Source organism: Mycobacterium sp. 23, from assembly GCF_048287075.1.
GTDB lineage: Bacteria > Actinomycetota > Actinomycetes > Mycobacteriales > Mycobacteriaceae > Mycobacterium > Mycobacterium gordonae_B.
In genome coordinates this window covers 968,039-1,083,381 of sequence record NZ_JBLVUX010000005.1, presented here as the reverse complement: position 1 = coordinate 1,083,381, position 115,343 = coordinate 968,039, and the positions used below count along the sequence as shown (strand labels likewise).

The following is a 115,343-nucleotide window of genomic DNA, read 5'->3' as shown; positions in this document are numbered from 1 at the left end:
GACCGCCGGCCGAACCGCCGCTGAGCGCAACGAAATTCGGATCTCCCCCGTAGGCGGCGATGTTCTCCTTGACCCAGGCCAGCGCGCGCTTGACGTCGACGATGTGGGCGGGCCAGGTGTGCCACGGGGACACGCGGTAGTTCATCGACACGCAGACCCAGCCACGCGCCACCAGGTGACTCATCAACGGGTACGCCTGTGGCCGGCGCCAGCCGATCATCCAGGCGCCACCTGGAATCTGCAGCAGGACAGGCGCTTTGCCATCGAGCGGCAGGTCCTTGCGGCGCCAGATGTCGGCGAGGTTCGCTCGGCCGTGCGGGCCGTAGGAGACGATGTTCTGCTTGTCGACGAAGCGCCGCCGCGCCACCGTGGTGCGCAGTGGCAGATTGCGCCGCCCGCGGCGGGTCGGTTCGGTGGGCAGGGCCTTGAGTTGGTCGGCGTAGTCGGGTCCGAGTTGCTCGGTCAGCCCGGCTTCCAGGATCGGGCCGGGGGTCGTGATGCCGCGGTAACGGATGACGGCAAGAATTGCCCAGGACGCCGCCGTCATGGCCAGCGCCACTTTGCCTTTCGGCCCCGCGAAATCGCCCCGCAGGCCGCGGCGCACTGCGTCCAGCGCGGACACCGAGGCGTACAGGCCGGGCACCTCGGAGGTGGGCCACCCGAACCAGAACACCGTCGGTGACGCATACGGGTTACGGGTGATCGGATGTAGGCCATTGGCGGCGTTGACCAATTCCACTGATGCCCGGGTCAGCGGCCGGGGGCGGCGCAGTCGCCGGAGCAGGGGTCGGAGGTTCATGAGTCTCCCAACCGGGCCTTGAGCTCGTTGCGCAGAATCTTGCCGGTGCTACCGCGCGGGAGCTCGTCGAGCACGGTGATCTCGCGTGGCACTTTGTAGTTGGCCAAATTGTCCCGGACGTGCTGCTTGAGTGTCTCGACCGTTGCCGAGGCGCCCGGCTCCAGGACCACGAACGCCGACAACCGCTGGCCGTACTGCTCGTCGTCCACCCCGATCACCGACGCCTCGGCCACCTCCGGGTGGGCTGCCAGCGTCTTCTCCACCTCGATCGGGTAGATATTCTCTCCGCCGGACACGATCATCTCGTCGTCGCGGCCCACCACGAACAGCCGGCCGTTGGCGTCGAGGTATCCGACGTCGCCCGAAGACATGTAGCCGGCATGAAAGTCTTTGGTCTTGCCTGATGTGTAGCCGTCGAACTGGCTACCGTTGTGCACGTAGATGGTGCCGACCTCACCGGTGGGCATCTCCTTGAAATCGGAGTCCAGGATCCGGATCTGGGTGCCGTCTGCCGGCTTTCCCGCGGTGTCGGGTGCCGCGCGCAGGTCCGCCGGAGTCGCGGTCGCGATCATGCCCGCCTCGGTGGCGTTGTAGTTGTTGTAGATCACGTCGCCGAACTGGTCCATGAACGCGATCACGACGTCGGGCCGCATCCGCGATCCTGATGCCGCGGCAAACCGTAAAGATTTGCAGCTGTAGCGGTTTCGAACCTCGTCGGGCAGCTCCATGATGCGGTCGAACATCACCGGCACCACCGCCAGGCCGGTCGCCTGGTGCCGATCGATCAGGGCCAGCGTCGCCTCCGGATCGAACTTGCGCCGGGTGACCACCGTGCATGCCAGGGACGACGCGAGTACCAACTGCGAGAATCCCCAGGCGTGGAACATCGGTGCCACGATCACGATCGGCTCCTCGGCCCGCCACGGCGTCCGGTCCAGCACCCCCTTGAGTGTCTTGATCCCTCCGCTGCCGCCGGAATGCTTGGCGCCCTTCGGCGTTCCGGTGGTTCCGGAGGTGAGCAGGATCAACTTGCTCTTGCCGCCGGTGCGCTGGGGCCGCTGCCCGGTGTGGGATGAGATGAGCTTCTCGACCGTCACCTCGTGCAATTCGTCGGCCCAGGCCACGATCCGGGTGGCGTTCGGCGCGTCGGCGAGCGCGCGATCCACGGTCGGGGTGAACTCTTCGTCGTAGACGATCGCGTCGACGCCCTCGCGGCTGACCACCTCGGCCAGCGCGGGCCCGGCGAAGGAAGTATTGAGCAGCAGGACATCGGCACCGACCCGGTTGGCCGCCAGGAGCGTATCGATGAAACCGCGGTGATTGCGGCACATGATGCCGACGACTTTCGGCGGCCCACCCGGCAGGGCCTGCAGTGCGGCGGCGAATGCGTCGCCACGTTCGTCGAGTTGACGCCACGTCAGGGTGCCGAGTTCGTCGATCAGGCCGGGGCGGTCGGGGCAGCGCTGCGCCGCACCCGCGAAACCCGAAGTGAAACCAATGCCCTCTCGGGCCATAGCGACGGCCACCCGCACATAGCGGTCAGGTCGCATCGGCGCGATCATGCCGGCACGGCGCAGGGTGGAGACCACGCCCAGCATCTCTGCGAGGCCCTCTTCGAGACGAGATGCCATGGCTCAGCCCACAATCGGGAATCGACGATTGGCGGCGAGCTCGTTGAGCCCCTCCTGCATGACCGACCGGACATGCTCGTCGACTTCGTCGACGTCCGGGTCTTCGCCGAATTGTGCTGCGATGTCGATAGGTTCGAGCACCTGCATGACGATCTTGGCGGGCAGCGGCAGATTGGGCGGTATGGCGGCGCTGAACCCGAACGGAAACCCGAAGGACAGCGGCAGGATGTCGCTGCGGAGCAATCTCTTGATGCCCAGGTTCCTGGCCAGCCAGGTGCCGCGAGTGAGGTACAGCTGGGTCTCCTGACCGCCGATGCCCACCATGGGGACGATGGGAACACCCGCCTCGATGGCGGTGCGGACATACCCCTTGCGGCCATTGAAGTCGATGACGTTCTCCGCCGCTGTCGGGCGGTAGGCGTCGTAGTCGCCACCGGGGAAGACGACGACCACGCCACCGGAGCGCAGTGCCGCAGCAGCGTTCTCCCGGTTGGCGCGGATGTACCCGGTTTTGCGGAAGAAGTCCGCCGTAGGCCCCATGAACAAAATGTCGTGGCTCAACGTCAACACGGGCCGGTCGTAACCGAACTTGTCGTAGAAGTCGGTACTGAAGATCGGGACGTCCATCGGAAACTGGCCGCCGGAATGGTTGCCGACCACCAGCGCTCCGCCGGGCGGGAATCCGTCGAGGCCGCGCACCTCGGATCGGAAGTAGGTCTTCAGGACTGGCCGCATGACGCTGATCATGCGTCGGGTCATTCCCGGATCGAACTTCGCGATATCGCCCCGAGTCGGGTCGTCGTTCTCGTTGCTCACTGAGGCTCCCTTGCCGTCGAGTCCCTCAGATCGTAGCGACCGCCTCCGCGCCTGTGTGGCGGCATAGTGAGCGAAACCGCCGCGTGCAAGCCCCCGAAGGTGCACAGTGTGCTTGGGTTCCAGGTTCACGCTGCTGTAGGAGGGACACCCATGGTGGCCGAAACGGGAAATACCCCCGACTCCGGGTGCGTTTCGCTGATCGCCCGGCAGATGGACGCCATTCGCGACACCTTCACCGCCGAGCTCTTCGACATGATGAAAGGCGAGATCCAGGGGCTCAAGCACGATCCGCGAATGCTGGAACTGTGGCACGCAAGCCTCACCGAGAACTTCGTCGCCGCGGTGCACTACCTGGAACGGGATGCGCCGACGGCGCTGCTCGAGGCTCCCGCCGCCGCACTGGCGTACGCGCGGGCATCCGCGCAGCGGGATATTCCGTTGGCGCCGTTGGTTCGGGCGCACCGGCTGGGGCATGCGCGGTTCCTGGAAGTGGCGATGCAGTACGTGTCGCGGCTGGAGCCGCACCAGCAGGTGCCCACGATCATCGCCCTGGTGAACCGCGCGGCCCGCGTCGTCGATCTGGTGGCCGACCAGATGATCCTCGCCTACGAGGAGGAGCACGACCGCTGGCTGAGCCGGCGTGGCGGTATGCAGCAGCACTGGGTCAGCGAGGTGCTGGCCGGTACCCCGGTGGACGTGCAGCGTGCGGAAAAGGTGCTGCGCTACGGGCTTGACGGCCGCCACGTGGCCGCCGTGGTCTGGGTGGATGACGCGGTGCCCATCGACCAGGTGGTGGCCCGGTTCGACGAGGTGCGCTGCCTGATGGCGGCCGAGCTGGACGCGGCCGGCCGGTCGTTGCTGGTGCCGACCGACGAGCGGGAGGCGCGGTTGTGGTTCTCGGTCGCCGGTGCCCCCGATCTGCCGAGCATCCGCGGGGCTTTCGAGTCGGCGTGTATCGGGGCGCGGGTGGCCTGTGGCCGGTCCGGTGACGGGCTGCGTGGTTTCCGGGCATCGATGAGGCAAGCGGAGCTGGTGAAGACGGTGGTGCTGGCCGGCGGGGACCGCCACAGCTGCCCGGTGGTCTTCTACGACGACGTGGCGCCGGTGGCGCTGATGGCCGCTGACGTCGACGAGTTGCGGCGGTTCGTCGGCGAGGTTCTCGGCGATCTTGCCGGTGCCGACGAGCGCAACGAATGGCTGCGTGAAACACTGCGCGAATTCCTGCTCCGCAACCGCAGCTACGTGGCCACTGCGGACGCAATGATCCTGCACCGCAATACGATTCAGTACCGGGTCGGTCAAGCGATGGAGCTCTGCGGCCAGAACTTCGATGATCCCGATGCGGTGTTCAGAGTCCAGACCGCGCTGGAGGCCTGCCGGTGGATGGCCCCGGCTGTGCTGCGCGCACAAAAGTACTAGCCAGCTTCGGTTTCGGCGCATAGCGGGGCGACAGCCTTGCCGGGTTAGCGTTTGCCCACGTCAAGCGCCAACCGAAAGAGGCACACATGGAGCGGCCCGCAGTCCACGGCAGCCAGGCCGATTGTGTGCTGCGCCTGATCACCCAGATCTGCAAGCGAACCAATCTGCAGATGGACATTTATCAGCGGGCGATCATTGTGGCTGAGACCGAGGGCCGTCCGGACCAGGTACGCGATCTTCGGCGGTTTCTAGGGATGCAGCGCCAGGACCGAAAACTGCTGGACGAGCTGATCGAACGTCTGCGGGCTCCGAGAGTCGCGCAGCGTCCGCGGTGTTCGCCAAGCGACCGCAGGCGGTCGCTGGGGGCGGCGGGCAGGCCATCCGTGCGCGCTGAGGGGTCGCGCGGATGGCGTTCCCGCTGGCAGGCTTCCGGGGCGGTTCAGCGCGTCCGGCCGGGCGACCGGCCGGCGCTGTCCGGCCCAGAAGGCGCGGGAGGTCCGGTGCTTCGGTGAATCACCCTCTGTGGCAATGTCTTTGACCGGTTCGGGGTCGGGCTTCCAAGGGCTCGGGCGATAGGCCTTCGGGTGGGCCGCATCGTGCCGATACATTGGACTGGCCAGAAACGCTCCCTCCTGGAATGGGGCCAGCCATGGGATTCATCTCACCGGACCTTCCCGACGTCGATCACGACACCTGGCTGACGCTGCCACGGGCAACGCGACTGCAGGTCGTCACCCGGCACTGGGCGGAAAACGGCTTCGGCACACCGTACGCGGTGTACCTGCTGTACCTGATCAAGATCGGCCTGTATATCGCTGCTCCGGCGGCGATCATCGCGCTGACGCCCGGTCTGGGCGGGCTGAGCCACATCGCACAGTGGTGGACGCAACCGATCGTGTACCAGAAGGTCATCATCTTCACCCTGCTCTTCGAGGTCCTCGGGCTCGGTTGCGGGTCCGGGCCGCTCACCGGACGCTTCATGCCGCCGATCGGTGGCGTGCTGTACTGGTTGCGTCCCAAGACAATCCGGCTGCCGGCGTGGCCCGACAAGGTGCCGTTGACCCGCGGCGACTCCCGCTCCCTCGTCGACGTCGCGCTGTACGCCATCGTGTTGGGCAGCGCGGTGTGGGCGCTGTTGTCGCCGGGGCACGGCGGACCGGTGACCGGCGCCGGTGACGTCGGATTGATCAACCCGGTTCTGGTGATTCCGACGATCGTCGCCCTGGCGTTGCTGGGTTTACGCGACAAGACCATCTTTCTTGCCGCCCGCGGCGAACACTACTGGCTGAAGCTGTTCGTGTTCTTCTTCCCGTTCACCGACCAGATCGCCGCGTTCAAGATCATCATGCTCTTCCTCTGGTGGGGCGCGGCCACCTCCAAACTCAACCACCACTTCCCCTACGTGGTGGCGGTGATGACGAGCAACAACGCGCTGCTGCGCAGCCGGTTGTTCCTGCCGGTCAAACACCTGCTCTACCGCGACCACGTCAACGATCTGCGGCCCACCTGGTTACCGAAGATGATGGCCCACGTCGGCGGCACCACAGCGGAATTCATCGTTCCAACGGTGCTGGTGTTCTTCGCCGGCGATCACCCGTGGCGCTGGTTCCTGATCGGGTTCATGGTGATTTTCCACCTCAACATCCTGTCCAACCTCCCGATGGGGGTTCCGTTGGAATGGAACGTCTTTTTCATTTTCTCGCTGTTCTATCTGTTCGGGCATTACGGCGCGATCCGCGCCACCGACCTGAGATCACCGCTGCTGCTGGCCATGATCGCGATCGCGGTCGTCATCGTCATCGTGGGAAACCTTTTCCCCGAGAAGATTTCGTTCCTGCCCGCGATGCGCTACTACGCCGGAAACTGGGCCACCAGCACGTGGTGCTTCCGCGCGGGCGCCGAGGACAAGATCGAAGCCGACGTGGTCAAAAGCTCTGCGCTGGTTGTCAATCAGCTCACCAAGCTGTACGGCGCGGCGACCGCCGAGGTGATGTCGGACAAAGTGGGGGCGTTCCGGGCGATGCACACACACGGCCGCGCGCTCAACGGCCTGCTACCCCGGGCGATCGGCAATGAGGCCGACTACCGGGTGCGGGACGGCGAAATCGTCGCCGGTCCACTCGTCGGGTGGAACTTCGGCGAAGGCCACCTGCACAACGAGCAGTTGTTGGAGGCCCTGCAGCGGCGTTGCAACTTCGAGGACGGCGATGTCCGTGTCATCGTCCTCGAGGGTCAGCCGATCCACATTCAGAAGCAGTGGTACCGGATCGTCGATGCCAAGACCGGTCTCATCGAATCCGGTTATGTCGACGTCAGCGAGATGCTGAGCCGGCAACCGTGGCCGGAACCGGGCGACGAATTCCCGGTGCATGTCACGACCGAACCTGTCGTGCACGGAACCTCATGACCAAAGCATCGAAAAACAAAGCCGTCGTCGTCGGCGCCGGCCCCAACGGGCTTGCCGCGGCCATTCACCTCGCCCGGCAGGGCGTCGACGTGCACGTGCTGGAAGCCCAGGACACCATCGGCGGGGGAGTGCGCTCCGGGGAACTGACGGTGCCCGGCGTCATCCACGACCACTGCTCGGCCTTCCACCCGCTGGGAGTCGGATCCCCGTTCTGGAAGGAGATTGATCTCCTCAGCTACGGACTGACCTGGAAATGGCCGGAGGCCGACTGCGCGCACCCACTCGACGACGGGTCTGCCGGCGTGCTCTATCAGTCGGTTGCCAAAACTGCCAAGGGATTGGGCGCCGATCGGCGGCGTTGGCGGGCGGCGGTGGGCGGACTGGCCAAGGGCTTCGACGATCTGGCGGACGATCTGCTGCGCCCCGTAATCAACATTCCGCGGCATCCGGTGCGCCTCGCGTTGTTCGGTCCCCGCGCGGTGCTGCCCGCCACCGCGGTGGCCGGTTACTTCCGCACCGAGCAGGCGCGCGCCCTCTACGGCGGCGCGGCCGCGCACGCCTTCACCCGATTGGACCGCCCGCTGACCGCCTCCCTCGGGTTGATGATCCTGGCCAGCGGACATCGCTACGGGTGGCCGGTCGCCGAAGGCGGGTCCGGTGCGATCACCAGGGCGCTGGGTGCGGCGCTGGAAGCCGAGGGCGGCCAGGTCACCACCGGCGTCAAGGTCACCAGTCGCCGCGACATCCCGAACGCCGACATCGTCATGCTCGACCTGAGCCCCGCGCAGGTACTGGCCATCTATGGCGACGCGATGCCCACGCGGATCAAACGGTCCTACCGCCGCTACCGCGAGGGTTCCGCGGCGTTCAAAGTGGACTTCGCCATCGAGGGCGACATTCCCTGGACGAACCCGGACTGCGCCCGGGCGGGAACCGTGCATCTCGGCGGCAGTTTCGAGGAGATCGCCGACACCGAACGCCGTCGTGCCCAGGGCACCATGGTGGAGCGCCCGTTTGTGCTGCTCGGGCAGCAGTATCTGGCCGACCGGTCCCGCTCGGCGGGCAACATCAACCCGATCTACGCCTATGCGCATGTGCCCTTCGGGTACACCGGTGACGCGACCGCGGCGATCGTGGACCAGATAGAGCGGTTCGCGCCGGGTTTCCGCGACCGCATCGTCGCCACGGTCAGCACCGGCACGGCCGACCTGGAGGCCCGCAACGCCAGTTACATCGGCGGCGACATCATCGGCGGCGCCAACGACAAGCTGCAGATCCTGTTCCGGCCGCGGATCGCGCTCGATCCCTATCGGATCGGAGTGCCGGGGGTGTACCTCTGCTCGCAGTCGGCGCCGCCGGGAGCCGGCATCCACGGGCTGTGCGGTTACCACGCCGCCGAATCAGCGCTGCGCTGGTTGCGGACGACGTGACCTGGTTACCTCAGCGCTGCCTCTGCTGAGACGTCAGCCGGTCGGGCCGGGCATCACCGGCTGGCCGGCCACGGGTCCGTTCGCCGGCGCCGGACCGGTCGGTGCGCCCTTCCCGGTTCCGGACATGGTGGTGATCGGCGCGCCAACCGGCGCGCCGACGGGGAGGGGTCCGGCGACCGGCACGGGTCCCGCGACGGGCACGGGTGCGCCGATGGGCACGGGTGCGCCGATGGGCACGGGTGCGCCGATGGGCACGGGTGCGCCGATGGGCACGGGTGCGCCGATGGGCACGGGTGCGCCGACGGGGACCGGGGCTCCGATGGGCACGGGGGCGCCGACGGGGACCGGGGCTCCGACGGGCACCGGGGCCGCTATCGGTCCGGGCACCACCACCGGCGCGACCGCCGGCACCGCTGCCGCGCCCACCGGTCCGGGCACTACGACGGGAGCACCGACACCGGACATGCCGGTGATGGGTGCACTCGCCGGGCCGCAGTTTTCCACAGGTGTTGCGCCGGCGGCGGGTGCAGGTCCACCGGCGGGGGCGGCGGGTCCGCCGCCGGCCGGCGCTCCGCCTGCGCCTGCGGCTCCACCAGCTGCCGGAGCGCCTGCCGCGCCCGCTGCCGGGCCGCCATACGCGCAGCACGCCGGCGCTCCGCCCGCGCCTGCCGCACCGGCTGGGCCCGCGCCGGGGGCACCGGCTCCGGCGACCCCGGCGGGCGCGCCGTCCGCGACACCGGCGGTGCCCGACATTCCCTGGATGCACGCGTAGCCACCCGTCTTCAGCGGCACGGCCACCGCAGTCGGGCTCAGTGACAATGCGGCGCCGCACAACCCCGCGGCGGCAGCAATTACCTTGAGGTTGAATCGATCGGAGATCGTCATCAACGTCAGCTCCTTCATTCGCGCTCCAGCAGATCCGTCTGGTCGTATCCGGACGACCGGCTCGATTGTTAGACGCCGATCCAAGACGCGAACGGCGCCGCACCGTGCCGTTTCCAAATGGTGACGTTCGGGATGGTTTAGCCCTCGTCACACGTTGTGACCGTTAAATCACGGTGCCGTCACCGGTCAGGCCGTGCCCCGGTTTCTGCACTGATCTAGGCTGACCACGAGCGCTTACCAGCGGACACGAGAAAGAGGAGAGACACGTGACGGTCCGAGTTGGCATCAACGGTTTTGGTCGAATCGGACGCAACTTCTACCGGGCCCTGCTGGCCCAGCAGGAGCAGGGCACCGCCGACATCGAGGTGATCGCCGTCAACGACATCACCGACAACCACACCCTGGCGCACCTGCTGAAGTTCGACTCGATCCTCGGCCGGTTGCCGTACGAGGTGAGCCTGGAGGGCGAGGACACCATCGTGGTGGGTCCGGCCAAGATCAAGGCGCTGGAGGTCCGGGAGGGACCGGCCGCGCTGCCGTGGGGTGACCTGGGCGTCGACGTGGTGGTCGAATCCACCGGTCTTTTCACCAACGCCGCCAAGGCCAAGGGGCACTTGGACGCCGGGGCCAAGAAGGTGATCATCTCCGCGCCGGCCACCGATGAAGACATCACGATCGTGCTCGGGGTCAACGACGACAAGTACGACGGCAGCCAGAACATCATCTCCAACGCCTCGTGCACCACGAACTGCCTGGGCCCGATCGCCAAGGTCCTCAACGACGAGTTCGGCATCGTCAAAGGTTTGATGACCACCATCCACGCCTACACCCAGGACCAGAACCTGCAGGACGGCCCGCACAAGGACCTGCGCCGGGCCCGTGCCGCGGCGTTGAACATCGTGCCCACCTCCACCGGAGCGGCCAAAGCCATCGGGCTGGTCCTGCCCGAGTTGAAGGGCAAACTCGACGGCTATGCGCTGCGGGTGCCGATCCCGACCGGCTCGGTCACCGACCTGACCGCCGAGTTGGCCAAACCCGGCACCGCCGAGCAGATCAACGCCGCGATGAAGGCCGCCGCTGACGGGCCGATGAAGGGCATCCTGAAGTACTACGACGCCCCGATCGTGTCCAGTGACATCGTCACCGACCCGCACAGCTCGATCTTCGATTCCGGGCTGACCAAAGTCATCGACAACCAGGCCAAAGTGGTCTCCTGGTACGACAACGAATGGGGCTACTCCAACCGCCTCATCGACCTGGTCAAGCTCGTCGGCAAGTCGCTCTAGCCGTGAGCGTCCCGACTCTCAAAGACCTGCTCGCCGAGGGTGTTTCGGGCCGCGGTGTGCTGGTGCGCTCCGATCTGAATGTGCCGCTGGACGAAGAGGGCAACATCACCGACGCCGGGCGGATCACCGCCTCGGTGCCGACGTTGAAAGCCCTGCTGGACGCCGGCGCCAAGGTCGTCGTCACGGCGCACCTCGGACGTCCCAAGGACGGGCCCGACCCGAAGTACTCACTCGCGCCCGTGGCCGCGGCACTCGGCGAGCAACTGGGCCGGCACGTGCAGTTGGCCGGAGACGTCGTGGGCACCGACGCGCTGGCCCGTGCCGAAGGACTCACCGACGGTGACATCCTCCTGCTGGAGAACATCCGTTTCGACAAGCGTGAGACCAGCAAGGACGACGGCGAACGCCTCGCGCTGGCCAGGCAGCTCGCCGAACTGGTATGGCCCGGTGGCGCATTCGTCTCCGACGGCTTCGGTGTGGTGCACCGCAAGCAGGCTTCGGTCTATGACGTCGCGACGCTGTTGCCGCACTATGCCGGCAACCTGGTCGCCGACGAGATCAAGGTGCTGCAGCAGCTGACCAGTTCCACCGAGCGGCCCTATGCGGTGGTGCTGGGTGGGTCGAAGGTGTCGGACAAGCTGGGCGTCATCGAGTCCCTGGCCACCAAGGCCGACAGCATCGTGATCGGCGGCGGCATGTGCTTCACCTTCCTTGCCGCACAGGGCTATTCGGTGGGCAAGTCGCTGCTCGAAGAGGACATGGTGGACACCTGCAGCAAGCTGCTGGACACCTATCACGACGTGCTGCGGCTGCCGGTGGACATCGTGGTGACCGAGAAGTTTGCCGCCGATTCGCCACCACAGACGGTGGCCGCCAATGAGATTCCGGATGACCTGATGGGCCTGGACATCGGCCCGGGCTCCGTCAAGCGGTTCACCACGTTGCTGTCCAACGCGCGAACGGTCTTCTGGAACGGGCCGATGGGCGTTTTCGAATTCCCGGCTTACGCCGAGGGCACCCGGGGCGTTGCCGAGGCGATCGTCAAGGCCACCGGTAAGGGCGCGTTCAGCGTCGTCGGCGGCGGTGACTCCGCGGCGGCTGTGCGCGCCCTGAAGATTCCCGAAGACGCGTTCTCGCACATATCCACCGGCGGCGGCGCGTCGCTGGAATATCTTGAGGGCAAATCACTTCCGGGCATCGAGGTGCTCGGTGAGCCCCAGCCGACCGGAGGTGACTCGTGAGCCGCAAGCCTTTGATCGCCGGCAACTGGAAGATGAACCTCAATCACTTCGAGGCCATCGCCCTGGTGCAGAAGATCGCATTCTCGTTGCCGGACAAGTACTTCGACAAGGTCGACGTCACGGTCATCCCGCCGTACACCGACCTGCGCAGCGTTCAGACCCTGGTCGACGGCGACAAACTCCGCCTGACCTACGGCGCACAAGACCTGTCGCAGCACGACTCCGGCGCCTACACGGGTGAGATCAGTGGGGCATTCCTGGCCAAGCTGGGATGCAGCTTCGTCGTGGTCGGCCATTCGGAGCGCCGCACCTGCCACAACGAGGACGACGCGCTGGTGGCCGCGAAAGCCGCGGCCGCGCTCAAGCACGAGCTCACCCCCATCGTCTGCGTCGGCGAGCACCTCGAGGTCCGCGAAGCCGGAAACCACGTGTCGCACAACGTCGAACAGCTGCGTGGGTCGTTGGCCGGGCTGTCGGCCGAGCAGATCGCCAAGGTCGTCATCGCGTACGAACCGGTCTGGGCGATCGGCACCGGCCGGGTGGCCAGTTCGGCCGACGCTCAGGAGGTGTGCGCGGCGATCCGCCATGAGTTGGCCGCGCTGGCCTCACCGCAGATCGCCCAGTCCGTCCGGGTGCTCTACGGCGGCTCGATGAATGCCAAGAACGTCGGCGACCTGGTCGCTCAGGAGGACATCGACGGCGGTCTGGTCGGCGGGGCGTCGCTGGACGGGGAGCAGTTCGCGACGCTGGCGGCGATCGCTGCCGGAGGACCGCTGCCGTAAGCGGGGGAGCCACATAGATCCCTGAAACCGCAGTGATATCACCCGCGGTATCACAATTCAGGAGAGCCTCATGGTTCGCAGGCGGTACTGCAGTGACGCATGTGATTTAGACGGAGTAAGTCAGATCGCGACGAGCAGCAGCAATAACGGAAAGACGAACACCAGAGCGAGCAGGACCACCATCAGCGCGACGGTGATGCCGACGCCGTTGTAGCTCTGCGGCGGCGCGCCCAGCGAACCGGCGCTGAAGCCCCAGACCGGTGCCTTGTACTCGAGTTCCACCCAGTGCCCCGGGTAGACGTCGACCAGGGTGTCGGCCGGCCCGATCTGAGCCGGCAGCCAGTACGGCACGTGCACATGGACCCGGTGCTGGCCGGGCCGCACCGGCACAACGTTGCGTCCCCACGACAACGGCGGTCCCTCGTAGCCGTCGATCAGCAGCCTGGGCTTGAACAGCGCCAACATGAACGACAGCGGCATGTACTGGGTGGTGATCGCGACGCCCTCAGCGGGCCACGAGGGCTGTCCCGGCTGGGCTGGCCAGCTCATGACGCGTCTAGCGGTACTTGATCAGCAGGGCCATGCCGACGATGGACACCAGCCAGATGCCGACGATGAACAGCGTCAACCGGTCCAGGTTCTTCTCCACGACCGTCGAACCGGAAAGGCTCGACTGCACACCGCCGCCGAACAGCGTCGACAGGCCGCCACCCTTGGCGCGGTGCAGTAGCACCAGCAGCACCACCAGCAGGCTGGTGACCACCAGGGTGATCTGTAGAGCCAATTCCATAACGGGCAGCCTACCGAACGCGGGCAAAACGCTCGCCACCGGCAAGCGACGGGCCGCGGATCGTGCCCAAATAGCCGACTCGACGGTCTGCACCGATACTTAGACCCATGGTTGACGTGACCGACACCGCCCTGGACCCGATCGGCGACGTCCATCGCACCAAGCTGGGGCGCGAGGCGACCGAGCCCATGCGCGCCGACATCAGGATGCTGGGTGCCATCCTTGGTGACACCGTGCGGGAGCAGAACGGTGACGAGGTGTTCGAGCTCGTTGAACGCGCGCGGGTGGAATCGTTCCGAGTGCGGCGATCGGAGATCGACCGCAACGAGGTGTCGCGCATGTTCGACGGCATCGAAATCCGGAAGGCCATCCCGGTCATCCGGGCGTTCACGCAGTTCGCGTTGCTGGCCAACGTCGCCGAGGACATCCACCGCGAGCGCCGTCGCAGCATTCACGTTGCCGCCGGCGAGCCGCCCCAGGACAGCAGCCTGGCCGCCACCTACGCGAAACTCGATCGCGCCGAACTGGATTCGGCGACCGTGGCCGCAGCGCTCGAAGGTGCATTGGTGGCGCCGGTGATCACCGCCCACCCAACCGAGACCAGGCGGCGCACCGTCTTCGTCACCCAGCACCGCATCACCGAGCTGATGCGTCTGCACGCGGAGGGCCACACCCAGACCGACAGCGGCCGCAGCATTGAAACCGAATTGCGCCGCCAGATCCTCACCCTGTGGCAGACCGCGATAATCCGGCTATCCCGCCTGCAGATCAGCGACGAGATCGCGGCCGGACTGCGCTACTACCCGGCCTCGTTCTTCGAGGTGATGCCCAAGGTCAACGCCGAAGTCCGGGAGGCACTGCGGGCCCGCTGGCCCGACGCCGACCTGCTGTCCGGGCCGATGTTGCAGCCGGGTTCCTGGATCGGCGGCGATCGTGACGGGAATCCCAACGTCACCGCCGACGTGGTCCGGCTGGCCACCGGCAGCGCCGCCTATACCGCAATCTCTCACTACCTGTCCGAACTCGACCAGCTCGAGCAGGAGCTGTCGATGTCGTCACGGCTGCTCACGGTCACCCCCGAACTCGCCGAACTGGCCGAAGGGTGCCAGGACAAGGCGCGCGACGACGAGCCATACCGGCGCGCGCTGCGAGTCATCCGGTCGCGGCTGAGCGCGACCGCCGGGGAGCTCCTTGATGAGCAGCCGCAGCACCTGCTCGACCTCGGCCTGCCGGCCTACACCACGCCCGGTGAATTGCGCGCGGACCTGGACACCATCGACACCTCGCTGCGTACGCACGGCAGCGCCGTGCTGGCCGACGACCGGCTGGCCGTGTTGCGGGAAGGCGTACACGTCTTCGGTTTTCACCTGTCCGCGCTGGACCTCCGGCAGAACTCCGACGTGCACGAGGAGGTGGTCGCCGAACTGCTGGCCTGGTCCGGGGTGCACCCCGACTACGCCTCGTTGCCCGAAGACCAGCGTGTAGAGCTGCTGGTCAGCGAACTCAGCACCCGACGTCCGCTGGTGAGCCCCGGCGCGAAGCTGTCCGAACTGGCACGCAAAGAACTCGACATCATCGGCGCCGCCACCTACGCCGTCCAAACCTACGGCCCGGCAGCGGTTCCCAACTACGTCATCTCGATGTGCCGGTCGGTGTCGGACGTCCTGGAAGCCGCGATCCTGATGAAAGAGGCCGGGCTGCTGGACGCTTCAGGGGACGAACCCTATTGTCCGGTCGGGATCTCGCCGCTGTTCGAGACCATCGACGATCTGCACAACGGGGCGTCGATTCTGCAGGCGATGCTGGATCTCCCGCTCTACCGCGCCATGGTGACGGCTCGCGGTGACATGCAGGAAGTGATGCTCGGCTACTCCGATTCGAACAAGGACGGCGGCTACCTGGCCGCTAACTGGGCGGTGTACCGGGCGGAGCTGGCCCTGGTCGAAGCGGCCCGCAAGGGCGGAATCCGGTTGCGGCTGTTCCACGGCCGCGGTGGCACCGTGGGCCGCGGTGGCGGCCCGAGTTACCAGGCCATCCTGGCCCAGCCACCGGGGGCGGTGAACGGATCGCTTCGGCTCACCGAACAGGGCGAGGTGATCGCCGCGAAGTACGCCGAACCGCAGGCCGCCCGGCGCAACCTGGAAAGCCTGCTGGCCGCGACCCTGGAGTCGACGCTGCTCGACGTAGAGGGCCTCGGTGACGCAGCGGAGCCGGCCTATGCGGTGCTCGACGAGATCGCCACCCTGGCGCAGCGCGCCTACGCCGAACTGGTGCACGACACACCCGGTTTCGTCGAGTACTTCAAGGCCTCGACGCCGGTCAGTGAGATCGGATCGCTGAACATCGGCAGTCGGCCGTCCTCCCGCAAACCGACGGAATCGATCTCGGATCTGCGCGCCATCCCGTGGGTGCTGGCGTGGAGCCAGTCACGGGTGATGCTGCCGGGCTGGTATGGCACCGGTACGGCGTTCGAGCAGTGGATCGGCGAGGGACCGGACAGCGAAGAAGACCGCTTGGCGGTCCTGCACGAGCTCTACGAGCGGTGGCCGTTCTTCCGCAGCGTGCTGTCCAACATGGCGCAGGTGCTGGCCAAGAGCGACCTCGGCCTGGCCGCCCGCTACGCCGAGCTGGTAGACGATGAATCGTTGCGCAGCAGGGTCTTTGACAAGATCGTCGACGAGCACCACCGCACCATTGCGATGTACAAGCGCATCACCGGTCAGGAGGACCTGCTGGCCGACAACCCGGCGCTGGCGCGCTCGGTGTTCAACCGGTTCCCCTACCTGGAGCCGCTGAACCACCTGCAGGTGGAGCTGCTGCGCCGTTACCGCTCGGGTGAGGACGACGAGTTGGTGCAACGCGGCATTCTGCTGACCATGAACGGACTTGCCAGCGCGTTACGTAACAGCGGATAACGGGCAATCCCTGGTGCTGGTGGCCGTCGCCGCGTCCCGCTCCGAGCCGAACAAGGCCACCGGACTCGACGGGGCCCTCAAGACCCTCGGCGCTCAACCCTTCGGAGTGGTGCTGCTGATCGCCGCCGGTGCCGGGATCATCACGTACGGCTTGTACAGCTTTGTGCTGGCCCGCTCAACCAAGATGTGAGGGGCGCTCAGCCCGCGTCATCAAAAATGCTGTCCCGCAGCTTTCCTGGCGCCGCTGTGGGATCGACGAACCATTCGTGCCGGAAAACTACGGCCAACACCCGCGGTGGCAGCCGCAGCAATACCTGGTAAACCCGCGCACCCACACCGGCGCCCAACTGGGAGCGATGAGCGGCCACCGCATCCCGCTTCTGCCGGGCCACCGCGCGCACGTCGACCCGGTGCGTGATGCTGGCACTCGGCGCATAGGCGTCGGCGAGCACATCCCGGTCGTAAGGCGGCGGAAGACGCAGCACACCGCAGACATCGCTGACCCGGCGCAGCAGTTCGCGCGGCATGGTTGCCTCGAGAACCCTTGGTGTGCAAGCCAGTTCGGCTGCCCGTTTGCCGACATGGTGCACCTGCACATGGTCGCGGTGGCCGTACCCGCCGTTGGCCTGGTAGCTCAGCAGCAGCTGCGCGTCCTCAGCGCGAAGGATCGAGGCCAGGCGCTGCGCGGCCTCCTCGACGTCGGCTCGACCGAAACGCACCCGACCTGGCGGGTCGGGGTAAAATTCGGGGCCGTAGCCGCTGTCGGCGTAGCCCAGGCACTCCGTTCGGTGCGCGCCGAGAATGCCTGTGCTCGAACGTAATTCGTCCAAGCGGGTGCGGTCGTCCTCGTCACCCATCCGTCCGTCGGTGGCCGTGACGACGACCACCCGATGACCGGCCGCGGCCGCTTTGGCCAGCGTGCCGCCGGTCAGGATCACCTCATCGTCCGGGTGGGCGTGGAAGGCAACGACGGTGGACATGACGCGATCGTATCGGGGTTTCGACGAGCCCGAATCAGTGAACGGCCGTGTAGGTGACCGGGCAGGGCCCGTGGGCCCGCGCCACTCCGCCGATCTGAGCCGGGACCGGACGCGGGTGCGCGCTCCAGCCTGCGGTCAGTTCGTACTCACCGAGCAAGCGTGTCAGCGCCGCCGTCATCGCCGCCAGTGCGAAAGGCTGCGCCGGACAGGAATGCCGCCCGTGGCCGAACGCCGTCACCAGCATCGGTGACGGCAGGTCAGGAGGGTCGGTGAGCCGGTGGCGGGTCCATCGTTCCGGATCCCACGTGTCCAGCCCGGGTGCCGCAGAAGTATTCAACAACGGCAACAGGGTGGCGATGGTCCAGCCGGGCGGCACTTGGTAGGTGATTTCGCCGGTGTCCAGTTCGACCGGCGCCAGCACCGTGCGGCTCATGATCGAGCGCTGCGCCAGGCGCGTGGACTCGAGTGCGCAGCGCTGGGCGAAGTCCTTGTCGCCGTTACGGATTAGTAGCTGATGTTGTGGATGTTCGACCAGGTCGACCAGGGCCCAGCCGAGTGCGGCGGCCAGGTTCGACATGGACGCGATGTGGATCAGGGCGACGTCATGGGCGATGCCGCGCACGCGGACCTCGTCAGGCTCGGAGTCCCATGCGGCGACAATCCTGCCGAACAGGCTTCCGTCATCGCGGTAGTGCCGCACCGCGACCTCCACCGTGTCGGTGACGTCGTCCAGGGCAGCGCGCTCGGCGCGTTTGTCCGAGGCGGCCACCGCCGCCATCCGGTTAGGGTGGACGAACGCCTCTGAGCCGTCCAGGGTGTCGAACGCCTGCACCAGACGCTCGAAGGCCGCACCCTCGGAGCATCCGGGCCCGGCCCACGATGCGAGGCCCATCCGGTGCCCCAGCCGGCGGGTGAGGTCGAAGACGTCTACCGAACCGGCCGAACCCAGTTCGGCGGTCGTATCCCGCAGCGCGCCGTCCAGGTTCGCAAGATAGACGGCGACATCGTCGCGGCGAAAAAGGTTGGAGGGCAGGATACGACGGCCGGCGAAGATCTCGTCGGGCAGCTTGCGGCGCAGCATCAAAAAGTCGGCGACGCCCTTGCTGGCTTTGTCCTCCGGCAGGGCGTAGAACGACTCGACGCCCGCGGGGGAGAAGGTGAACAGGTAGCGGTCGGCGCCGCTTTCCACCACAAACGTGTCGCCGCACCGATCGCGGGCGGCGGCGATGGTGGCGACCGCATCCGCAACGGCGACATCCCACGGCAGGCCGGTACCGTCCGCGAGTGGTGGAGCGGGAACCGGATGAGTCACGGAGTCAGCGCACGCCCCGATTGCGGAGCCGGTCCATCACCCCGCGCATGACGTGCTCGGTCGCATTGAGTGGCAGCATCATCGTCTCGCCCCAGCTCACGATGTTGTCCATGCGTTCGAGGATGGCCTCCACCGGTTGGAGCACCGCGAGCAGGCGCTTGGCGAGATCATCGAGGCTGGACAGGGTTCCGTCCAGGTGGTCCAGCCCGGTCTCCAGCCGCGACACGGTGCTGTTCAGGGCCGACAGCGACTTGTTGAGTTCCACCAGGGATGTGCCGAGTCCGTCCAGGACGTCTTCGACCTGCTCCACCGTCTTGTCTGCATTCAATGCCGCCTGGGTGAGCGTTTTCATTCTTTGCCGAGCTGGGGTGGGGCGGCCGCCGCTTCTGTCTGCCATGAGGGTCATTATTACCAGCTTGACACCGGGGGATACAGCCCTGGCGGAAGCCGGGCCGTGTCAACGGGGAAGTTTGCCCGCTGCGCCCTCGTCGAGCAACCAGCGGGTGATCTCGCGACCGATTGCCCCGGCGGCCGGGAGCGAGACGGGATCGGCACCGCCGATGGCGGCGGCCACCGCGTCGGCCTTGCCCTCGCCCGCCACCAGCAGCCACACCTCGCGGGACCGCTGAATCGCGGGCAGGGTCAACGTGATTCGTTGTGGCGGTGGCTTGGGCGAGTCATCCACGGCGACCACCATCCGGCTGGTCTCGCGCACCGCGGCAGTGTCCGGGAACAGGGAGTTGACGTGTCCTTCGGGTCCCATCCCGAGCAGATGCACGTCGAAACTGGGCGCCAGTTCACCGGGCTCGGCGTTGGCCGCCAGAATCTGCTCGTACGCCAGGGCCGCAGCCTCCAGATCGGAGCCGAACTCGCCGTCGCTGGCCGCCATGGGGTGCACCTGGCTGGCGGGAATGTCGATGTGTTCGAGCAGGGCCTCGCGCGTTTGCTTCTCGTTGCGCTCGTCGTCGTCTTCGGGGACATAGCGTTCGTCACCCCAGAACAGGTGCACCGTGGACCAGTCGACCGGCCGCGACGCGAGTTCGCGCAGCAGTGCGACACCGTTACCGCCGCCGGTCAGCGCGATCAGTGCTCGCCCCCGCGCCGCTGACGCCGCGTTGATGGTGTCGACGAGTCGCTGTGCCGCGGCCTGCGCCAGACGTTCGCTGTCGGCAAATACCTCGATATCGAAGCTCATTGATATTGCACCTTCTTGATGCCCTCCAGGGCCGCGTGGTAGATCTCGTCGGCGTCGAGCCGGCGCAGGTCTTCAGCCAGGCATTCACCGGTTACCCTGCGCGCCAACGGAACCAACGCCTCGGGCTTGGCCGTGCGGCTCAGCGTAGCCGTGGTTCCATCCTGCGGCCGGCTCAGCACGATGGTCTCGCTCTTGCGCACCAGTTCCACGGTGAGCTCGCCGACCTCGCGGCGGACCGGGCCGTCGATCCGGCTGGCCAGCCAGCCCGCCAGTATGTCCAGTGCGGGTTCGGTTTCCAGGCCGCTGATGCGAGCAGACTCGATCGGCTCGTGCGGTGGCAGGTCGATGGCTGAGGTCAGCAGCGCACGCCAGTACGTGATGCGGCTCCAGGCGAGGTCGGTGTCGCCGGCGGTGTAGCCGGGCAGCCGGCTCTTGATCGCCGCCAACGGGTCGACAGCGTTGGTGGCGTCGGTGATACGGCGAATTGCCAACTTGCCCAACGGATCCTGGGCAGGCACCGCCGGAGCGTTGTCGGGCCACCAGGCCACGACCGGGATGTCGGGCAGCAGGAAGGGGATGACCACGCTGGCGGCGTGCCCGGACAACGGCCCGGAAAGTGCCAGCACCACCACCTCACCGGCGCCCGCGTCGCCCCCCACCCGGATCTGCGCGTCCAGACGCGGTTCGTCCGCGTACGCGTTGCCGCGCATCGTCACGATGATGCGGCTCGGATGCTCGTGGCTGGCGTCGTTGGCCGCCTGAATGGAATCCTCGACGACAGCGTCGCTGTCCGGCGCGATGATCAGCGTCAGGACCCGGCCCATCGTGACCACGCCCGCCATCTCGCGCATCTCGTCGAGCTTCTTGTTGACCGCCGTGGTGGTCGTGTCCGGTAGTTCGACAATCATTGGCGCCGCTCCTCCTCATCGCTGCGCTCTGCATCGTCGCCGTCGCGAATCATTGGCGCCGCTCCTCCTCATCGCCGGCGCGGATCATGGCCGCCGCCATTCCCGGCCGGTCCGGCGCAGCATCTCGAACGCCGACTCGGGACCCCAGGTGCCCGCCTCGTACGGATCCGGCTTGCCGTGCGACGCCCAGTTGTCCAGCGCGGGATCGAGTATCTCCCAAGCCAATTCGACTTCTTCGTTGACCGGGAACAGCGAGGGCTCACCAAGCAGCACGTCCAGGATCAGCCGTTCGTAGGCTTCCGGCGATTCCTCGGCGAACGCTGAGCCGTAGGAGAAGTCCATGTTGACGTCGCGGACTTCCATCGCGGTGCCGGGCACTTTCGAACCGAACCGCAGCGTGATGCCCTCGTCGGGCTGCACGCGGATGACCATGGCGTTGGTGCCGAGTTCGTCGGTCATCGTCGCGTCGAACGGCAGGTGCGGTGCCCGCTTGAAGACGAGCGCGATCTCGGTGACCCTGCGGCCCAATCGTTTTCCGGTCCGCAGGTAGAACGGCACGCCGGCCCAGCGCCGGGTGTCGACCTCGAGGGTGATCGCGGCGAACGTTTCGGTGACGGAGTCCTTGGCGAATCCCTCTTCGTCGAGCAGTCCCACCACTTTCTCGCCGCCCTGCCAGCCGGCGGTGTACTGGCCGCGGCTGGTGGTCTCGTCGAGGGGCTGCGCGAGCTGGGTCGCCGAGAGCACCTTGATCTTCTCCGTTTGCAACGCCTTCGGAGTGAAACTGACCGGCTCCTCCATCGCGGTCAGCGCCAGCAGTTGCATCAGGTGGTTCTGGATCACGTCACGCGCGGCGCCGATGCCGTCGTAGTATCCGGCCCGCCCACCCAGGCCGATGTCTTCGGCCATGGTGATCTGGACGTGGTCGACATAGTGGGAGTTCCAGATCGGATCGAACAACTGGTTGGCAAAGCGCAGCGCCAGGATGTTCTGCACCGTCTCTTTGCCCAGGTAGTGGTCGATGCGGAAGACCGACTCCTCCGGGAAGACGGAGTTGACGGTTTTGTTGAGATCCTGCGCGCTCTTGAGGTCGTGGCCGAACGGCTTCTCGATAACCACCCGGCTCCACCGATTGCCTTGCGGGCGCGCCAGTCCCGACTTCTCCAGCTGTTCGCAGACCTGCGGGAACGACTTGGGCGGGATCGCCAGATAGAACGCGTGGTTTCCGCCGGTACCACGTTCGGCGTCCAGCTTCTCCAGCGTTTCGGCCAGGCGCTGGAAGGCGTCGTCATCGTCGAAAGCGCCTGGGACGAACCGGAATCCCTCGGCCAGCCGGTCCCAGTTCTCCTGGCGGAACGGTGTCCGGCAGTGTTCCTTGACGGCGTCGTGCACCACCTGGCCGAAATCCTCGGTGTCCCAGTCCCGCCGCGCAAACCCCACCAGCGAGAAGGTGGGGGGCAACAGTCCGCGGTTGGCCAGATCGTAGATCGCCGGCATCACCTTCTTGCGGGCCAGGTCGCCGGTGACCCCGAAGATCACCATGCCGCAAGGGCCGGCGATTCGGGGCAACCGCTTGTCCCGCTTGTCGCGCAGCGGGTTCTGCCACTGCGCGTCGGCGGCTTGGCTCATTTGCGCCGCTCCTCCCCATCGCTGCGCTCTGGATCGTCGCCGGCGCAGCTCATTTGTCAGCGGAGTCGAGCTGTGCCTGCGTCTCCTCGAGCAACTCGCGCCAGGAATCCTCGAACTTCTCCACCCCTTCGTTTTCCAGCACCAGGAACACGTCGGTCAGGTCGATTCCGATCGCGTCGAGCTTGTCGAACACCTGCTGCGCTTCGGATTCGGTGCCGGTGATGGTGTCGCCGTGAATCGTGCCGTGATCGGCGACGGCGTCAATTGTCTTCTCCGGCATGGTGTTCACCGTGTTCGGAGCGACGAGCTCGGTGACGTACAGCGTGTCGGAGTAGTCGGGGTTCTTGACGCCGGTGGATGCCCACAGCGGCCGCTGAACCCGGGCGCCGTCAGCCTGCAGCGCCTGGAAACGCTCGCCGCCCTCGAAGACTTCCCGGTATGCCGCGTAGGCCAGTCGCGCGTTTGCGACGGCGGCCTGCCCGAGCAGGGCGCGGGCATCCTCGGAGTCGATCTGCTCCAGCCGCTTGTCGATCTCGGTGTCGACCCGGGAGACGAAGAACGATGCCACCGAATGGATCTTGGACAGGTCGTGACCGGCCTGCTTGGCTTTCTCGAGTCCGTCCAGGTAGGCGCCCATCACCGCGCGGTAGCGCTCCACGGAGAAGATCAGCGTGACATTGACCGAAATGCCTTCTGCCAGAGTCGAGGCGATGGCGGGAATGCCTTCCTCGGTGGCGGGAATCTTGATCAGCAGGTTCGGCCGGTCGACGATCTTCCACAATTCCACCGCCTGATGGGTGGTCTTGTCGGTGTCATGCGCCATGCGCGGGTCGACCTCGATCGACACCCGGCCGTCGACCCCGTCGGAGGACTCCCACTGCGGCCGCAACACATCACAGGCGTTGCGGACGTCGTCGGTGGTGACCGTGCGGATGGTGGCGTCGACGTCGGCGCCACGCTCGGCGAGCTCCGCGATCTGGTCGTCGTAGGTGTCGCTGTCGGCCAGCGCCTTCTGGAAGATCGACGGGTTGGTGGTGACCCCGACGACGCTCTTGGTGTCGATCAGTTCCTGCAGGTTGCCCGATTTGATCCGGTCCCGGGACAAGTCGTCGAGCCAGACGGACACCCCCGCGGCGCTGAGCGCGGCGAGGTTTGAATTCTGGGTCATCTGATCACCTTTTCTCAGTTATCCAGTGCTTCTTCCGCAGCGGCAGCGACGGCTTCGGCGGTGAAGCCGTACTCGCGGAACAGCGTCTTGTAATCGGCGGATTCCCCGAAATGCTCGATCGACACGATCTTGCCGGTGTCGCCGACCAGCTTGTGCCACGACTGCGCGACCCCGGCTTCGACGGCCACCCGCGCCGACACCGAGGGGGGCAGCACGCTGTCCCGGTATTCGGAGGGCTGCGACTCGAACCACTCCACACACGGCATCGACACGACCCGCGCTAGAATGTCCTTGTCCGCCAACAGCTTCTTTGCCTCGACGGCCAGCTGCACCTCGGAGCCGGTGGCGATCAGCACCACGTCGGGCTCCTCATCGCCCTCGGTGCCGCCGAGCACGTAGCCACCGCGGGCCACGCCGTCCAGGTCCGTGCCGTCCAGTACCGGCACGTTCTGCCTGGTGAGGATCAGGCCGACCGGCCCGCTGCCGTTGCCCCGGGCCAGCACCGTACGCCAGGCATACGCCGTCTCGTTGGCGTCGGCGGGTCGTACCACCGAGAGGTTCGGAATGGCCCGCAGCGCCGAAAGGTGCTCGATCGGCTGGTGCGTCGGGCCGTCCTCACCCAGGCCCACCGAGTCGTGCGTCCACACGTAGATGGTGTCGATGTCCATCAGCGACGCCAACCGCACCGCCGGGCGCATGTAGTCCGAGAACTGCAGGAACGTCCCGCCGTAAGCCCGGGTCGGGCCGTGCAGCACGATGCCGGACAGGATGGCGCCCATCGCGTGTTCGCGCACCCCGAAGTGCAGTGTCCGGCCATACCAGGACGCGGTGTAGTCCTTGGTGGAGATCGAGGGCGGACCGAAGGACTCGGCGCCCTTGATGGTGGTGTTGTTGCTGCCGGCCAGGTCCGCCGAGCCGCCCCACAGCTCGGGCAGCTTCGGACCGACGGCGTTGAGCACCTCGTTGGACGCTTTCCGGGTGGCGACGGCGTCGTCGCCGGTCTCCCAGTGCGGCAGGTCTGCGTCCCAGCCCTCGGGCAACTCCTCGGCGGTCAGCCGGTCCAGCAGCGCCTTGCGCTCGGGCTCGCGCTCCGCCCAGGCGTCGAAGTCGGTCTGCCACTTCTGGTGCGCTTCGCGGCCCCGGTCCACCAGCTTGCGGGTGTGAGCGATGACCTCGTCGCGGACCTCGAACGTCTTGTCCGGGTCGAAGCCGAGGATCTTCTTGGTGGCCGCCACCTCGTCGTCGCCGAGCGCCGCGCCGTGCGCCTTGCCGGTGTTCATCAGGTTGGGCGCGGGGAAGCCGATGATGGTGCGCAGCGAGATGAACGAGGGCCGGCCGGTCTCGGCCTTCGCGTTCGCGATCGCCTCCTCGATGCCGACGACGTTCTCGCCGCCCTCCACCTCTTGGACGTGCCACCCGTAGGCGCGGTAGCGCTCAGCGGTGTCTTCGCACAGCGCGATATTGGTGTCGTCCTCGATCGAGATCTGATTGCGGTCGTAGAACACGATCAGGTTGCCCAGCTGCTGCACCCCGGCCAGCGACGACGCTTCCGACGTGACGCCCTCCTCGATGTCTCCGTCGGAGGCGATCACGTAGATGTAGTGGTCGAACGGGCTGGTGCCGGGATCGGCATCCGGGTCGAACAGGCCGCGCTCATAGCGTGCCGCCATCGCCATCCCGACCGCTGAAGCCAATCCCTGGCCCAGCGGGCCGGTGGTGATCTCGACGCCGGCGGTGTGCCGGAACTCGGGGTGTCCCGGAGTCTTGGACTTCCACGTGCGCAGCGCCTCGATGTCTTCCAGCTCGAGCCCGAACCCGCCGAGGTAGAGCTGCAGATAGAGGGTCAGGCTGCTGTGGCCGGCCGACAGGACGAACCGGTCGCGGCCCAGCCAGTGGACGTCACCGGGGTCGTGGCGCATGGCGCGCTGAAACAGCGTGTACGCCAATGGGGCCAGGCTCATCGCCGTTCCGGGGTGACCGTTGCCGACTTTCTGGACGGCGTCGGCGGCCAGCACCCGGACCGTGTCGACCGCAGCCGAATCGATCTCGGTCCAGTCGTCGGGGTGGTGCGGTTGGGTGAGCGCGGAGATCTCTTCAAGTGTGGTCATTCAGTCCTCAGTCCTGGGGTCATCAAACTGATCAATCCCACCCTAGTGCGGGATTGCTGGCGCATGCAGGCCCAGATTGCGTGTACCCGCCGAAGCCTGTGTGAAAATATCGTGTCGCGGGTTGGTGGCTTTCATCAGCGCCGTGCGGGCGGATAGGTCGACAAATTTCGGGTAGATCGACCCTGCGGGGCTGTGGCCGTGCCGGCGCGGTCTACCATCATGCGTAGTAGAAGCTGCGCGCGGCTGCGATTTTCCCGAGGAGTTAATGCTTTGAGCGTTCGCGGGCGCCCAGACATCGAAGCGCCGGGCCGGACTTCAGGCCGGATCACCGGCGTCCTGTTGGCGTACCTGGCGTTGACCAAACCCCGGGTGATCGAGCTACTGCTCGTCACCGCGATACCGGCGATGCTGCTGGCGCACCGCGGCTCGGTCGACCCGCTGCTCATCCTCAACACGCTGGTCGGGGGCATGATGGCCGCCGGCGGGGCGAACACCCTCAACTGCGTGGCCGACGCCGATATCGACAAGGTGATGAAGCGGACCGCTCGACGGCCGCTGGCGCGTGCCGCGGTGCCGACGCGCAACGCGCTGATCTTCGGCCTGGCGCTGAGCGTGGGATCGTTCTGCTGGCTGTGGTGGACCACCAACCTGCTGTCGGGGCTGCTGGCTGTGGCCACCATCGCGTTCTACGTGTTCGTCTACACGCTGTTGCTGAAGCGGCGCACGGCGCAGAACGTGGTGTGGGGCGGCGCGGCCGGCTGCATGCCGGTGATGATCGGGTGGTCGGCGGTCACCGGGACCATCGGCTGGCCGGCGTTGGCCATGTTCGCGATCATCTTCTTCTGGACTCCGCCGCACACCTGGGCGCTGGCCATGCGGTACAAGGAGGACTACAAAGTCGCCGGCGTGCCCATGCTGCCCGCGGTGGCAACCGAACGTCAGGTCACCAAGCAGATTGTGATCTACACCTGGCTCACGGTGCTGGCGACCTTCGTGCTGGCGCTCGCGGCTGGGTGGCTGTATGCCGCGGTGGCAGTGGTGGCCGGCGTGTGGTTCCTGGCGATGGCCCACCAGCTGTACGCGGGTGTGCGGGCAGGAGAGCCGGTGAAGCCGCTGCGGTTGTTCCTGCAGTCGAACAACTACTTGGCGCTGGTTTTCTGCGCGCTGGCCGTGGACTCGGCGATCGCGCTGCCCACTCTGTTCTGATCCACCCGGAGCGTCCCCGCCGCGCCGACTGTGAACCTAACGACAGGACACGCCGGTGGCGCGTCGTGATGTTCACGATCGGCGGGTCCCCGCGGCTCGAGTCAGAACCAGCGCGATCCAAACCCCGCACCTATGCGCTGCGCGTACCAAATTAGTCTTCTGACAACACGTTTCGATCAGCGGGCGACGCTCGCCTGATACCTGTCCGCGAACATGCTCCGTTTGCGCTACTGCACGTCGCGATATCGAATTCTGTTGTACCCGACGGCGAGAGGAGTGTTCGGCATGACGTTATGCGTCGTACCCACAGGGCCGTGCACCTCCTGTGCTGCTACCGGGTATCCGCCCAGCGCCGGCTGACGATGACCGCCCCCATCTGGATGGCTTTGCCTCCGGAGGTGCATTCGGCGTTGCTGAGCAGCGGACCGGGCTCGGGTGCGTTTTCAGCCGCCGCCGAAACCTGGGCTGCCCTCAGTGCCGAATATGCTTCTGCCGCAGACGAACTCGCCGCAATCCTGGCCGCAGTGCAGGCCGGTTCCTGGGATGGCCCGAGTGCCGGATTTTACGTGGCCGCGCACCTGCCATACCTGCAGTGGCTGACGGCTGCGGGTGCCAAGAGCGCTGCGACGGCTGCCCAGCACGAGGTGGCCGCGGCTGCCTACACCGCCGCCCTGGCCGCCATGCCGACGCTGCTCGAGTTGGCGGCCAATCACGCCACTCACGCCGTGCTGACCGCGACGAATTTCTTCGGCGTCAACACGATACCCATCGCGCTCAACGAGGCCGACTACATTCGGATGTGGGTTCAGGCCGCCACCATCATGGTGACCTACGAAGCCGTTTCCGCCTCGGCGTTGGCCCAAACTCCGACGACCGGCCCGGCGCCGCAGATAGTTTCCGCCGCTGCGGCGTCGGATCCGTGGCAGCAGATCCAACAGATCCCGCAGCAGATCTTCCAATTTGCCCTGCGGCTCATCGGGATCAATTGGGATCCCGCCGCCGGCACCCTCAACGGAATCCCATACGCCTCCTACACGGTGCCCGGGCAGCCGGGCTACTGGATCTCCCGGCTCTTCCTGTTCGTCCAGGATTTCCAGGGTTTGCAGGACTGGATTCAGCTGTTGCTGACCAATCCGGTGGCTGCCCTGCAATCGCTCAGCGGCATCACTCCGGTGCAGATCATCGCGTATCTGGCGGTCCACCCCGTGCTCGCCGCCGCGATCGCGTCCTCACCATTGTGGTCGGCGCTGGCCACGCTGCCCGCCGCGGCGGCCAGTGTCGCCGCGCTGGCGGCGTTGGCCGCCATACCGCCCACCGAGCTGGCGGTCGTGCCGGAGCTGGTGCCTGTGGCAGAAGTCGCCGCCGCGGTCCCGGCGAAATTCGCCCCGGCTCTCGCCGGGTCGGTGGCGCCGGGTGCCGCGCCGGCCGCTCCCGTATCGACGGTGAGCACCATCAGCGCAACCTCCACCTCGGCGCCGCCGCCCGCGCCGGCCGGCCAAGCCTTCGTTCCCTATGCGATTGGTGGCGGGCCCGGGGTTGGCTTCGGGCCGGTGCATCGCGGCAACACGACCGCAACTGTCCGCGCGAAGGCCCCGGAGCCGGACAGCGCCGCTGTCGCGGCGGCCACCGCGGCGCGCAGAAAGGCGCGCAAGCGCCGCCAACAGGGCGAGCCGCAGCGCGGCTATGCCGATGAATTCGCAGATCTGCCAACCGATTTCGGCGAGGACGGGCCGGAAGTTTCCGAGCAGGGTGCCGGGCCGTTAGGTTTCACCGGCACCGTGCGGAAGGACGGGGTCCGGCCGGCCGGCCTGATCACCCTGGCCGGCGACCCGTTCGGCGGCGGGCCGACGTTACCGATGATCCCCACGAGCTGGGACGAGGACCGGCCCGCAGGTAGCTAGGGCAGCAACACTATCGATCCGGTGGTCTTGCGGCCCTCCAGGTCGGCGTGGGCGCGCGCGGCCTCGGCCAGGGGATAGCTACCGCCGACCTCGACCCGCACGGCCCCGCTGCCGATCACGTCGAAGAGTTCGGCCGCTCTCCCGCTGAACTCCTCACCGGTGCGGATGAAGTGGGCGAGCGAGGGCCGGGTGAGGTACACCGATCCGGCGTAGTTGAGCTGCTGGGGATCGAAGGGCGGCACCGGTCCGCTGGCCGCGCCGAACAGCGCCAGCGTCCCGCGCACGGCTAGGCTCGCCAGGCTGGCATCGAACGTGGTTGCGCCGACCCCGTCATAGACCACGGCCACCCCGGCGCCGCCGGTGAGCCCGCGAATCTGCTGGCCGAACTGGTAGGCGTCGGTGGGGTAGGGGAGTACCTCGGCGGCGCCCGCATCCCGGGACAGTCGCTCCTTCTCCGGCGTCGACACGGTCGAGATCACCCGCGCCCCGAGGTGCGTCGCCCACTGCGTCACGATCAGCCCGACGCCGCCCGCGCCGGCGTGTACCAGCACGCTGTCTCCGCGCTGCACCGGATACACCGACTTCAGCAGGTACTGCGCGGTCAGCCCCTTCAGCAGCGCCGATGCGGCCACCTCCGAGCTGATGCCATCTGGGACTCTGGCGGTCAAAAATGCTGGGGCCGTGCATAATTCGGCATAAGAGCCATTGGCTGAGGCGCTCACCACCCGGTCGCCGACGTTGATGTCCCCCCCGGTGTCCGGGCCGACCGCCGTCACCGTCCCGCACACCTCGGAGCCCAGTACGAACGGAAGCGGGCGCGGGTACTGACCGGAGCGGAAGTAGGTGTCGATGAAGTTGACGCCAATGGCTTCCGAACGGATCAGCAGCTCGCCGGGGCCAGGTTCGGGCTGGGCGACGTCGCGGTAGTTCAGGACTTCGGGGCCGCCGGTTTCGCTGACTTCGATCGCGTGCATGCCGATATCATGCCCGGGCATGAAGTTAGCCCGACCGGACACCTTCCATCCGCGCATCGTGTTGGCGGGCGGTCCGAAGCGAGCCGCCGGCGATGATGCCGGGTTGGTGGCCGCCCTGCGCACCCGCGGCCTGCACGCCCGGTGGTTGCCCTGGGACGACCCGGACGTGACCGACGCGCATCTGGTGATTCTGCGCGACGCCGGGGACTACGCCACGCGGCTACCCGAATTTCTGGCATGGACCACCCGCGTGCAGCACCTGCTGAATCCTGCGGACGTCATCGCCTGGAACGCCGATCGCCGCTACCTCGAGGACCTGGCGCAGCGGGGCGTACCGACCGTGCCGGGTCAGATACACGAGCCGGGGGAGTCCATGCGGCTACCGTCGGACGGCCACGTCTACGTCGGCGCTACCCGCGGCACCGGATTGCGACGATTCACCGACCGGTTGGACGCCGAGGCCTACATCAAGGGCCGCCGCGAGAGCGTGTTCGTGCAGGCAGATGCCGAGCCGGAAACCGTGCTCATCTTCATCGGCGGCAAACCGTCACACGCCTTCACCACGCAGGACGGCGGTTTGCATCAGGGTGAGGCTGACTTCGAGCTCTGGGATATCGGCTCGGCGGCCGTCCAGGCTGCCCCGGGTGATCTGCTCTACGCGCGGGTGCACCTGTCCGGGGCACGACTGCTGGAGTTCCAGCTGATCGACCCGTCGCTGGGGTGGCTGCGCCTGGACGCCGAAACGCGAGGCCTGGCTCAGCGCGAGTTCGCCCTGGCCGTCGAGTCAGCTCTGGAGCGCCTCGGGCTCGGCCCGTTCTCGCATCGACGCCCATAGCGCGGCGGTAGCCGCCGTGCAGGCCGCGGCACCCGCCACGTGCAGCGCGACCAGTACGGCGGGGACGCCCGTGTAGTACTGCGCGGTGCCCACGCCGGCCTGGGCGACGACGAGCGCGACCAGCACCCCGAGACGCCGCGTCACCACGCGGCCGGCCCGCACCGCCCACAGCCCGAAACCCAGCCCGACCAGCAGCGACAGGTAGGAGACCAGCAGCGACGAGTGGGCGTGCACCAGGGTGTTGATCTCGATCTTCAGCCGCGGCACCGTCCGGCTCGGGCTCTTGTCACCGGCGTGCGGTCCGGCCGCTGTCACCAGGGTGCCGGTGACCAGAACCGCGGCCAGGTTCATCGCGCTCAGCACGGTCAGCAGCCGCAGCGGCCTGGCGACCCGCCGGCGAACCTCGCCGTCGTCGGGCTCGCCGACTTTGACGAAGAGCAGCACCGACAACCACACCATCGTCATCGACGCCAGTAGGTGGATCGCCACCGTCCACCACAGCAGTCCGGTGCGCACGGTGATGCCGCCGATGACGGCCTGTACGACGGTGGAGGCGGGCATCAGCCACGCGTAGACCAGCACCTCGCGGCGCCGGCGCGCCCGCGTCACCGCCAGCACCGCCAGGGCCGCGGTGATGACCACCGCGAAGGTGATCATCCGGTTGCCGAACTCGACGGCTTGGTGGATGCGCGGTACTTCGGAGACCGCGACGGGTGTGAAGCTGCCGGGGAAACACTGCGGCCAGGTGGGGCAACCCAGCCCGGAGGCCGTGACACGCACGATGGCACCCGTGACCGCGATGCCACCCTGGGTGAGAATCACGAGCGCCGCGATGATGCGCTGGACACGCAGGCTGGGGTTGGGGAGCAGGTCCACCAACCGCATCAGCACTCGTCCGACGGCCACCGCCCGATGGTAACGACCACTACGTCACGTAGTAGAACCGGGCCTTGCGGCCACGCGCAGCGAGATTGACGCTACGTACAGCCGCGGCGGCGCGTCGTGTGCGTGGTGGCAGTGTCGCGGTAGCCGCGGCGCCGCAGTGCCGCGGCGACCTCCCGCAAAACCTGGTCGGGCCGGTCCTCGGCGATCACCCGGATGACGATCCAGCCGAGCTCAGCGAGCTCCTTCAATCTGCGCGTGTCGCGCACGTATTGGCGCCGGTTCGTGCGGTGTTGGTCACCGTCGTACTCGACGGCGACCTTGAACCGCTCCCAACCGATGTCGAGCAGGGCCACTGTCCGGAACTTGACCACCACGGGAATCTGGGTCTCGGGAGTGGGTAGTCCAGCGTCGATCAGCAGCATCCGGAGCCAGGTCTCTTTCGGTGAAGCAGAACCCGGGTCAATGTGGGGGAGCAGCGTTCTGAGTTGTCGGACGCCTCGGGCTCCGGCGTATCGCGTGCTGAGCATCAACGTCGCGTCGGTGGAAAACGGTGATGCCCGCATCAGTGCGTCGAGGCGCGCCATCGCATCAGCAGCGGTGAGCTGCCGCCCCAGGTCGAAGGCCGTCCGGGCAGGTGTGGTCACGGGCAGACCGGCAACCCGGGTGACTTCGTCGATGCCCATTCGGCAGTTGCGGGTGATTATTCCGGTGGGCGGCCGGGGATTGCACCACGCCATTTCAACCGCTTCGTCATCGTCGACCCAGTCCGAGCCGTGCATAGCCGCGGCGGCCAGCCCAGTCAAGGTCCCGCGGCGACCTGACCACAACCACGCGGCCGCCGAGCGAACGCGTAACGAAAGTTGCATGTCATGCGGCACGTACACGTCGGGGTAGATCGCCCGGTACTGCGTTCGTAGCTGATACCGGCTGACTCTTCCCTGCTGCAACGCCTCGCTGCCGATGCATACTCTGTCCACACAAGCTTGGACGAGTCCGAACAGCCCACCGGTTCCCCCGAGTTAGAAGCCACGCACACCCGCGACGGCGTTTTGTGTGCGTGGTGGCAGTGTCGCGGCAAGAGGTCACACAAAGCGGAAAAAGCGCCGCGCCGCCAGTGCGCCCACGCCGCCCCACACCGCGAGCACCGCCAACCCGAACCAGTCCACCGACAAGCTCATGGCCTGCGAAAGCGACTCGGTCAGGGCGCCTGAGGGTGTCAGCCGCGCCGCCCACTTCACGCCCGTTGGGATCATGCCCGTCTCGAGGGTCAGTGCGCCAAACCCGGCGAAGGCGAACCACAACAAGTTGGCCAGCGCCAGCACGATCTCCGCCCGCAGGGTGCCGCCGAGCAACAGGCCCAGCGCCGCAAATCCTGCCGTCCCCAGGGCGATCACCCCGCCGCCCAGCGCCAGCGCCGCCAACGGTGGCCGCCAACCCAACGCAAAACCAATGGCGCCCAACAGAATTGACTGCAGAAAGACGGTGAACACCACCGCCAGCGCCTTACCGGCGATGATTCCCCACACCGGCAGCGGGGTGGCCCCGAGCCGCTTCAGCGCGCCATAGCGGCGGTCGAAGGCGACGGCGATCGCCTGGCCGGTGAAAGCGGTGGAGATCACCGCGAGCGCCATGATCGCCGGCGTGAAGACCGCCGCGCGGTGCTCGCCGAAGGAGCCGAAGGGCAGCAGCGTGAGCCCGATCAGCAGCGTGATCGGGATGAACATGGTCAGCAGCAGCTGCTCGCCGTTGCGCAGCAGCAGCTTGGCTTCAAGGGTGAACTGCGCGGCCAGCATCCGGGGCACCGCGTTGGGGCGTGGGTCCGGGGTGAAGGTGCCGGCCGGGAAGACGTCGCTCACGATCGCAGACTCCTGCCGGTCAGATCCAGGAAGACATCTTCCAGGCTGCGCTGCTCGACGCGCAGGTCGGTGGCCAGCACGTCGATCCGGGCACACCACGCCGTCACCGTCGCCAGCACCTGCGGGCCTACCGCGCCCTCGACCAGGTATTCACCCGGTGATATCTCGCTGGCCCGGTAGTTCTCGGGCAACGCGGCCGTCAACAGCGAGAGGTCGAGTCGTGGCGGCGCGCTGAACCGCAGTTGGTCCTTGGCGCCGCTGCGCATCAGCTCCGCCGGTGTGCCGGCCGCGACCGTCGTGCCGTGATCGATGATGACCAGCCGGTCGGCCAGTTCCTCGGCCTCTTTGAGCTGATGGGTGGTCAGCACCACGGTGACGCCGTCGCGGCGCAGCGCGTCGATCAGCTCCCACACCAGTAGCCGGGCGTGGGCGTCCATGCCCGCGGTGGGTTCGTCGAGGAAAACCAGCTCGGGCCGTCCCACCAGAGCACATGCCAGCGCGAGCCGTTGCTGCTGCCCACCGGAGAGCCTCCGGTAGGTGGTGCGCGCCGCCTCGGTCAGGCCGAGGGTTTCCAGCAGCCAGGCCGGGTCCAACGGGTCGGCGGCGTAGGACGCGACCAGGTTGAGCATCTCGCCGGCACGGGCCGCCGGGTAGCCGCCGCCGCCCTGCAGCATCACGCCGATGCGGGGGCGCAGGCGCGCGTTGTCGGCGATCGGGTCGAGCCCGAGCACCTCGATGCTGCCGGCGTCCGGGCGCATGAAGCCTTCGCACATCTCGACCGTGGTCGTCTTTCCGGCGCCGTTGGGACCCAACAGCGCGAACACCTCGGCGGCATGCACTTCGAGATCGAGGCTGGCGACGGCCTTCACGGATCCGTACTGCTTGCACACCCCGCGCAGTCGCACCGCGATACCGCGGTCGTGGGGGACGGAGGTCACGTGGAATCAGCGTAGGCGTCGGGCGCGGCCTCGGGAGCCGGGGTGGCCTTCCCGGGCAGCGCAGCAGCAGCCGGAGTGACGAGTGTCACCGACGGCTCGGGTTGCACGTCCTCTTCGGGGAGGGGCCGCCACGGCAGCCGGTGGTAGGTCAGCGCGATGAGCACAACCACGATGAAGGCACTGGCCAACGTGGCGTCGACGATCTGAAACAGCGCGAAGCGGTCGCCATTGGCGGTGGGGCCGAAGATGCCGACGATGAGGGTGACGACGATGGCGGCGGCCCGGAATTTGGTGCGGGTGGCCCAGGCGGCCAGCGGGATGATCGCCCACAGCAGGTACCAGGGCTGGACGACGGGGAACAGCAGCACGGTGAGGCCCAGCGCCACCCCGAGGCCGCCGATCGGGTGCAGCCGGCCGCGGAATACTGCGAGCAGCAGCCAGCAGACCATCACCATGATGATCAGCACGCCGATCGCGCGGGTCAGCGACAAGATGGCGGTGGTGTGATCGCCGAGGCCGAGCAGAATGCCGACCTGACCAGTGCCCAGTGCCAGCAGTGTCGGCGGCGACATCCAGCTGCGCACCACGTTGGCAGTGCCCAGCGTGTAGATCCAGCCGAAGCCGAGCCCACTGGCCCAGCCCACGAGACCCATCACCGCAAGGGTCAGGGCCGCCATCGCGGTGCCCGACAGCAGGAACGATTTGACCGTACTGCCCAGCCGGTAGCCCAGTGCCATCGTGACGAAGCCCAGCGCCAGCAGTGACGGCAGCTTCACCTGCGACGACAGCACGATCAGGACCGAGCCACCCAGCAGCAGACCTAGTGGTTGCCAGTCCGGGCCGATCCGCCACGACTGCGGCTTGAGCGGCCGATCAGAATCGATGCCGCGTAGCGCGAACTCCGCGCCGGTCAGCATCAGCCCCAGCATCAGCGCCTCGTTGTGAATGCCGGCGACCAGGTGCATGAACAGCAGCGGGTTGGCCGCCCCCAGCCACAGTGCGCTGACTTCAGCCACCCCGCAGCGCCGGGCCAGCCGTGGCGTCGCCCACACGATCAACGCCACGCCGAACAACACCACCAGTCGGTGGCAGAGGACCGCGGCGACGATGTTCTCCCCGGTCAGACCCGAGATGCCGCGACCGATCCACAGGAACAGCGGGCCGTAGGGGGCCGGGGTCTCGCGCCACAGGCTGGGCACCGACAGGGTGAACACATGGCCCAGGCCCAGTCCGGAGGCCGGCCCCACCCGGTACGGGTCGAGCCCTTCCAGCGAGATCTGGCTCTGGGCGAGATAGGAGTAGACGTCCTTGCTGTACATCGGCGGCGCGATCAGCAGCGGGAGCATCCACAACACCAGCGTGCGGTCCAGTTCGCCGCGCGACATCCGGCGCTTGCCGGAGGCGAACCGGCCGAGCATCAACCAGGCCAGCGCCATCATCACCGCGCCGGTGGTGGTCATGGTCAGCGACACCGTCTGGATCCGTGACGGCAGGTTCAGCAGCCGCACTCCGAAGGTGGGGTCCTGAACCACCGGCCTGGCCCCGTCGCCCAGCGCGCCAATCGCCATCAAGACGGTGCCGGTGGCGCCGAACAGCCGGGTGCGCTGCATGGCGGTGTGCTCGGCGGCGTTGAGCGGCTTGCCCACCGTCTGCTCGTCGCCGTGCAGACTGGCGATCGACGAGCTCAGTGTGTGGTGGCGGGCTGCCATCAGAGCAGACTAGTCGCCCGGGGAATCAACACTGTTGCGCTCGTCACCTAAGGGCACCCTTGCTGGACCGATCCCCCGAATTGCGACACACTGGTGTTGTGAAAATCCAATCCGAACCGCGTGCTGCCGTGCCCGCGGCCGGCGCTGTCGGGTCGGACGGACACACCCGGCGATCCATCGTCCGCCTGCTGGTCGAATCCGGCTCCATCACCGCCACCGAAATCAGCGACCGGCTGGGTCTGGCGCCCGCCGGTGTGCGCCGGCATCTGGACGCGCTGATCGAGGCCGGCGACGCGGAATCCTTTGCGTCGTCGTCGTGGCAGCAAGTGGGACGCGGACGGCCCGCCAAGCGGTACCGGTTGACCGCGGCCGGCCGTGCCAAGCTCGACCACGCCTATGACGACTTGGCTTCTGCCGCAATGCGGCAACTGCGGGAGGTCGGCGGCGAGGACGCGGTGAAGACGTTTGCGCGGCGCCGCATCGATGCGATTCTGTCCGGGGTCGAGGCGACCGACGGCTCCGATGCGGAGGCCGTCGAAGAGACGGCCGACCGGATTGCGCAGGCGCTGACCAAAGCCGGATATGTCGCGACCACCACCCGGGTGGGCGGCCCCATCCACGGTGTGCAAATCTGCCAGCACCACTGCCCGGTATCCCATGTCGCCGAGAAGTTCCCGGAATTGTGCGAAGCCGAGCAGCAGGCCATGTCCGAGGTGCTCGGCACCCATGTGCAGTTGTTGGCGACGATCGTCAACGGTGACTGCGCCTGCACCACCCACGTACCACTCAGCCCGGCGCCCAGCCCGCGCCACACCGCAACGAGCACCAAAGGAGCGTCCTCATGACACTCGAAGCCGCACGGACGGTCGAGCCATTGACCCAGGAGCAGACCATCGAGTCGCTGGGCAGGTACGGCTACGGTTGGGCCGACTCCGACATCGCGGGCGCCAGCGCGCAACGCGGGCTGTCCGAGGCGGTCGTGCGGGACATCTCGGCCAAGAAGAACGAGCCCGAATGGATGCTGAACATCCGGCTCAAGGCGCTGGGCATCTTCGACAAGAAGCCGATGCCGAACTGGGGTTCCAACCTCGACGGTATCGACTTCGACAACATCAAGTACTTCGTGCGCTCCAGCGAGAAGCAGGCCGCGACGTGGGACGATCTGCCTGCGGACATCAAGAACACCTACGACAAGCTGGGCATCCCAGAGGCCGAGAAGCAACGGCTGGTCTCCGGTGTCGCCGCACAGTACGAGTCGGAGGTCGTCTACCACTCGATCCGTGAAGATCTGGAGAAACAGGGCGTCATCTTCCTGGACACCGACACCGCGCTGCGGGAACACCCGGACGTCTTCAAAAAGTACTTCGGCACCGTGATCCCGGCGGGGGACAACAAGTTCTCCGCGCTGAACACGGCGGTGTGGTCGGGTGGCAGCTTCATCTATGTGCCGCCGGGTGTGCACGTCGACATTCCGCTGCAGGCCTACTTCCGGATCAACACCGAGAACATGGGCCAGTTCGAGCGGACGCTGATCATCGTCGACGAGAACGCCTACGTGCACTACATCGAGGGCTGCACGGCGCCGATCTACAAGTCGGACTCGCTGCACTCCGCGGTGGTGGAGATCATCGTGAAGCCAGGTGGGCGGTGCCGTTACACGACCATCCAGAACTGGTCGAACAACGTCTACAACCTGGTCACCAAGCGGGCCCGGGCGGAGGCCGGCGCCACCATGGAGTGGGTCGACGGCAACATCGGATCCAAGGTGACCATGAAGTACCCGGCGGTCTGGATGACCGGTGAGCACGCCAAGGGCGAGGTGCTGTCAATCGCTTTCGCCGGCGAGGACCAGCACCAGGACACCGGTGCCAAGATGCTGCACCTGGCGCCGAACACGTCGAGCAACATCGTGTCGAAGTCGGTGGCGCGCGGTGGCGGCCGCACCTCCTACCGCGGTCTGGTGCAGGTGAACAAGGGCGCGCACGGCTCCAAGTCGAGCGTGAAATGTGATGCGCTGCTGGTCGATACGATCAGCCGCAGCGACACCTACCCCTATGTCGACATCCGCGAGGACGACGTCACGATGGGCCACGAGGCCACCGTCTCGAAGGTCAGCGAGAACCAGCTGTTCTATCTGATGAGCCGCGGCATGACCGAGGACGAGGCCATGGCGATGGTGGTGCGCGGCTTCGTCGAGCCGATCGCCAAGGAACTGCCGATGGAGTACGCGCTCGAGCTCAACCGGCTGATCGAGTTGCAGATGGAGGGTGCGGTCGGATGACCGCCGCGCTCAACAAAGGGGAACTGTTCTCCTCCTTCGACGTCGACGCCTTCGAAGTCCCGCACGGTCGCGACGAGCTCTGGCGCTTCACCCCGCTCAAGCGGCTGCGCGGCTTGCACGACGGCACCGCGGTGGCTACCGGCACCGCCACCATCACGGTCAGCGAGCAACCCGGCGTGCGGACCGAGTCGGTGCGCCGCGGCGACGGACGCCTGGGTGAGGCCGGAGTTCCCGCAGATCGTATTGCGGCCCAAGCATTTTCGTCGTTCAACGCGGCAACGGTGGTCACCGTCGGGCGCGACACCCAGGTCGGCGAACCGATCAACATCAGCATCGATGGACCTGGGCAGGGCGCTGCGGCCTACGGGCACCTGCAGCTCCGGGTGGAAGAACTCGGCGAGGCCGTCGTCGTCATCGACCACCGGGGCAGCGGAACCTACGCCGACAACGTCGAATTCGTGATCGGTGACGCCGCCCGGCTCACCGTTATCTGGATCGCCGACTGGGCCGACGACACCGTGCACGTCAGTGCCCACCACGCCCGGCTCGGCAGGGACGCGGTACTGCGCCACGTCACCGTCACGCTGGGCGGCGAGGTGGTGCGGATGGCCGCCAACGTGCGGTTCGCCGGACCCGGTGGGGACGCCGAACTGCTGGGTCTCTACTTCGCCGACGACGGCCAGCACCTCGAGTCGCGGCTGCTGGTGGACCACGCCCAGCCGGACTGCAGGTCCAACGTGCTGTACAAGGGTGCGCTGCAAGGAGATCCGTCGTCGAAGTTGCCCGACGCGCACACGGTATGGATCGGTGACGTGCTGATCCGCGCCGCGGCGACCGGCACCGACACCTTCGAGATGAACCGCAACCTGGTGCTGACCGACGGCGCGCGCGCCGACTCGGTGCCCAACCTGGAGATCGAGACCGGCGAGATCGCCGGGGCCGGACACGCCAGTGCCACCGGGCGATTCGACGACGAGCAACTGTTCTATCTGCGCTCCCGGGGCATTCCCGAAGAGCAGGCCCGCCGGCTGGTGATCCGCGGCTTCTTCGGCGAGATCATCTCCAAGATCGCGGTGCCCGAAGTGCGGGAGCGCCTCACCGCGGCCATCGAACACGAACTGGAAAAGACGGAGAAGGCAACTACCGCATGACAACCCTGGAAATCAGAGACCTGCACGTCAGCGTCGTCAACCCGAGCGGCGCCGACGGCGAACGCGAGATCCCGATCCTCAAGGGCGTCGACCTCACCGTGAAGTCCGGTGAGAAGCATGCCCTGATGGGACCCAACGGCTCGGGCAAGTCGACCCTGTCGTACGCGATCGCCGGACACCCCAAGTACGTCGTCACCTCGGGTTCGATCACGCTGGACGGCGAAGACGTGCTCGCGATGAGCGTCGACGAGCGGGCGCGGGCCGGCCTGTTCCTGGCCATGCAATACCCGGTCGAGGTGCCCGGCGTCTCGGTGTCGAACTTCCTGCGCTCGGCCGCGACTGCCATCCGCGGCGAGGCGCCGAAGCTGCGGCACTGGGTCAAAGAGGTCAAGGCAGCGATGTCGGCCCTCGAAATCGACCCGGCCTTCGCCGAGCGCAACGTCAACGAGGGTTTCTCCGGCGGCGAGAAGAAGCGCCACGAGATTCTGCAACTCGAGCTGCTCAAGCCCAAGATCGCCATCCTCGACGAGACCGACTCCGGCCTGGACGTCGACGCGTTGCGGGTGGTCAGTGAGGGCGTCAACCGCTATGCGGAAGCCGAGAACGGGGGCATCCTGCTCATCACGCACTACACCCGGATTCTGCGCTACATCAAGCCCGAGTACGTGCACGTCTTCGTGGGTGGCCGGATCGCCGAATCGGGCGGCTCCGAGCTGGCCGACGAACTCGAGCAGAACGGCTACGTGCGCTTCACCCAGGCGACCGCAGGCGCGTAAGCATGCTGGACCTCACGGCGATCCGCGCCGATTTCCCGATCCTCAAGCGCGTGATGCGCAGCGGAAATCAATTGGCGTACCTGGATTCCGGGGCGACTTCGCAGCGCCCCTTGCAGGTGCTCGACGCCGAGCGTGAGTTTCTCGTCACCTCCAACGGGGGCGTGCACCGCGGCGCGCACCAGCTGATGGAAGAGGCCACCGACGCCTACGAGCAGGGTCGCGCCGACATCGCCGCGTTCGTGGGTGCTGAGCCCGACGAACTGGTGTTCACCAAGAATGCGACGGAGTCGCTGAATCTGGTGTCGTACGTATTGGGGGACAGCCGTTTCGAGGCTGCGGTCGGACCGGGTGACGTCATCGTCACCACCGAACTGGAGCACCACGCGAACCTGGTGCCCTGGCAGGAACTGGCCCGTCGCACCGGCGCCACCCTGAAATGGTTCGGTGTGACGGAAGACGGCCGCATCGACCTGGACTCGCTGCAGCTCGACGCGAAGGTCAAAGTCGTTAGCTTCAGCCATCATTCGAATGTCACCGGCGCACTGGCGCCGGTCGCCGAACTGGTCGGGCGGGCCCGGGCCGTCGGCGCCTTCACCGTGCTGGACGCCTGCCAGTCGGTGCCGCACCAGCCGGTCGACTTTCATGCGCTCGGCGTGGACTTCGCCGCATTCTCCGGACACAAGATGTTGGGGCCCAACGGTATCGGCGTCCTCTACGCCCGCCGCGAGTTACTCGCGACCATGCCGCCGTTTCTCACCGGCGGATCGATGATCGAGACCGTCACCATGGAGACCTCCACCTACGCGCCCACCCCCCAGCGCTTCGAAGCCGGCACCCCGATGACCTCGCAGGTCGTCGGATTGGCTGCAGCCGCACGGTATCTGGACGCTGTCGGCATGCAATCCGTCGAGGCGCACGAACGTGAGCTGGTCGCCAAGGCCATCGAGGGCCTGTCCGCGGTCGACGGTGTGCGCATCGTCGGGCCCACAACGATGGAGAACCGGGGGTCTCCGGTCTCCTTCGTCGTCGACGGCGTGCACGCGCACGACGTCGGCCAGGTGCTCGACGACGAGGGAGTGGCCGTGCGGGTCGGACACCACTGCGCGCTGCCGCTGCACCGACGGTTCGGCCTGGCGGCCACCGCGCGCGCCTCGTTCGCGCTCTATAACACCGAAGAGGAGGTCGACCGCCTGATAGCCGGCGTTCGGCGCTCCGTGGAATTCTTTGGGAGAGACTGACGTTGCGTCTCGAGCAGATGTACCAGGACGTGATCCTGGATCACTACAAGCACCCGCACCACCGGGGGCTGCGGGAACCGTTCGGCGCCGAGGTATTTCACGTCAACCCGGTTTGCGGTGACGAGGTCACCCTGCGCGTCGCGCTGTCCGAGGACGGGCAGACCGTGGCCGACATCTCTTACGACGGTCAGGGCTGTTCGATCAGCCAGGCCGCGACATCGGTGCTGACCGAACAGATCATCGGCCAGAGCGTTCCGGAGGCGCTGAAGACCATCGACGCTTTCACCGAGATGGTCTCGTCGCGCGGCAACGTGCAGGGCGACGAGGAGGTGCTCGGCGACGGAGTAGCGTTCGCTGGAGTGGCCAAGTACCCGGCGCGGGTGAAATGCGCACTGCTGGGCTGGATGGCTTTCAAGGATGCCTTGGCCCGGGCCCATGCCGGCTTCGAAGAGGAGGAGGTTGCCCAATGAGCGACACCGCGGCATCTGACGAACTGCTGCTCGCAGATCTCGAAGAGGCGATGCGCGACGTCGTCGACCCGGAACTGGGGATCAACGTCGTCGACCTCGGCCTGGTCTACGGCTTGAATCTGGAAAAGGGCGACGAGGGAACTATTGCCCTGGTGGACATGACCCTGACGTCGGCGGCCTGCCCGTTGACCGATGTCATCGAGGACCAGTCGCGCTCGGCGCTGGTAGGGGCCGGCCTGGTCGACGAGCTCAGGATCAACTGGGTCTGGAACCCGCCGTGGGGCCCGGACAAGATCACCGAGGACGGCCGCGAGCAGCTGCGCGCCCTCGGCTTCACGGTCTAGACGCCGCGCCGCCTTTCAGCGCGGGTGCGGGCTCCCGCCGTCGGGGCACTTGCCGTTGGCGGCCTGCCGCAGGCTGATCGACGTCGCCTGCAGGGCGCCGCTGTTTTCGCTGCCACGGGCGGTGATGCATTTGCCCTGCGCGATCTCCTGTGACGCGGCCGGCCCTTCCTTGGTGTATTTCGTCTTGTCCGTGACCGTCACCGTTTGAGGCGCTCCGGACGTGTCGACCGTGATGGTGTTGCCGTTCACCGAAGCCACGGTGCCCTGGATCGGCGCATACCGGCCCGGTGTCGTCGGTTGCTTGCCTTGCGGGCATTTGCCGTCCACGGCCTGGCTGACGCGCACCAAGGCGGCGGGCTGGCCCTCGTCCTTGGAGCGGGCCGTGACACAGGTACCCGGGGTGACGTCTGTCAGGGCCGCGTTGGTGACCTCGGTGATTTTCGTCGAGCCGGTGAAATCGACGGTGGCGGTACCGCTTCGCTGTGTTACCTGAACAGCGTTGCCGGCCACGGAAGCGATAAGTCCGCGGACTTGTGTCTCGCCGTTGGATGGCGCGGAGGCACTACTGGTCGGGGACGCCACCGCGGTGCTCGGTGATGTGGCGGGACTGGAGTTGTGCGACGAGCTGCACGCCGCCAGAGACAGCCCGGCGGCGACCGCGGCAATCGCGATACGAGTAGATGACAACGTTCCTCCCCAAATCGTCAGTGCTTCTGACGATCCGGTCTACCCGCGTGAGCTGTGCGGACTCTGTGTGTTCAGAACGCGTCTTCGGAGACGCGCATGACCTCGTCGTCGATGTTCTCCAGCACCGCCCGCACGCCGGCCAGCTTCGGCAGGACGTTCTTGGCGAAGAACGCCGACACCGCGACCTTGCCTTCGTAGAAAGCCTTGTCGGCCGCTGACAACTCGCCGGCCAGAGCCGCCTCGGCCACGTTCGCCTGCGCCAGCAGCCGCCAGCCGATGAGGAGATCTCCGACGGCGAGCAGGTAGCGCACCGACCCGAGCCCGACCTTGTAGATGTCGGTGGTGTGTTGGGCGGCCGACATCAGGTATCCCATCAGCGCACCCGTCATACCGGTGACGTCTTCGACCGCGGCCTGCAGCAACTCGGCCTGGTCCTTCAACGACTCCGTGGTGGTCTCGATGGTCTTGTTGATCTGCGTCGTCACGTGCTGCAGGGACTGGCCGTGATCGCGCACGATCTTGCGGAAGAAGAAGTCCATCGCCTGGATCGCGGTCGTCCCCTCGTACAGGGAGTCGATCTTGGAGTCGCGGATGTACTGCTCGATCGGATAGTCCGTCAGGAAGCCCGACCCTCCCAGCGTCTGCAGCGACTCGGTCAGCACCTCGTAGGCCCGCTCGGAGCCCACGCCCTTGACGATGGGCAGCAGCAGATCGTCGACCCGGTGCGCCAGATCGTGATCTGCACCCGAAACATGTTGCGCCACAGCATCGCATTGATGCGCGGCGGCATACATGTACACCGCCCGCAGGCCCTCCGCGTACGCCTTCTGGGTCATCAGGCTGCGACGCACGTCGGGGTGGTGCATGATCGTGACCCGTGGCGCGGTCTTGTCCGTCATCTGCGTCAGGTCAGCGCCCTGCACCCGCTCTTTGGCGTAGGCAAGGGCATTGAGGTAGCCCGTGGACAGGGTCCCGGCGGATTTGACCCCGATCGTCATGCGCGCGTTCTCGATCACGTGGAACATCTGCGCGATGCCGTCGTGGACGCCGCCGACCAGATATCCGACGGCCGGGACGTCGGTGGCGCCGAAGGTCAGCTCGCACGTGGGGGAGGACTTCAAGCCCATTTTGTGTTCGACGCCGGTGACATACACTCCGTTGCGCGCGCCGAGTTCCCCGGTGTCCGGGTCGAACAGGAAGTTGGGGACGTAGAACAGGCTCAACCCCTTGGTGCCGGGTCCCGCGCCCTCGGGCCTTGCCAGCACCAGATGGAAGATGTTCTCGGTGGTGTCGCCGACATCGCCACCGGAGATGAACCGTTTGACACCTTCGATATGCCATGTGCCGTCTGGTTGTTCGATCGCCTTCGCGCGACCGGCCCCCACGTCGGAGCCGGCGTCGGGTTCGGTGAGCACCATGGTGGCCTGCCAGCCACGCTCGACTCCCATTGCGGCCCAACGCTTCTGTTCGTCATTGCCCTCGACGAACAGTGATTGCGCCAGAATCGGCCCCAGGTTGAAGAAGCAGACCGACGGGTTGGCGCAGAACATCATCTCGTTGACCGCCCAGTTGAGCGGCGGCGGCGCGGCCATCCCGCCGATCTCCTCGGCCAGGCCCAGCCGCCACCATTCGGCGTCTTTGATCGCCTGCACCGTCTTCACCAATTCCGGTGCGACGCTGATGGAGTGCGTGGCGGGGTCGAAGACCGGCGGGTTGCGGTCGGCGAAGGCGAAGGACTCGGCCACCGGACCTTCGGCCAACCGGGCCGCCTCCGACAGGATGGTGCGCACCGTGTCCTCGTCGAGGTCGGCGTATTTGCCGGTGCCGAGGACGGCGCCTACGTCAAGAACCTCGAACAGGTTGAACTCGAGGTCGCGCACGTTGGCGATGTAGTGCCCCAATGTGGTTCCTTCCACTCAGACTGATCGGCCCGATGATCGGGCACAGTCTTGCTGCTGGGAGAAAACGTACGCAACCGTAACCAGGGAAAAACCTCGCTGACTTGGGGTGACACTTAGCCGTTGGCGCCGTTTTGGCCGAACAGCAGCCCGCGTTGGCCGCCTAGTCCGGGAGAGCTGCCCGCAGTAGCGCCGCCGCCGTTGCCGCCGCTGCCAATCAGCAGCGCATTACCGCCATTCCCGCCGCTGCCGGTCGCCGTGCCGCCTCTGCCGCCGTCTCCGCCGTCACCTATGAGCCCAGCCTGCCCGCCGACCCCGCCGTTGCTGGTAGTCCCACCGCTACCTCCGTTGCCGCCGTCGCCGACAAAGAATCCGCCTGCGCCGCCCGCCCCACCACCGCCGAAGGACAGGGAGTTACCGCCTGCGCCCCCGCCGCCGATGAACCATGCCCTACCGCCGGCCCCGCCACCCGCGAATCCCGCGCCGCCTGCACCACCGTTGCCGAACAGGTATCCGCCACTACCACCCGCGCCGCCGGCGCCGCCGGGCACACCCTGGCCACCCGCTCCACCGTTGCCGAAGAACAGGGCCGAGCCTCCGCTGCCACCATTGACCCCATTACCGCCATTGCCGAAGAGGATGCCGCCCCCCTGGCCGTTGGGCTTCGCGGCTGTTCCGTCCGCGCCGTTGCCGATCAACGGTCGGTCGAAGAGCGCGATGGTGGGTGCGTTGATCAAATCGAGGATCGGCTGTAGGGGGCCGATGTTGGTCGCTTCGGCGAGGGCGTACGCGTTGGCACCGCCGGAGAGCAGCCGCACGAACTGTTCGTGAAACGCGGTGGCACTAGCGCTCAGTGACTGATATGTCTGCGCGTGTGCGCCGAAAACGGCGGCGACGGCGGCCGACACCTCATCGGCGCCGGCGGCGGCGACGGCGGTCGTCTGGGCCGCCGCCGCGTTGTTGGCTTCGCTGATCAGTGATCCGACTCTGGCCAGATTGCCTGCCGCTTGTGACACGAAATCGGTATTGGCAACCAGAAACGACATCTCGCACCTCCAGAGCGAAGAGCCGGCGATCCCAGAATCGTATCGCGATTCGGCAACGATGAATCCTTTTCGCAAGTCTTTTTGAGGGCAATTTCCGGCCGAATTTGAATAGTCCACCAAAGGAATTCGTCTGGAGCCGGGTCTGGTGTCGATAGCGCCCCGAACGCCGTCAGCCTTTCGTATCGCGAAGTGCCATAAGCCAATTCAATGACATACCGGAATCAAACCGAGACCTCTGACGACCCCGGTGTCAATACACTCGGTGCATCCTGACGCACTGCCACCCCCTTGTGAGGCCGCCGGAATGACCTTGACCGCCTTCGAAGTGACCGCCCCGCAGGCTTCCTTCGACCGCGTTCCCGCCAGTGCTGCCCGCGGACTGAGTTGGCGGGCGGCGCTGTGGTCGGTGCTCTCCGTACGCTGGGCGGCCGTGGCGCTGGCGCTGTTTCTGGCAGGGCTGGCCGCTCAGCTCAACGGTGCGCCGACGGTCGCGTGGTGGACGTTGTATCTGGCCTGTTATCTGGCCGGCGGCTGGGGCTCGGCATGGGCAGGCGCGCAAGCACTCCGGAACAAGGCGCTCGACGTCGACCTGTTGATGATCGTGGCTGCGATCGGGGCGGTGGCAATCGGGCAGATCTTCGACGGGGCGCTGCTGATCGTGATTTTCGCGACGTCCGGTGCCCTCGACGAGGTTGCCACCAAACACACCGCGGATTCGGTCAAGGGTCTGATGAGCCTCGCGCCGGACCAGGCGGTGCTGTTCGACGGCGCAGGCGCCGAACATGTGGTTCCCGCCTGCCAGTTGGTGGTGGGCGACCGGGTGGTGGTTCGCCCCGGCGAACGCATACCTGCCGACAGCGTGGTGCTGTCCGGGGAATCCGAGGTCGACCAGTGTTCCATCACCGGTGAGTCGATGCCTGTCGTCAAGTCCGCCGGCGACGAAGTGTTCGCCGGCACGGTCAACGGTTCCGGTGTGCTGCGCGTGGTCGTCGCCCGCGACCCCTCGCACAGCGTGGTCGCCCGGATCGTCCAGCTGGTGTCCGAGGCGTCAGCTACCAAAGCCAAAACCCAACTGTTCATTGAGAAGATCGAGCAGCGCTATTCAGTGGGAATGGTGGTGGCAACCTCGGCGCTCATCATCATCCCGCTGATGCTCGGCTGTCCGCTGCAACCGACCCTGTTGCGGGCCATGACTTTTATGATCGTCGCCTCGCCCTGTGCCGTGGTGTTGGCCACCATGCCGCCGCTGCTTTCGGTCATCGCCAACGCGGGCCGACACGGAATCCTGGTGAAGTCCGCGGTCGTCGTCGAACGCCTCGCCGGCGCCAGCATCGTCGCGCTGGACAAGACGGGCACGCTGACGTGCGGCATGCCGCGGCTGACCGTCGTGAAGGCGCTGCGACCGGACTTGATCGACGTGCCGAAACTACTCGAATTAGCAGCTGCGGCAGAACAATTCAGTGAACATCCGCTGGGCCGGGCGATCGTCGGGGAAGCGCGGCGGCGCGGTGTCCGCATCCCGGCCGCCGAGGACTTCCGCGCGTTACCGGGCCACGGTGTGCGCGCCACGGTGGGGCGGGACTTCGTCGAGGTCTGCAGTCCGCACAGTTTCCGCGGGATACTGCCGCGCGAAGTGGTGCACCTCGTCGAGACCGGTGCCACAGCCGCCGTCGTCGTCGTCAACGGGACGGCCGTCGGTGCGCTGGGGCTCACCGATCAGATCCGTTCCGACGCCGTGGACTGCGTGGCCGCCCTGGCAAGTTGACGTCGGCGCCCCCGGTGCTGCTGACCGGCGACACTGACCGCGCGGCCCGTCTCGTCGCGAGTGAGGCCGGCATCGTCGACGTGCGCGCCGGTTTGCTGCCCGAGCAGAAGGTCGCAGCGGTGCGTGAACTGCAGGACGCCGGCCACCGGGTGCTGGTGGTGGGTGACGGCGTCAACGACGCCCCCGCCATGGCCGCGGCGTGCGCCTCGATGGCCATGGGCGCCGGCTCCGACATCACCCTGCAGACCGCAGATGCCGTGACGGTCCGCGATGAACTCCACACCATTCCGACGATCATCAGCCTGGCCCGGCAGGCGCGCCGGGTGGTAACCGTCAACCTCGCTCTGGCCGGCATCTTCATCACGGTCCTGGTGCTGTGGGATCTCTTCGGGCAGCTCCCGCTGCCCCTGGGCGTGGCTTGTCACGAGGGTTCGACTCTGTTGGTCGCCCTCAACGGCATGCGCCTGCTGAGTAACCGAACCTGGCGGTCCGCGGCAGCGCGTTGACGTACGCTCGGGTGCTGATGGGAACAGGATGTACGCGGGATCTGACGGCGGCCGACTTCCGGCAGGCGGTCAGGGGCAACGAGAACGTGTTCGTCTACTTCTGGGCGCCGTCGTGCTCACCGTGTGCCGTCTTCACGCCCACCTATGAGTCATCGGCGCAGAATTGCCCGGACATCGTGCACGGCAAAGTCAATTTCGAAATCGAGAAGGATCTGGTCCAGACGGCGGGCGTGACGTTGTTGCCGACCCTGATGGCCTTCAAGAAGGGCCACCTGGTCTTCAAGCAACCGGGAATCGCCAATCCGACTGTGATGGGTGAACTGGTGACGCAACTCAGGGCATATCGGCACAAGCCGACGACGCCCAGCCTCTTGTGAACGGCTGGGAACAACAACCGCAACCTCGGCGTTAGGGCGAATGTGACTACCCAAGACCTCACTGCTGCGCAGTTCAACGAAACCGTCAACGGCAACGACATGGTGCTCGTTGATTTCTGGGCCTCCTGGTGTGGCCCGTGTCGCGCCTTTGCACCCACTTTCAAGGCGGCGTCGGAAAAGCACCCTGACGTGATCTTCGCCAAGGTCGACACCGAGGCCGAGCAGGAATTGGCTGCGGCCGCCCAGATCCGGTCGATCCCCACGCTGATGGCGTTCAAGAAGGGCCAGTTGCTGTTCAACCAGGCCGGCGCGCTGCCCCCCGCGGCGCTGGAAGACCTGGTCCAGCAGCTAAAGGCCTACGACGTCGAAGCGGCGACCGAAGTCTGAGCCCTGCCGGGGTTGGGTTCGCGGCTCGGCGCACTGCCTGCGCTACCGTTTCAAGGTGAGTTTGGTCCTCCTGGAACACCCGCGGCCTGAGATCGCCCTGATCACGCTGAATCGTCCCGAGCGGATGAACTCGATGGCGTTCGACGTCATGGTGCCGTTGAAAGAGGCGCTAGATCAGGTCACCTACGACAACTCGGTGCGTGTGGTGGTGCTCACCGGCGCCGGCCGCGGATTCTCCTCGGGTGCTGACCACAAATCCGCCGGCGCCGTCCCGCATGTCGAAGACCTCACCCGCCCGACGTACGCGCTGCGGTCCATGGAGTTGCTCGACGAGATCATCCTGAAATTGCGACGGTTGCACCAACCGGTGATCGCTGCGGTCAACGGAGCGGCCATCGGCGGAGGACTGTGCCTGGCGCTGGCCGCCGATATCCGGGTGGCCTCCACCAGCGCATATTTCCGGGCGGCCGGCATCAACAACGGCCTGACGGCCAGCGAGCTGGGCCTGAGCTATCTGCTGCCCAGGGCCATCGGGTCGTCGCGGGCTTTCGAGATCATGTTGACCGGGCGCGACGTCTCCGCCGAGGAGGCCGAGCGGATCGGACTGGTGTCTTGCCAGGTGCCGGGAGCCCAACTGCTGGACACCTGTTACGCGATCGCGGCGCGGATGGCCGCTTTCTCCCGCCCGGGCATCGAGTTGACCAAACGGACGCTATGGAGTGGACTGGATGCCGGCAGCCTTGAGGGGCACATGCAGGCCGAAGGCCTCGGACAGCTTTTCGTCCGTCTGCTCACCTCCAACTTCGAAGAAGCGGTTGCCGCACGCGCAGAGAAGCGCCCGGCGGTGTTCACCGACGACAAATAGCGCCAACACTTATAAGGAGCGAATGTGATCACGGCTACGGACCTGGAGGTCCGCGCTGGTGCGCGCATCCTGCTCTCGCCCGACGGTCCGGATCTGCGGGTGCAGCCCGGCGACCGGATCGGGCTGGTCGGGCGCAACGGCGCCGGCAAGACGACCACCATGCGCATCCTGGCGGGGGAGGGCCAGCCATACGCCGGATCCGTCACCCGCAAGGGCGAAATCGGTTATCTTCCACAGGATCCCAAAGAGGGTGACCTCGACGTGCTGGCTCGCGACCGGGTGCTCTCCGCGCGTGGACTGGACGCCTTGCTCACCGATCTGGAGAAACAACAGGCGCTGATGGCCGAGGTCGCCGACGACGACGCGCGCGACCGCGCCATCCGCAAGTACGGCCAACTGGAAGAACGGTTCGTCGCGCTCGGCGGTTACGGTGCCGAGAGCGAGGCGGGCCGCATCTGCGCGAGCCTCGGACTGCCTGACCGGGTGCTGACCCAGCAATTGCGCACCCTGTCCGGGGGCCAGCGTCGCCGAGTCGAACTGGCCCGCATCCTGTTCGCGGCATCGGACAGTGGCTCAGGGTCATCCACGACGTTGCTGCTCGACGAACCGACCAACCACCTCGACGCGGATTCGGTTGGCTGGCTTCGGGATTTCCTGCGATCGCACAACGGTGGGCTGGTGATCATCAGCCACAACGTCGAACTGCTCGCCGACGTGGTCAATCGGGTGTGGTTCCTGGACGCGGTACGCGGTGAGGTCGACGTCTACAACATGACCTGGCAGAAGTACCTCGACGCGCGTGCCACCGACGAACAGCGTCGGCGCCGGGAGCGGGCCAATGCCGAACGCAAGGCCACCGCGCTGCGGAACCAGGCCGCCAAGTTGGGTGCGAAAGCCACCAAAGCCGTTGCCGCACAGAATATGTTGCGTCGCGCGGATCGGATGATGGCGGCACTCGACGAGGAGCGGGTCGCCGACAAGGTGGCGCGGATCAAGTTCCCGACCCCGGCTCCGTGCGGACGGACGCCGTTGGTGGTCAAGGGACTGAGCCGAACGTACGGGTCGCTGGAGGTGTTCACCGGGTTGGATCTGGCCATCGACCGCGGCTCACGCGTGGTGGTGCTCGGACTCAACGGCGCCGGCAAGACCACGCTGCTGCGGCTGCTGGCGGGCGTAGAAACGCCCGACACCGGCGGCCTGGAACCGGGCCATGGTCTGCGGATCGGTTACTTCGCCCAGGAGCACGACACCTTGGACAATGACGCGACCGTCTGGCAGAACATCCGCCACACCGCGCCCGAATCCGGCGAACAGGACCTGCGCGGTCTGCTCGGTGCCTTCATGTTCACCGGTCCGCAGCTGGATCAGCTTGCCGGCACGCTGTCCGGCGGCGAGAAAACCCGGCTTGCGCTGGCCGGTTTGGTCGCCTCGACCGCCAACGTGCTGCTGCTCGACGAACCGACAAACAACCTCGACCCGGCCTCGCGCGAGCAGGTGCTCGACGCGCTGCGCAGCTATCAGGGGGCCGTGGTGCTGGTGACTCACGACCCGGGTGCGGCCGAGGCGCTCGACCCGCAGCGGGTGGTGCTGTTGCCCGACGGCACCGAGGACTACTGGTCTGAGGATTACCGCGACCTCATCGAACTGGCCTGAGGGTCGATTTCCGCCAAAGTGGCCCACCAAGGGTTGCGGATTCCTACCCTGTTGCCATGCGGAAGTCAAAGGAGACCCGCGACCAGCTGTTGCACGAGCTTCGCAACGCCTACGAGAAGGGCGCCAGCATCCGAAATCTGGCGGCCTCGACCGGGCGCTCGTACGGCTCAGTGCACAGCATGCTGCGCGAGTCGGGAGCAGTGATGCGCGGCCGTGGCGGACCCAACCACCGCGCCGTCAAACCCTCGGCGTAGCCCTTCTACGCCCGCGGCTCAGCCGCGGTGCGCACCGAGTTCTCCACCAGGTCCAGCACCGCGGCCAGGCGGTGCGGATCCTCGCCTGATGCAAGCCGGGCCACCAGGCCATCCAGCACCAGATCCAGGTAGCAGTGCAACACGTCGGCGGGCACGTCGTCGCGTATCCGCCCGGCCTGCTTCTGCCGGTGCAGCCGTTCGGTGGTGGCCGCCGCCAGCTCCGCTGAACGTTCGGCCCAGCCGCGACTGAACTCAGGGTCGTGTCGTATCTTGCGGGCGATCTCCAGCCGGGTGGCCAGCCAGTCGAACTGCTCGGGGGCGGCGAGCATGTCGCGCATCACCTGGATGAGGCCCGAGCGCGCCGCGACCTCCGCCATCCGCTGGGTGTCCTCGCGCGCCAGCGCGAAGAAGAGCGCGTCCTTGTCCCGGTAGTGGTGGAAGATCGCGCCGCGCGACATCCCGATCTCTTGTTCCAGCCGTCGCACCGTGGCTTGGTCGTAGCCGTACTCGGCGAAACAGCGGCGTGCACCGTCGAGGATCTGACGGCGCCGAGCCTCCAGGTGGTCCTCGCTGACCTTCGGCACTGGCGGGCGCGGTGCTCGTTAGCCGGACTTGCCGGACTTGAGCATGTTGCGCAGCACGTACTGCAGGATGCCGCCGTTGCGGTAGTAGTCAGCCTCGCCGGGGGTGTCGATGCGGACCACCGCGTCGAACTCCACCTTGCTGCCATCCTCTTTGGTGGCGGTCACCTTCACCGTCTTCGGTGTCTTGCCGTCGTTGAGCGCCTCGATGCCGGTGATGTCGTAGGTCTCGGTGCCGTCCAGCTTCAACGACTTGGCCGACTCACCCTCGGGGAACTGCAGCGGGATGACACCCATGCCGATCAGGTTCGACCGGTGGATGCGCTCGAAGGACTCGGTGATCACCGCACGCACGCCCAGCAGCAACGTGCCCTTGGCGGCCCAGTCCCGCGACGAGCCCGACCCGTACTCCTTGCCGCCCAGGACCACCAGCGGAATCTGCTGCGCCGCATAGTTTTGCGCCGCGTCGAAGATGAACGCCTGCGGACCGCCGTCCTGGGTGAAGTCGCGGGTGTAGCCGCCGGAGACATCGTCGAGCAGCTGGTTCTTCAGCCGGATGTTGGCGAACGTCCCACGGATCATCACCTCGTGGTTGCCGCGCCGCGACCCCAGGGAGTTGAAGTCCTTGGGCTGCACCCCGTGCTCCTCGAGGTACTGGGCCGCCGGGGTGCCCTTCTTGATGGCACCGGCCGGCGAGATGTGGTCGGTGGTCACCGAGTCACCCAGCAGCGCAAGGACTCTGGCGCCCTTGATGTCTTTGACCGGCTCCGGGTCGGCGGGCATGCCGTCGAAGTACGGTGCCTTGCGCACATAGGTCGAGTCGTCGGCCCACTCGAAGGTGTTGCCCTCCGGGGTGGGCAGTGAGCGCCAGCGGTCGTCGCCCTTGAACACGTCGGCGTAGGACTCGGTGAACATGTCGCGGTTGATCGAGGATGCGATGGTCTCCTCGATCTCCTGGGTGGTGGGCCAGATGTCCTTGAGGAAGACGTCGTTGCCGTCGGTGTCCTGACCGAGCGGGTCGTTTTCGAAGTCGAAGTCCATCGTCCCCGCGATGGCGTAGGCGATTACCAGCGGCGGTGAGGCCAGGTAGTTCATCTTGACGTCGGGGGAGATGCGGCCCTCGAAGTTGCGGTTACCCGAGAGCACCGCGGTCACCGACAGGTCGTTGTCGTTGATCGCCTGCGAGATCTCGTCGGGCAGGGGGCCGGTGTTGCCGATGCACGTGGTGCACCCGTAGCCGCCGAGGTAGAAGCCCAGCTTCTCCAGGTAGGGCCACAGACCGGCCTTGTTGTAGTAGTCGGTCACCACCTGCGAACCGGGCGCCATGTTGGTCTTGACCCACGGCTTGGAGGTCAGGCCCTTCTCGACGGCGTTGCGGGCCAGCAGGGCGGCGCCCAGCATCACCGACGGGTTGGAGGTGTTCGTGCAGGACGTGATGCCCGCGACGACGACGGCGCCGTGGTCGAGCACGAATTCGCCCCGATCCTCGGACTTCACATCGACGGGCTTGGACGGCCGGCCGGAGTGGCCGTTGGCGGCGGAGGGGACCCGGTCTTCCTCGCCGTCATCGGCGAAGGACAGCGTCACCGAGTCGCTGGCCGGGAAGGACTCCTCGACGGCCTCGTCGAGCTTGGTCTCCGGCGCAGGGTGGTTCTCCTCGACGTAGTTGTGGATGTCCTTCCGGAAGGCGACCTTGGCCTCCGACAGCGGAATCCGGTCCTGCGGACGCTTCGGGCCGGCGATCGAGGGCACCACCGTGGACAGGTCGAGCTCCAGGTACTCGGAGTACTTGGGCTCGTGATCGGGGTCGTGCCACATGCCCTGTTCCTTGGCGTACGCCTCGACGAGCGCGAGCTGCTCCTCGGACCGGCCGGTCAGGGTCAGGTACTTGATGGTCTCCTCGTCGATCGGGAAAATCGCTGCGGTCGAACCGAATTCGGGGCTCATGTTGCCCAGGGTGGCGCGGTTGGCCAGCGGCACCTCGGCCACGCCATTGCCGTAGAACTCGACGAACTTGCCGACCACACCGTGCTTGCGCAGCATGTCGGTGACGGTGAGCACGACGTCGGTGGCGGTGACGCCGGGCTTGATCTCACCGGTGAGCTTGAAGCCGACGACGCGCGGAATCAGCATCGACACGGGCTGGCCCAGCATGGCGGCCTCGGCCTCGATGCCGCCGACGCCCCAGCCCAGCACGCCCAGTCCGTTGACCATGGTGGTGTGGCTGTCGGTGCCCACACAGGTGTCGGGGTACGCCACGCCGTCACGAACCATGACGGTGCGGGCCAGGTATTCGATGTTGACCTGGTGCACGATCCCGGTGCCGGGCGGCACCACCTTGAAGTCGTCGAAAGCGCCTTGGCCCCAACGCAGGAACTGATAGCGCTCGCCGTTGCGCTCGTACTCCAGCTCGACGTTGCGCTCGAAGGCGTCCGCACGGCCGAACACGTCGAGGATCACCGAGTGGTCGATCACCAGCTCAGCCGGCGCCAGCGGGTTCACCTTCTCCGGGTCGCCGCCCAGATCCTCGACGGCCTCACGCATGGTGGCCAGGTCGACGATGCAGGGAACGCCGGTGAAGTCCTGCATCACCACCCGGGCCGGGGTGAACTGGATCTCGATGCTCGGGTCGGCGTCGGGGTCCCAGTTGGCGATCGCCTCGATGTGCTCTTTGGTGATGTTGGCGCCGTCTTCGGTGCGCAGCAGGTTCTCGGCGAGGACCTTCAAGCTGTATGGGAGTTTCTTGGTGCCTTCAACGGCGTCGAGGCGGTAAATCTCGTAGCTGTTGTCGCCGACCTTGAGTGTGTCGCGGGCTCCGAACGAATTCTTGCTGCTCACATCAACTCCCGAAGATTAAGTTCTTGCCGCCGACGGGCCGTGTCGACGGTTGCGGTGCAACTTTAACAGTACGCTTGTCCTGCAATACGGGGGGCTGCCCGTAGGTCCCAGTCTTGTCCAGTGGGCTTCGCGGGGAAAGGGCGGCCACCCTGTTCATCGAAACTGAACACACGCACACCGGCGCCGGGGTGTCGGGCGCATGGTTGCAGTGTCGCGGTACGGGGGCGCGGCCGCCACAGGCGGAGCCGGTACGGTGCTCGTAGCACCGTGGGAGGAGCGACGACTTTGACCTATTTGCCGCAGACGATTCCGTTCCTGCCCGAATACATCCCGCAGGACGTCGACATCAATTCCATCAAGGCTCAGGTCGCCGCGGACGGCGTGGCGGCCACGCCGAACGTGGAACCGGGCCTGCAGGAAGTGGTCAGCCAGGCCCGAGGCGACGGCATCAATCTCAAGATCGTGCTGCTCGACCACAACCCGCCCAACGACACACCGCTGCGCGACATCGCCACCGTGGTCGGCGCCGACTATCCGGACTCCACGGTGCTGGTGCTCAGCCCGAGCTACGTCGGCAGCTACAGCAGCCACTACCCGCGCGTCACGCTCGAAGCCGGCGAGGACCATTCGAAAACCGGCAATCCCGTGCAGTCCGCACAGAATTTCCTGAACGAACTCAACACGCCCGAGTTTCCCTGGACGGCGTTGACGATTGTTTTGCTGATCGGTGTGTTTGCCGCAGCCGTCGGTACCCGCCTGATGCAGCTGGGCAACCGCCGACCAGCAACATCATCCCTCGCACCTGAAGGTCCTTCGGACGAGGACACCCAGGGCGTTTAACCAGGTCTTAACCTATTCGTCGGCGTTGATACGACGCGCCGGCCGCTAATCGCGGCAAACCCCTCAGGTCACTGTTCGGTCACAGTAAACGCACTTCCAGAGTGCAATTTGTGACTTGCGTTTCTTTAGCGACAAGTGTGACGTACGGTGCGAATGATGCTTGTGATGCCTATCGCACTTTTCTGAAAACCCGCGTCGTACACCCGATTTGCCCATAGGAGACCCAAGTCGCATGAGACGGACACGCCCGGGCTCTGCTTCGCGAACCGCCGCCAGGTTGGTACGGCCAGCCGTGCCGACCGTGCTCAGCGTCGCGCTGCTGTTCGGCACGCCCGAGCTCGGGATGGCCAGGGCCGATCCGGCGGCTGACTCGATGGCGGTGCTGATCGCCAACGTCGCCAAGGCGAGCCAGCGTCTGGAAGATCTCGCCAACGCCGTCGAGATGGAGCAGGAGGGTGTCAACAAAGCGCTGGTGGCCGTCGAAGAGGCACGCGAACAAGCCGAGGTCGCCGGACGGGAACTGGAAGCCAGTCAGCAATCGGTCAAGGACGCGAACGCGGCCATCGCCGCGGCGCAACAGCGGTTCAACACCTTCGCCGCCGCTACCTATATGAACGGTCCGTCGGACGGCTTCCTGACGGCCCGCAGCCCCGAAGACATGATCGCCGCGGCGTCGGCTGCTCAGACCATGACCACCAGTGCGCAGGCGGTGATGGCCAGACTGCAGCGGGCACGCACTGAGCAGGTGAACAAGGAATCGGTCGCGCGCCAGGCCAAGCAGAAGGCCGACAAAGCCGCCGCCGACGCCAAGTCCAGCCAGGACGTGGCCGCGGCGGCGCTGGGCGACACCCGGCGCAAGTTCGACGAGCAGCGCGAAGAGGTCAACCGCGTCGCCGCCGAGCGTGAGCAGGCCGAAGCCAAACTCCAGGCCGCGCAACTGGTCGCATGGCACGCGGCCGGCGGGCAGGGCACGCCGCCGTCGGGCATGTGGGACTCGGCCGGCGGACCCGGTGGCGGGCGTCGCTGGGACGGCTGGGACCCCACCCTGCCGCAGGTGCCCAGCGCGAACATCCCGGGTGACCCGATCGCCGTGGTGAACCAGGTGCTGGGCTATTCGGCGACGTCGGCGCAGGTGACCGCCCAGATGGGCCGCAGCTTCCTGCAGCAGCTCGGCATCCTCAAGCCCGACGACACGGGCATCACCAACGCGCCCGCGGCGGCAAGCTCGGGCCGCATCCCGCGCGTCTACGGGCGGCAGGCCTCCGAGTACGTCATCCGGCGCGGCATATCCCAGATCGGAGTCCCCTACTCGTGGGGCGGTGGCAATGCCGCCGGTCCCAGTAAGGGCATCGACTCGGGCGCCGGCATCACCGGGTTCGACTGCTCGGGACTGGTCCTCTACTCGTTTGCCGGAGTGGGCATCAAGCTGCCGCACTACTCCGGTTCGCAGTACAACCTCGGCCGCAAGATCCCGACCGCCCAGATGCGCCGCGGCGACGTTATCTTCTACGGCCCCGGCGGGAGCCAGCACGTAACGATCTACCTCGGCAACGGCCAGATGCTCGAGGCGCCCGACATCGGTTTGAAGGTGCGTACCGCGCCCGTCCGCACCAGCGGTATGACGCCGTTCGTGATCCGCTACATCGAGTATTAACGAGGTTTCATGCGTCACAAGCGATTTCGTTTCTCCCTGGCCTGGGTCTTCGCGTTGGTGACCGGGCTGTTGATCGCTGTGGTCGCGCCGGCCCCGGCTTCGGCCGAGCCCGGCGAATGGGACCCCACCCTGCCTGCCGCGATCAGTGCGGGCGCTCCCGGTGACCCGCTGGCCGTCGCCAATGCCTCGCTGCAGGCCACCGCACAGGCCACCCAGACCACGCTCAACCTCGGTCAGCAGTTTCTCTCCGGGCTGGGCATCAACCTGGGCGGTTCGGCCGCGCCGGCGGCCGCCAACACCAGCGGGAGCCGGATTCCGCGGGCGAACGGGCGGGAGGCGATCGAGCACGTGATCCGCCGCGCCGGGTCGCAAATGGGCGTTCCGTACTCCTGGGGCGGCGGCTCGCTGGACGGCCCCAGCAAGGGTGTCGACTCCGGCGCGGGAATCAACGGTTTCGACTGCTCGGGTCTGATGCGGTACGCCTTCGCCGGTGTCGGGGTGCTGATCCCGCGATTCTCCGGCGACCAGTACAACGCCGGGCGTCACATCCCGCAGAGCGAGGCGAGGCGGGGCGACCTGATCTTCTACGGCCCGAACGGGGGCCAGCACGTCACCATGTACCTCGGCAACGGTCAGATGCTGGAAGCCTCCAGCCTGGCGGGCAAAGTCACCGTCAGTCCGGTCCGCAAGCCCGGCATGACGCCGTACCTGACTAGGATCATCGAGTACTGAACCGGGTGGGGGACCCTGAGAGTCGCCTAATAGGGAACCGGTGACGTCGACGGAATTCCAGACGCCTGGAATAGTTGAACGCGGGCACGTCGCTGCCCCGCGACAGTGGTCGTGACAGCAGTCGTGTCCCGAATGAGCTCTGGAGGGTTATTGATGACAACGGCAGGTGGCGGTTACCCGGGCCAGGGTGCTCACTCGGGCCCACCCACCCAGGAGGCGCCGGCGGGCGGTGCCGACGGGCTGGCCGCCGAGGTACACACCCTGGAGCGGGCCATCTTCGAGGTCAAGCGGATCATCGTCGGCCAGGACCAGCTGGTGGAGCGGATGCTGGTCGGCCTGCTCGCCAAGGGGCATGTGCTGCTGGAAGGTGTTCCGGGCGTCGCCAAGACGCTGGCCGTCGAGACCTTCGCACGTGTGGTCGGCGGGACGTTCGCGCGTATCCAGTTCACCCCCGACCTGGTGCCCACCGACATCGTCGGTACCCGCATCTACCGGCAGGGCAAGGAAGAGTTCGACACCGAACTCGGCCCGGTGGTGGTCAACTTCCTGCTTGCCGACGAGATCAACCGTGCGCCGGCAAAGGTGCAGTCGGCGCTGCTCGAGGTCATGGCCGAGCGTCACGTCTCGATCGGTGGTAAGACCTTCCCGCTGCCTAACCCGTTCCTGGTGATGGCGACGCAGAACCCGATCGAACAAGAGGGCGTCTACCCGCTGCCCGAGGCGCAGCGCGACCGCTTCCTGTTCAAGATCAACGTCGGCTACCCGTCGCCCGAGGAAGAGCGCGAGATCATCTACCGGATGGGTGTCACCCCGCCGCAGCCCAAGCAGATCCTCGACACCGGCGACCTGCTGCGCCTGCAGAACGTCGCGGCCAACAGCTTCGTCCACCACGCGCTGGTCGACTACGTGGTCCGCATCGTGACCGCCACCCGCCACCCCGAGCAGCTGGGGATGAACGACGTCAAGACGTGGATCGCGTTCGGTGCCTCGCCGCGTGCCTCACTGGGCATCATCGCCGCCGCGCGGGCGCTCGGCCTGGTGCGTGGGCGCGACTACGTGATCCCGCAGGACATCATCGACGTCATCCCCGACGTGCTGCGGCACCGGCTGGTGCTCACCTACGACGCGCTCGCCGACGAGATCACCGCCGAGACCGTGATCAACCGCGTACTCCAGACCGTCGCGCTGCCGCAGGTGAATGCCGTTCCGCAGCAAGGACATTCGGTGGCACCGGTGATGCAGGGCGCCGCGGTGGGCGGTCGGTGACAGATAAGAAGGCGGTTCGTCATCCGCCCTCGATGATGCGCGGCACCATCGACGACCCGAAGTTGTCGGCGGCGCTGCGCACTCTGGAGCTGACGATCAACCGCAAGCTCGACGGCATCCTGCACGGCGACCATCTGGGTCTGATCCCGGGACCGGGCAGCGAGCCGGGGGAGTCGCGGACCTACCAGCCCGGCGACGACGTGCGCCGGATGGACTGGGCGGTGACGGCGCGTACCACCCACCCACACGTCCGGCAGATGATCGCCGACCGGGAGCTGGAAACCTGGCTCGTGGTCGACATGTCGGCCAGCCTGGACTTCGGCACCTCGGTGTGTGAGAAGCGGGACCTCGCGGTGGCCGCGGCGGCGGCGATCGCCTATCTCAACGTCGGCGGTGGTAACCGGCTGGGTGCGCTAATTTCCAATGGGGACAACATGATTCGGGTCCCGGCGCGGTCGGGTCGAGAGCACGTGCACACGTTGCTGCGCACCATCGCGACCACTCCCAAGGCGCCCGTCGGCGTACGCGGAGACCTGTCCGCGGCGATCGACGCGCTGCGCCGCCCGGAGCGCCGGCGCGGAATGGCGGTGATCATCAGCGACTTCCTGGGCCCGATCAACTGGATGCGCCCGTTGCGGGCGATCGCGGCCCGCCACGAAGTGCTGGCCATCGAGGTCCTCGACCCGCGTGACGTCGAACTGCCCGACATCGGCGACGTGGTGCTCCAGGACGCCGAGTCCGGGGCGGTGCGCGAATTCACCATCGACGCGCAGTTGCAGACAGATTTCGCTCGGGCTGCGGCAAAGCACCGCGAGGACGTGGCCCGCACCATCCGCGGCTGCGGCGCGCCGATGATGACACTGCGCACCGACCGCGACTGGATCGCCGACATCGTCCGCTTCATCTCCTCCCGCCGGCGCGGCGCAATGGCGGGACGACGGTGACGGACTTCTACAACATGACGGGTTTGTTATGACGTTGCCGTTGCTGGGGCCGATGTCGCTGTCCGGCTTCGATCACTCTTGGTTCTTCCTGTTCCTGCTCGTTGTCGCTGGGCTGGTAGCCCTCTACGTGGTGCTGCAACTGGCGCGGCAGCGCCGTATGTTGCGCTTCGCCAACATGGAGTTGCTGGAAAGCGTTGCGCCCAAACGGCCTTCGAAGTGGCGCCATATTCCCGCCATTCTGCTGGCGGCATCGTTGGTGCTGTTCACCATCGCGATGGCGGGGCCGACCAACGACGTGCGGATTCCGCGCAACCGCGCCGTGGTGATGCTGGTGATCGACGTGTCGCAGTCGATGCGCGCCACCGACGTCGAACCCAACAGAATGGTGGCCGCGCAGGAGGCCGCCAAGCAGTTCGCCGACGAGCTCACTCCGGGTATCAACCTGGGCCTGATCGCCTACGCCGGCACCGCGACCGTGCTGGTGTCGCCGACCACCAACCGGGAAGCGACCAAGAACGCTCTGGACAAGCTGCAGTTCGCCGACCGCACCGCCACCGGGGAAGGCATCTTCACCGCACTACAGGCCATCGCCACCGTCGGCGCCGTGATCGGCGGCGGAGATACGCCCCCGCCGGCGCGCATCGTGCTGTTCTCCGACGGCAAAGAGACGATGCCGACCAACCCGGACAACCCCAAGGGCGCCTTCACCGCTGCGCGCACCGCCAAGGACCAGGGCGTGCCGATCTCGACCATCTCGTTCGGCACCCCGTACGGCTTCGTCGAGATCAACGACCAGCGTCAGCCGGTCCCGGTCGACGACGAGACTCTGAAGAAGGTCGCGCAGCTGTCCGGCGGAAACGCTTACAACGCCGCCACGCTGGCGGAGTTGAAGGCCGTCTACGCCTCGCTGCAGCAGCAGATCGGCTACGAGACCATCAAGGGTGACGCGAGCGTGGGTTGGCTTCGGCTGGGAGCCCTGGTGCTGGCGATCGCCGGTCTGGCGGCGTTGCTGATCAACCGTCGCCTGCCGGCGTAATCGCCTTTTGCCCGTTGGTGGGATGCCCGTTGCCGTTGTGATGACCGTTGCCCTCGACGCCGTTGCCGCGTTCGCGTAGTGCGGTCAGCGCCCGCTGCTCGCCGGCATGGGCCGCCTCGCGCAATGCCGCCGCCTCGGCGGGCGGATCGGCGAACAGGAAGCTGCCCTGGCCGGGGCGTCCGCCCAGGCCGAGCTTGTTCATCCGCTTGGGGACCGGCGTGCCCTGGTATTCCAGCGGCAGCGGGTGGCCGTGTTCGTCGACAGCGCCCAACGGCTGGTGCAATTCGACGTAGGCGCCGTGCGGCAGGCGTCTGATGATGCCGGTCTCGACGCCGTGCTCGAGCACGGCACGGTCACTGCGCTGCAGGCTGATGCACCAGCGGTAGCTGATGAAGTAGACAAACGGCGGCAGCACCACCATCCCGATCCGGCCGATCCACGTCATCGCGTTCAACGAGATGTGGAACTGGTAGGCGATGATGTCGTTGAACGACGAGAACGTCAGCACGATGTAGAACGCGATCGCCATCGCCCCGATCGAGGTACGCACCGGGACGTCGCGGGGACGCTGCAGCAGGTTGTGGTGAGCGTTGTCACCGGTGAAGCGCTTCTCCAGGAACGGATACGCCACCAGCCCGCCAAGCATGACTCCCATCAGGACGGCGACGGCGACGGCGGCCGGAACGGTGTAGTGCCCGATGTACAACTCCCAGGCCGGCCAAAGCCTTACCAGCCCGTCGGTCCACATCATGTAGAAGTCGGGCTGCGAGCCGGCTGCAACCTGAGATGGCTTGTAGGGACCCAGGTTCCAGATCGGGTTGATCTGCAGCAGGCCGCCCATCAAGCCCAGCACTCCGACGATGGCGGCGAAGAAGGCGCCTGACTTCACCGCGAAAACCGGCATGACCCGCACGCCGACCACGTTGTGCTCGGTGCGGCGGGGCCCGGGGAACTGGGTGTGCTTCTGGAACCACACGAGCGCCAGGTGCACACCGATCAGCGCCAGCATGATGCCGGGGAAGACCAGGATGTGGATGGCGTACAGCCGCGGAATCAGGATGTTGCCCGGGAAGTCCCCGCCGAACAGACCCCAATGCAGCCAGGTGCCGATCACCGGAATTCCCAACGTGATTGACGACAAAGCCGCCCGCAGCCCGGTACCCGAGAGCAGGTCGTCGGGGAGTGAGTAGCCGAAGAAACCCTCGAACATGGCCAGGATCAGCAGCAGCGACCCGACCACCCAGTTGGCCTCCCGCGGCCGCCGAAACGCGCCGGTGAAGAAGACGCGTGCCATGTGCACCATGATCGAGGCGGCGAACATCAGCGCGGCCCAATGGTGGACCTGGCGCACGAACAGCCCGCCCCGCACCTCGAAGGAGATGTTCAGCGCCGTTTCGTAGGCCCGCGACATCTCAACGCCGCGTAGCGGCTGGTAGACGCCGTTGTAGGTGACCTCGCTCATCGACGGGTCGAAGAAGAGCGTCAGGTAGACACCGGTCAACAGCAGGACGATGAAGCTGTACAGCGCGATCTCGCCGAGCAGAAACGACCAGTGCGTCGGGAAGACCTTATTCAGCTGGCGCCGAAGCGCCGCGGACGGGTGATAGCGGGTGTCGATCTCGTCGGCCTGACGGGCGAGCACCGCGCCGGCATCGATTTTCGGACTCATCGGCGAACCTTCTGACTTGGCGGCTTGCAGTACAGATTCTCCACTAATGTACTACTCGTTCATTAATGAAGTAACAATAAGCTTCTGGCCTTTGTGTTCATCAGTTAACTTTTCAGGATCATCCGCACGTTTGGCAGCGGGAAGGACGCCTGCGATGACACCTGGCCGCGGTCCGCAGGCCGCTGACACCGGGGAGGACGCCCGGGTCGTCCGAACCCGTGCCGACGTTGCGCGGACCGCCTTCGACGTGCTGGTCCGGGAGGGAGCCGACGCGCTCACGCACGCTCACGTCGCCGAGCGGGCCGGCTACTCCAAGACCACCCTGTACAAGCACTGGCCCACCCGCTTCGACCTCGCCGCGATCGCGTTGGAGGCGCTCGGTGAGGTGCAGCATCACCAGCCCACCGGCGACCTCCGCACCGACCTGATCGGCGAGCTCACCACCTTCCGGCAGGCCGTGCTCGACCATCGACTGGATCAGGTGCTGTCCGCGATGGCCCAGTGGGCGACCGACGACATGATGAGAGAGGTCCGCAACAAGATCAACACCGATGGTCAGCGCACCATCCGGGGCATCCTGCAGGACGCTTTTGACGGCGCCGAACTGGAAGCGGCGATCTCGATGTTGTCCGGCGTGGTCGCATGCCCGTCGCTGATGTTCGGCACCCTGCCCGACGACGAAGTCATCGAGGCGGCGGTCGACATTGTCCTGCGCGGCCGACCCTGAGCGCGGCTGAGCTGAGGGCCGCGAGGGGAACGGGGCTGCGATTTCCGGACGGGTTTTTGGCGGTGTGGTTCCCTTCGCGGCGGCGCTTTCGGAGATTCAGGCGCCCCGTGAGGCGCGCGCTTCCCTGACACGATGAATGATGTCGGCGGGATGATCTCCCGCAACGACTCGGACCACGATCCACCCGTAGCCGTGGGTCACCTTCTCGTGCCGTCGGATGTCCTTCTTGACGTGGTAGCGATTGCTCAGATGGTGATCGCCGTCGTACTCGACCGCGACCCTGATGTTTTCCCAGCCCATGTCCAAATAGGCTTCGGCCCAGCCCCATTGGTTGCGCACGGCGATTTGCGTCTGGGGACGAGGGAACCCGGCACGGATAAGCAGCAATCGCAGCCAAGTCTCTTTCGGGGACTGCGCACCGCCGTCAACCAGATCGAGCACCGTCCGGGCGGCTTTGATGCCCCGGCGGCCCCGATGGCGTTCGGCGATCACTTCGATGTCGGGCACTTTCAGAGGGGTTGCCTGCATCAGCGCGTCGACCGCTGCGATGGCAGGGTCCAGCGGGTACCGGCTCGCCAGGTCCAGAGCCGTCCGGGCCGGCGTCGTCACGCGCATACCGTCGATGACGGTGATCTCGTCGGGCTCCAGGCGGTCTTTCCATACCTGCACTCCCGGCGCGCGGCGGTGGTTGGTGTCGATGATTGCGGCCGGCATTTCGGCGCCGATCCACTTGGCGCCGTGCAGGGCAGAAGCCGAATAACCCGCCAGCACACCGCGCCGGCGCGAGCGTAGCCACAGCGCCTTCGCCTTCAGTCGTGCGGTCAACTCCAGGTCGCGCGGGACATAGACGTCCTTGTGTACTGCGACGTACCGGCTGCGCAATTGGTAGGGCGTCAGTCTTCGCGCGGCGAGGGCTTCGCTGCCGAGAAAGGGATCGGTCATGACCGCAGCGTGCTGAGCCACCCCGACATCTCCGCGCTCCACCCGCGCGGTGGGGAGCCTGGCTGTGGACAACCGCGCCGCAGAAAGGCCCAATTTCGGCCGCCAAGCGTGAAGGCGCTAGGTTGTCGGGGTGACTGACACGGCCACCGACACCACGAGCGAGGCCGCCACCGAGGGCGGCAAACCCCCATTCGTCTCCCGATCGGTGCTGGTCACCGGCGGGAACCGGGGGATCGGGCTGGCAATCGCGCAGCGGCTGGCCGCCGACGGCCACAAGGTTGCCGTCACCCACCGCGGATCCGGGGCGCCCGAGGGGCTGTTCGCCGTCGAGTGTGACGTCACCGACAACGACGCCGTCGACCGCGCCTTCAAAGAGATTGAGGAGCACCAGGGCCCGGTGGAGGTGCTGGTGTCCAACGCCGGTCTATCCGCAGATGCGTTCCTCATTCGGATGACCGAGGAGCGGTTCGAGAAGGTCATCGACGCGAACCTCACCGGGGCGTTCCGGGTGACTCAGCGGGCCGCACGCAGCATGCAGCGGAAGAAGTTCGGCCGGTTGATCTACATCGGTTCGGTCTCCGGCAGCTGGGGCATCGGCAACCAGGCCAACTACGCGGCTTCCAAGGCCGGCGTGATCGGCATGGCACGTTCGATCGCGCGCGAACTGTCCAAGGTCAATGTGACCGCGAATGTGGTCGCCCCCGGTTACATCGACACCGACATGACGCGAGCCCTGGATGAGCGCATCCAGGAGGGGGCGTTGCAGTTCATCCCGGCCAAGCGCGTCGGCACCGCTGCCGAGGTCGCCGGGGTGGTCAGCTTCCTGGCGTCGGAGGATGCCAGTTACATCTCTGGCGCCGTCATCCCGGTCGACGGCGGCATGGGCATGGGCCACTGAGAGCTAGAGGGGACGAAACAATGGCAGGACTGCTCGAAGGCAAACGGATCCTGGTGTCCGGGATCATCACCGACTCATCCATCGCGTTCCACATCGCCAAAGTCGCTCAGGAGCAGGGCGCTTCGCTGGTGTTGACGGGATTCGACCGGCTGCGGCTGATCCAGCGGATCTGCGACCGGCTGCCGGAGAAGGCCCCGCTGATCGAACTCGACGTGCAGAATCAGGAGCACCTCGACAGCCTGGCGGGCCGGGTGACCGAGGTCATCGGGGAAGGCAACAAGCTCGACGGCGTCGTGCACTCGATCGGATTCATGCCGCAGAGCGGAATGGGCATCAACCCGTTCTTCGACGCGCCCTACGAGGACGTGGCCAAGGGCATCCACATCTCGGCGTACTCCTACGCCTCGTTGGCAAAAGCGTTGCTGCCGATCATGAATCCCGGCGGCGGCATCGTCGGCATGGACTTCGACCCCACCCGCGCCATGCCGGCCTACAACTGGATGACGGTCGCCAAGAGTGCCCTCGAGTCGGTCAACAGGTTCGTCGCGCGTGAGGCCGGCAAGTACGGTGTCCGCTCGAACCTGGTTGCCGCAGGCCCGATCCGGACGCTGGCGATGGCCGCGATCGTCGGTGGAGCGCTGGGCGACGAGGCGGGCGCCCAGATCCAGTTGCTCGAGGAGGGCTGGGACCAGCGCGCGCCGATCGGCTGGAACATGAAGGACCCGACTCCGGTCGCCAAGACGGTGTGCGCGCTGCTGTCCGAGTGGCTGCCGGCAACGACGGGTGACATCATCTACGCCGACGGTGGCGCCCACACCCAATTGCTCTGACGCATCATGGAATTCGATGCGGTCCTGCTGCTGTCGTTCGGCGGGCCGGAAGGGCCCGAACAGGTCCGGCCGTTTCTGGAGAACGTCACCCGCGGCCGGAACGTGCCGCCGGAACGGCTCGATGACGTCGCCGAGCATTACCTGCACTTCGGTGGTGTCTCGCCGATCAACGGCATCAACCGTGCGCTGATAGCCGAGCTGGAGAAGCAACAGGAGCTGCCGGTCTACTTCGGCAACCGGAACTGGGCGCCCTTCATCGAGGACACGGTTGCGGCCATGCGCGACAACGGTATCCGTCGTGCCGCCACGTTCACCACATCAGCGTGGAGTGGCTACTCCAGCTGCACCCAGTACGTCGAGGACATCGCCCGGGCCCGGGCGGCGGCCGGTTCCGGCGCGCCCGAGCTGGTCAAGATGCGTACCTATTTCGACCACCCGCTCTTCATCGAGATGTTCGCCGACGCGGTCACGGCGGCCGCCGCGACCATCCCTCGAGACGCACGCCTGGTCTTCACCGCCCATTCCATACCCATCGGCGCCGATCAGCGCTGCGGGCCCAACCTCTACAGCCGCCAAGTCGCCTACGCCGCAAGGCTTGTCGCCGCGGCGACCGGATATGCCGAACACGACCTGGTGTGGCAGTCGCGCTCGGGCCCGCCGCAGGTGCCCTGGCTGGAGCCCGATGTCGGCGATCACCTTTCGGCACTGGCCGGAGCCGGCACCGAGGCGGTCATCGTCTGTCCCATCGGCTTCGTGGCCGACCACATCGAGGTGGTATGGGATCTCGATCATGAGTTGCGGCTGCAGGCCGACGAACTGGGCGTCGCGCTCGCCCGCGCCGCCACCCCGAATGCCGACCCTCGATTCGCCCGGCTGGCAATCGATTTGATCGACGAAGTACGCGAAGGCCGCCGGCCGGCGCGGATCGCCGGACCGGGTCCGGTACCGGGTTGCCTGGGCAGCGTCGACGGCGCACCGTGCCGTCCGCCGCACTGCGCGGCCGGCTAGTCCATCCAGGCCGAGTGCAGGATGGCGTCGACAGCGGCCATCCGGGCCGAACGCACCACGGCGGTCAACGGCCGCAGTGCGTCGGTTGCGATCTGACCCTGTGACGATGATTGGGTGCCAACCAGTTCCGGTGCGGCGGTCATACGGTCGGGCAGCCGGCTGAGCCCGGCGCTGACCGCGATGATCGCGTCGACGTGTGCCGCGTTCTCGAGCACCCGAAGCGCACGCGTCGGCGCATGATCGGGAACCCGGTGCTGGCGTTGCGATTCCAGCAACTGCTCGACCAGGCCACGCGGATTGTCTACCCCGCTGGACGATCCCAGTCCCATCACGCTCAGCGCGTCGGCGGCCGAGCGCACCGCTGACTTCAACTCGTATTCGGCGCCGCCGAGATCGTGGTAGTCAGACGTCGGCGGGCCGGGCAGCGAATACACCATCCAGGTCAGCGCACACAATTCCGACTCGTCGTCACCGTCGTCGCTGTCGCTGTACGTGAAATCTGGGACAAGGCCGATAGCGGTGCGCGAATCGGTCGGATGACTGATGATCACGGCTTCACCGGCGGCCATCGCGTCGGTCGCAAACTGTGTTCCGGCGAAAAGACCCCGCACGTCGCCGGGCACCGGCAGGACCACGTTGATCGTGCCGCGCAGCGAGCCTGTGGAGCGACCAACCGCGCCGCGCAACGTCTGCAGCAGACACACCGTTCCGGCGTCGTTCACATCGGGCCACGGCAGACCTGTGTGGCCCGCCGCCACCGCATCATACGCTGCTACCGATTGCCTTGGTGCCCATAGTGATAACGCGTCCAGGACGTCGTCGGGCGCGGCCTTGCCGGCGAGCCAGGCGTTGGCCCACATGGACAGCGAAACACTCGGGCACCACATGACCTCGCAGTGTAGTTGTTCGCCGCCATGGAGGTGGATCACGCGTATTCTGTGCCAATGCCTGCCGCGCTGATCTGGTTGATCGCAGCTTTGCTGCTCGCCGGCGCCGAGGCGCTCACCGGAGACATGTTCCTGCTGATGCTGGGCGGCGGCGCGCTGGCCGCTGCGGGTGCCAGTTGGCTGACCGACTGGCCGGTGTGGGCCGACGGACTGGTGTTTCTCATCGTCTCGGTCCTGCTGCTGTCGGTGGTGCGGCCCGAGCTCAGACGGCGCCTGACGCCGGCCAAGGCTCCGGCCATCGGCATCAAGGCGCTCGAGGGCAGGAGCGCGATGGTGCTGGACCGGGTGGCCCGCGACGAGGGTCAGGTGAAGCTCGACGGTCAGGTGTGGACGGCGCGTCCGCTCAATGACGGTGACGTCTACGAGCCCGGGCAGTCGGTCACCGTCGTGAAGATCGACGGTGCCACCGCAGTGGTGTTTCAGAGTTTGTAGGGCTTTCGAGAAAGGGAATCCCGGTGGAAGGTGCGGTAGCTGGTCTGGTGTTGCTGGCCGTTCTGGTGATCTTCGCGATCATCGTGGTGGCCAAGTCGGTTGCGTTGATTCCGCAGGCTGAGGCCGCGGTCATCGAGCGGCTGGGCCGCTACAGCCGTACGGTCAGCGGTCAACTGACCCTGTTGGTGCCATTTATCGACCGGGTGCGGGCCCGGGTGGACCTGCGCGAGCGCGTTGTCTCTTTCCCGCCGCAGCCCGTCATCACCGAGGACAACCTGACCCTCAACATCGACACCGTCGTCTACTTCCAGGTCACCGTGCCGCAGGCGGCGGTCTACGAGATCAGTAACTACATCGTCGGCGTCGAACAGCTGACCACCACCACGCTGCGCAACGTCGTCGGCGGCATGACCCTCGAGCAGACCCTGACCTCCCGCGACCAGATCAACGCTCAGCTGCGCGGCGTGCTCGACGAGGCGACCGGCCGGTGGGGTCTGCGTGTCGCCCGGGTGGAGTTGCGCAGCATCGACCCGCCGCCGTCGATTCAGGCTTCCATGGAGAAGCAGATGAAGGCCGACCGCGAGAAGCGCGCCATGATCCTGACGGCCGAGGGCACCCGGCAGGCGGCCATCATGCAGGCGGAGGGGCAGAAAGCGTCCCAGATCCTGGCCGCTGAGGGTGCCAAGCAGGCGGCGATCCTGTCCGCCGAAGCCGATCGGCAGTCCCGGGTGCTGCGCGCCCAGGGTGAGCGCGCCGCGGCCTATCTGCGGGCGCAGGGTCAGGCCAAGGCCATCGAGAAGACCTTCGCCGCGATCAAAGCCGGCCGGCCCACGCCCGAGATGCTGGCCTACCAGTACCTGCAGACGCTGCCGGAGATGGCGCGTGGGGACGCCAACAAGGTGTGGGTGGTACCCAGCGATTTCAACGCGGCGCTGCAGGGCTTCACCCGTCTGCTCGGTAAGCCAGGTGAGGATGGTGTCTTCCGGTTCGAGCCGTCCCCGGTCGACGAGCAGCCCCGGCATGCCGCCGACGCCGACGACGCCGAGGTCGCGGACTGGTTCTCCACCGAAACCGACCCGACGGTCGCGCAGGCGGTGGCAAAGGCGGAGGCGATCGCCAACAAGCCGGTGGATCGCCCGCTGGGCGCGCCCCCGGAGTTGCGCCAATAGGATTGACGGATGAGCACTCTGAGTTCGCCGAAGACCTATGCCGCGCTGGCAACTTTTCATGCCGTAGACGCGGTGGCGTGTGCCGTGCAGGTCCCCCCGATCAAGAAGGTGCTGGACACCGTGGAGGTTCCGGAGAACGTCCGCCCAGTCCTCCCGGTGGTCAAGGCCGCCGCCGCGGTGGGGCTGGCGTCGGTCACCCGGTTTCCGGGCCTGGCCAGGCTGACCACGGCGATGCTCACCGTCTATTTCGTGCTGGCGGTGGGCGCCCACGTCCGCGTGCGGGACAAGGTGACCAACGCCCTTCCGGCGGTGTTGTTCCTGGCCCTGTTCGCCGCGATGACGGCCAAGGGGCCCGAGAACAGTTAGTCCAGCCGGAGTTCGACCATCGGCAGAGGGGCGCCGACGTCGGTGATCGGCGCGCCGAGCGTCTCCTCGAGCACGTGCTTGAACTGCCCCCACGCCCGCGGATGGCGCTCGCGGTAGCTCGCCAACGCCCGATCGACTTCCTGCTGGCCGAGCACCCGCGCGGTGGCGGGCGCCGGCGCGTGGCTGCCGAGGTAGATCCGTACCCGGGGGTTGGCCTCAATGTTGCGGAACCACTGAGCTTTTCGGCCAAACCCTGACGGGACGACATAGCTGTCGGGGGCGGGACGGTCGACCACCTCCAACACGACATAGCGCGGCCGGCCCGACTTGCGGCCGATGTGCTCGAGCATCAGCGTGCGGGATCCGAAGAGCACCCCGGCGCGTGCCCGGTAGATCCAGATCGGTGCGCGCACTAGGCGGCGGGAGCGTAACAGCCGTGCCCCGGCCCGGGCGAACGCGTGAGATGTCATATGTGCCTCCCCTCCAAACGAGGGTGCCACGCGCTCCTCACCCCGTCCGGTCGCGAGGGAGCGCAGAGATACAGCGACACGCCGTCGGGCGTGGCATTCCGCGCACCCTCGCGAAGCCGGAGTGGGCTACCGCGGCGCGGCCGGCGTCGCGCTAGGCCCGGCCGACGGCGGTGCCGGCACCTGGCCCGGTTGGGGCGGCTGGGCACCCGGGCCACCCGGCGCCATCGGCGGCGGGCCGCCAGGGAAGGGCGGTCGCAGGCCGGGGCCGCCCGGCCCCATCGGCGGCGCCATACCCAGCGGGCCCTTCGGCCCGGCCATCGGCCCTCCGGGACCGCCCGGTCCACCTGGTCCGCCCGGTCCCGGGAAACCGAAGTGCGACGAGCCGGGCGGGCCGAAGCCCGGCCCCGGCGGCGGCGGGGGCGGCCCGAAACCGAAGGCCATGATCAGAAACGCGGCGCCCGCGGTGAAAACAGCACCGAAAAGCCCACCGAGGAGCCCGGCACCAAGCACCACGCGGGTCGAGAAGTGGCGCTTCTCCGCCACTACCGGTGCTGCGGGCGCCGGGGCGGGTGGCGCGGTCGCGGGGACGGCGGCTGACGGGTCAGTCGTCGGGGTGTCGTCGGAGGTCATGCGACTCCTCACGTCGTGGAATGGTTGGTGATCGCGACGGTAGAAGCCGAACTTGAAGTGGATCTGAAGAAATCAGGGCGGGCCGGGGGGTCCGGGCAGCGGCGGCCGGCTGGGGAGCAGACTGGCCGGCGCGGATGTCGGGGGCGCGCTCGGCGGCTGCGTTGGCACAGCAGTCGAGAACTGCGGGTACGGCGGCGGGGGTAGCTCGACGCGGACCGTGAAGACCAGGCCGGTGACTGCGAACGCGGCGGCCGCGCCGAGTGCCGCGCCGGCGATCCCGGCGCCGACCAGCGCGCCGGTGGAATAGCGGCGAGGAGGTGCTGGGGTATTGGTGCGGTCGGAGGTCATAGGGGGATTGTGCGCCGTCCGCGGGAAATGCGGCCGGAAATTCGCGGGCACGTCCGGGTCGCGGCTAAGAATGGGGGCATGACGGACAGCCGGTCGGCGACGGACCAGTTCAGTGTCGGCACTCCGCGTGTGCTGGTGGTCGAGGACTCCGAAACCATTCGTGAGATGGTCAGCGAGGCATTGGCCGATGCCGGATATCACACCGACACCCGTTGCGATGGAACAGGATTGGAAGAGACGCTGGCGGGTCTGCGGCCCGATCTGGTGGTGCTTGACGTGATGTTGCCGGGCCGGGACGGGTTCGAACTCATCGATGTGGTCCGCGAATACGGTGAGGTCGGGATCGTGTTGATCACCGCGCGTGACGGGTTGCCGGACCGGTTGCGCGGCCTCGACGGCGGCGCCGACGACTACGTGGTCAAACCCTTCGAACTCGCCGAACTGGTATCGCGGGTCGGCGCTGTGCTGCGGCGGCGGGGACGACTGCCCAAAGTGGTGCAGTTCGGCGACGTGATCCTCGACGCCGACGCCGGGGTGGCGGCGCGCGACGGGCACCCCCTTGACCTGACCGCCACCGAATTGCGGTTGCTGGAATTCCTGATTGAACAGCGCGGCCGGATCGTCAGCGCCCACCAGATCCTGAACGCGGTCTGGGGTTACGACGCCTACGACGCGAACCTGGTGCAGGTACACGTCAGCAGCCTGCGGCGCAAACTCGAAACGCACGGACCCCGGATTCTGCAGACCGTGCGCGGCATCGGGTACCGCCTGCAGCCGCAGCGATGATGACCACCGACCCGACGACCGCCACCCCGTCACTGCAGCGCCGGGTGGTGCTGCTGGTGGTGGCGCTGCTGGCCGTCCTGTTGGCGGTGCTCGGCGTGACCATCGACGTCACCCTGGGCATGCAGGCCCAACGCAGTCTGCACGACCGCCTGCTCGCCGCCACGTCGCGGGCCGACGCCCTGGTCGCCGCCAATACGCCGCCCGATCTGCTGGCCGCTCAGCTCAACGGCGGCACCGTGCGGGCGTTGGTGGTGCTTTCCGACGGCGCCAAATATGGCGACCCGGGCATCAGCCCCGACATCAAAGCGGGATCGGTAGTACCGCCACCCGGCCCACCGCCGCCACCCGGCCCGATGCCGATGCCGCCGTCAGGTCCGGTGCTGCTGCCTCCGCCCCCGCCGCCGGGACCCCCGCCTGACGGCACGGCCACGGTGGTGGTGCACCCGTTGCCCGACGGCGCCCGGCTGATCCTGGTAGCGGACACCACTCAGACCACCCAGGTGACCCGGCAACTGCGGCAGCTGATGGTCGGTGCCGGACTGGTGACGCTGCTCGTAGCGGCGCTGCTGCTGATCGCCGTCAGCAAGGCGGCCCTGCGGCCGTTGGACCGGTTGACGACCCTGGCCAGGGACATCGCCACCGGCGATCGTGGCCGACGGCTGCGTCCGTCCCGGGCTGACACCGAGTTGGGCCGGGCCGCAAGCGCTTTCGACGAAATGCTGGACGCCCTGGAGGATTCGGAGCTGCGGGCCCGGCAGGCCGCCGAGACAGCGCAGCGGGCCGAAGCCGCGACCCGTCAGTTCCTGGTCGACGCCGCGCACGAGTTGCGCACCCCGATCGCGGGCATGCAGGCGGCCGCAGAACAGCTGGCCGCCCACGAGAGCGACTCGGCGGCGAGTGCGCAGTACCGGCGGGCCAGCCTGTTGCAGTCCGATGCTCGCCGGGCGGGACGGCTGGTTGCCGACATGCTGGACCTCAGCCGCATCGACGCGGGGCTGCCGCTCGACGTCCAGGACACCGACCTGGCGGCCATCGCCGAGGCCGAGGCCCAGCGCGCCGCGATGCTGGCGCCGCAGCTTTCCGTCGTGCGGACCGGCCTGCCGCAGCTGAGCGTCCGGGCGGATCCCACGCGCGTCGCGCAGATTCTGTCCAACCTGCTGGACAACGCCCGCCGGCACACTCCGGCCGACGGCGTCATAACCGTCGACGTGACCGCGGACGCCGCGGCGGCGCAGGTGACTGTCACCGACACCGGCCCGGGCATCCCGGACGACGAGCGTTACCGCGTTTTCGAGCGGCTGGTGCGCCTGGACGCCGCGCGTGCCCGCGACCATGGCGGGGCCGGGCTGGGACTCTCGATCGCGCGCGCCCTGGCCCGCGCGCACGGCGGAGACCTGGTGTGCCTGCCGCACGACGGAGGCGCGCAGTTCAGGCTGAGCCTGCCGTTGGGCTGACCCCGGCCCGGGTCCGCGTCGAGATGGCAGTAAGGGCTGTGCGTTGCACCGAAGGCACAACCGTGGTCGCGATTTCGCCGTCACGGGGACCGCGCCGCGTCAGTCCGTCACCACCGTCAGGCCCCACTGGTCGAGCCACGGCCGCACCAGTTCGGCGACGGAAAACGTTGCGGGGCGCGAACATCCGGGATTGGGGTCATTGGCTCGCCCGCCGCGGATGTGTATTCCCACCGCCGCCGCGCCGTCGGGCTGGATGAGGTAGACGGGCCCGCCGGAGTCGCCACACTGGCTGGCCGCCAGGAACACCACCTTGCTCTCGGTGACTTCGGTGACCTGACCGCATTCGACCCGGCCCGTCTTCATCCCGAATTTGCACAGCTGCTCGCCGACCTGGACGTCGCCGGCCACCCGGGCGACCGGCATCGACCCCGCGATCGACGCGGTCCGGGGAACGGTGTCGGAGTCCAGAGTGATGAGCCCCATGTCGTGGGCCTCCCCGCGGGTGCCCTCGCTGACGGTCTGGGTGAACGTTCCCACGCTCTGGTACGGACCTCCACCGGCATTCATGCTCACCCGGCTGGCCTCGCCGGGTTTGTTGCAGTGACCCGCGGTGAGCAAGCCGGTCTCGCCGCCGGCGCTGCGCACCAGAAATCCTGCGGTACAGGCCATTCCGCCAGTGCCGTCGGCGAAGGTGACGGCGACGGCGGTCCCGGGGCCGATCGTGGGCAGCGGAGGCAGTTCGACGAGCGGCTGCGCGGTGGGCTTCCTGACACCGGGCACAAAGATGGCGGCCACGAACGCTGCCGCGCTCAACAGTGCGACGAACGACAATCGCCAGCTGTAGGCGCGTGACTGTCCGCGCGCCAGCAACGGCCAGGACGCCACCACCAGCGATACCAACGCTCCGGCCAGCAGCGCGAGCGTGCGCAGGAACTGCGCCTGTGACATCAGAAAAGACCCTGCGCGGGCAGGTCAGGCGTCAGGGCGTGACCGCCGGTTCGTGCTCCGGCTCGGAGACAGGTGCCGGCCCGGAGACAGGTGCCGCCTCGGTGGTGTGCCGGTGGTGTTGCCGGTACTGGTGGATCTCGTAGCCCAGCCCGCACAACCCGAGCGCCCCGGTGCACACCGACACCAGTACCAGCAGCGGGTTGGCATCCCCGGCGAACGCGTTGCCCAGGATCACCACGGCCGCGGTACCGGGCAACAGGCCGGCCACCGTCGACCACGTGTAGGGCATGACCCGCACGGCCGAGGCGCCGGCGGCGTAGTTGATCGCCGAGAACGGCACGAAGGGAATGAACCGTAGCGACAGGATGGCCAGCCAGCCCCGCTCGCGCAGTCGCTGATCAAGCCGCCCGATCGTGCGGCTGCGCACCAGCCGGTTGAGCCGCCAGCCGGTCGCGCGGATGAGCAGTGTCGCCAGAATGGCACTGGCGGTGCTGGCCGTCACCGCGATGGCCACGCCGATCACCGGTCCGAACAGCAGGCCGGCAGCCAGGGTGAACGCGGTGCGGGGGAAGGGGGGCACGGTGACGACCGTGTGCACCAGCCAGAACACCAGCGGGAACCACGGTCCCAGCGAGCGCGCCCAGTCGCGCATTTCCATCGCCGTAGGCAGCGGGACCAGCAGCGCCACCGCCACCAGGACTGTGATTCCCACCACGGTTGCGATAAGTCGCGGCACCGATGCCTGACGCGCCGCCGAGATCAGAGCGAGGGCGATGCCGCGCACCGTATCGGTGGTTTTGCTGATCGCGGCGGTCGTCACGGATATTAAGCGTACGGGGCGAAAATGAATATCGAGTTTCCCGGGGCTGGCGTTTCGTCGCGGTGGTGTTCCGCTCGGCGGCACCTCGATTCCTAAAATTTGGTGCCCATCAATTAGCCTTATTAGCCAAGCGACAAGCCGGAAGTGAGCCGAAGCAAGACTGCCTATTGCTGCGGAAACAGGAGTAAATCGGTGTCCATTGACGTACCCGAACTCGCCGACCTAGAACAGGTTCGCGGGCGCTGGCGCAGTGCGGTTGCCGGTGTGTTGGCCAAGAGCGCCCGAGTCGATCCCGCCGAGCTGGGCGATCACCCGGAGCAGCGCCTCGAGACCCCGACCTATGACGGGTTCGTCATCCGGCCGCTGTACACCGCATTCGACGAACTGCCCGAGCCGCCGCTGCCCGGGCAATGGCCGTTCGTGCGCGGCGGCGACCCGTCGCGCGACGTCAAGTCCGGCTGGAAGGTCGTCGAGGCGTTCCCCCTGCCTGGGGTACCGGTAGGTGAGGCCAACGCAGCGTTGCTGGCCGCGCTCGGCGAGGGGGTCAGCGGGCTGCTGCTGCGGGTCGGGGAGTCCGGTGTGGCGCCCGACCAGCTGGCGGGGCTGCTCGATGGTGTGTACCTGAGCATGGCTCCGGTCATCATCGACGCCGGGGCCGACTACGTCGCCGCCGCCGACGCCATGTTTGCGCTGGCTGAGCAGGTGGAGGCCGATCAGCGCGCGCTGGTGTCGGTGGATCTGGGCGCCGACCCGCTGACCGCGACGCTCAGTGAGCGCGACGCCCCGACGCTCGAGGACGTCGTCGCGGTGGCGAAGCGCGCCGCCGACCAGCATGGCGTGCGCGCGATCACGGTCGACGGACCTGCTTTCCACAACCTGGGCGCCACCGCCGCCTGGGAACTCGGCGCGACGATCGCGGCGGCGGTCGCCTACCTGAGGGCGCTCACCGAAGCCGGGCTGCCGGTGCAGCAGGCGCTGCGTCAGGTCAGCTTCCGGCTTGCCGCCGACGACGACCAGTTCATGACGCTGGCCAAGATGCGTGCCGTGCGTCAGTTGTGGGCGCGGGTGGCCGAGGTGGCCGGAGAAGCCGACAGCGGCGCGGCCGTCGTGCACGCGGAGACGTCGTTGCCCATGATGACCCAGCGCGACCCCTGGGTGAACATGCTGCGCTGCACGCTGGCGGCCTTCGGCGCTGGTGTCGGTGGAGCCGACACCGTGCTGGTCTACGCCTTCGACGTGTCCATCCCCGGCGGCTGGCCGGGCACGGCCACCAGCTTCGCGCGCCGGATCGCCCGCAACACCCAGTTGCTGCTGATCGAGGAGTCGCACGTGGGGCGGGTCCTCGACCCGGCCGGCGGGTCGTGGTTCGTCGAGGACCTGACCAAGCAGCTGGCCGAGCGGGCCTGGGAGCACTTCCAGTCCATCGAGTCGCACGGCGGGTTCGTCGACGCGCACGACTACCTGGCCGCACAGATCGGCGAGCTGGCCGCCCGGCGCGCCGACGACATCGCGCACCGCCGCATCGCGATCACCGGCGTCAACGAATTTCCCAACCTCGGCGAAGCGCCGCTGCCACAAGGTGATTCACTTGGCAGAGCGGGCCACGTGGTGCGCTACGCCGCGGAGTTCGAGGCGCTGCGCGACCGCTCGGACGCGTATCTCGCCGAGCATGACGCGCGCCCGCAGGTGTTGCTGCTGCCACTGGGACCGCTGGCCGAACACAACGTCCGCACCACGTTCGCGGCAAACCTGTTGGCGTCCGGCGGCATCGAAGCGATCAACCCCGGCACCGTCGACGCCGCGAGCGTCGCGCAGGCCGCCCTGGCGGCGGGGTCGCCGAAGGTGGCGGTCATCTGCGGCACCGACAAGCGTTACCCCGATGAAGTGTCCGGCGTGGTGCAGGCCGCGCACGATGCCGGTATCGAGCGGGTGTACCTGGCCGGGCCGGAGAAAGCCGTGGGCGATGCCGAGCACCGTCCCGACGAGTACTTGACAGCGAAAATCAATGCAGTCGAAGCGCTTTCGAATCTGCTCACCAGGTTGGGGGCATAACGGTGACGGCCACAGTTCCTTCAATCGGAAGCTTCGCCGACGTTCCACTGCACAGTGAACGCAGCGCGCCGAAACCCACGGCCGCCGCCGTGGAAGAGCACATCGCCGCCGCGGCCAAGGCCCACTGGTACACCCCCGAGCAACTGCAGTGGCAGACACCGGAGGGCATCGACGTCAAGCCGGTATACATCTCCGAAGACCGGGCGGCGGCCGGTGAAGAAGGCTACCCGCTCAACACTTTTCCGGGCGAGGTGCCGTTCCTGCGCGGGCCGTATCCGACGATGTACGTCAACCAGCCGTGGACCATCCGCCAGTACGCCGGATTCTCTACCGCCGCGGAGTCCAACGCCTTCTACCGGCGCAACCTGGCCGCGGGTCAGAAGGGTCTGTCGGTGGCCTTCGACCTGGCGACTCACCGTGGCTACGATTCCGACCATCCGCGCGTCCAGGGTGATGTCGGAATGGCCGGTGTGGCAATCGATTCCATCCTCGACATGCGTCAGCTGTTCGACGGCATCGACCTGTCCTCGGTGTCGGTGTCGATGACCATGAACGGCGCAGTGCTGCCGATCCTGGCGCTCTACGTAGTGGCAGCCGAGGAGCAGGGTGTGCCGCCGGAGAAGCTGGCCGGCACCATCCAGAACGACATCCTCAAAGAGTTCATGGTCCGCAACACCTATATCTACCCGCCCAAGCCGTCGATGCGGATCATCTCCGACATCTTCGCCTACACCAGCGCCAAGATGCCGAAGTTCAACTCCATCTCGATCTCCGGTTACCACATCCAAGAGGCCGGTGCCACAGCCGATTTGGAGCTGGCCTACACCCTGGCCGACGGTGTCGAGTACATCAAGGCGGGTCTGGACGCCGGCCTGGACATCGACAAGTTCGCGCCCCGTCTCTCGTTCTTCTGGGGCATCGGGATGAACTTCTTCATGGAGGTCGCCAAGCTGCGGGCCGGCCGGTTGCTGTGGAGCGAGCTGGTGGCCAAGTTCGATCCCAAGAGCGCGAAATCGCTGTCGTTGCGCACCCATTCGCAGACCTCGGGCTGGTCGCTGACCGCCCAGGACGTGTTCAACAACGTCGCCCGGACGTGCATCGAGGCGATGGCCGCGACCCAGGGCCACACCCAGTCGTTGCACACCAACGCACTGGACGAGGCGCTGGCGCTGCCGACGGATTTCTCCGCCCGCATCGCGCGCAACACTCAGCTGGTGCTGCAGCAGGAGTCGGGCACCACCCGGCCGATCGACCCGTGGGCGGGTTCGTATTACGTGGAGTGGCTGACTCATCAGCTCGCGCAGAAGGCGCGCGCCCACATCGAGGAGGTCGCCGAGTACGGCGGCATGGCCCAGGCGATCGGCGAAGGCATCCCGAAGCTGCGCATCGAGGAAGCGGCCGCGCGCACCCAGGCCCGCATCGACTCCGGCCAGCAGCCGGTGATCGGGGTGAACAAGTACCAGGTGGTCGAGGACCAAGATATCGAGGTGCTCAAGGTCGAGAACAGCCGGGTGCGCGCCGAGCAGTTGGCTAAACTCGAACAGCTGCGGGCCGACCGGGACGCCGACGCGGTCGCGGCCGCCCTGGCCGAGTTGAGCCGCGCTGCCGCGGCCAGCGGCCCGGCCGGTGAAGACGGGTTGGGCAACAACCTGATGGCTCTGGCCATCAACGCGGCGCGCGCCAAGGCGACGGTGGGGGAGATCTCGGACGCGCTGGAGAAGGTCTACGGGCGTCACCAGGCTGAGATCCGCACCATCGCCGGCGTCTACCGTGACGAGGTGGGAACGGCCCCGAACATCGCCAAAGCAACCGAACTCGTCGAGAAGTTCGCCGAGGCCGACGGCCGACGGCCCCGGATCCTGATCGCCAAGATGGGCCAGGACGGACACGACCGCGGCCAGAAGGTGATCGCGACGGCGTTCGCCGACATCGGGTTCGACGTCGACGTCGGTTCGTTGTTCTCCACCCCGGAAGAGGTCGCCCGACAGGCCGCTGACAACGACGTGCACGTCGTCGGGGTGTCGTCGCTGGCCGCCGGGCACCTGACCCTGGTGCCGGCGTTGCGCGACGCTTTGGCCGAGGTCGGGCGCCCGGACATCATGATCGTGGTCGGCGGGGTCATCCCGCCCGGCGACTTCGACGAGCTGTACCAGGCGGGGGCCGCCGCCATCTATCCGCCGGGGACGGTGATCGCCGACTCCGCGATCGGCCTGCTGCACAAGCTGGCCGACCGGCTGGGATATGACCTGGATTAGTGTGCTCGCGCTTCACGTTGGCTCTGCGGTGAAAGGCTCGCCGAGACTGAAACTACGCACTCCCTCCTCGGCGTGTCTTGTACCTGGATTCAGTGTCGACGCGACCGCGGGGTGGGCCGGCGCATGAACGTCGAGGAACTGGCCGAGGCGATTCGCTCCGGTGACCGCGCCGCGCTGCCGCGGGCCATCACCATGCTGGAATCCACCCGCGCCGACCATCGCGAGAATTCCCAGCGGCTGCTGCTGGCCCTGCTGCCGGATGCCGGCAACGCGCATCGGGTCGGGATCACCGGGGTGCCCGGGGTGGGCAAATCCACCACCATCGAAGCCCTGGGCATGCACCTGATCGAACAGGGGCACAAGGTCGCGGTGCTGGCTGTGGACCCTTCGTCCACTCGCACCGGGGGGTCGATTCTGGGTGACAAGACCCGCATGGCTCGCCTCTCGACGCACCCCCTCGCCTACGTCCGGCCGTCTCCGACATCCGGAACCCTCGGCGGGGTAGCAAAGGCCACCCGGGAAACCGTTGTCCTGTTGGAGGCGGCGGGTTTTGACGTGATCCTGATCGAGACCGTCGGGGTAGGGCAGTCCGAGGTGGCGGTCGCCAATATGGTCGACACCTTCGTGCTGCTCACCCTGGCGCGCACCGGGGATCAGCTGCAGGGCATCAAGAAGGGCGTGCTGGAGCTTGCCGACATCGTCGTGGTGAACAAGGCCGACGGTGAGCACCTCAAGGACGCGCGGCTGGCGGCCCGAGAGCTCGCCGGAGCGATCCGGTTGATTCATCCGCGCGAATCGCTTTGGCGGCCACCAGTTCTCACGATGAGCGCAGTCGAAGGCACCGGCCTGGCCGAGCTGTGGGAAACCATTCAGAAGCACCGGGAAGTGCTCACCGAAGCCGGCCAGTTCGAGGCGCGCCGCCGCGAGCAGCAGGTCGACTGGACCTGGCAGATGGTCCGCGACACCGTGCTGGACCGGGTGATGTCCAATCCCGAGGTGCGAAAGATCCGCCGGGACGTGGAACGTCAGGTGCGCGACGGCGAGCTGACGCCGGCCCTAGCCGCCCAGCAAATACTTGAGATCGCAACGACCTAACGGAAAGGTAAAATTGTCCTTGTTTGCCCGTGGACTCTACGAAAGCGAAGTAAATTCAAAGCCGTGACGGTAGACATCGGAGTCGATCGCCGCGCTGTCCCTTCTCACGATGCCCCTGACGCAGGGCATGGTGTGTTCGGTGCCGCGGACTCCCACTTTGGTTGCGTCGTTCGTGCATTCTCGACCATGTTCCCTGGTCACCGCTTCGGCGGCGGGGCGCTGGCGGTCTATCTCGACGGGCAACCCGTCGTCGATGTCTGGAAGGGCTGGGCGGACCGCGACGGCAAGGTGCCGTGGTCGGCGGACTCCGCCCCGATGGTCTTCTCGGCCACCAAAGGCATGGCGGCCACGGTGATTCACCGCCTGGCCGACCGCGGGCTGATCGACTACGACGCACCGGTCGCCGAGTACTGGCATTCCTTCGGTGCCAATGGCAAGGCGAACATGACGGTTCGCGATGTCATGAAGCACACCGCCGGCCTGTCGGGGCTGCGCGGGGCCAAGCAGGAGGAGTTGCTGGACCACGTCCTGATGGAGGAGCGGCTGGCCGCGGCGTCTCCGGGACGGCTGTTGGGCAAACCGGCATATCACGCGCTGACGTTCGGCTGGCTGATGTCCGGGCTCGCCCGCGCGGTCACCGGCAAGGACATGCGCGTGCTGTTCCGGGAGGAACTGGCCGAGCCGCTGGGTACCGACGGCTTCCACCTGGGCCGCCCGCCTGCCGGTTCGCCGACCCGCGCGGCCGAGATCATCATGCCGCAGGACCTCGCGGCCAACCGGCTCGTGACCTGCGCCGTGCAGCGAATCGCTAACCAGTTCTCTGGTGGTTACCGGTCCATGTACTTCCCGGGTGTGATCGCTGCCGTGCAGGGCGACATGCCGATGCTGGACGGCGAGCTTCCCGCGGCCAACGGGGTGGTGACGGCCCGCGCGCTGGCGCGGATGTACGGCGCGATCGCCAACGGCGGAGAGGTCGACGGCACCCAGTTCCTGTCGCGGCGGCTGGTCGCCGGCCTGACGGGGGAGAAGGTCGTGCAGCGCGACCGCAACATCTTCGTGCCGATGGCGTTCCACTTGGGCTACCACAGTCTGCCGATCGGCAACGTGATGCCGGGGTTCGGTCACGTCGGTCTGGGTGGCTCGGTCGGGTGGAACGACCCGGAGACCGGGGTGGCGTTCTCCGTCGTGCACAACCGGTTGCTGACGCCGTTCGTCGCCACCGACCACGCCGCGTTCCTCGGGCTCTACAAGATGATCCGCGACGCGGCCAAGAAAGCGCGCAAGCGCGGGTACCGTCCGGTGCACGGGCTTGGCGCGCCGTATACCGAGCCGGGGCAGGTCGCGGGCTGAGCTAGCCGGTTGGGTGACCGGCGCGGGCACGCGACACCCGTTGCGTTGCTCTGGGTCGGTGACGGGTGCGCGTGTGATGCGTTAGAGCGCATCAGGCCTATAACTCGCGCTTAATGACTTGCCGCACTTCGCCGTGTGAGCCTTATCACGGCAAGATTTGCTGTCCAATTCATCAATCCACTCCACCAACTGGGTGGATGAGGCACTATGCGCTGGGGGCTTCGTACAGCGGACGGCAGACAGAGATTTATGAAGCTCGACCAGGCATTCGATCCCCACAGGAACGCGCTCAACGCATTGCGCTTGGGACTGGCACTTTCGGTGATCGTTTGGCATTCGTATCCCCTTTCGGGCCATCGCATACCGTCGGCGGCAATCCAACAGTTCGTAGGGTCGATAGGAGTCGACGGGTTCTTCGCCATCTCGGGGTTTCTGATCACCTCGAGTTGGATGCGCCACCCGCGAGTGCGGGATTACTCGGTTGCGCGTGGTCTGCGCATCCTGCCGGGATTCTACGTGTGCTTGATCGTGACGGCGTTTGTGATCGCGCCGATCGGGGTGGCGATGCAGGGCGGGTCGGCGGCCAAGCTGCTGCTGTCCAGCGCCCCGGTCGAGTACGTTGTGCGAAACGCAGCGGTGTCGATGGCGCAATTCGACGTTGGCGGAACCCCGACCGGGCTGCCGTGGCCGGGGTGGAACGGGTCGCTATGGACTCTGGGATACGAGATGTACTGCTACATCGGTGTCGCGTGTTTCGGTGTGGTGGGACTTCTCGGTCGACGTTGGTTCCTCCCGACCATAACGGTGCTGGCTTGGTCACTGCTGTTGGTGTCCGCGGTACTGGCGTTGCCGTCGGGAACTAGGGAACCGGCCCGCCTGGCTCTGATGTTCTTGGCCGGCGCTCTCATTCACCAGTGGCGGCATCTGATTCCCGCTCGATGGTCACTCGTCGCAATGTGTGTGGTCATCGCGTTGGCCGCAGCGTGGCTGCCGGATTACCGACTTGTGGCCGCCTTCCCCGTCGCCTACGCCGTCATAGTTTCGGGCGCGCTGATTCGCGACGCGCGTTGGAGATTCACCACCGATCTGTCGTATGGCGTCTACATCTACGCCTTTCCTCTGCAGCAATTGATGGTCATTGGGGGACTGGACAGACTGCACCCGTTGTTGTTTGCGGTCGTTGCCGCGATCGTGACGCTACCGGTGGCCATGCTGAGCTGGACACTGGTCGAAAAGCCGGCCATGTCGCTGAAGTCGCGTTTGCTTAGCAGATGGTCAGGCCGTGCCCAGGGCGATCGGGCAAAACTAACTGCGGTGGCGAGTCATCCGAGTAGCGGGGCGGACCTTATGACGAATCCTCCAAGCGGAAGCCAACTTTCATAGACACCTGGTAATGCGCGACAGCACCGTCAATCAGGTGACCACGAACGGATTCCACCTCGAACCAGTCCAGGTTGCGCATGGTCTGCTTCGCTCGCGTCAGCCCGCTCTGAATGGCTGCGTCGACTCCGTCGGGTGAGGTGCCAACGATCTCGATCACGCGGTAGGTGTGGTTGCTCATCGTGCCCCCTTGCGTCCAGTGGTACGCGGACCCTACGTCGGTTAGCCACATAGGGCGAGCAGGCGCGCTGTCTGACGGTGGTTTCAGGGTCCGGGGGCAGTTTGCGGAGGCGTGTGCAATTGCGCTCCAAATTCTGGATAGTTGGCGACCAACTGCCGGGCGAGAAAGCTGCTGCCGACGTTGTTGACGTGATCGCTATCTCGGTAGAGGAGATCATCGCCCCGATTCATGCGACAGAGGGAAGCATCGCAGAAATAAGCCGCAGTGTTGAGTAGTCGAACGCCCGGCACGCTGCGCACCGCATCCTCCAGGTCCGGGTAGTACCTGTTGTGTACTGCCTCGAATCGTTTTCGATCCATGCTGCACCTTGTCTGAGGCAAGATCGGAGCAATTCGGTACCCGCAGGAGACCGCGTCGAACGGAAACGTCGGCACGTCGTCGGTCGTAAACACCGCTTTGCCTTTCGAGGTGAACGCCTCGAAAGTCGCGACCAAGTCGTCATGGGGTACACCACGCAAGGTCCAGTTAGCAGTGACGATTACTGTGCGGATCGCCGGGTCGGACGACACATGCTCAATGATGCGAGTCGCGTCCTCGTCAGATCTAATAGGCCGGGCCGCGACCACGTAGTACACGATGTTCTTATCGGGTGCTGCCTCAGCTAACCCGACGAAGAGTTGTTCGGCGTGGCTGTCTCCGACCAGAGCGATGTCAATGCGGGAGTCGGCTTTAGATTGGCGGCAGCGGGTAATGCCTTCCCATTTGAGCGAGTTCTCGCGAATTGCCTGGTCCGTACATGGGTAGTAGTTCCTGCTCATATATAGGAAGTAGTCGGTCCAATCGATGTCGCCTCGATGAGCAATTTTGATGGAACCGGATTTGTAATGCGGCAGCCAGTAGTGGTTAGCGGTCACGAGGGTCAGGACCGCCACAAGCAAAGACGGAATCATCACGGCACCAAAAAGAGCCGCCGTCCGCTGGCGGGTCGTCTGCCGCAGCCGTCGGATGGGGTTTTCCACCCATCGATAGCATGCGGCGGCAGGTATGACGGACAGCGTTATCGCCACGACGGCTACCAATGGGGACCCAGGCCAGAGGTGGACGGCGAACACCCGCACGGGCCAGTGCCACAGATAAAGCGAGTAGGACAGGTCACCGATCTTGACCACGGCGGACACCGATAGTGCCCTGGTCACCAAGGTGTTTCGCTCTGTACCAGCCGCGATGACCAGTAAAGTTCCTACTACCGGCAGTATCGTCCAGGGGCCCGGAAACGGCGTCGATTGGTTGATCAAGAAGGCGGAACCCACGAGCATCGCCACACCGAACCATGCCAATACTCGGGCGTGATTTGCGAACGGCAGGGAGCGATCCCTTGCAGCCAGGGCAAGCAGAGACCCTGCCGCAAACTCCCATGCGCGAGCGAACGGGCTGTAGAAACCGACGATGTCCGGGTGCTGGCTCGCCACTCCACCAGTCAGGGTGAGTCCAAAAGATGCCAGCGCAATGGTGCTGACGTACAACGCCGCCGAGGCAATTCGTTGATTACGTCGACGGGCTAGAATCCAGGCGAGCAGCAAGAGGGTGGGAAACGCAAGATAGAATTGCTCTTCTACTGATAACGACCAGGTGTGTAATAGGGGATTTGATTCTGCGGGCGCCGAAAAATAGTTGCCCGTATTTATTGCGATCACGAAATTAGCGGCCAGTAGCCCTGCGCCGATACCGGTCTTAGCGGCTACTTGCTGAACGTTGAATGGAGAAAGTAGGCAGCTTGTCAACAACATCGTTACCACTATCATGAGCGCCATCGCCGGGGCCAAGCGTTTGAAGCGTCGCAGGTAAAACCTGCCGAAGGCAAAGCGGCCGGTCGCGGACCATTCCCGGGCGATCATGCCGGTGATGACAAAGCCCGAAATTGCAAAAAAGACGTCAACGCCCACAAAGCCCCCGGGCAGCGGCAGCCCGGAATGAAACACCATCACTAGCACGACCGCGACGGCTCGGAGCCCTTGGATGTCTAGACGGCGGAAGTCTTTACCTTGCTGCCGGGAGTGTGCAAGCGGCGCCTTCGGAAGCACATGGACTCCTCGCCCTGAACTGAGCAGTATTCTGCGCCGGGCCCGGTTCGGCCTGCTCAGCCTAGAAACGGTCGCAATGTCAACTTGAACTGGCCCCGGCGTGACGGTTCGATTTGGCCCCACTTGCTGGGCGGGTCTTGCGGGCTTGGGCGAGTCGGTAGGAGGTGCTGCCGGTTTCGATGATCTGTCCGGCGAAGGTCAATCTGTCGACGATGGCGGCACATAGTCGGGGGTCGGTGAATGTCTTGGTCCAGGAGGAGAAGGGTTCGTTGGAGGCGATGGCGATTGCCGCGCGTTCTTCTCGCTCGGTGAGAACTTGGAACAGCAGTTCGGCGCCACGCCGGTCAAGCTGTAGGTACCCGAGTTCATCGACCAGGATCAGATCGACTCGCCCGTAGTGGTTGATCAGTTTGGTCAGCTGCTTGTCGTCGGCGGCTTCGACGAGTTCGTTGACGAGCTTGCTGGCCAGGGTGTAGCGGACCCGGTGGCCGGCTTCGGCGGCCAGGGTGCCCAAAGCTATGAGTAGATGGGTCTTGCCGGTGCCGGAGTCACCGATCAAACACAAAGGGTTTCCTGCCTTGACCCAGGCGCAGGTGGCGAGTTGTCCGATGACGGCGGGGTTGATGGCCGGGTTGGCCTCAAAGGAGAACTCGTCCAATCGTTTTGGGCGCGGAAAACCGGCATCGCGCACACGGCGTTGGGCGCGGCGGTGGGTGCGGTCGTCGCATTCGGCGATCACCAGCTCGGACAAGAACCCTAGGTAGGACAGATGTTCACGCTCGGCAGCGGCGGCGATCTCGCTGAACCGGTCGCGAATCGTGGGCAGGCGCAGCATCCGGCAGCCCTGTTCGATGGCTGCGGTGGCGGCCTGATCGGTGACGCTGCGCCGCGGTGTCATGAGGTTTCTCTTCCCAGCAAGGCGTCGTACTGCTGCACTGAGGGCAGCGGCCGGGTATCGGCGGGCACGGCCGCCGAGCGGTGCTCGGCAAGGACGACCACACGACCGCTTGAGTTGCCGCCCTCACCTGGGCCAGCCGTCGCGCCGCGTCGTTCGGTGGCTTTGCGCGCTTCTAGCGCAACCACATCGGGGTTGGTGGACCCGACCGCTAGTGCGGCGGTGATACCGGCCCGCACGTCGAGCCGATCCATATGGCGGTGCAGCAGCAGCACCTCAACGAGCGCTCGGGTACCTGCAGCATCGCCGTGGGCTTTGCGGGCCGCGACCCAAAACGCCTCGTGCTCGGCGGCAAACACCTTGGCCGCGCGGGCTTGGGCCAGTGCTGTGGCACCGGGTAGGGCGCCGGGCTTGCGCAGCAGGATCTCCAGGTAGTGGTCTAAATCAAGGACTTTGGCGCCCTTGCCGACCGCACGCTGGTGGCGGGCCACCACCGTGGTGCGGTGATAAACCACCACCGCCGAGGCCGACAACTTGACCCGCAGCCGATGGCCGATGAAGCGCGCCGGGACACTGTAGTGATTGCTGCGCACTGCCACCTGGGCGTAGCGGTCTACCCGGGGGGTCAAAGTCAATGCCGTATCGAATGATTCGGTAGGCAACGGGCGCAGCAGCGTTTGTTCGAATGTCCAGTCCTGACCCACACTGCTCGAGCGGTTGCCGACCCGGCGGGCGTCATCGGCGTCATCGGCGGCCGCCAGCAATGCGTTGAGCTCGTCGATGGAGTCCACCACGGGCATGGGCACGCAATGGTTGCGGCGAAACCGACCGCCCTCGCCTTCCACACCGCCTTTTTCGTGGCTGCCCTCATGGCCGGGCTGGCAGTACCAGGCTTCGAAACCGTAGTGGCTGCGAAAAGCGATCCAACGCTCATTCTCTTGCCGGGAGCGCCCGAACAGCACCTTCTTGACCGCGCTGTTGAGGTTGTCGTAGCGCACCTTGTCCACCGGCACCCCACCCAGGCGGTCAAACCCGTACACGTGGCCTTCCAGGAAAGCCTCTTGCCCCTCGGTCAAAAACGCCCGATGCGCCGCGCGCGCCGAGTACGACAGGCGCATCGTGAACAGCGTGGTCTTGGTCTTGACCCCGCCCAAGATCACCCACAGGTCATGAAAGTCCACTTCAGCCTCCGCCGCCGGCGGATGCGTCTGGGGCACATAGCCCAGCTCCAAGGGCTTACCCGCCTCAGCCAAGATCTGCGGGCGGCGCTTGCCGACGTAGTCGCGCACCGTCGAATACGACAAGTCCACTGCGCCAAGCTCATCAACGAGCCGAGCCAAAATGCGTCGAGCGGTATGGCGCTGCTTCTTGGGCGCATCTAGATCACTGCGCAGCATCTCATCGATCGCGCCCTTGAACGCCTCCAACCGCGGCGCAATCCGCTCGGGCACCTTGCGCTGCGGCGGGATCGCCGAATCCAGCGCCTGGCGCACCGTACGCCGGTGCACGTGATGCTTATCAGCCAGCGCCCGAATCGACATCCCCTCCACCCGATGATCCCGGCGAATCGCCGCAAACTGCTCCACCCGCGCACTCACTTTCCAGCCTCACCTTCGTGATCAGCGATCCGGGACATCCGGATGCCGACCACGCTGAAGTGGGGCCAAATCAAACCGTCATAACCGTCGCGGCGTGTCGCAAAGGTGGGGCCAAATCAAGCCGTCACACCAACACCCCGCCGCCTCACAGGTGGGGCCACTTCGAGCCGTCCCCCTGGGGCCAGTTCAGACTGTCACGGCCAAAACGGTGCCTGAATAGCACAAGCACCTCGTTGCAATGGGATGGATCCAAGCGCCTTTACAAAGTATGAAGCTGCGTCGATGACACACCACTGCGGCTAGACTCGCCCCATGCGGCGTGTGCGAAGTGAGATTTGATGGCTCGGTCCGCCGCCGGTGACGATGCGCGTTCTTCGTATCTTGACCTGATTCGGCATAATTTAACCCGATACGGCGAGGACGAGCTGGTGCCGGTGAAGTCAAAATTTATCCGACGCCTTTTTGGAGTCTTCAATGTCATGCTGGTTCGCAAACAGCCCTTCGATGAGCGCAAGCGCGAGCTAGGCCAGGACTGGCCGCAGAATGCCGAAACAATGATCGGGATGCGCCGCCTCACCAGCTTGCAGCATTGCGTGGAGAAGGTACTCGCCGACAACGTCCCTGGTGATCTAGTCGAATGCGGAGTGTGGCGGGGAGGGGCAAGCATCATGATGCGCGCGGTGTTGAAAGCCTACGAAGACGAGACGCGCTGCGTGTGGCTCGCCGATTCTTTCCAGGGAGTGCCTCCTCCCGATGTCGCGCGTTATCAGCTGGACGAGGGGATTCGGCTCGACCTCGCCGTGGACTACCTAGGCGTATCGCAAGCCGAAGTCGCGGCCAATTTCGCACGCTATGGGTTACTCGACGACCGCGTGCGTTTCATTCCCGGGTGGTTCAGGGAGTCCCTGCAGGAGGCGCCCATCGATCGCATCGCGGTATTGCGGCTCGACGGCGACCTCTACGAATCTACGATCCAGGCACTCGACGCGCTCTACCCGCGACTGTCGCCGGGCGGCTTCTGCATCATCGACGACTACCACAGCATCGATGCGTGCCGGCAGGCGGTGGCAGATTACCGGCGGTCGCATGGCGTTTCGGAAGACATCATCGAGATAGACGGGTCTGGGGTGTTGTGGCGGCGCAAAGAGTAAGTCCGGTCACCTTCTGGAACATGAATCGAAGGAGCTGTACGGCTTATTCGAGAGTTTGAAACGCCGCGATCTGTTCTTGGGAGATCTTCAGCGGGTCGGCACCTCCATGCACACGTCGCTCCCAATCGATGGTCCATGCGACGGCAGCGCGAAAGCCGAGCCGGTTGCGCCACCCAAGTTCCCGCTGAGCCTTGCCTGCATCGAGGGCAAGGAGGTTCGCCTCGTGAGGATGATCTCCTAGTTGCCGACCCCAACGCGAGCCCCCGCCCCATAACTCGGCAGCGAGTGTGGCCACCTCGCCGACTTCGACGAAGCTGTCGCGGCCCGGCCCGATGTTCCACTGACCTAAGCCGGAGCCTGTAAGAAGCGCATCAGTGATCGTGAGATAACCGTTGAGGCAGTCCAAAACGTGTTGCCAGGGCCGCACCGCGCGGGGGAACCGCAACAGAGGAGCCCGTCCGGTCGAATAGGCGGCAACAAGGTCCGGTAGCAGGCGATCGCGGCTAATGTCGCCGCCACCAATCACGTTGCCGGCGCGCGCAACTGCGGTGGGACAGCCGGGGTAGCTGTGGATCCACGATTGGGTGAGCAGATCGGCCATCGCCTTGGAAGAGCTGTAGGGGTCGTTACCGCCCAAGGGATCGGATTCGATATAACCCGCTTCCTGGTCGATGTTTCTGTAGACCTTGTCAGTAGTGATAACCAGGTGAGCGCGCACCGACGGGGTGGCGGCGACGGCTTCCAGAACATTCAGCGTGCCCATCACATTGGTTTCGTAGGTGTATCGAGGGTCGCGATACGACTCGCGGACCAACGACTGCGCGGCCATGTGGATAACGACGTCCGGCATAGAGTCATGCACTGCGGCTACGGTGGCTTCGGGGTCGCGTATGTCTACCCTCGCGTCGGCCACAAGCTGATCGCGCAACCTCGCTTGCTCGAAGAGGCTGCCCTTCGGAGGGTCAAGTGCCATCCCAGATACCTGGTGCCCGCGGCTGAGCAGCAGCAATATGAGCCAGGGTCCTTTGAAGCCGGTGTGCCCGGTGATCAGGTAGTGCATATAGTCTCCTCGAGCGGGTCGGGAAAGGCCCCCGTCGGTTCCGGAATGTTGCACGCCCCCTCGAGAAACCCGATGCCAATTTAGCTGAGCAGACACTTCAACCCCACAGCCGAGCAGCGGCTAGGTTGCGGATCCCTTCCGCTGACAGCGTTGTCGTGCGCGACCACGTCCACGGTCGGGTCTGCTGCACGAATAGGTGACAGTTTCTTCACGCGGCCTGGCTGGCCGGTGTGGTCATGATTGCTTCGTATTCGATCGGGGTCAACCGTCCCAGAGCGATCTGACGTCGGCGGCGGTGGTAGGTGCGCTCGATCCAGGTGACGATCGCGATGCGTAGCTGTTCGCGGGTGACGTAGCGGCGGCGATTCAGGACGTTCTTTTGCAGCAGGCTGAAGAACGATTCCATGGCGGCGTTGTCGCCAGCCGCGCCGACTCGGCCCATGGATCCGGCCATGTCATGACGGGTCAGGGCGTGAACAAATCGTCGGCTTCGAAATTGCGATCCGCGGTCGCTGTGGACGATGCAACCGGCGACATCGCCGCGACGGGCGACTGCGCTGGCCAATGCCTGTGTGGCCAGTTGCGATTTCATCCGCGAGTCAATCGAGTAGCCGACGATGCGGTTAGAGAACACGTCTTTGATCGCACAGAGGTAGAGCTTGCCTTCGCCGGTTCGATGTTCGGTGATATCGGCTAGCCACAATCGATTTGGCGCGTCAGCGGTGAAACGGCGACCGACCAGATCATCGTGAACCGGCGGCCCGACCTTGCCGTTCTTGCCGCGCTTGCGTTTGCCGAACGCGCTCCACCAGCCGTTGCCCGAGCAGATCCGCCAAGCGGTGCGCTCGGCCATCGGGTGCCCGGCGTCGCGGGCTTCTTCGACCAGGAATCGGTAGCCGAACTCCGGGTCATCGTGGTGGGCGTCGAACAAGGCGTTGGCCCGATGCGCCGCAACATATTCGGCGTCGGTGACCGGATCGGCCAGCCAGCGGTAGTAGGGCTGGCGGGCGAGCTTGAGGACCCGGCACGTCACCGCCACGGGAATCCCGTTGGCGGCGAGCTCTTTCACGAGCGGGTAAATCCTTTTCCCGGCAGGTTCGACTGCGACAGATATGCCGCGGCCCGGCGCAACACCTCGTTCTCCTGTTCGAGCAGCTTGATCCGCCGGCGGGCCTCCCGCAGTTCCGCCGCCTCGCTGGTGGTCCTGCCTTGCTTGGCGCCATCGTCCACATCGGCCTGACGCATCCACTTCGACAGCGTGATCGGATGCACCCCGAAATCGGCGGCGATCTGCTCCAGCGTCACACCGTCGTCACGGTTGCGGGCCACGCGCACCACGTCGTCGCGGAACTCCTTGGGATAGGGCCTTGCCATGGTGACATCCTTCCAGCCCGCCCACCTGGGCAAGCCATCTCAGGTGTCACCTATTCGTGCAGCAGACCCGGCCCTCGTCTAGTGCGGAATTCCGCGCGGGTGGCTCTAACTCTCGCCCCGAGAATAAAGGCCTTAGCGTGGAGACCTCCGGACACGTGCTTGCATGATGCCAACCATCTCGCGCGTTGCTATCCAGAGACAAGAGTCATCCGTCGTAGGACGCTCAACGCACACTTCGTCTGGTTGGTCCGGGAGTACGGCTAGTGCGATATGTAAGGCTATGTTGGGACTTGAGTGCACTTATCAGAATGCGAACCGAGACCGTGGTCAGCGCACAGAAAAAGGGGTTCGCTTAGCGGCGGCGTGAACTGCATCGTGTATTGACGAAGGGGCGCAGGGTGTGTACATCTGGCGACACTGCAGACTCGTCGATGGACCGTCAAAGCAGATCGGGTGCACCGCGCCCTCCGCAGCGGCGGTTCCATCCGCCCATCAGTAAGTCCGCACTGTGGCTGGTCGGGTTGGTCGCGGCTGGAACGTTCATCCGTGTCCCGCAGTTGTGCCACGGCCTCAACGAAATGCACGCATTCCGCCAAACCCAAACGGCCTACGTTGCACTGGAATACGCTCGCCGTGGCATCAACTTGTGGCACACCCCGCTGCCAGTCTTCGGGCCAAATGCGGATGTGCCCATGGAGTTGCCGTTGACTCAGGCGGCGGCGGCTCTCCTGATACGTATGGGCGTGGGCCCGGACACAGCGATGCGAATCCTTGGCCTCACGGGTTTCCAGGTCGCAGCCATCCTATTGTGTGCGCTCGTGCTTCGCTGGCACGGCGAATTGGCCGCAATTGTAGTGTCAGTACTGTTCCAGTTCTCACCATACGGTTTGGCATGGGGCGCTGCTGCGCTCATCGATTTTCCTTCGGTTGCTCTTTCTCTGGGTATGGTCTTAGGTCTCGATTCTTGGTTTCGTACGGCGTCGCGCGTTGGTCTGTTGCTTGGCGTTGTGACCGCGTGGTTGGCGTTTCTGGTGAAGGCTACGACCCCCCCGGCATGGTGCCTTCTAGTAATTTTTTCGGCCGCGGCCGCATATGTGAGCACGCGATCCAGGGCACGCACTGCCGTGGGTTTAATGGCCGGACCCCTAGTTGGAATCCTGGCTGGAGTTGCGTGGATTCGGTATGGTGACGCGATCAAAGTCCGCAATCCAGTGACATGGTTCCTCAATAGCGGAAACATGCGGGAATGGAATTTTGGGACGCCGGGTCAGCGTCTTCATCCATCGGCTTACGGACCTGTGTTGTCCAGAATCGGTTCAGAGATCGCAGGACCCATCGCACTGGGCATTGTCGTCGCTGTTGTTGGAATTCTCCTGGCGCCAACCCAACTCGAACGCTTTCGTCGCGCTGGGTGGCTCGCTACAGCCGCCTGTGCACCAATGCTCTTCTTCAGTCTGTACAGGGTTCACAACTACTATTTGATCGCGATCTTTCCGGCAATCGTTGCCGCAGTGGGGGTCGGAATAGCAGCCATTGCTCAACGGCTCTCTGCGAATACAAGTCTCGTTGCGGCAGTAGGAATCGCAATCGTGATAGCTGGTAGCGCAGTGCCCCAGGACATCGAGCAGTGGTTGACATCGCCCGCACCGAGCGTGGCTGGTCAACGAATCCGCAGCGCCACCGGGCCCGCGGATCTCATCGTGGTCGTGGGTTGCGATTGGGACCCGTCTACCTTGTATTTTGCTGACCGCCGAGGGCTAATGTTACGCAACGACAACCCTGAGGTGTGGGCACGCGAAAACATTGACGCTTATCAGTACCTCTATAGTTGCGAGCCTACTGCGGACATCGCGCGGTACCTGCCTCCCGGCTACGAGGCGAAGCGGACATCGACTCCGGGTTTGTCACGCTTGGCAAAACTGCGGGCGCATGACGCTTCATGACCCGCGATATCTTGGCCGCTGGGGCAGCGGGAAGTTTGGGAACCGCGGTTGGTAACTTGCGACTGTGGCGGCTAATCGCTTGGAACGCGCGCGTACATGGTGGTCAACGACGACATGGGGTTCGGCGCGTTGGCAACGAATCCTGACGGCAGCTTTGGCGGCTTTTGTCATCGCGCCCCAGGCTTCAGTGGACGCAGGCGTCGGGCTTGACCCGTCATGGGAGGCTGCCGTTGCGCTGGCCCCTGGCCAGCACATCACTTGGGGCCGAGCCCTCGTATTTACTTACGGACCGTTGGGTTATTTGCAAACTACAGCTTATTACTCGTTTTTCCAGTCGATTGTTGCCACGATTTTTCAGTTGGTTGTGGTCACCATGCTGTTCCTTGGTATTGCTGCGGCGCTACGTCAGCGATATCGGCCGACGCCATCGCTTTTGTGTGCTTTCGGGGCGACGGCGCTTGTCGCAATTCTCCAGGCTGGTCACGGGACTTCGTTGGGCATGACGTACCCCGAGTTAGGGGTACTTGCAGTTTTGGCCTGGGTGATCGTGCCTACGTTGCAGCACGATCCAGACCTCGCGGCGGTGTTCCGTCTCTGTGTCCTGACCGGTGCTTTCGCCGGATTGCTATTGCTCATCAAGTTCAACACCGGCCTAACTGCACTGCTGTTGGGGCTGGTCGCGTCGTGCGTGCTGGGCTGGCGAGCGCTCGGCCGTCACTGTGCAACAGTTACGGCTTTTGTTGTGTCCGCCATTATCTGGTGGACGCTAGCGGGTCAGCGGCTCGGGGACATGCTCAGTTGGCTCAGGTATAGTCGTGACATTGTTTCCGGATATAACGAATCGCAGGCAATCCCGCTCTCGAGCGATGCCGGTCCGGCTATCTTATTGACACTGGTCTGGCTTGCAGCAATTATTATCAATTTTATCCGGGGTGGGAATGATTTATCTCGTCGATCTCTGACACTAATTTCGGTGCTAAGCGTGATTACTGTTAAAAGCGCATTCGGGCGATTCGACATATGGCATCTGAGCATTCTTCTCGGCGTAATCGTGGTCGGAGTGACCATCATGCCAGCCGTCAGAACGCAGTTTCGTGTGGCACTTATTTTAGCGGTCGCACTCGTTTTTGCCTCGGTGAGTGGTGTTCCAGCTCTTCAAGATCGCACCCTTACTGCGGTACGTATGCCGATGCAGAATATTGACCGCTTGGTCACCCTCGCTGTTCCGGATCAATTCCAACGGCGCGTTGACCGGGCTAAGGAGCGTCAGCGCGACCTCTATGCAGTACCACATCGGTTCTTAAAAATTATCAGTTCGAAGACTGTCCACGTTGACCCATACGAGACCTCAGTCATCTGGGCATACAACTTGGCCTGGCGTCCCGCACCAGTGTTCGCAACATATTCCGCCTACACGCCAGCCCTAGACAAGTTGAATGGCGAAGCACTGGCCAGTTCACCGGATTTTGTACTGCAGCGAATTTCGGCTACGTCGCCCGCTTCTGGCATTGACAACCGGCTCTCAACTCAAGAATCGCCACTGTATTATCGGGCACTGCTTTGTAATTATACCGTGAGCGGGGTCGAGAACGGCTGGGCACTGTTTACCCGTGCCAAACAGCGTTGTGGGCCGCTCGTTCCGTTAGCAGAGGTTGATTTGCCGCAGAAGGCGCCGGTTGCGGTGCCAACCCCTCAGGAGGCGGACCTGGCGATACTGGTAGGGATTGATGTGGACCGATCAATAGCCGATGAACTGTTTCAAGGAACAATCGTCCCGTTGACTACTTTTTCGATTGTGATCAATGACGGTGCCTATCGCTTGATCACCCCGAATCTTAAAGAGCCATTTCTGATCGTATCTCCAAGTGCCGTAAACGGTACAAACTTAGCGATTGATGCCCACAAGATCGACGTCGTACGCGCACGACCACTTGGTCAGACTGGGGTGCACGCACGCCTGCGCTTTTATTCCATGAGAGTGTCGCCGGTAGACGCAACTAGTTAGCCGGCTTTATGAGCACCGCCTGTCCTCCGGTTGCGAGCCTCAGGATTTGCAAGCCTCTTTCCTCGGCGAATCGGTCGTAGCCGAGCTTCTGTTGATAGTGGCGCGGCCATCCGTAGTCGTCCATAATCACGATCCCGAATGGGACGAGTTTCGGCCAGAAATACTCGAGTGCCGCGATTTCTGGTGCGGTGCAGTTCATGTCGAGGTGCAGGTAGGCGATCTTGTCGCTTTGAACCTGGTCCAGCGTCTCGGGCACCGTGCCACGGACCAAGTGGACGAAATCCATCCCTGAGAAGTTGGACTTCACTCGCTCGTAGCAGTCCGGGTAGTCCATGTACCCGGCGTGAGCCTTCTCCTCGGCCGTCAGCTGTGAGCGGTCGAAACCCTGGAAGGTGTCGAGCAGCCAGAAGCGTTTGCCGAGACGGGCGAAGTCAGTGTGGGTGATGACCGCCATCGCCGTACCGCCGTGGTCGACCCCGCATTCCACAAAGTCACCGTCGAGTGCCGCTGCGTGGTTGGCCGCCCAGCACAGGACATGGATGCGCCATCGAACGTTCCACCTGCCGAACGACCCCGTCGCCTTGGCGGCTGCATAGACCCGCTTAAAGTGCTCTGTCTTGCGAAAATCCGCATTGGTCGTCGTGAAGAGACCGTCCTCATAGAAGCTGGACCGCAGCCGCCGCGCCATGAACAGGGTGTTGGCTATCGGGTGCGGCAGATTCTGAATAAAGCGTCGCACTTGTCTCCCTGGGCTTGGCGGCTCCCGCTCGTCGAACGCACGATACGTAGCACAAAGTTACCGCCGCGGTCCGGGGTAGGCGGTGGAACTGGCGCTCCGGCCGGCGATTCCGTGCGGCTGGACATGAGTCGGTCGCCAGGGAACTGGTACCCGTGTACTCATGCGGACTGGTCGGGCCCAGCGCGCCTGCTGCTGCCGCCTTCGAGCCGTATCCGGACATCAGGACTGATCAGAGGCTTGCGGGACAGTCGGCAGCGGCTGTTGCTGGCGCGCGGCGACGTTAAATTGGTATGGCGAGGATTGCCAAAGAGCCACGCGAGCCGATGCTGAGAATTACATTAAACGACTATGACTGTGATTAGTCGCCCGGCAGTCTCGGTGGTGGCCCCATGCTTTGACGAGGAGGACGTGCTGCCGCTGTTCCTGAGCCGGGTTGGGGGAGTGTTAGACAAATTCGGGGGGACCAGCGAGATAGTTCTGGTCGATGATGGTTCGCGCGATCGGACCTGGGAGATCATCGAGAAGGCGTCGGTAGAGGATCCGCGCGTCGTCGGCGTGCGACTCATGCGTAACCACGGACATCAGCTGGCTCTGACCGCAGGACTGAGTGTGTGTCGCGGCGAGCGGGTGTTGATCATCGACGCCGACCTGCAGGACCCGCCAGAGTTGCTGCCCGACATGATGGCGTTGATGGACGAGGGCGCCGACGTCGTCTACGGCCAGCGCCGCCGACGGGAGGGTGACAGCGTCTTCAAGCGTGTCACTGCGTTGATGTTCTATCGCACCATCAAACGCATGACCGAAGTCGACATTCCCAATGACACAGGCGATTTCCGTCTCATCACTCGCCGCGTACTGGACCTGTTGATCGCGATGCCCGAGCGCCACCGGTTCGTTCGCGGTCTCGTATCGTGGATCGGCGGCAAGCAGGTACCACTGGTTTACGACCGTGATAAGCGGGCGGCAGGCGAGAGCAAGTATCCGCTGACCAAAATGTTGCGGTTCGCGGCTGATGCGATCACGGCGTTCTCAATGGTGCCGCTGAAACTGTCGGTAATTCTGGGTTGGGTGATGGCGTTCATCGGTTTCGCCGCCGCTATCAACTCGATCCGAGGCGCATTGCTGGGGCAGACGGTGCCCGGCTGGAGTTCGTTGATGGCTACGATCGGGCTGCTGACCGGTGTGCAGTTCCTCATGCTCGGCATCATCGGTGCGTATTTAGGCCGGATGTATGACCAGAGCAAGGGCCGGCCGCTGTTCTTGATCCGAGATATGGTGGGTGGCACCGCCGGATCAGTCGCAGCTGCGGACCAGGCGAGCGCAATGTACGTATCCGCGCCCCCAGCGCAGGAGTGATGGGGCGTTAGATGACCCTCGACGCATTCGCGGGGGACGAAGCACGAATTCGTCCGCCTGCTGGGATGACTGGTGTTCCCGGCCCGCTGTTTCGGTTGATCCGGGATCAAAAAGTCGCGTTCCTCATCGTCGGCGGACTGAACACCGCGATCGGAGGAGCCTGGTTCATCGCCCTGTTGTGGCTCTTTCCCCCCGGAGTTGTCGGGTATATGAGCGCGTTGCTCTGCGCGCACGTTGCTGCCGTACTGTGCGCCTTCGTCTTGTACCGCAGGTTCGTGTTCCTTGTTACCGGGCACGTGCTGCGCGATTTGGCCAGATTCGAGATGGTGAATCTCTCTGTCCTAGGTTTCAACCTCGCGGTCTTGCCGGTGCTCGTCGAAGGGTTGGGTTGGCCGGTAATCGCGTCACAATTTGCGATCGCCGGCGTGACCGTCGTATACAGCTGGTTCGCGCACCGCGGCTTCTCATTCAAGCGCACCCCTTCCGAGATCAAATCGGCTGAACGCCAACAAGCCACGCCGTGACTCCACGTGTTTCGGTGGTGGTCCCGTCGTACAACAGTGTCGAATTTATCGGTTCGACAATGGAATCGATCCTGGCGCAATCCCTCAGCGATTTCGAATTACTGGTTTCTGATCACAGTTCGACGGACGGAACATGGGAAGCGTTGCAGGAATTCACCTCGGACCCCCGGGTTCGCTTGACCCGCTTGCCTTCTGGTGGGGGAGCGCCGGCGAACTTCAATGCGGTCACGGACCTGGCCACCGGCGAGTTTGTCAAGCTCGTCTGCGGAGACGATTTACTCGAGCGGGACAGCCTGGCGGCGCAGGTGGCGGCGCTAGAGGCGAGCCCGTCCGCGGTGATGGCGGCAAGTCCCCGGGACGTCATCGATGCCGCCGGGCAGCCGGTGCTTCGCAACCGCGGACTGGGCGGACTGCGCGGTGAGGTCAGTGGCACCGAGGCGATTCGGCGGGGCGTGAAGGCCGGCACAAACATCTTTGGCGAGCCCGCGTCGGTGTTGTTCAGGCGTGAGGCGCTGATCGGGGCCGGCGGCTGGGACGCCAGGTTTCCTTACCTCATCGACGAGGCCACCTACTGCGCGGTCCTCCTTCGCGGAAATCTCGTCGCGGTGCCTCGCTCACTCGCCGCCTTCCGGGTCAGCGAGTCGCAGTGGAGTGTGCAGCTGGTGCGCGCACAGGCTGATCAGGCGATCAGGTTCAGACGTGAAATTGCTGCAGCCCACCCAAGTTTGGTCAGCCGGCGCGATCTGACAATCGGTATAGTGAGAGCGCGCGCTAACGCGGTGGCCCGTCGTGCGGTGTACCGGTGGCTCGGTCGCCGGATGCGGCGTGAAGGGGAAAGAGCATTCAGGGATTAGATTCCCGCGCGGGTGAAGCGGGCAATGTCGCAGCGTCACGGGATGGCTTGAGGGGAAGGCCGTGAAACAACCCCTTCGCACGCTGCGCGACGGGGCGCGTATTCGGGAGCGGGTGGCGGTCGTTGCCGGACAATCCGAGCGCACAATCCTTCTCGGGACTGTGCTACTCGCCTCGGCGGTTACGGTCGGGACGGGGTTCGTTCTCGCCCACTACCTTTCGGTCGACGTGCTGACGTCGTTGATCGTTTTTCTGCCGAACGACTGCTACCTCGATTGGCCAACGAGGGTCGGTTCACATTGCTTCAGTGACTACTCGATAACAGTGAGCATCGGTATGGTCCCGAACCCTTGGGATCCCTTCCCGCTCTACCTGCCCCCTGACTTCAAGCCGACTCACTTCAACTACACGGCTGCCGGGATGCTGCCGCAAGTTTTCTTCGGTCATCTTGGTGCGTGGTTGGGTGCACCCCGCCTTGGGTTGCTTGGGTACTTGTTTGCTTTGACGATCGCGCTCTTCACGCCCGCGGTGTGGGCCGCGCGTGGCGCACGGGGTTTGGAGTGTGTCGTTGTCTTCGTGGCGTGCGGGGTTGCGGCGGTTCCGTTATGGGTAGCTCTCGATCGAGGCAACTCAATCGGATTTATAGCGCCAGTTGGACTGGTATTCCTGGTGGCGTTGTCCCGACAACGGTGGGGACTGGTGGCCATCGCGGTGGTCCTGGCTGCCCTGGTCAAACCGCAATTTGTGGTCTTGGTGGTCGCGTTATTTGCCGCTCGGCAATGGCGCGCGGGCAGCATCGCGATAGCAGGTGTCGTGCTTTCTAATCTTGCCGCGTATGTTCTGTGGCCGCGGGATTTTCCTCACACGATTATGCAGTCAATCCACAATACCGTCGCGTACGGCGGGGCATCGCAGGCAGCAGCTGAGGGTTCAAACGCATCTCTTGGCAAAGCCATTCTGGCAATCCCGGACGGCATCAAAGCTCAACTATCTGGGGGCAAGATCCCAGAAGGCTTCCTTGCCGAGACGCGCTCCCTCATCGGTTACGTACTCCTACTGGTCGTAGTTGTCGTCGTGGTCGCATTGGGTAGGCGAATACCGCCGGTCATGGCCGGTATCGTCTTGCTGGCCACGGCTTCGCTTTTCCCAGCTCTCAGCAACCCCTACTACCTGGTGTTCGTCTTGCCGGTCGCCGCAGTCGTAGTGAGAGACCCTGACGGGCCACCGGGCCGGGGCATCCTCGACCGGCGGGAAGCCGGTTGTGATGGCCGTCGGGTGGTCGGAGTGTGTGTAAGCATCGCGGTGGCGCTCTCCATCGGGCAAATCCCGTTGCCAACCGAAACGCGAAGGGTTGTCCAATCGGGCACCAATGTCGCCTTGATCCTGGTCGACAGCACTATGTCCCTGGCACCAGTCCTTTGGCTAGCGGCGCTCGCATCGATTCTCGTCTCATACAGTAGGCGTCCGTCGTCGTTAGGCGCGGACCAAGAAGCGGAGGACAACGCTGTTGTCGATGCAGGAGCAGCTGCAAGACACGCGAGCGATCGGCCGATTGCAGTTGATCCCGGGGCTCAGTTAAGGAGCCGAGGCTGCGCTGATGAGCATCCGTAACAACGAACTCCCTTTTTTCGGGCCAAACGCCACACCTGTGCGAGGCAAATCTCGTACGCTCGTCCCAACAGATCACCATGTCAGGCGGGGACAGGCGTAGTGGATGTTCGATCACGCCTGAACTAGACGGGTTCAACTAGCGAGGGGAGAGGTAGTTCGCGTGGCGAATCAACCTGATAAGCGCATATGCATCATCGGTGGCGCTGGGCACGTGGGGTTGCCGTTGGCGCTGGTGTTGGCTGATGAGGGCTATCACGTCGACATTTTGGACACCAATGTCGCCGCGCTGAAGACCATCATGGCTGGCAAGATGCCGTTCATTGAGAACGGAGCTGAGGATCTATTGCAGCGGTTGTTGCCCACAGGTCGGATCGCGGCCAGCACCGACTCCTGGATCGTCAGAAATGCCGACATCGTGATCTGTGTGGTGGGGACCCCAGTCGATGAGTACCTGACGCCGCAGGCGCACACATTCTTTCGGATCATTAACGAGATCAGCCCATACTTCCACAGCGAGCAGACCCTTGTGCTGCGCAGCACGGTCTACCCGGGCCTGACCCAGCGGGTGCATAACTCGTTGCAGGAGCGTGGAATTGGCGTTCACGTGACGTTTTGCCCCGAACGCATCGCGCAGGGTCACTCGATCCGGGAGCTACGAATGATCCCTCAGATCATCAGTGGTTTCGATGACGAGGGACTGCGAGTTGTTCGTGAGCTGTTCTCCCGTATCACCAGCGAGATTATCGAGGTGGAACCGCAGGAGGCCGAACTGGCAAAGTTGTTCTGCAACGGCTACCGTTACATTCAGTTCGCAGTGGCCAACCAGTTCTATCTACTGTGTCGTGAAGCCGGCTTGGATTTTAATCGCGTCCACCACGCTGCCACGTATAAGAACGGCCGCGTCGACAGCCTGCCGAGAGCAGGACTGGCGGCCGGTCCGTGTTTGTTGAAGGACACGATGCAGTTGGCGGCGTTCAGTAACAACAACTTCATGCTGGGCCATTCGGCCATGCTGATCAACGAGGGTCAGCCGCAGTTCATCGTCAACATGCTCAAGCGTCGGATTGACCTACGGGACAAGACGGTTGGAATCTTGGGCATGACGTTCAAGGCAGATTGTGATGACACGCGGGATTCTTTGAGTTTCAAGCTACGGCATCTGTTAATGCTGGAAGCCAAGGCGGTAATCCGTCATGACCCTTATTTGGAGGGTCCGGATTACTATCCGTTGGACACGGTGCTGGACCGCGCCGACGTCATTGTGATCGGGGTACCGCACTCCCAGTACCGTGGTTTGCAGATCCCGCATGGCAAGGTTGTCGAGGATGTGTGGGGATGCGTGGACGTTAGCAAGGTGGGCGAGGACGTCGCCTTGAATGGTGTTGAATTTGCGACTTTAGGGATGGGAGCTGCAGCCCGGTGAAGATCTTGGTAACCGGTAGTGCGGGGTTCATCAACGGTTATGTAGTCGATGAGTTGCTTCGGGCCGGCCACGATGTCGTGGGTATCGACAACTACTCGAAGTACGGTCCGGTTAAGAAGTCCTACGACGATCACCCGAACTACCACTTCGTCGAGGGTGACGTCAAAGACGTGGACCTGATGTTCCGGTTGGTCGAGGATTGTGACCAGATGGTGGCCAGCGCCGCGATGATCGGCGGCATCACGTATTTCCACGAGTACGCGTACGACCTGCTCGCCGAGAACGAACGCATTGCGGCCGCTCACTTTGACGCGGCGATCTATGCATACCGAAAGGGCTGGCTCAAGAAGGTCAACGTGATCAGCTCGTCGATGGTGTTCGAGAACGCGACGATCTTTCCGACGCCGGAGAAACACATAACCGAATGTCCCCCTCCAACAAGCACTTACGGCTTTCAAAAGCTCGCTTGTGAGTATTTTGCTCACGGCGCATACGAGCAGTACGGTCTGCCGTACACCATCATCCGACCGTTCAACTGCGTCGGCACTGGGGAGCAGCGAGCACTCGGCGGCCGCGAAATTCCCAGCGGCAATGTCAAACTCGCGATGAGCCACGTAGTGCCAGACCTGGTCCAAAAGGTGGCCAAAGGTCAAGACCCACTGCATATCCTCGGCGACGGTACCCAGGTGCGTCACTACACCTACGGCGGGGACCTAGCCAAGGGCATTCGCACGTGTATGGAGCACCCGGCCGCGCTCAACGGTGACTTCAATCTGTCCACTCCCGAAGCCACGACTGTTCTCGAATTAGCCGAAGCGATCTGGCGCAAGATGTGCCCGGACAAACCGTTTCGCTACGAGAGCGATCCGCCGTTCGAGCACGACGTACAGCTTCGTTCACCGGACGTGCACAAGGCTTCCGAAATGCTTGGATACTCGGCCACGACGTCACTAGACAGCATGCTCGATGAAGTCATTCCCTGGATCGTCGATGCGGTTGAGGCCGGAACTATCTGACATGCGTGTTTAATACCCGTTAGGACGATATGCGAATCGCGGGTGATACTGACCTACAACACCTATACCGCAACCGATTTGGGCACGACCGCGCGTCGAGATCAGCAATTTGGGCGGTACTGGTCCGAGATTTCTTTCAAGGTTGGATAAAGCGTAGCGACACCGTCCTCGACATTGGCTGCGGTTATGGGGAATTTCTGAACCATGTAAGCGCGGCGCGGCGGATCGGCGTCGATCTCAACCCCGACAGCGCCAACATGCTGGGGCCAGACGTCGAGTTTCATCAGGGCCGCGCCGATCGACTCGACTTTCTCGCCGATGAGTCGGTCGATGTCGTCTTCACCAGCAATATGTTGGAGCACTTGCAAAGCAAAGCGGACGTCGAGCGCACGATTGCCGAGGTCGCGCGGATTCTTAAACCACATGGGCACTTCATCGCCCTAGGGCCAAATATTCGCTTCCTTGCCGGTGATTATTGGGACTTTTGGGATCATGCGGTGCCGATCAGTGATCGGTCGCTGAGTGAGTTACTGGAAATCCACCAGCTCAAGGTGGTGGATTCATACGCGCGCTTCCTTCCCTACTCGACGAATTCCCAGTTGCCGAAGGCGCCCATTTTTGTCCATCTGTATCTTCAATCTCGCTTTGCGTGGCCGATATTTGGAAAGCAGTTCTTGGTTCGGGCTCAGAAATCGTTGGAATTAGCGGATCCGCACTTGATTAGCGTTGTGATTCCGGTATTTAATGAGGGCGAGAACATCCACGCATGCCTTCGGGGTCTTAATGCAGCATTGAGGGACTCGCCGCACGAATTGATTATCTGTTACGATTTTGATGAAGATTCCACGCTGCCGGCAATTGACGCTATGCCAGATCGACCAGCAACTCTTCGGCTTGTAAAGAATTCCTTAGGTAAGGGCGTCGCTAACGCGCTTATCGCCGGCTTTGCGGCCGCCAATGGCGATGTGGTCGTCACTAGTATGGCTGACCTATCGGACCCGCCTGCGGTAATTCCTCTGATGGCAGCGAAGATTCGCGATGAGGGCGCGGATGTCGTCAGTGGGTCACGCTACATGCCGGGGGGTTCCCAGGAAGGCGGACCTCGGTTGAAAACGTTGCTGTCACGCACAGCGGGATTAAGTTTGCACTACTTGGGTGGCTTGCCGACGCACGACGCAACGACAAACTTCCGCGGTTACAGCCGTCGTTTTCTCCAAGACGTGGCCGTGCAGAGTGAGCGCGGGTTCGAAGTGGGACTCGAGTTGACGACAAAGGCGCATTTGCTCGGATTCCGCGTAGACGAGGTGCCGAGCAGCTGGGAGGACCGAACGGCTGGCGAAAGCAAGTTCGATCTGCGCGGATGGTTACCTGCGTACCTTCGTTGGTATGGACTCGCGATGCGACGTCCCGTGATGAGGTGGGCTGGCGGCGGTGCTGTGTCCTTCGCGGCGCTTAACGCGATGCGTAAGTACCGGACTAGGAAGATATGATAAGTGGCACGCGAATAGAGTCGCTGTTTAAATGATTTGGGTCAGCCGGGTGAACCACTCGGAATCTTCCAAAGACAAGCCAGCGGCATTCCGCGCGACAGTAGGTCGTTCGCATAGCCGAGGTGCCGCACCTGCCACTGAGGGAAGTGGTGAAGGGGCGATCGTCATGGCGAACGTGCATCCGGAAAACTGGAAACGGCATTTAAATTCGGCGCTTCTAGCCGCCGTTTCCTGCACTGTCCTCGGGGCCAAACTCATCACCATCTCGACCCTAGGTTCGTCGGTGCCCATCATGGATCAATGGGATGCCGAGGCTGCCCGACTATATTCGCACTACCTGGCCGGTACCCTTTCTGCGGCTGATCTCTTTGCAGCACACAACGAACACCGCATTTTTATGCAGCGGATACTTGCGCTGCTGCATCTCGAGCTGGCCGGTGAGTGGAATCCGCGCCTGCAGATGGTCCTACAAGCTTTCGTTCATACCGCGGCGGTCACCTTTCTCGCTGCCAACCTCTTGCCGCTCGTCGCGGTGCGACACCGAATCATCCTGGCGGGCCTCGTCGCGCTTCTTTTCGCGATTCCGTTCGGCTATGAGAACACATTGTGGGGTTTTCAGGGCCAGTTGTATTGCATGCTGTTGTTCGGAATCACGGCCATCGTTGCGTTCGCTGCTGCTCGGCCATTTTCCCTTCGCTGGTTCGGCGGGCTGTCCGCCGCGATTCTGAGCTTTTTCTCCTTTGCAACGGGGGCGACCACCATGCTCTGCGCCGGCGGCCTCGTGGCTCTGCAGCTAGCGACTAACGTCAGGAAACGCGGCGGCCGCGAATACGCTGGGGTTGCGGTCATCGTGTCGATCGCGCTGGCGATGTTCCTCTGGACTGCATCAGTCTCGCATCCGATGAGTACGCCATTGACGTTCATTCAGGGACTGGTGTCGCTTACCGCCCGGGTGCTAGTCGCAGCGGTCCCGCTCGTCTGGTTTGCCCGCTACACGGTGACAAGGCGCCCCGTAGTGAGTGATCGCTCCTGGGCACTCGTGGGACTCAGCGTATGGATCGCCCTCCAGTTAGTGTTGCTTGCGTACGGGCGCGGAACGCTCATCGCGGTGCGCTACAACGACATCATCCTGCTTGCGTATCCGGTCGGACTGGTCGCGATGCTCAGGCTTGTCGACCACACGATGGGCAAGGATCTCCGCCGATTCTCAACCCCCAAAGTGGCTGTCACCTGGGTTTTCGGTGTGGTCACCGTGATTGCTCTGATGGGTTATGTAGCCATCCTCGGCGCGATCGACTGGAACAAGTCAACCCGCCAGCAGGTCGTCAACGTGCATACCTACTTCGCGACACACAGCCTCGAGCAGCTAAGAGCGAGAGGGAAACATGGCGGCACCTTCGACCTGGCTTACCCCAACTCGCGGCGGCAGGGCGAGGTGCTGAGCGACCCTAATGTCCGAGCAATCCTGCCACCGGAGATCCGGCCGGCTGATGCCGACAACGCCGGTGCCCGCAAGCGCATGGTGCTGAACGGCGCGGTGGCCGGCATAACCGCGAGCGCGCTTCGTGTCGTCTTAGTTGGCGGCCCGGTCCTGCTGGCGTTAGGTGTCGCAGCATTCTTCGCGGTCGGCACGCGAGCCGGATGCTCGTACAGCAGGGTGTACCCAAGACAATCGCCGAATACGGGGTGAGTGTCGCCGTGGACGATTACCCTATCGGTGGCTAAGTGAGTGAAAGAAGTAAATGCGCACTGTAGTGAAGGAATTCGCACCGAAGTCGGCTAGCGACCTGCTGCTCATTCTCAAGTATCAACGGTGGCGGCTGCCCTTTCGTCGTGAGTACCAGGCGGCGGTCGAAGGCAAGTATGGAATCGAAATCGGCGGGCCGAGCGGTGTTTTCAGCACAGTGCTACCCCTCTACGAGTTCGTCGGCGGCCTGGATGGAGTCAACTTCGCCACCGACACCGTGTGGGAGGGGAGGATTCAGGAGGGTGACAACTACAACTACTTCGGCAATCGGACTGGGCACCAATACATCTCCGACGCGACAGACCTGAGTCAGATCACATCAACGCGTTACGACTTCCTGCTCTCCTCGAACTGCTTGGAGCACGTCGCGAATCCCGTCAAAGCGCTGCTCGAGTGGAAACGCGTGATCAAGCCAGGCGGGGGGTTCGTCCTCGTTCTGCCCAATAAGACCAGCAACTTCGATCACCGTCGGCCGGTCACGAAGTTCGACCACTTGTTGGATGACTACGACCAAGGTATAGGTGAAGACGACCTCACCCACCTGGAAGAGATACTGGCGCTACACGACCTGAAGATGGACCCGCCGGCGGGAGATCTCGAGCAGTTTCGGCAGCGCAGCCTGCAGAACCTCCAAAACAGAACTCTTCATCATCACGTCTTCGATGCGGACCTGATCGAAAAGTTGTTGACCCGCCTGGACTTCGACGTCCGCGACGTGACCACCACCCGAACCGACTTCTTCGCGCTCGCCGTCAAAGGTCTAGCGTGAGGTCACCGTGAGTTTCCAGACCCTGCGTGACGAACAACAGCGCGCCGCGCGCCTCGCAGCGGCCCGCTACCGCTTGGGCCGCGACGCGTCGCGCTTCATCTGCGAAACGCACCAGGAATTGCCAGCCGAACCCCCGACTGGTCGACGCGCACTCGTCTTCTTCGCACACTTCGATCCGCAGGGAGTGGTCGATCCCTATGTCACGTACTACCTCGAGCAGTTACACAGCCTGGGTGCCACCATCGTCTTTGTCTCCGGTTCCCCGACGCTGTCGCCGGAATCCGTCGCGCCGCTGCGCCCCCTATGTGCCGGCATCTACACCAGACGCACCCTGTCTCTCGATTTCGGTTCCTGGCACCTGGCCTGGTGCATAGTCCGGCGGCGCGGCTGGTCGCTTGACCAATTCGACCGCTTCGTACTGGCCAACGACAGCGTCTATGGTCCGCTGTTCCCCCTGGAAGAGATGTGGTCGACCTTCCAGGACGCCGACATGTACGGCGCCATCGAAAGTGAGGAGTTGGGCCGGCACCTACAGTCATTCTTTCTGGCTTGGGATTTAAACCCACGCACCCGAAAATTCCTCAACAAATTCTGGAATCGCTTCCAGTACATCGTCGACAAGCAAAAACTTATTAGGCGCTACGAGCTTGGTCTGTCTAGACGTGCCCGTAGGGAGGGGCTTGTCGTCAAACCATTCCTCTCGGCAGCGACGATCAGTGCGGCATACGATCGTTCGCCCGATCATCAGTGGGCCGCCAAGTTCGACGGGAAGCCGTTCAACAACACGCTGTACTTCTGGGACGGGCTGATCGAGCATCTGAGGTTCCCATTCCTCAAAACGGTTCTGCCGCGCCACAATTCGCCGTGGCACGACTCGATGGCACAGTTGGAGGAGTTCCTCGAGCAGCACGCGGACTATCCCTATGAACTGATCCGTTCGAACGTCGAGCGGCTCGGTTTGGGTGCGCCGGCCTGGGTCCGGCCATCTCCGGCGACGCGATAGGCAGCGGACCGTGATGCAGGTTTTCAACCTGCTTCGCCGCTGGCACGGCTGGTGTAAGGTCGCCGCGTGGGTGTGCTGATCGCCGTTCCGGTATTCGGACAACATGAATACACGCACGCTCTGGTGGGGGATCTGGAGCGTGAGGGTGCCGACTACCTCATCATCGACAATCGTGGCGACTACCCCAAGATCGGCAATGAACGGGTCATGACGCCGCGGGAAAACCTGGGCTGGGGCGGAGGGAGTGAGCTGGGTTTCCGCGTCGCCTTCTCTGAGGGCTACTCCCACGCGATGACGTTAAATAATGACACGCGAATTTCCAAAGGATTTGTCACCGGTCTGCTCGATCCCCGGCTCCCCGAGGACGCGGGGATCGTCGGCCCGATGATCGACCACGGGTTTTGGTGTGCAGAGGTAGAGAAGCCGGTCGATGCCGCTGACTACGTGCCACGCCCGTTCTATCGGTCCGTGACTGCCGTAGAGGGCGTCGCCTTAATGCTTTCCCGCGCTTGCTGGTTGGAGATCGGCGGCATGGATTTGCGTACCTTTGGGCGCTACGGCTGGGGGATCGACCTTGATCTCGTGTTGCGCGCCCGCGACGCGTCTTTCGGTTGCTACACCACGGAGATGTCCTACATCAACCACTTCGGACGAGTTACCGCGAAGGACACCTTCGGGCGCAAGCGCTACGAATTCCTTGCCGAGCAGGTGATGAATCACGGCATGCGCAAAACGCACGGCCTCAAGTGGCGCAAACGGTTTCCGCCGGGAACGTTGCCGCAACCGGCCTGGAAGAAGACGGGTATCGCTTACCAGACCTTTCCGCTAGAGCCGTAGGCACGACCGTTGACCAACGACGATATCGACGCCACGCCGACTGTCTCGGTCTGTGTGCCGATGTACAACAACGGCGCCACCATCGCGCGTTGCCTGAAAAGCATCCTGGATCAAGACGGCATCGACTTCGAGATCGTCGTGGTGGACGACGACTCCACGGACGACTGTGTCGCCACCGCCACGGCACTGCTCAGGCCGCAAGATCGACTGGTGCGCAACGAACCTCGTCTCGGCCTTAATGGGAATCACAATAGGTGCCTGGAGGTTGCCCGCGGTGAGCTTATCCAGTTCGTGCACGGTGACGACTGGCTGCTACCCGGCGCCTTATCGACACTCGCTTCGTGTTTCGACGATGCCGACGTTGGGATGGCCTTCGCTCCAAGGAAAGTGGAGACCGCCGACCAAGAGTTTCAGCGACAATACGGAGTCCTGCACACACACTTCAAGCATCTCCAGGCGCATAACCGCGGACCATCGTTGGTGAGACAAATGGCGGCGCGCGGTGCACTGCACAACTGGATAGGCGAACCGACGTGTGTGATGTTTCGGCGCCGACTTGCCTTGGATGCGGGCGGCTTCCGAGACGACGTCTATCAACTCGTCGACCTCGACTTCTGGTACCGATTGATGTTGCGCTCTTCGGTTGGCTTCGTGGCACGGGAGCTATCGGTGCGAACCCACACTGCCTCGACGGAGTCGGCTCGGAACCTCCTCATGCGGCGGTATTGGCTCGACCAACTACGGATTCTCACCTGGTTGACGCTGGATCCCGCCTCATCCGCCAGTGTCCGGACCCTCGCGGGGCTGTGGTGGCTGCCGGCATGGCTCTCACTGCTGCAGGCTGTGGTCTGGGGTCCCCAGCGCTGGTCGTCACTGAAAACCTTCACCCAGGCGCCTTTTCGCGAGTTCACCAGGGCTCGCCGCTTCCGCGGTTTACTCGAATCGACTAGGTAATTTCCGCAGTCAATCCGAACTCGGCGAACGTCTCGGATACCAGCTCGCGCAACGCTTCTGGAGAGTTCCGGCCACCGGGCCGGTAGGCGACCACGCTGACGAACACCCTTCCGGGGATCCGTCCGGACGCGACGAAAAGCTGGCCGCCCATGCTGTCCAGCGCGCCCTTGCTGATGCCGGGCTCGATGAGTCGTCCGTATGCGTAGTCGGCGTCGGAGCCGTCCGGCCGGATCACCGCGGGATCCAGTGGACCCAGGTTGGAACAACCGACCGGCAGGGCAGCCGAACCCAAGCCGACCCCTACCAGCTTCCGCGCCGCCCACGGCGGCGTCAGGGCGGCCAGCGGCAGCGGCGCCAGCAGCTCATAGGCGTGCGCGGCCCGTTCGGTGAGCGCCTGTTTGAGCTTCCCGCGTATCTCCCTTAGATCCGACGCCGCGTCAGCGGGGTCGACGGCGATATTGGCGAAGGTCATGGCGTTGCCGCGGGTGTCATCCGCCACGCGCTGGCCCACCGGGAACGCCAGGGCCACGGTCCCGTCGGCGGCGTGCCGGCCCATGCGGGCCCCGAGTCTGGCGGCGAATCCCGCGAACAGCGAGTTGCTGGTGCCCCCGAGCCGCCTAGCGCAGGCATCCCAATGCGCGAGATCGACGTAGGCGACCAGGGTGGGGACCGCGACGGGCTGGTCGGCGCGCGCCGTCTGGGGGGCGGGCGGAGCTCCCGCGATCGACGACGCGAATTCTTTTCGGCCCTGCCGCGCCAGTCGCAGTCCGGCCGCCAGCGCCTTGGCCAGCTCCGGCGCAGATGCCAGCGTGAGCCGCGCATCCTCGAGCACCGCCCGCCGACGGGTGCGCGAGCCGGGCGGGGGATAGCCCAAGTCCCGAATCCGGCCCTTGGCCGCGTCGGCGATCACCTCCACCAACCCCAGTCCGTCCACCAACGTGTGTGACGCAACCAGGCTGATCGCCGCCCCGCCGGTTTCCAACGGCAGCACACCCAGGTGCCAGCCAGGTCCGAATTCGGGGTCGATGGGCCGGCAGGCGCGCTCGTATGCCCACGCGTTCACCTCGGCCCGGGGACGTGGCGTCCCCGCAATCTCCAGCTCCGGGCCCCGCGACACCACCCACCGGTCCCGGGCGAAAGGCAAGGGGGAGCGTTCAATTCGACGGCCCAGCAACCCATGGCCAAGGCTGTGGTGAAAACGGCGCAGCCCATTGATATCGATCTGGCGGTGATACAACCAGACAACCTGGGCAAGCGTCCCGTACCCGAGCGCCCGCACACCCAGGAACGACACCTGATCCATGTGCGCGAGTCGGTTGTCCACGATGGGGCAATTATCCACCCCGTTTGGAATCCCGTTTTCCAAAGCTGGGTCCTCGGCAAAGGTAGTCTGATGTCCGTGGTTGAATCCTCACTTCCCAATGTCGTGCGCGAGCGTGCGAGTCTGCAGCCCAACGACATTGCGCTGACCTATATCGACTACGACCATTCCTGGGACGGCGTCGAGCTGACCCTGACCTGGTCACAGCTGTATGTGCGCATGCTCAACCTCGCCGCGCTGATCCGCGAGCACGCGACGACCGGGGATCGCGCGCTGATTCTGGCGCCGCAGAGCCTGGACTACATCGTGAGTTTCCTGGCGTCGCTGCACGCCGGCGTCATCGCCGTCCCGCTTTCGGTTCCGATGGGCGGTGCCCACGACGAACGCACGGCGTCGGTGCTGGCCGACACCTCGCCAGCCGTGGTGTTCACGGCGTCGTCGATCGTCGACAACGTGGCCGAGTACGTCCGGGAGCAGCCGGCTGACGTCAAGACCGAGATCATTGAGCTCGACAAGCTGCAGCTGGACGGTCGCCCCGGCGCGGCCGGCCGCGCCCGGTATGACCAGCCGGAGACGATCTACCTGCAGTACACCTCCGGCTCCACCCGCACCCCGGCCGGGGTGATGGTGTCGAACAAGAACCTGATGGCGAACTTCGAGCAGATCATGACCGCCTACTACGGCGTGTACGGCAAGCTCGCGCCGCCGGGATCGACCGTGGTGTCGTGGCTGCCTTTTTACCACGACATGGGCTTCATCCTGGGACTGATCATGCCCATCCTGACGGGCATGCCGGCGAAGCTGACCAGCCCGATCGGATTCCTGCAGCGGCCGGCCCGGTGGATGCAGATGCTCGGCAACAACACGCTGGGTTTCACCGCCGCGCCGAACTTCGCGTTCGATCTGGCATCGCGCAAGACCAAGGACGAGGACCTCGAAGGCCTGGACCTCAGCGGCATCCACGCCATTCTGAACGGCAGTGAGCGGGTGCAGCCCGTCACGCTGAAGCGTTTCGTCGACCGGTTCGCTCCGTTCGGACTCGACCCCAAGGTCATCCGTCCGTCCTACGGCATGGCCGAAACCACGGTGTACGTCGCCACCCGCCAGGCGGGACAGCCGCCGAAGATCGTCAACTTCGACGCCACAAAGTTACCGGACGGCCACGCCGAACGCACCGAAGGCGAAAGCGAAAGCAGCACACCGCTTGTCAGCTACGGCATGGTGGACACCCAGGAAGTGCGCATCGTCGATCCCAACACCGGAATCGAGTGCCCGGAAGGGACCGTCGGCGAGCTCTGGGTACATGGCGGCAACGTCGCGTCCGGGTACTGGCAGAACCCCGAGACGACGGCGGCCACCTTCGGCGCGTCGATCGTCAACCCCACCCCCGGCACACCGGAGGGTCCGTGGCTGCGCACCGGGGACTCCGGGTTCTATTCCGAGGGCGAGCTCTTCATCATGGGTCGCATCAAGGACCTGCTGATCGTGTACGGGCGCAACCACTCGCCCGACGACATCGAGGCGACCATCCAGACGGTCAGTCCGGGCCGGTGCGTGGCGATCGCGGTTCCGCAGGACGGTGTCGAGAAACTCGTTACCATCATCGAACTCAAGCAGAAGGACGAATCTCCAGAGGAGGCGGCGGAGCGTTTCAGCTTCATCAAACGTGAAGTCACGTCGGCGATTTCGAAGGCTCACGGCCTGAGTGCGTCCGACATCGTGCTGGTTGCCCAGGGTTCGATTCCGATCACCACCAGTGGCAAACCCCGCCGCGCGCAGTGCGGGGAACTCTACCGCCGGGACGAGTTCGTCCGGTTGGACGCGTAATCCGACGACTGACTTCAGGTGATGACCGGGGTGTCCGGCTTCGGCCTCACAACGTCGACCCGGCCGTCTCCGTCAAAGTCTCGTCGCAGCTCTTCATAACCCGGCATGTCGGCAAGGCCGAACAGCGGTAGCGAATGGGTGAGCAGGTGGTCGACCCGCTGCTTACTCAGCCGCATGTCCTTGGATTTGCGCTTGCGCTTGGTCTGCGACGCACACTTTGACAGGTCGTAGTCGGGTACCGTGCTGAGGCCGAACAGCGGCAGCGAATGCGCCGGCAACAAGTCGATGGTGCTGCCCACGGGTCTTGGTTTCGGCACGCGGACCATTTTGGGCTTGGGCGGCGGGACCGGAGCCTTGCCCGTGACGAACTGCTTGGTGCGGGCCAGCCACAGGTCGGCTTGCTGCTCCCACTTGCTCTTCTTGCCGTTCTTGGTGCTCTGGCCCATCTTCGACGGCCACCAGTTCTTCTGACCGATCATCGCGGCCAGCGCGGGCACGGTGATAGTGCGCACCAGGAAGGTGTCAATAACGATGCCAATACCGATGGTGAACCCGGCCTGCGCCATGGTGGTGATGCTGGCGGCCAGCAGACCGAACATCGACGCGGCGAAGATCAATCCCGCGGAGGTGATCACACCACCGGTGGAGCCCACCGTTCGGATGACCCCGACCCGCACCCCGTGCGGCGACTCATCTCGTATTCGGGAGATTAGCAACATGTTGTAGTCGGCGCCGACCGCAACCAAGAGAATGAAGGACAGGCCGGGCAGGCTCCAGTGGAGGTCCTTACCCAAGATCAATTGGAAGACGATGACACCGAGGCCCAGGGCCGACAGGTACGAAACCAATACGGAGGCAATGAGATACAAGGGTGCCACCACGGCTCGAAGTAACGCCACCAAAATGAGAAAGACGATGAGGATGGTTGCGATGACGATGAACCGGATGTCCTGGTTGTAGTAGTCGCGGGTGTCGGCCATGACGGTCGGCATGCCGATCAGCGCCACCTTGGCGTCCGACAACTCCGTGTTGGGGAGCGCAGACCTTGCCGTTTCCTCGATCTTGTGAATTTGATTCATGCCTTCGACGGTGAACCCGTTCAGACCGCTTTGCACCAGGTACTGCGCCGCGTGTCCGTCCGGTGACAGGAAGACTTGAGCGCCCTTCTTGAAGTCGTCCCGCGTGAGGATTTGCGGCGGAATGTTGAAACCGGCCATGTTGGGACGTTCCGCGTCACGCCGCATTCCGAGTAGGAAGTCAGATGCCTCGTTGAGACCGCCGCCCATCTTCTTGACTTGGTCAACCAGCGCCTGGACGCCGTCGGCCACCGCGCCACTCCCGTCAGCCAGTGCGCCAGCCCCCTGTTGCAACTGCGAGAGCGTATTCGGCAGGCCCTTTATCATCTTAAGGGTTTTGACA

99 protein-coding genes and 4 pseudogenes (2 of these 103 running past the window's edge) are annotated in these 115,343 nt (G+C 65.2%); 61 read left to right on the top strand and 42 right to left on the bottom strand.

Going from position 1 to position 115,343, the window contains the following annotated elements:
- The 3 genes in view from ACNQS7_RS06045 to ACNQS7_RS06035 are tightly spaced (at most 36 nt apart) and all read right to left on the bottom strand, a layout consistent with a single transcriptional unit that may run on beyond the window.
- Positions 1–799 carry the 5' portion of an alpha/beta hydrolase gene (locus ACNQS7_RS06045; RefSeq protein WP_418011845.1) on the bottom strand. 479 nt of this gene lie to the left of the window's left edge, so only the first 799 of its 1,278 coding nucleotides appear in the window; it begins with the start codon at positions 797–799; the stop codon falls past the left edge of the window.
- Entirely contained in the window at positions 796–2,397 is a 1,602-nt protein-coding gene (gene fadD12 / locus ACNQS7_RS06040; RefSeq protein WP_418015902.1) for an acyl-CoA ligase FadD12, read from the bottom strand. Before fadD12 ends, ACNQS7_RS06045 begins: the two co-directional genes overlap by 4 nt.
- A gap of 36 nt (positions 2,398–2,433) precedes the next feature.
- The gene (locus ACNQS7_RS06035) at positions 2,434–3,189 is read right to left on the bottom strand and encodes a 1-acyl-sn-glycerol-3-phosphate acyltransferase (RefSeq protein ID WP_418015901.1); all 756 of its coding nucleotides are present in this window, start codon (positions 3,187–3,189) and stop codon (positions 2,434–2,436) included.
- 207 nt (positions 3,190–3,396) lie between these two features.
- On the opposite strand from ACNQS7_RS06035, the gene ACNQS7_RS06030 reads away from it, so the two are divergent.
- From ACNQS7_RS06030 to ACNQS7_RS06015, 4 genes are all read left to right on the top strand, one after another.
- Positions 3,397–4,665, top strand: coding sequence for a PucR family transcriptional regulator (locus tag ACNQS7_RS06030; RefSeq protein ID WP_418011844.1), 1,269 nt, complete (start codon positions 3,397–3,399; stop codon positions 4,663–4,665).
- Positions 4,666–4,751: 86 nt separating this feature from the next.
- Positions 4,752–5,177 (top strand): hypothetical protein, encoded by a 426-nt coding sequence (locus ACNQS7_RS06025; protein WP_418011843.1) that lies wholly within the window; start codon positions 4,752–4,754, stop codon positions 5,175–5,177.
- 137 nt (positions 5,178–5,314) lie between these two features.
- The gene (locus ACNQS7_RS06020; RefSeq protein ID WP_418011842.1) at positions 5,315–7,072 is read left to right on the top strand and encodes a DUF3556 domain-containing protein; all 1,758 of its coding nucleotides are present in this window, start codon (positions 5,315–5,317) and stop codon (positions 7,070–7,072) included.
- Positions 7,069–8,502, top strand: coding sequence for a phytoene desaturase family protein (locus tag ACNQS7_RS06015; protein WP_418011841.1), 1,434 nt, complete (start codon positions 7,069–7,071; stop codon positions 8,500–8,502). The genes ACNQS7_RS06020 and ACNQS7_RS06015 overlap by 4 nt, the downstream gene beginning before the upstream one ends.
- Before the next feature lie 33 nt (positions 8,503–8,535).
- Here the strand turns inward: ACNQS7_RS06015 and ACNQS7_RS06010 are convergent, their stop codons facing one another.
- Complete coding sequence (locus ACNQS7_RS06010; RefSeq protein ID WP_418011840.1) at positions 8,536–9,387, bottom strand: beta-xylosidase; 852 nt, start codon at positions 9,385–9,387, stop codon at positions 8,536–8,538.
- A 266-nt stretch (positions 9,388–9,653) separates the two neighbouring features.
- Between ACNQS7_RS06010 and gap the strand changes: the two genes are divergently transcribed.
- From gap to tpiA, 3 genes are read left to right on the top strand one after another with little or no spacing between them, the layout of a single operon-like run.
- A complete protein-coding gene (gap, locus tag ACNQS7_RS06005) occupies positions 9,654–10,673 on the top strand; it encodes a type I glyceraldehyde-3-phosphate dehydrogenase (protein ID WP_065162553.1) in 1,020 nt (339 codons plus the stop codon).
- A gap of 2 nt (positions 10,674–10,675) precedes the next feature.
- The gene (locus tag ACNQS7_RS06000) at positions 10,676–11,914 is read left to right on the top strand and encodes a phosphoglycerate kinase (protein WP_418011839.1); all 1,239 of its coding nucleotides are present in this window, start codon (positions 10,676–10,678) and stop codon (positions 11,912–11,914) included.
- Positions 11,911–12,696 carry a triose-phosphate isomerase gene (tpiA, locus tag ACNQS7_RS05995; protein ID WP_418011838.1) on the top strand — a complete coding sequence of 262 codons (786 nt, stop codon included), beginning with the start codon at positions 11,911–11,913 and terminating at the stop codon, positions 12,694–12,696. Before ACNQS7_RS06000 ends, tpiA begins: the two co-directional genes overlap by 4 nt.
- Before the next feature lie 120 nt (positions 12,697–12,816).
- On the opposite strand, the gene ACNQS7_RS05990 is transcribed toward tpiA, so the two are convergent.
- A complete protein-coding gene (locus ACNQS7_RS05990) occupies positions 12,817–13,245 on the bottom strand; it encodes a hypothetical protein (RefSeq protein ID WP_418011837.1) in 429 nt (142 codons plus the stop codon).
- 7 nt (positions 13,246–13,252) lie between these two features.
- The gene (gene secG / locus ACNQS7_RS05985; RefSeq protein WP_055579472.1) at positions 13,253–13,486 is read right to left on the bottom strand and encodes a preprotein translocase subunit SecG; all 234 of its coding nucleotides are present in this window, start codon (positions 13,484–13,486) and stop codon (positions 13,253–13,255) included.
- Positions 13,487–13,593: 107 nt separating this feature from the next.
- On the opposite strand from secG, the gene ppc reads away from it, so the two are divergent.
- Both ppc and ACNQS7_RS05975 read left to right on the top strand, forming a co-directional pair.
- Positions 13,594–16,401, top strand: coding sequence for a phosphoenolpyruvate carboxylase (gene ppc / locus ACNQS7_RS05980; protein ID WP_418011836.1), 2,808 nt, complete (start codon positions 13,594–13,596; stop codon positions 16,399–16,401).
- Positions 16,402–16,414: 13 nt separating this feature from the next.
- Positions 16,415–16,591 (top strand): annotated as a pseudogene (locus tag ACNQS7_RS05975) (DUF1206 domain-containing protein); the annotation flags it as partial.
- 7 nt (positions 16,592–16,598) lie between these two features.
- On the opposite strand, the gene ACNQS7_RS05970 reads toward ACNQS7_RS05975, so the two are convergent.
- From ACNQS7_RS05970 to tkt, 8 genes are all read right to left on the bottom strand, one after another.
- Positions 16,599–17,381, bottom strand: a complete 783-nt coding sequence (locus tag ACNQS7_RS05970; protein WP_418011835.1) for a PIG-L deacetylase family protein — start codon at positions 17,379–17,381, stop codon at positions 16,599–16,601.
- 34 nt (positions 17,382–17,415) lie between these two features.
- The gene (locus tag ACNQS7_RS05965; RefSeq protein WP_418011834.1) at positions 17,416–18,693 is read right to left on the bottom strand and encodes a cytochrome P450; all 1,278 of its coding nucleotides are present in this window, start codon (positions 18,691–18,693) and stop codon (positions 17,416–17,418) included.
- 4 nt (positions 18,694–18,697) lie between these two features.
- Positions 18,698–19,099 carry an ATPase gene (locus ACNQS7_RS05960; RefSeq protein WP_418011833.1) on the bottom strand — a complete coding sequence of 134 codons (402 nt, stop codon included), beginning with the start codon at positions 19,097–19,099 and terminating at the stop codon, positions 18,698–18,700.
- A gap of 51 nt (positions 19,100–19,150) precedes the next feature.
- The gene (gene pgl, locus ACNQS7_RS05955; protein ID WP_418011832.1) at positions 19,151–19,888 is read right to left on the bottom strand and encodes a 6-phosphogluconolactonase; all 738 of its coding nucleotides are present in this window, start codon (positions 19,886–19,888) and stop codon (positions 19,151–19,153) included.
- On the bottom strand, positions 19,885–20,796 hold the full coding sequence (gene opcA, locus ACNQS7_RS05950; protein ID WP_418011831.1) for a glucose-6-phosphate dehydrogenase assembly protein OpcA: 912 nt from the start codon (positions 20,794–20,796) through the stop codon (positions 19,885–19,887). Before opcA ends, pgl begins: the two co-directional genes overlap by 4 nt.
- A gap of 84 nt (positions 20,797–20,880) precedes the next feature.
- Positions 20,881–22,422 carry a glucose-6-phosphate dehydrogenase gene (zwf, locus tag ACNQS7_RS05945; protein ID WP_418011830.1) on the bottom strand — a complete coding sequence of 514 codons (1,542 nt, stop codon included), beginning with the start codon at positions 22,420–22,422 and terminating at the stop codon, positions 20,881–20,883.
- Between the two features lie 49 nt (positions 22,423–22,471).
- The gene (gene tal / locus ACNQS7_RS05940) at positions 22,472–23,590 is read right to left on the bottom strand and encodes a transaldolase (protein WP_418011829.1); all 1,119 of its coding nucleotides are present in this window, start codon (positions 23,588–23,590) and stop codon (positions 22,472–22,474) included.
- 14 nt (positions 23,591–23,604) lie between these two features.
- On the bottom strand, positions 23,605–25,698 hold the full coding sequence (gene tkt / locus ACNQS7_RS05935) for a transketolase (protein WP_418011828.1): 2,094 nt from the start codon (positions 25,696–25,698) through the stop codon (positions 23,605–23,607).
- Between the two features lie 270 nt (positions 25,699–25,968).
- Between tkt and ACNQS7_RS05930 the strand changes: the two genes are divergently transcribed.
- On the top strand, positions 25,969–26,904 hold the full coding sequence (locus tag ACNQS7_RS05930) for a heme o synthase (protein WP_082658751.1): 936 nt from the start codon (positions 25,969–25,971) through the stop codon (positions 26,902–26,904).
- A 362-nt stretch (positions 26,905–27,266) separates the two neighbouring features.
- Positions 27,267–28,805, top strand: a complete 1,539-nt coding sequence (locus tag ACNQS7_RS05925) for a PPE family protein (RefSeq protein WP_418015900.1) — start codon at positions 27,267–27,269, stop codon at positions 28,803–28,805.
- Here ACNQS7_RS05925 and ACNQS7_RS05920 read toward each other — a convergent pair.
- Positions 28,802–29,779, bottom strand: a complete 978-nt coding sequence (locus tag ACNQS7_RS05920; protein ID WP_418011827.1) for a quinone oxidoreductase family protein — start codon at positions 29,777–29,779, stop codon at positions 28,802–28,804. The genes ACNQS7_RS05925 and ACNQS7_RS05920 overlap by 4 nt on opposite strands.
- Before the next feature lie 19 nt (positions 29,780–29,798).
- Here ACNQS7_RS05920 and ACNQS7_RS05915 point away from each other — a divergent pair, with 19 nt between their 5' ends.
- Complete coding sequence (locus ACNQS7_RS05915; protein ID WP_418011826.1) at positions 29,799–30,614, top strand: hypothetical protein; 816 nt, start codon at positions 29,799–29,801, stop codon at positions 30,612–30,614.
- On the opposite strand, the gene ACNQS7_RS05910 is transcribed toward ACNQS7_RS05915, so the two are convergent.
- The 5 genes from ACNQS7_RS05910 to mptB form a co-directional block, all read right to left on the bottom strand.
- Positions 30,564–31,499, bottom strand: coding sequence for a COX15/CtaA family protein (locus ACNQS7_RS05910; protein WP_418015899.1), 936 nt, complete (start codon positions 31,497–31,499; stop codon positions 30,564–30,566). The genes ACNQS7_RS05915 and ACNQS7_RS05910 overlap by 51 nt on opposite strands.
- 92 nt (positions 31,500–31,591) lie before the next feature.
- On the bottom strand, positions 31,592–32,476 hold the full coding sequence (locus tag ACNQS7_RS05905; RefSeq protein ID WP_418011825.1) for an endonuclease domain-containing protein: 885 nt from the start codon (positions 32,474–32,476) through the stop codon (positions 31,592–31,594).
- A gap of 105 nt (positions 32,477–32,581) precedes the next feature.
- Positions 32,582–33,292: an ABC transporter permease gene (locus ACNQS7_RS05900; RefSeq protein ID WP_418015898.1), complete on the bottom strand. Its 711-nt coding sequence runs from the start codon at positions 33,290–33,292 to the stop codon at positions 32,582–32,584.
- A gap of 59 nt (positions 33,293–33,351) precedes the next feature.
- Complete coding sequence (locus ACNQS7_RS05895; protein ID WP_418011824.1) at positions 33,352–34,293, bottom strand: ABC transporter ATP-binding protein; 942 nt, start codon at positions 34,291–34,293, stop codon at positions 33,352–33,354.
- The gene (gene mptB / locus ACNQS7_RS05890; RefSeq protein ID WP_055579457.1) at positions 34,290–36,002 is read right to left on the bottom strand and encodes a polyprenol phosphomannose-dependent alpha 1,6 mannosyltransferase MptB; all 1,713 of its coding nucleotides are present in this window, start codon (positions 36,000–36,002) and stop codon (positions 34,290–34,292) included. The genes ACNQS7_RS05895 and mptB overlap by 4 nt, the downstream gene beginning before the upstream one ends.
- Between mptB and ACNQS7_RS05885 the strand changes: the two genes are divergently transcribed.
- The 7 genes from ACNQS7_RS05885 to ACNQS7_RS05855 are packed head-to-tail and all read left to right on the top strand — an operon-like array spanning position 35,996 to position 42,262.
- Positions 35,996–36,847 (top strand): helix-turn-helix transcriptional regulator, encoded by an 852-nt coding sequence (locus ACNQS7_RS05885; protein ID WP_418015897.1) that lies wholly within the window; start codon positions 35,996–35,998, stop codon positions 36,845–36,847. The two genes, mptB and ACNQS7_RS05885, sit on opposite strands and share 7 nt — an antisense overlap.
- Entirely contained in the window at positions 36,844–38,283 is a 1,440-nt protein-coding gene (gene sufB / locus ACNQS7_RS05880; protein ID WP_418011823.1) for a Fe-S cluster assembly protein SufB, read from the top strand. The genes ACNQS7_RS05885 and sufB overlap by 4 nt, the downstream gene beginning before the upstream one ends.
- Complete coding sequence (sufD, locus tag ACNQS7_RS05875; protein WP_418011822.1) at positions 38,280–39,434, top strand: Fe-S cluster assembly protein SufD; 1,155 nt, start codon at positions 38,280–38,282, stop codon at positions 39,432–39,434. Before sufB ends, sufD begins: the two co-directional genes overlap by 4 nt.
- On the top strand, positions 39,431–40,210 hold the full coding sequence (gene sufC / locus ACNQS7_RS05870; RefSeq protein ID WP_418011821.1) for a Fe-S cluster assembly ATPase SufC: 780 nt from the start codon (positions 39,431–39,433) through the stop codon (positions 40,208–40,210). The genes sufD and sufC overlap by 4 nt, the downstream gene beginning before the upstream one ends.
- 2 nt (positions 40,211–40,212) lie before the next feature.
- Entirely contained in the window at positions 40,213–41,448 is a 1,236-nt protein-coding gene (locus tag ACNQS7_RS05865) for a cysteine desulfurase (RefSeq protein WP_418011820.1), read from the top strand.
- Complete coding sequence (gene sufU, locus ACNQS7_RS05860; RefSeq protein WP_310786776.1) at positions 41,445–41,918, top strand: Fe-S cluster assembly sulfur transfer protein SufU; 474 nt, start codon at positions 41,445–41,447, stop codon at positions 41,916–41,918. The genes ACNQS7_RS05865 and sufU overlap by 4 nt, the downstream gene beginning before the upstream one ends.
- Positions 41,915–42,262 carry a metal-sulfur cluster assembly factor gene (locus ACNQS7_RS05855; RefSeq protein ID WP_418011819.1) on the top strand — a complete coding sequence of 116 codons (348 nt, stop codon included), beginning with the start codon at positions 41,915–41,917 and terminating at the stop codon, positions 42,260–42,262. The genes sufU and ACNQS7_RS05855 overlap by 4 nt, the downstream gene beginning before the upstream one ends.
- Positions 42,263–42,277: 15 nt before the next feature.
- Here ACNQS7_RS05855 and ACNQS7_RS05850 read toward each other — a convergent pair whose 3' ends face one another.
- The 3 genes from ACNQS7_RS05850 to ACNQS7_RS05840 form a co-directional block, all read right to left on the bottom strand.
- Positions 42,278–42,949 (bottom strand): DUF5666 domain-containing protein, encoded by a 672-nt coding sequence (locus ACNQS7_RS05850; protein ID WP_418011818.1) that lies wholly within the window; start codon positions 42,947–42,949, stop codon positions 42,278–42,280.
- A gap of 71 nt (positions 42,950–43,020) precedes the next feature.
- A complete protein-coding gene (locus tag ACNQS7_RS05845) occupies positions 43,021–44,850 on the bottom strand; it encodes an acyl-CoA dehydrogenase (protein ID WP_418011817.1) in 1,830 nt (609 codons plus the stop codon).
- Between the two features lie 113 nt (positions 44,851–44,963).
- Complete coding sequence (locus ACNQS7_RS05840) at positions 44,964–45,893, bottom strand: PE family protein (RefSeq protein WP_418011816.1); 930 nt, start codon at positions 45,891–45,893, stop codon at positions 44,964–44,966.
- Between the two features lie 304 nt (positions 45,894–46,197).
- Between ACNQS7_RS05840 and ACNQS7_RS05835 the strand changes: the two are divergent.
- The 6 genes and pseudogenes from ACNQS7_RS05835 (at position 46,198) to ACNQS7_RS05810 (ending at position 51,700) form a co-directional block, all read left to right on the top strand.
- Positions 46,198–48,164, top strand: a pseudogene (locus ACNQS7_RS05835) (heavy metal translocating P-type ATPase).
- Between the two features lie 17 nt (positions 48,165–48,181).
- Positions 48,182–48,541, top strand: a complete 360-nt coding sequence (locus ACNQS7_RS05830; protein WP_418011815.1) for a thioredoxin family protein — start codon at positions 48,182–48,184, stop codon at positions 48,539–48,541.
- A 33-nt stretch (positions 48,542–48,574) separates the two neighbouring features.
- A pseudogene (gene trxA, locus ACNQS7_RS05825) lies at positions 48,575–48,928 on the top strand (thioredoxin); the annotation flags it as partial.
- Positions 48,929–48,965: 37 nt separating this feature from the next.
- A complete protein-coding gene (locus ACNQS7_RS05820; RefSeq protein ID WP_370530917.1) occupies positions 48,966–49,793 on the top strand; it encodes an enoyl-CoA hydratase in 828 nt (275 codons plus the stop codon).
- Between the two features lie 24 nt (positions 49,794–49,817).
- A complete protein-coding gene (locus ACNQS7_RS05815) occupies positions 49,818–51,446 on the top strand; it encodes an ABC-F family ATP-binding cassette domain-containing protein (protein ID WP_418011814.1) in 1,629 nt (542 codons plus the stop codon).
- A 56-nt stretch (positions 51,447–51,502) separates the two neighbouring features.
- On the top strand, positions 51,503–51,700 hold the full coding sequence (locus ACNQS7_RS05810; RefSeq protein WP_055579443.1) for a helix-turn-helix domain-containing protein: 198 nt from the start codon (positions 51,503–51,505) through the stop codon (positions 51,698–51,700).
- A gap of 5 nt (positions 51,701–51,705) precedes the next feature.
- Here the strand turns inward: ACNQS7_RS05810 and ACNQS7_RS05805 are convergent, their stop codons facing one another.
- Entirely contained in the window at positions 51,706–52,284 is a 579-nt protein-coding gene (locus tag ACNQS7_RS05805) for a TetR/AcrR family transcriptional regulator (protein WP_418011813.1), read from the bottom strand.
- Positions 52,285–52,302: 18 nt separating this feature from the next.
- On the bottom strand, positions 52,303–55,119 hold the full coding sequence (gene acnA / locus ACNQS7_RS05800; RefSeq protein ID WP_418011812.1) for an aconitate hydratase AcnA: 2,817 nt from the start codon (positions 55,117–55,119) through the stop codon (positions 52,303–52,305).
- Between the two features lie 285 nt (positions 55,120–55,404).
- Here acnA and ACNQS7_RS05795 point away from each other — a divergent pair, with 285 nt between their 5' ends.
- The 6 genes from ACNQS7_RS05795 to ACNQS7_RS05770 all read left to right on the top strand — a co-directional run bounded on the left by ACNQS7_RS05795 (position 55,405) and on the right by ACNQS7_RS05770 (position 61,591).
- On the top strand, positions 55,405–55,959 hold the full coding sequence (locus ACNQS7_RS05795; RefSeq protein WP_418011811.1) for a DUF6676 family protein: 555 nt from the start codon (positions 55,405–55,407) through the stop codon (positions 55,957–55,959).
- A 232-nt stretch (positions 55,960–56,191) separates the two neighbouring features.
- The gene (gene ripA, locus ACNQS7_RS05790) at positions 56,192–57,613 is read left to right on the top strand and encodes an NlpC/P60 family peptidoglycan endopeptidase RipA (protein ID WP_418011810.1); all 1,422 of its coding nucleotides are present in this window, start codon (positions 56,192–56,194) and stop codon (positions 57,611–57,613) included.
- 9 nt (positions 57,614–57,622) lie between these two features.
- The gene (gene ripB, locus ACNQS7_RS05785; RefSeq protein WP_418011809.1) at positions 57,623–58,345 is read left to right on the top strand and encodes an NlpC/P60 family peptidoglycan endopeptidase RipB; all 723 of its coding nucleotides are present in this window, start codon (positions 57,623–57,625) and stop codon (positions 58,343–58,345) included.
- 153 nt (positions 58,346–58,498) lie between these two features.
- A complete protein-coding gene (locus ACNQS7_RS05780; RefSeq protein ID WP_055579437.1) occupies positions 58,499–59,611 on the top strand; it encodes an AAA family ATPase in 1,113 nt (370 codons plus the stop codon).
- Between the two features lie 32 nt (positions 59,612–59,643).
- On the top strand, positions 59,644–60,555 hold the full coding sequence (locus ACNQS7_RS05775) for a DUF58 domain-containing protein (RefSeq protein ID WP_418015896.1): 912 nt from the start codon (positions 59,644–59,646) through the stop codon (positions 60,553–60,555).
- Positions 60,556–60,583: 28 nt separating this feature from the next.
- Positions 60,584–61,591, top strand: a complete 1,008-nt coding sequence (locus ACNQS7_RS05770) for a VWA domain-containing protein (protein WP_418011808.1) — start codon at positions 60,584–60,586, stop codon at positions 61,589–61,591.
- Here ACNQS7_RS05770 and ACNQS7_RS05765 read toward each other — a convergent pair.
- The gene (locus ACNQS7_RS05765) at positions 61,569–63,260 is read right to left on the bottom strand and encodes a cytochrome b (RefSeq protein ID WP_418011807.1); all 1,692 of its coding nucleotides are present in this window, start codon (positions 63,258–63,260) and stop codon (positions 61,569–61,571) included. The two genes, ACNQS7_RS05770 and ACNQS7_RS05765, sit on opposite strands and share 23 nt — an antisense overlap.
- Positions 63,261–63,414: 154 nt before the next feature.
- Between ACNQS7_RS05765 and ACNQS7_RS05760 the strand changes: the two genes are divergently transcribed.
- Positions 63,415–63,987: a TetR/AcrR family transcriptional regulator gene (locus ACNQS7_RS05760; protein ID WP_418011806.1), complete on the top strand. Its 573-nt coding sequence runs from the start codon at positions 63,415–63,417 to the stop codon at positions 63,985–63,987.
- Positions 63,988–64,083: 96 nt separating this feature from the next.
- On the opposite strand, the gene ACNQS7_RS05755 is transcribed toward ACNQS7_RS05760, so the two are convergent.
- A complete protein-coding gene (locus ACNQS7_RS05755) occupies positions 64,084–64,929 on the bottom strand; it encodes a hypothetical protein (protein WP_418011805.1) in 846 nt (281 codons plus the stop codon).
- 130 nt (positions 64,930–65,059) lie between these two features.
- Here ACNQS7_RS05755 and fabG1 point away from each other — a divergent pair, with 130 nt between their 5' ends.
- The 3 genes and pseudogenes from fabG1 to ACNQS7_RS05740 all read left to right on the top strand — a co-directional run.
- A complete protein-coding gene (gene fabG1 / locus ACNQS7_RS05750) occupies positions 65,060–65,827 on the top strand; it encodes a 3-oxoacyl-ACP reductase FabG1 (protein WP_418011804.1) in 768 nt (255 codons plus the stop codon).
- 20 nt (positions 65,828–65,847) lie between these two features.
- A complete protein-coding gene (gene inhA, locus ACNQS7_RS05745; protein WP_418011803.1) occupies positions 65,848–66,657 on the top strand; it encodes an NADH-dependent enoyl-ACP reductase InhA in 810 nt (269 codons plus the stop codon).
- Between the two features lie 6 nt (positions 66,658–66,663).
- Positions 66,664–67,687, top strand: a pseudogene (locus ACNQS7_RS05740) (ferrochelatase); the annotation flags it as partial.
- On the opposite strand, the gene ACNQS7_RS05735 reads toward ACNQS7_RS05740, so the two are convergent.
- Positions 67,662–68,552, bottom strand: coding sequence for a hypothetical protein (locus tag ACNQS7_RS05735; protein WP_418011802.1), 891 nt, complete (start codon positions 68,550–68,552; stop codon positions 67,662–67,664). The pseudogene ACNQS7_RS05740 and the gene ACNQS7_RS05735 overlap by 26 nt on opposite strands.
- A gap of 57 nt (positions 68,553–68,609) precedes the next feature.
- Between ACNQS7_RS05735 and ACNQS7_RS05730 the strand changes: the two genes are divergently transcribed.
- From ACNQS7_RS05730 to ACNQS7_RS05720, 3 genes are read left to right on the top strand one after another with little or no spacing between them, the layout of a single operon-like run.
- Positions 68,610–69,044 (top strand): NfeD family protein, encoded by a 435-nt coding sequence (locus tag ACNQS7_RS05730; protein WP_418011801.1) that lies wholly within the window; start codon positions 68,610–68,612, stop codon positions 69,042–69,044.
- Positions 69,045–69,067: 23 nt separating this feature from the next.
- Positions 69,068–70,213 (top strand): SPFH domain-containing protein, encoded by a 1,146-nt coding sequence (locus ACNQS7_RS05725; RefSeq protein ID WP_065046698.1) that lies wholly within the window; start codon positions 69,068–69,070, stop codon positions 70,211–70,213.
- A gap of 9 nt (positions 70,214–70,222) precedes the next feature.
- A complete protein-coding gene (locus ACNQS7_RS05720; protein ID WP_055579426.1) occupies positions 70,223–70,579 on the top strand; it encodes a DoxX family protein in 357 nt (118 codons plus the stop codon).
- On the opposite strand, the gene ACNQS7_RS05715 is transcribed toward ACNQS7_RS05720, so the two are convergent.
- From ACNQS7_RS05715 to ACNQS7_RS05705, 3 genes are all read right to left on the bottom strand, one after another.
- Positions 70,576–71,049, bottom strand: coding sequence for a nitroreductase family deazaflavin-dependent oxidoreductase (locus tag ACNQS7_RS05715; protein WP_418011800.1), 474 nt, complete (start codon positions 71,047–71,049; stop codon positions 70,576–70,578). The genes ACNQS7_RS05720 and ACNQS7_RS05715 overlap by 4 nt on opposite strands.
- Before the next feature lie 126 nt (positions 71,050–71,175).
- Positions 71,176–71,679 carry a hypothetical protein gene (locus ACNQS7_RS05710; protein WP_418011799.1) on the bottom strand — a complete coding sequence of 168 codons (504 nt, stop codon included), beginning with the start codon at positions 71,677–71,679 and terminating at the stop codon, positions 71,176–71,178.
- Positions 71,680–71,751: 72 nt separating this feature from the next.
- On the bottom strand, positions 71,752–72,027 hold the full coding sequence (locus ACNQS7_RS05705) for a hypothetical protein (RefSeq protein ID WP_418011798.1): 276 nt from the start codon (positions 72,025–72,027) through the stop codon (positions 71,752–71,754).
- Positions 72,028–72,105: 78 nt separating this feature from the next.
- Here ACNQS7_RS05705 and ACNQS7_RS05700 point away from each other — a divergent pair, with 78 nt between their 5' ends.
- Positions 72,106–72,813, top strand: coding sequence for a response regulator transcription factor (locus ACNQS7_RS05700; RefSeq protein ID WP_418011797.1), 708 nt, complete (start codon positions 72,106–72,108; stop codon positions 72,811–72,813).
- Positions 72,813–74,267, top strand: a complete 1,455-nt coding sequence (locus tag ACNQS7_RS05695) for a sensor histidine kinase (protein WP_418011796.1) — start codon at positions 72,813–72,815, stop codon at positions 74,265–74,267. The genes ACNQS7_RS05700 and ACNQS7_RS05695 overlap by 1 nt, the downstream gene beginning before the upstream one ends.
- A 99-nt stretch (positions 74,268–74,366) precedes the next feature.
- On the opposite strand, the gene ACNQS7_RS05690 is transcribed toward ACNQS7_RS05695, so the two are convergent.
- A complete protein-coding gene (locus ACNQS7_RS05690; RefSeq protein ID WP_418011795.1) occupies positions 74,367–75,215 on the bottom strand; it encodes a S1 family peptidase in 849 nt (282 codons plus the stop codon).
- A gap of 31 nt (positions 75,216–75,246) precedes the next feature.
- Complete coding sequence (locus ACNQS7_RS05685) at positions 75,247–76,035, bottom strand: TVP38/TMEM64 family protein (RefSeq protein ID WP_418011794.1); 789 nt, start codon at positions 76,033–76,035, stop codon at positions 75,247–75,249.
- A gap of 192 nt (positions 76,036–76,227) precedes the next feature.
- Between ACNQS7_RS05685 and mutA the strand changes: the two genes are divergently transcribed.
- From mutA to ACNQS7_RS05660, 5 genes are all read left to right on the top strand, one after another.
- Positions 76,228–78,087 carry a methylmalonyl-CoA mutase small subunit gene (gene mutA / locus ACNQS7_RS05680; protein WP_418011793.1) on the top strand — a complete coding sequence of 620 codons (1,860 nt, stop codon included), beginning with the start codon at positions 76,228–76,230 and terminating at the stop codon, positions 78,085–78,087.
- Positions 78,088–78,089: 2 nt separating this feature from the next.
- The gene (gene scpA, locus ACNQS7_RS05675; protein ID WP_418011792.1) at positions 78,090–80,342 is read left to right on the top strand and encodes a methylmalonyl-CoA mutase; all 2,253 of its coding nucleotides are present in this window, start codon (positions 78,090–78,092) and stop codon (positions 80,340–80,342) included.
- Positions 80,343–80,465: 123 nt separating this feature from the next.
- Positions 80,466–81,437, top strand: coding sequence for a methylmalonyl Co-A mutase-associated GTPase MeaB (gene meaB, locus ACNQS7_RS05670; protein WP_418011791.1), 972 nt, complete (start codon positions 80,466–80,468; stop codon positions 81,435–81,437).
- A gap of 63 nt (positions 81,438–81,500) precedes the next feature.
- Positions 81,501–82,787, top strand: coding sequence for a serine hydrolase domain-containing protein (locus ACNQS7_RS05665; protein WP_055579415.1), 1,287 nt, complete (start codon positions 81,501–81,503; stop codon positions 82,785–82,787).
- Positions 82,788–83,036: 249 nt separating this feature from the next.
- Positions 83,037–84,170, top strand: a complete 1,134-nt coding sequence (locus tag ACNQS7_RS05660) for an acyltransferase family protein (protein ID WP_418011790.1) — start codon at positions 83,037–83,039, stop codon at positions 84,168–84,170.
- Here the strand turns inward: ACNQS7_RS05660 and ACNQS7_RS05655 are convergent.
- The 4 genes from ACNQS7_RS05655 to istA form a co-directional block, all read right to left on the bottom strand.
- Entirely contained in the window at positions 84,133–84,348 is a 216-nt protein-coding gene (locus tag ACNQS7_RS05655) for a dodecin (RefSeq protein WP_082986415.1), read from the bottom strand. The genes ACNQS7_RS05660 and ACNQS7_RS05655 overlap by 38 nt on opposite strands.
- A gap of 83 nt (positions 84,349–84,431) precedes the next feature.
- Positions 84,432–86,429: an acyltransferase family protein gene (locus ACNQS7_RS05650; RefSeq protein WP_418011789.1), complete on the bottom strand. Its 1,998-nt coding sequence runs from the start codon at positions 86,427–86,429 to the stop codon at positions 84,432–84,434.
- Positions 86,430–86,508: 79 nt separating this feature from the next.
- Positions 86,509–87,327: an IS21-like element helper ATPase IstB gene (istB, locus tag ACNQS7_RS05645; protein ID WP_055577271.1), complete on the bottom strand. Its 819-nt coding sequence runs from the start codon at positions 87,325–87,327 to the stop codon at positions 86,509–86,511.
- Positions 87,324–88,922 (bottom strand): IS21 family transposase, encoded by a 1,599-nt coding sequence (istA, locus tag ACNQS7_RS05640; RefSeq protein WP_418011788.1) that lies wholly within the window; start codon positions 88,920–88,922, stop codon positions 87,324–87,326. Before istA ends, istB begins: the two co-directional genes overlap by 4 nt.
- A gap of 338 nt (positions 88,923–89,260) precedes the next feature.
- On the opposite strand from istA, the gene ACNQS7_RS05635 reads away from it, so the two are divergent.
- Positions 89,261–90,073 carry a TylF/MycF/NovP-related O-methyltransferase gene (locus ACNQS7_RS05635; RefSeq protein ID WP_418011787.1) on the top strand — a complete coding sequence of 271 codons (813 nt, stop codon included), beginning with the start codon at positions 89,261–89,263 and terminating at the stop codon, positions 90,071–90,073.
- Between the two features lie 43 nt (positions 90,074–90,116).
- Here ACNQS7_RS05635 and rfbG read toward each other — a convergent pair whose 3' ends face one another.
- Positions 90,117–91,133 carry a CDP-glucose 4,6-dehydratase gene (rfbG, locus tag ACNQS7_RS05630; protein WP_418011786.1) on the bottom strand — a complete coding sequence of 339 codons (1,017 nt, stop codon included), beginning with the start codon at positions 91,131–91,133 and terminating at the stop codon, positions 90,117–90,119.
- 208 nt (positions 91,134–91,341) lie between these two features.
- A protein-coding gene (locus ACNQS7_RS05625; protein ID WP_418011785.1) for an IS3 family transposase occupies positions 91,342–92,507 on the bottom strand; the annotation gives its coding sequence in 2 pieces (ribosomal slippage) (positions 91,342–92,220 and positions 92,223–92,507; 1,164 coding nt in all).
- A 692-nt stretch (positions 92,508–93,199) separates the two neighbouring features.
- Here ACNQS7_RS05625 and ACNQS7_RS05620 point away from each other — a divergent pair.
- On the top strand, positions 93,200–94,450 hold the full coding sequence (locus tag ACNQS7_RS05620; protein WP_418011784.1) for a hypothetical protein: 1,251 nt from the start codon (positions 93,200–93,202) through the stop codon (positions 94,448–94,450).
- Positions 94,451–94,514: 64 nt separating this feature from the next.
- Complete coding sequence (locus tag ACNQS7_RS05615; protein WP_418011783.1) at positions 94,515–96,455, top strand: hypothetical protein; 1,941 nt, start codon at positions 94,515–94,517, stop codon at positions 96,453–96,455.
- On the opposite strand, the gene ACNQS7_RS05610 is transcribed toward ACNQS7_RS05615, so the two are convergent.
- Positions 96,448–97,143, bottom strand: a complete 696-nt coding sequence (locus ACNQS7_RS05610) for a TylF/MycF/NovP-related O-methyltransferase (protein ID WP_418011782.1) — start codon at positions 97,141–97,143, stop codon at positions 96,448–96,450. The two genes, ACNQS7_RS05615 and ACNQS7_RS05610, sit on opposite strands and share 8 nt — an antisense overlap.
- 399 nt (positions 97,144–97,542) lie before the next feature.
- Between ACNQS7_RS05610 and ACNQS7_RS05605 the strand changes: the two genes are divergently transcribed.
- From ACNQS7_RS05605 to ACNQS7_RS05550, 12 genes are all read left to right on the top strand, one after another.
- Entirely contained in the window at positions 97,543–98,550 is a 1,008-nt protein-coding gene (locus ACNQS7_RS05605) for a glycosyltransferase family 2 protein (protein WP_418011781.1), read from the top strand.
- An 11-nt stretch (positions 98,551–98,561) separates the two neighbouring features.
- Positions 98,562–99,074, top strand: a complete 513-nt coding sequence (locus ACNQS7_RS05600) for a GtrA family protein (protein ID WP_418011780.1) — start codon at positions 98,562–98,564, stop codon at positions 99,072–99,074.
- Positions 99,071–99,928 (top strand): glycosyltransferase family 2 protein, encoded by an 858-nt coding sequence (locus tag ACNQS7_RS05595; RefSeq protein ID WP_418011779.1) that lies wholly within the window; start codon positions 99,071–99,073, stop codon positions 99,926–99,928. The genes ACNQS7_RS05600 and ACNQS7_RS05595 overlap by 4 nt, the downstream gene beginning before the upstream one ends.
- Positions 99,929–99,989: 61 nt before the next feature.
- Positions 99,990–101,537 carry a glycosyltransferase family 87 protein gene (locus tag ACNQS7_RS05590; RefSeq protein WP_418011778.1) on the top strand — a complete coding sequence of 516 codons (1,548 nt, stop codon included), beginning with the start codon at positions 99,990–99,992 and terminating at the stop codon, positions 101,535–101,537.
- Between the two features lie 160 nt (positions 101,538–101,697).
- Positions 101,698–102,960, top strand: a complete 1,263-nt coding sequence (locus tag ACNQS7_RS05585) for a nucleotide sugar dehydrogenase (RefSeq protein ID WP_418011777.1) — start codon at positions 101,698–101,700, stop codon at positions 102,958–102,960.
- Entirely contained in the window at positions 102,957–103,976 is a 1,020-nt protein-coding gene (locus tag ACNQS7_RS05580; RefSeq protein WP_418011776.1) for an NAD-dependent epimerase/dehydratase family protein, read from the top strand. The genes ACNQS7_RS05585 and ACNQS7_RS05580 overlap by 4 nt, the downstream gene beginning before the upstream one ends.
- A 29-nt stretch (positions 103,977–104,005) precedes the next feature.
- Positions 104,006–105,466, top strand: coding sequence for a glycosyltransferase (locus tag ACNQS7_RS05575; protein WP_418011775.1), 1,461 nt, complete (start codon positions 104,006–104,008; stop codon positions 105,464–105,466).
- Between the two features lie 166 nt (positions 105,467–105,632).
- Positions 105,633–107,156 carry a hypothetical protein gene (locus ACNQS7_RS05570; protein WP_418011774.1) on the top strand — a complete coding sequence of 508 codons (1,524 nt, stop codon included), beginning with the start codon at positions 105,633–105,635 and terminating at the stop codon, positions 107,154–107,156.
- A gap of 52 nt (positions 107,157–107,208) precedes the next feature.
- Positions 107,209–107,982 (top strand): class I SAM-dependent methyltransferase, encoded by a 774-nt coding sequence (locus ACNQS7_RS05565; RefSeq protein ID WP_418011773.1) that lies wholly within the window; start codon positions 107,209–107,211, stop codon positions 107,980–107,982.
- Between the two features lie 7 nt (positions 107,983–107,989).
- A complete protein-coding gene (locus ACNQS7_RS05560) occupies positions 107,990–108,985 on the top strand; it encodes a rhamnan synthesis F family protein (RefSeq protein WP_418011772.1) in 996 nt (331 codons plus the stop codon).
- Between the two features lie 66 nt (positions 108,986–109,051).
- Complete coding sequence (locus ACNQS7_RS05555; RefSeq protein WP_418011771.1) at positions 109,052–109,822, top strand: glycosyltransferase family 2 protein; 771 nt, start codon at positions 109,052–109,054, stop codon at positions 109,820–109,822.
- Positions 109,823–109,831: 9 nt separating this feature from the next.
- A complete protein-coding gene (locus tag ACNQS7_RS05550) occupies positions 109,832–110,776 on the top strand; it encodes a glycosyltransferase family 2 protein (protein ID WP_418011770.1) in 945 nt (314 codons plus the stop codon).
- Here the strand turns inward: ACNQS7_RS05550 and ACNQS7_RS05545 are convergent.
- Positions 110,769–112,100 carry a hypothetical protein gene (locus ACNQS7_RS05545; RefSeq protein ID WP_418011769.1) on the bottom strand — a complete coding sequence of 444 codons (1,332 nt, stop codon included), beginning with the start codon at positions 112,098–112,100 and terminating at the stop codon, positions 110,769–110,771. The genes ACNQS7_RS05550 and ACNQS7_RS05545 overlap by 8 nt on opposite strands.
- A gap of 69 nt (positions 112,101–112,169) precedes the next feature.
- Here ACNQS7_RS05545 and ACNQS7_RS05540 point away from each other — a divergent pair, with 69 nt between their 5' ends.
- Complete coding sequence (locus tag ACNQS7_RS05540; protein ID WP_418011768.1) at positions 112,170–113,924, top strand: AMP-binding protein; 1,755 nt, start codon at positions 112,170–112,172, stop codon at positions 113,922–113,924.
- A gap of 14 nt (positions 113,925–113,938) precedes the next feature.
- Here ACNQS7_RS05540 and ACNQS7_RS05535 read toward each other — a convergent pair whose 3' ends face one another.
- A protein-coding gene (locus tag ACNQS7_RS05535; protein ID WP_418015895.1) for an RND family transporter crosses the window boundary here: on the bottom strand, positions 113,939–115,343 show its end. 2,087 nt of this gene lie beyond the right edge of the window; the window shows 1,405 of its 3,492 coding nt (coding positions 2,088–3,492); its start codon lies off the right edge, out of view; the stop codon is at positions 113,939–113,941.

What these genes read in the sequence shown, in the direction of transcription:
- ACNQS7_RS05570 (WP_418011774.1), top strand. Translation starts at nt 105,633, where the DNA reads ATGGCGAACGTGCATCCGGAAAACTGGAAACGGCATTTAAATTCGGCG.
- ACNQS7_RS06030 (WP_418011844.1), top strand. Translation starts at nt 3,397, where the DNA reads ATGGTGGCCGAAACGGGAAATACCCCCGACTCCGGGTGCGTTTCGCTG.
- fadD12 (WP_418015902.1), bottom strand. Translation starts at nt 2,397, where the DNA reads ATGCTGGGCGTGGTCTCCACCCTGCGCCGTGCCGGCATGATCGCGCCG.
- ACNQS7_RS06035 (WP_418015901.1), bottom strand. Translation starts at nt 3,189, where the DNA reads ATGACCCGACGCATGATCAGCGTCATGCGGCCAGTCCTGAAGACCTAC.
- ACNQS7_RS06010 (WP_418011840.1), bottom strand. Translation starts at nt 9,387, where the DNA reads ATGACGATCTCCGATCGATTCAACCTCAAGGTAATTGCTGCCGCCGCG.
- ACNQS7_RS05600 (WP_418011780.1), top strand. Translation starts at nt 98,562, where the DNA reads ATGACCCTCGACGCATTCGCGGGGGACGAAGCACGAATTCGTCCGCCT.
- ACNQS7_RS05565 (WP_418011773.1), top strand. Translation starts at nt 107,209, where the DNA reads ATGCGCACTGTAGTGAAGGAATTCGCACCGAAGTCGGCTAGCGACCTG.
- ACNQS7_RS05540 (WP_418011768.1), top strand. Translation starts at nt 112,170, where the DNA reads ATGTCCGTGGTTGAATCCTCACTTCCCAATGTCGTGCGCGAGCGTGCG.
- ACNQS7_RS05840 (WP_418011816.1), bottom strand. Translation starts at nt 45,893, where the DNA reads ATGTCGTTTCTGGTTGCCAATACCGATTTCGTGTCACAAGCGGCAGGC.
- ACNQS7_RS05735 (WP_418011802.1), bottom strand. Translation starts at nt 68,552, where the DNA reads ATGTGGTGCCCGAGTGTTTCGCTGTCCATGTGGGCCAACGCCTGGCTC.
- ACNQS7_RS05635 (WP_418011787.1), top strand. Translation starts at nt 89,261, where the DNA reads ATGGCTCGGTCCGCCGCCGGTGACGATGCGCGTTCTTCGTATCTTGAC.
- ACNQS7_RS06020 (WP_418011842.1), top strand. Translation starts at nt 5,315, where the DNA reads ATGGGATTCATCTCACCGGACCTTCCCGACGTCGATCACGACACCTGG.
- ACNQS7_RS05690 (WP_418011795.1), bottom strand. Translation starts at nt 75,215, where the DNA reads ATGTCACAGGCGCAGTTCCTGCGCACGCTCGCGCTGCTGGCCGGAGCG.
- ACNQS7_RS05755 (WP_418011805.1), bottom strand. Translation starts at nt 64,929, where the DNA reads ATGACCGATCCCTTTCTCGGCAGCGAAGCCCTCGCCGCGCGAAGACTG.
- secG (WP_055579472.1), bottom strand. Translation starts at nt 13,486, where the DNA reads ATGGAATTGGCTCTACAGATCACCCTGGTGGTCACCAGCCTGCTGGTG.
- ACNQS7_RS05970 (WP_418011835.1), bottom strand. Translation starts at nt 17,381, where the DNA reads ATGTCCACCGTCGTTGCCTTCCACGCCCACCCGGACGATGAGGTGATC.
- ACNQS7_RS05915 (WP_418011826.1), top strand. Translation starts at nt 29,799, where the DNA reads ATGAAGTTAGCCCGACCGGACACCTTCCATCCGCGCATCGTGTTGGCG.
- ACNQS7_RS05760 (WP_418011806.1), top strand. Translation starts at nt 63,415, where the DNA reads ATGACACCTGGCCGCGGTCCGCAGGCCGCTGACACCGGGGAGGACGCC.
- ACNQS7_RS05655 (WP_082986415.1), bottom strand. Translation starts at nt 84,348, where the DNA reads ATGAGCAACCACACCTACCGCGTGATCGAGATCGTTGGCACCTCACCC.
- ripB (WP_418011809.1), top strand. Translation starts at nt 57,623, where the DNA reads ATGCGTCACAAGCGATTTCGTTTCTCCCTGGCCTGGGTCTTCGCGTTG.
- zwf (WP_418011830.1), bottom strand. Translation starts at nt 22,422, where the DNA reads ATGAGCCAAGCCGCCGACGCGCAGTGGCAGAACCCGCTGCGCGACAAG.
- ACNQS7_RS05775 (WP_418015896.1), top strand. Translation starts at nt 59,644, where the DNA reads ATGATGCGCGGCACCATCGACGACCCGAAGTTGTCGGCGGCGCTGCGC.
- mptB (WP_055579457.1), bottom strand. Translation starts at nt 36,002, where the DNA reads ATGGCAGCCCGCCACCACACACTGAGCTCGTCGATCGCCAGTCTGCAC.
- sufD (WP_418011822.1), top strand. Translation starts at nt 38,280, where the DNA reads ATGACCGCCGCGCTCAACAAAGGGGAACTGTTCTCCTCCTTCGACGTC.
- ACNQS7_RS05660 (WP_418011790.1), top strand. Translation starts at nt 83,037, where the DNA reads ATGAAGCTCGACCAGGCATTCGATCCCCACAGGAACGCGCTCAACGCA.
- ACNQS7_RS05855 (WP_418011819.1), top strand. Translation starts at nt 41,915, where the DNA reads ATGAGCGACACCGCGGCATCTGACGAACTGCTGCTCGCAGATCTCGAA.
- opcA (WP_418011831.1), bottom strand. Translation starts at nt 20,796, where the DNA reads ATGATTGTCGAACTACCGGACACGACCACCACGGCGGTCAACAAGAAG.
- ACNQS7_RS05695 (WP_418011796.1), top strand. Translation starts at nt 72,813, where the DNA reads ATGACCACCGACCCGACGACCGCCACCCCGTCACTGCAGCGCCGGGTG.
- ACNQS7_RS05610 (WP_418011782.1), bottom strand. Translation starts at nt 97,143, where the DNA reads ATGGCGCGGCGGCTGCGGTCCAGCTTCTATGAGGACGGTCTCTTCACG.
- ACNQS7_RS05770 (WP_418011808.1), top strand. Translation starts at nt 60,584, where the DNA reads ATGACGTTGCCGTTGCTGGGGCCGATGTCGCTGTCCGGCTTCGATCAC.
- ACNQS7_RS05765 (WP_418011807.1), bottom strand. Translation starts at nt 63,260, where the DNA reads ATGAGTCCGAAAATCGATGCCGGCGCGGTGCTCGCCCGTCAGGCCGAC.
- tal (WP_418011829.1), bottom strand. Translation starts at nt 23,590, where the DNA reads ATGACCCAGAATTCAAACCTCGCCGCGCTCAGCGCCGCGGGGGTGTCC.
- ACNQS7_RS05715 (WP_418011800.1), bottom strand. Translation starts at nt 71,049, where the DNA reads ATGACATCTCACGCGTTCGCCCGGGCCGGGGCACGGCTGTTACGCTCC.
- sufC (WP_418011821.1), top strand. Translation starts at nt 39,431, where the DNA reads ATGACAACCCTGGAAATCAGAGACCTGCACGTCAGCGTCGTCAACCCG.
- rfbG (WP_418011786.1), bottom strand. Translation starts at nt 91,133, where the DNA reads ATGCACTACCTGATCACCGGGCACACCGGCTTCAAAGGACCCTGGCTC.
- ACNQS7_RS05780 (WP_055579437.1), top strand. Translation starts at nt 58,499, where the DNA reads ATGACAACGGCAGGTGGCGGTTACCCGGGCCAGGGTGCTCACTCGGGC.
- ACNQS7_RS05810 (WP_055579443.1), top strand. Translation starts at nt 51,503, where the DNA reads ATGCGGAAGTCAAAGGAGACCCGCGACCAGCTGTTGCACGAGCTTCGC.
- ppc (WP_418011836.1), top strand. Translation starts at nt 13,594, where the DNA reads ATGGTTGACGTGACCGACACCGCCCTGGACCCGATCGGCGACGTCCAT.
- ACNQS7_RS05730 (WP_418011801.1), top strand. Translation starts at nt 68,610, where the DNA reads ATGCCTGCCGCGCTGATCTGGTTGATCGCAGCTTTGCTGCTCGCCGGC.
- ACNQS7_RS05865 (WP_418011820.1), top strand. Translation starts at nt 40,213, where the DNA reads ATGCTGGACCTCACGGCGATCCGCGCCGATTTCCCGATCCTCAAGCGC.
- ACNQS7_RS05710 (WP_418011799.1), bottom strand. Translation starts at nt 71,679, where the DNA reads ATGACCTCCGACGACACCCCGACGACTGACCCGTCAGCCGCCGTCCCC.
- sufB (WP_418011823.1), top strand. Translation starts at nt 36,844, where the DNA reads ATGACACTCGAAGCCGCACGGACGGTCGAGCCATTGACCCAGGAGCAG.
- ACNQS7_RS05705 (WP_418011798.1), bottom strand. Translation starts at nt 72,027, where the DNA reads ATGACCTCCGACCGCACCAATACCCCAGCACCTCCTCGCCGCTATTCC.
- istB (WP_055577271.1), bottom strand. Translation starts at nt 87,327, where the DNA reads ATGACACCGCGGCGCAGCGTCACCGATCAGGCCGCCACCGCAGCCATC.
- ACNQS7_RS05920 (WP_418011827.1), bottom strand. Translation starts at nt 29,779, where the DNA reads ATGCACGCGATCGAAGTCAGCGAAACCGGCGGCCCCGAAGTCCTGAAC.
- ACNQS7_RS05575 (WP_418011775.1), top strand. Translation starts at nt 104,006, where the DNA reads ATGCGAATCGCGGGTGATACTGACCTACAACACCTATACCGCAACCGA.
- tkt (WP_418011828.1), bottom strand. Translation starts at nt 25,698, where the DNA reads ATGACCACACTTGAAGAGATCTCCGCGCTCACCCAACCGCACCACCCC.
- ACNQS7_RS05830 (WP_418011815.1), top strand. Translation starts at nt 48,182, where the DNA reads ATGGGAACAGGATGTACGCGGGATCTGACGGCGGCCGACTTCCGGCAG.
- ACNQS7_RS05620 (WP_418011784.1), top strand. Translation starts at nt 93,200, where the DNA reads ATGGAGTTGCCGTTGACTCAGGCGGCGGCGGCTCTCCTGATACGTATG.
- ACNQS7_RS05925 (WP_418015900.1), top strand. Translation starts at nt 27,267, where the DNA reads ATGACCGCCCCCATCTGGATGGCTTTGCCTCCGGAGGTGCATTCGGCG.
- ACNQS7_RS06015 (WP_418011841.1), top strand. Translation starts at nt 7,069, where the DNA reads ATGACCAAAGCATCGAAAAACAAAGCCGTCGTCGTCGGCGCCGGCCCC.
- ACNQS7_RS05900 (WP_418015898.1), bottom strand. Translation starts at nt 33,292, where the DNA reads ATGCTGGCCGCGCAGTTCACCCTTGAAGCCAAGCTGCTGCTGCGCAAC.
- meaB (WP_418011791.1), top strand. Translation starts at nt 80,466, where the DNA reads ATGAACGTCGAGGAACTGGCCGAGGCGATTCGCTCCGGTGACCGCGCC.
- ACNQS7_RS05720 (WP_055579426.1), top strand. Translation starts at nt 70,223, where the DNA reads ATGAGCACTCTGAGTTCGCCGAAGACCTATGCCGCGCTGGCAACTTTT.
- ACNQS7_RS05990 (WP_418011837.1), bottom strand. Translation starts at nt 13,245, where the DNA reads ATGAGCTGGCCAGCCCAGCCGGGACAGCCCTCGTGGCCCGCTGAGGGC.
- ACNQS7_RS06025 (WP_418011843.1), top strand. Translation starts at nt 4,752, where the DNA reads ATGGAGCGGCCCGCAGTCCACGGCAGCCAGGCCGATTGTGTGCTGCGC.
- ACNQS7_RS05910 (WP_418015899.1), bottom strand. Translation starts at nt 31,499, where the DNA reads ATGCGGTTGGTGGACCTGCTCCCCAACCCCAGCCTGCGTGTCCAGCGC.
- inhA (WP_418011803.1), top strand. Translation starts at nt 65,848, where the DNA reads ATGGCAGGACTGCTCGAAGGCAAACGGATCCTGGTGTCCGGGATCATC.
- ACNQS7_RS05960 (WP_418011833.1), bottom strand. Translation starts at nt 19,099, where the DNA reads ATGACCCTCATGGCAGACAGAAGCGGCGGCCGCCCCACCCCAGCTCGG.
- ripA (WP_418011810.1), top strand. Translation starts at nt 56,192, where the DNA reads ATGAGACGGACACGCCCGGGCTCTGCTTCGCGAACCGCCGCCAGGTTG.
- ACNQS7_RS05605 (WP_418011781.1), top strand. Translation starts at nt 97,543, where the DNA reads ATGACTGTGATTAGTCGCCCGGCAGTCTCGGTGGTGGCCCCATGCTTT.
- ACNQS7_RS05700 (WP_418011797.1), top strand. Translation starts at nt 72,106, where the DNA reads ATGACGGACAGCCGGTCGGCGACGGACCAGTTCAGTGTCGGCACTCCG.
- pgl (WP_418011832.1), bottom strand. Translation starts at nt 19,888, where the DNA reads ATGAGCTTCGATATCGAGGTATTTGCCGACAGCGAACGTCTGGCGCAG.